Consider the following 115,343-nt stretch of genomic DNA (forward strand, 5'->3'; position numbering starts at 1 on the left):
ACGCCCATGCGTTCGGCGATCTGCTTGTAGCTCAGCCCGTCGCGGTATTGCATCACCAGCACCGCACGGGTGCGCGCGGGCAGGTCGGCGAGCAGGGCCTGCAACTGCTGCTGGCGCTGCCGGCGGTGTGCGCTGTCTTCCACGTCGTCTCCCGCCGCCAGCAATTGCGAGAACTGTTCCATCTCGTCGATGCGCAGCGGCGCCTGGCGGCGACGCGCGGCCTGTTCGCGCGCCAGGTTCTGCGCGACCGTGTACAGATAGGCTTCGGGATTGGCGATGGCCTCGCCCTGTTGCCGATGCGCGCGCAGCAACCGCAGATAGGTCTCCTGCACCATGTCCTCGGCGTCCTCGCGTGCGCCGCGGCGCACGAAGAAGCCGCGCAGCACCGGGCCGTGTTCGGCGAACATGCGCGCCCATGTGCGTTTGGGGTGAGCCGCCACCGCGCCTGCCTTGTCCCTGGGGTGCCGGGCAGGCTAGAAGCTGCAGATGACGGTTCGGTGACGTGGGGGGCGATGTGCGGGGAACAGGCGGTGTTCGCCCTTCCTGTGGGAGTCGCCTGTCATGCAGTGGCGACGCGCGAAGCGGTGCGCTTTCTGGTGGCGCAATGCGTCGGGACTGAAGTCCCTCCCACAGTGCACACGGCGGGCTTGCTGTAGGAGCGGCTTCAGCCGCGATGGGCTCTACCGTTAGCGCCTGTCGCGGCTGAAGCCGCTCCTACGAAAGCATGGTGGATGCATCTGGCAGCGACCCACTAATGCGAATCGCGCGCCACCGCGTCGCCGCTGCTGCCGACCAGGAAGTCCAGGTCGGCGCCCAGGTGCGCCTGCTGCACGTGCTCCACGTAGAGCTTGCTCCAGCCGCGCGTCGGTGCCGGCGGCGCGGTCCATTCGCTGCGTCGGCGCAGCAGTTCCTCGTCGCTGACTTCCAGGTGCAGTGCGCGGCCGGGGACGTCGAGTTCGATGATGTCGCCGTCGCGCACCAGCGCCAGGGTGCCGCCGGCGGCGGCCTCGGGCGAGGCGTGCAGCACCACGGTGCCGTAGGCGGTGCCGCTCATGCGCGCGTCGGAGATGCGCACCATGTCGGTGACGCCGGCGCGCAGGAGCTTCGGCGGCAGGGGCATGTTGCCGACCTCGGCCATGCCCGGGTAGCCGCGCGGGCCGCAATGCTTGAGCACCATGATGCAGTCGGCGTCGATGTCCAGCGCCTCGTCGTCGATACGCGCCTTGAAGTCCTCGATGCTCTCGAACACCACCGCGCGCCCGCGGTGCCGCAGCAGGTGCGGCGAGGCGGCCGACGGCTTGATCACCGCGCCGTCCGGCGCCAGGTTGCCGCGCAGCACGGCGATGCCGGCCTCCGCGCGCACCGGCGCGTCCAGCGGGTGGATCACCTCGCGGTTCCAGCACGGCGCCTGCGCCACGTTCTCGCCCAGGGTGCGGCCGTTGACGGTGCGCGCGTCCAGCGCCAGTTCGCCGCCGAGTTCGCGCATCACCGCCGGCAGCCCGCCGGCATAGTAGAAGTCTTCCATCAGGTACTGGCCGGACGGTTTGAGGTTGACCAGGCACGGCAGCCGCGAGCCGAGCCGGTCCCAATCATCCAACTGCAGCGGCACGCCCACGCGGCCGGCCAGGGCGAGCAGGTGCAGCACCGCGTTGGTGGAGCCGCCGATCGCCGCATTGACCTTGATCGCATTGGCGAAGGCGTCGGCGGTGAGGATCTGCGACATGCGCAGATCCTCTTCCACCATCTGCACGATGCGCCGCCCGCTGAGCCGCGCCAGCCGCGCGCGGCGCGCGTCCACCGCCGGGATCGCCGCGTTCTCCGGCAGCGACATGCCCAGCGCCTCGACCATGCTGGCCATGGTCGAGGCGGTGCCCATGGTCATGCAGCTGCCCTTGGAGCGCTGCATGCAGGCCTCGGCCTCGACGAAGTCGTCCTGACTCAGGGTGCCGGCGCGGACCATCTCCGACATTTCGATCACGCCGGTGCCCGAGCCCAGCGGTTGCCCGCGCCAGTTGCCCGACAGCGACGGCCCGCCGGACACGCCGATGGTCGGCAGGTCCACGCTGGCCGCGCCCATCAGCAAGGACGGGGTGGTCTTGTCGCAGCCCATCAGCAGCACCACGCCATCCAGCGGATTGGCGCGGATCGATTCCTCCACGTCCATGCTGGCCAGGTTGCGGAACAGCATCGCGGTGGGGCGCATCTGCGTCTCGCCCAGCGACATCACCGGAAACTCCAGCGGAAACCCGCCGGCCTCGTACACGCCGCGTTTGACGTGTTCGGCCAGTTCGCGCAGGTGGCCGTTGCACGGGGTCAGTTCCGACCAGGTATTGCAGATGCCGATCACCGGGCGGCCATCGAACACGTCGTGCGGATGGCCGGCGCTCTTGAGCCAGCTGCGGTAGTAGAAGCCCTGCTTGCCTTCGCGCCCGAACCACGCCTGGCTGCGGCGCGGCGGTTTGCTGGGTGAGCCCATGTCGGCGGATTCCTCGAGTCCAGGACGCCGGGATCCGCCTTGTGCGCAAGCCGCCCCCGGATGCTTTACGCCGGGGATGCTAGCGGGCATATTGATACGTGAAAAATAGCAAATATCTCCGAATGGATATTTGTTTTCATATATCGAAATCCTATCCACCTAGAGCGAAACGGCATGGACAACTCGGCAAGCGCAGCGCCTTCCTCCCTCGGCAACGCAACCTACGGCAGCCTGCACGGGCGCCGCGTCTTCATCACCGGCGGCGGCTCCGGCATCGGCGCCGCGCTGGTGGAGGCCTTCGCCGCGCAGGGCGCGCAGGTGGCCTTCGTCGACGTCGCGGCCGAGGCCAGCGCCGCGCTGGCCGAGCGGCTGGCCGCGTCCGGCCTGACCGCGCCGTGGTGGCGTCGCTGCGACGTCACCGACGTGGCCGCGCTGCAGGCGGCGATCGGCGACGCGGCGGCCGAGCTGGGCGACTTCCACGTGCTGCTCAACAACGTCGGCAGCGACGACCGCCACGCGCTCGACGCGGTGACCCCGGAGTACTGGGAGCGCTGCGTGTCGATCAACCAGCGTGCCGCGTTCTTCGCCATCCAGGCGGTGGTGCCGGGCATGCAGCGGCTGGGCGGCGGTTCCATCGTCAACCTCGGCTCCACCGGCTGGCAGAGCAAGACCGGCGGCTACCCGGTGTACGCCACCGCCAAGTCCTCGGTGAACGGCCTCACCCGCGGCCTGGCGCGCGACCTGGGCGCGTCGCGGATCCGCATCAACGTGCTGACCCCGGGCTGGGTGATGACCGAACGCCAGGTCACCCTGTGGCTGGACGAGGCCGGCGAGCGCGAACTGGCGCGCAACCAGTGCCTGCCGGACAAGGTGATGCCGGAGGACATCGCGCGCATGGCGCTGTTCCTGGCCTCGGACGAGGCGCGCGCGATCACCGCCCAGGAGTTCGTGGTGGACGGCGGCTGGACCTGAGTGGTTGGGGATTCGGGCTTCGCGCGTCGCGGCTGAAGCCGCTCCTACAAAAGCAGTGCGCATGTGGTGCTATGCGTTGTGGGAGGGACTTCAGTCCCGACGCGATCGGCTGCCCCTGGCAGTGGCAGGTGCGTCACGCATTGCGCGTCGCGGCTGACGCCGCTCCTATGGCAGACGCAATCAGTCGTCCGTCGACAGCGACGGTGCGGCGACGCCGTAGACCGTGGTCGCCGCCTCCTGCAGCGCCTGCAGCACGATCCGCGCGCCCGGCGACAGCAGCCAGTCGCGGCGGGTGATCAGGCCGAAGGCGTCCATGCGGCAGGACAGCGCCACCGGCACGATCGCCACGCTGCCGTGGTCTGCGAAATGCCGGGCCACGTCCTCCGGGACCACCGCCAGCGCGTCGCCATGCCGCAGCAACTGCGGCAGCACTACCAGCGCCGAGGTCTCGATCACCCGCTTGGGCGCCTCCAGCCCGGCGTTCTGGAACATCAGTTCGAATCGATGGCGCAGCACGCTGCCGTCCGGCGGCACGATCCACGGCGTCTCGGCCAGCACCGCCAGCGTCGGCACCGGCCCCGCCAGCAGCGGATGGCCGGGGCGGGCGATGGCGCAGACCTTTTCCTCGGCCAGCGCCTGGTAGTGCAGATGGCGCTTGTCGTGCCGCGCGAACAGCCGCGCCACCACGATGTCCAGCTTGTTCTGCGCCAGTTGCTCCAGCAGCACGTCGCTGCCGTCCACGCGCAGGCTCACCCGCAGCAGCGGATGCTGCGCGCCGACCTGGGCCAGCGCCGACGGCAGCAAGCTCATCGCCGGGCCGGCGATCGCGCCGACGCCGACGCTGCCGGCATAGCCGGCCTTCAGCGCCTCGATCTCCGCGCCGGCCTCGCCGAGGCTGGCCAGGGCGATGCGCGCGTGGCGGATCATCGCCTCGCCGTACCAGGTGGCGCGCATGCCGCGCGGCAGGCGCTCGAACAGCGGCACCGCCAGCATGTCCTCCAGGTCCTTGAGCAGCTTGGAGGCGGCCGGCTGCGACATGTTCAAGGTCTCGGCGGCGCGGTGGATGTTGCCTTCCTCCTCGATCGCCAGCAGCAGCATCAATTGCCGGGTCTTCAGGCGGGCGCGGACGAACCAGGGCGGGGCAGCGGGCATGGCGCTCAGAGCGATATGAATGTTCGTATACGTTAAGCCAAAACCGATATTTGTTGCATATATGTCGTCCCGCCAGAATAGGTCGGGCGCATCGCGCCGCGCGTGTCCCGCGTCGCCCGCTGCGCGTCCGCATTCCGACAGGCGACCGATTCATGCGATTGATCCAGTTGCTCGATGACGCCGGCACCCCCGGCGTCGGCGTGGTGGAAGACGATGGCCGCCAGGTGCGGCTGTTGCGCGAGGTGGCGTCCACCTACGCGCTGGCCAACGCCGCGCTGGCCGCGGGCAACAGCCTGGAGGCGCAGGCGCAGCACCTGCGCGGCGAGCGCGTACTCGATTACGCCGCGCTGCTGGCCGCCGGCCGGGTGCTGCCGCCGCTGACCCATCCGGACCCGGCGCATTGCCGCGTCACCGGCACCGGCCTGACCCACCTGGGCAGCGCCGCCACCCGCGACGCCATGCACCAGAACCTGCAGCAGCAGGCGGCGCAGGGCACGCTCACCGATTCGATGAAGATCTTCCAGCTCGGCGTGGACGGCGGCATCCCGCGCGACGGTCAGCCCGGCGCGCAGCCGGAATGGTTCTACAAGGGCGACGGCAGCAGCCTGGTCGCGCCGGGCGCGCCGCTGCCGTCGCCGGACTTCGCCCTGGATGGCGGCGAGGAGCCGGAACTGGTCGGGCTGTACGTGATCGGCGCCGACGGCGTGCCGTACCGGCTCGGCTTCGCGCTGGGCAACGAGTTCTCCGACCACATCACCGAGCGCCAGAACTACCTGTACCTGGCCCATTCCAAGCTGCGTGCCTGCGCGGTCGGCCCGGAACTGCGCTGCGGCGCGTTGCCGCGCGACCTGCGCGGGCACAGCCGCATCCGCCGCGGCGACGCGGTGATCTGGGAGAAGCCCTTCGTCACCGGCGAGGCCAACATGTGCCATTCGCTGGCCAATCTCGAATACCACCATTTCAAGTACGCCGCGCACCGCGTGCCCGGCGACGTGCACCTGCATTTCTTCGGCACCGCCACGCTGAGCTTTGCCGACGGCGTGCAGGCGCAGCCCGGCGACCGCTTCGAGATCGAACTGGCCGAGTTCGGTGCGGCGCTGGTCAATCCCTTGCAGCGCGTCGACAGCGGATTCGCCCTGGGCGGCGTGCGCGCGCTGTAGAACCGCACGGAGGTAGGCATGACCCGACGTTTCCAGAGCTACATCGACGGCCGCTGGGTGGCCGGCGACGAGCTCGCCCCCGACGAGAATCCGTCCGACCTGTCGGCACCGGTCGGCGAAGCCGGCAGCCTCGACGCGGCCACGGTGCGCGAGGCGATCGCCGCGGCCAACGCGGCGCAGTCGGCGTGGGCCGCGAGCACCCCGCAGCAGCGCGCCGACGCGCTGGACGCGGTCGGCAGCGAGATCCTGGCGCGCAAGCAGGAACTGGGCGCGCTGCTGGCATCGGAAGAGGGCAAGACCTTGCCGGAGAGCATCGGCGAGGCGGCGCGCGCCGGGCAGATCTTCAAGTTCTTCGCCGGCGAGGCCCTGCGCATTCCCGGCGAGACGCTGGCCTCCACCCGGCCCGGGGTCAACGTCGAGATCACCCGCGAGCCGGTCGGCACGGTCGGCATCATCGCGCCGTGGAATTTCCCGCTGGCGATCCCGGCGTGGAAGATCGCGCCGGCGCTGGCCTACGGCAACACCGTGGTGTTCAAGCCGGCGGAGATCGTGCCCGGCTGCGCCTGGGCGCTGGCCGAGATCCTCAGCCGCGCCGGCCTGCCCGACGGCGCGTTCAACCTGGTGCTCGGCAGCGGCAGCACGGTCGGCCAGGCGCTGGTCGGCGAGCGCGGCATCGATGCGCTGAGCTTCACCGGCTCGGTGCCCACCGGCAACCGTTTGCTCAAGCAGGCCGCCGAGCGCGGGCTGAAGATCCAGTTGGAGATGGGCGGCAAGAACCCGCTGGCGGTGCTGGCCGATGCCGACCTGGACCTGGCGGTGGAGATCGCGGTCAACGGCGCCTACTTCTCCACTGGCCAGCGCTGCACCGCGTCGAGTCGGCTGATCGTCGAACGCGCGGTGCACGACGACTTCGTCGCGCGCGTGCGCACGCGCCTGGCTGCGCTGAAGATCGGCCATGCGCTGGAGCCGGGCGTGGACATCGGCCCGGTCGCCAGCGCCAGCCAGTTCGAACAGGACCGCGACTACCTGCGCATCGCCCGTGAGGAAGGCGCCGAACTGCTCTACGGCGGCGAGGCGCTGGAGTGCGCGCACCGCGGCTACTACCTGCGCCCGGCGCTGGTCGCGGCGCAGCCGCAGCATCGCATCGCCCGCGAGGAAGTGTTCGGCCCGGTCGCGGCGGTGCTGGTGGCCGACGACTACGAGCACGCACTGGCCTTGGCCAACGACACCGAGTTCGGCCTGTGCGCCGGCATCGCCACCCGCTCGCTGAAGCACGCAACGCATTTCAAGCGGCACGCGCAGGCGGGCATGGTGATGGTCAACCTGCCCACCGCAGGCGTCGACCCGCATGTCCCGTTCGGTGGACGCAAGGCGTCCAGCTACGGCCCGCGCGAGCAGGGCCGGTATGCGGTGGAGTTCTACACCACGGTCAAGACGGCTTACACATCCGCACCATGAACTGATCGAATCAGCGCACGCCGGCCTGGGAGGGTGGGCGGCGAGGCGCGGCCTCCGGGCCCGTCCGCCGCCAGCGTGCCATCAACGAGGAGGGGCTATGCAGAAGCACACGTCGGGAATGCGGGCGCTGGGAATCGCGGCACTGCTGGGGATGGCGCTGGCCGCGTGTTCCGGCGGCGGCAAGGATGCCGGCAAGGCGCACGGGCAACTCACCGTCGGTTTCAGCCAGGTCGGCGCCGAGAGCGAATGGCGCACCGCCAATACCGCGTCGATCAAGCAGGCCGTGGCCGATGCCGGCATGACGCTGAAGTTCTCCGACGCGCAGCAGAAGCAGGAGAACCAGATCAAGGCGCTGCGCTCGTTCATCGCCCAGCGCGTGGACGTGATCGCGTTTTCGCCGGTGGTGGAGTCGGGCTGGGAGACGGTGCTGCGCGAGGCCAAGGCCGCGAAGATCCCCGTGGTGCTGACCGACCGCGCGGTGAAGGTGTCCGACGACAGCCTGTACGTGACCCTGATCGGCTCGGATTTCGTCGAGGAAGGGCGCAAGGCGGCGCGCTGGCTGGTCGAGCGCTCGCCGCTGAAGGACGGCGACAAGCCGGTGCGCATCGTCGAACTGCAGGGCACGGTCGGCTCGGCGCCGGCGATCGATCGCATGAAGGGCTTCAAGGAGATCCTGGCGGCGCATCCGCGCTTCCAGATCGTGCGCTCGCAGAGCGGCGACTTCACCCGCGCCAAGGGCAAGGAAGTGATGGAGGCGTTCTTGAAGTCGGAGGGGCGCAACATCGACGTGCTCTACGCGCACAACGACGACATGGCGATCGGGGCGATCCAGGCGATCGAGGAAGCCGGCCTGAAGCCGGGCAAGGACATCCTGGTGATCTCGGTGGACGGGGTGAAGGGCGCATTCGAGGCGATGCAGGCCGGCAAGCTCAACGTCACCGTCGAATGCAATCCGCTGCTGGGCCAGCAGCTGGTGCAGGCCATCCGCGACCTCAAGGCGGGCAAGCCGCTACCCAAGCGCATCGTGGTGGAGGAGTCGGTGTACACCCAGGACCAGGCCGCGGCCGAACTGCCCAAGCGCAAGTACTGAGGCCGCGCGCATGCATCCGCTGGTGCTGGAGGCGCAGGGACTGAGCAAGGCCTATGCCGGCGTGGCCGCGCTGGAGGACGTGGCGCTGCGCCTGCGCGGCGGCGAGATCCACGCGTTGATGGGCCAGAACGGCGCCGGCAAGTCGACGCTGATCAAGCTGCTCACCGGCGTGACCGCCGCCGACGCCGGGCGCATCGCGCTGGACGGTGTGGCGGTCGCGCCGGCGTCGCCGCAGCAGGCGCAACGGCTGGGCATCAGCACCGTGTACCAGGAAGTGAATCTGTGCCCGAACCTGTCGGTGGCCGAGAACCTGTTCGCCGGCCGCTACCCGCTGCGCGGCTGGCTGCGGCGCATCGACTGGCGCCGGGTCGAGCGCGAGGCCGAAGCCGGCCTGCAGCGTTTGGGCATCGCCATCGACGTGCGGCGCGCGCTGGGCAGCTATCCGGTGGCGGTGCAGCAGATGGTGGCGATCGCGCGCGCGGTCGGCGTGTCGGCGCGGGTGCTGATCCTCGACGAACCCACTTCCAGCCTCGACGAAGGCGAGGTGGCCGAACTGTTCCGGGTGATGCGCGCGCTGCGCGATGGCGGCATGGCGATCCTGTTCGTCACCCATTTCCTGGACCAGGTCTACGCGGTGGCCGACCGCATCAGCGTGCTGCGCAACGGCCGCCTGGTCGGCGAATACACGCCGGCGGCATTGCCGGCGCCGCAACTGGTCGCGGCGATGGTCGGGCGCGCGCTCGACCCAGCCAGCGCCGCGGCCGCCGCGGTGCGCGCGGCCGCGTCCGAGGACGCGGCGCCGCTGCTGCAGGCGCAGGGCCTGGGCCGGCGCGGCCAGTTGCAGCCGGTCGACCTGCACCTGCGCCAAGGCCAGGTGCTGGGCCTGGCCGGCCTGCTCGGCGCCGGCCGCACCGAACTGGCGCGGTTGCTGTTCGGGCTGGATCGTGCCGATCGCGGCCGCGTGGCGATCGACGGCCGCGAGGTGGCGCTGCGCGGCCCGCCCGACGCGATCGCCCACGGCCTGGGGCTGTGCCCGGAAGAACGCAAGACCGAGGGCATCGTCGCCGAACTGTCGGTGCGCGAGAACATCGTGCTGGCCTTGCAGGCGCGCATGGGCCTGCGCCGGTTCCTGGCGCCGGCCGAGCAACTGCGCATCGCGCAGGGCTACGTGGACGTGCTGGGCATCAAGACCGCCAGCCTGGAGACGCCGGTGGGGCTGCTGTCCGGCGGCAATCAGCAGAAGGTGGTGCTTGCGCGCTGGCTGGCGACGCGGCCGCGGCTGCTGATCCTGGACGAACCCACCCGCGGCATCGACATCGCCGCCAAGCAGGAGATCATGACCCGGATCCTGGCCCTGGCCCGCGAGGGCATGGCGGTGCTGTTCATCTCCGCCGAGGTCGCCGAACTCGCGCGCATCGCCGACCGCATCGCGGTGTTGCGCGAACGCCGCCTGGTCGGCGAATTGCCGGGCGGCTGCGGCGAGCGCGCGATCTTCGAGCTGATCGCCGGGAGCGCGGCATGAGCGCCGCCGCCGCTCCCGAGACCACCGTGGCGCGCTGGCCGGCACGGGTGCGCACGCACCCGCTGTTCTGGCCGCTGGCGACGCTGGCCGTGTTGCTGCTCGGCAACGGCCTGTTCGATCCGGGCTTCCTGAGCCTGCAATGGCGCGACGGCCACCTGTACGGCAACCTGGTCGACATCGGCAACCGCGCCGCGCCGCTGGCGCTGGTGGCGATGGGCATGACCCTGGTGATCGCGGTACGCGGCCTGGACATCTCGGTCGGCGCGGTGGTGGCGATCGCCGCGACGGTGGCGGCATGGATGATCGGCGGCGGCGAACACAGCCGCTTCCCGCTGTGGGCGGTGCTGCTGGCACCGCTGCTGGTGGCGGCGCTGTGCGGGCTGTGGAACGGGCTGCTGGTGGTCAAGGTCGGCATGCAGCCGATCATCGCCACGCTGATCCTGATGGTGGCCGGGCGCGGCATCGCGCAGCTGATCGGCGACGGGCAGATCCTGACCATCTACTACCCGCCGTATTTCTATCTGGGCAACGGCTTCCTGCTCGGTCTGCCGTTCGCGCTGTTCGTGGTCGCGGCGGTGTTCGCGGCCTTGCAACTGCTGCTGGGGCGCACCGCGCTGGGGCTGTTCGTGCGCGCGATCGGCCACAACCCGCGCGCGGCGCGGGTGGCGGGCGTGCGCGCGCGGCTGATCGCGGTGCTGCTATACGTGTTCTGCGCGTTCAGCGCCGGCCTGGCCGGGTTGCTGATCAGTTCCAACGTCAAGAGCGCCGACGCCAACAACGCCGGGCAACTGATGGAGCTGGACGCGATCCTCGCGGTCACCCTCGGCGGCACGCTGCTCGATGGCGGCCGCTTCAGCCTGGCCGGCAGCGTGATCGGCGCGCTGATCATCCAGACCCTGACCGCGACCATCTACGCCTTCGGCGTGCCGGCGCAGGTGACCATGCTGATCAAGGCGTTGCTGGTGTTCGCGGTGATGCTGCTGCAATCGCCGCGCTTCCGCGCCAACCTGCGCGGCTGGATCCGGCGGCCGCCGCCGCAGGTGCGGCCATGAGCGCGGCGGCTCCACGCCTGGTTGGGTCCGGCCTGCGCAAGGCGGCGGGCATGCTGCAGGGCGCGCGCCTGCCGCTGGCGATCACGGTGGCGCTGTTTGTGGCCATGCTCGCGGCCGGCGGGGTGCTCTACGACGGCTTCCTGGCGCCGCAGGTGCTGGCCAATCTGCTGATCGACAATGCCTTCCTGTGCATCGCCGCGGTGGGCATGAGCCTGGTGATCCTCAGCGGCGGCATCGACCTGTCGGTAGGCGCGGTGCTGGCGTTCACCACCGTGCTGTCGGCATCGCTGGTCGAGCGCCACGGCTGGTCGCCGCTGGCGGCGATCCCGCTGGTGCTGCTGCTCGGCAGCGTCTTCGGTGCGTTCATGGGCCTGCTGATCCAGCGCTACCGCCTGCAGCCGTTCGTGGTGACCCTGGCCGGCATGTTCCTGGCGCGCGGCGCCAGTTACCTGATCAGCGTCGATTCGATCCCGATCACCGACCCGCTGTACACCGCGATCGCGCAGGCGCGGCTGCCGCTGGGCGGCGACGCGTCGCTGTCGGTCGGTGCGTTGATCGCGCTGGCGATGGTGGCGCTGGGCATGTGGCTGACCCAGTGCACCCGCTTCGGCCGCTGCGTGTACGCGCTCGGCGGCAGCGAGGCATCGGCGAGGCTGATGGGCCTGCCGGTGGAGGCGACCCAGGTCCGCGTCTACGCCTTCAGCGGCTTCTGCTCGGCGCTGGCCGGGGTGGTGTGCACGTTCTACATGCTGTCCGGCTACAGCCTGCATGCGCAGGGTCTGGAGCTGGACGCCATCGCCGCGGTGGTGATCGGCGGCACCCTGCTCGCCGGCGGCAGCGGCTACGTGATCGGCACGCTGTTCGGCGTGCTGATCCTGGGCGCGATCCAGACCCTGATCGTGTTCGACGGCACCCTCAGTTCGTGGTGGACACGCATCGTGATCGGCGGCCTGTTGCTGCTGTTCTGCCTGCTGCAGCGGTTGCTGACCCGGCGCCTGCCGGCGGCGGATGCGGTTGCCTGACCCAGGTCGCCGCGTGGCGCCAGCGCGCCCGCGCGTGCGCGCCTGGGTTGCCGGCGTCGGCACCCGCTAGCGGGGCGCCAACGCCGCGGTGTCGTCCTGCAGCGGGGTGACCGCGATCCAGTCGATGTCCGGTGCGTACCGCGAGCGCAGCAGGATGTCGGGCGCGCGCTGCGAGATGTAGTGGATGCCGTCGGCGTCCGGCACCTCTTCGCCGGAGATCTGGATGCGATTGCGCCCGACGTGCAGTTCGATCGGCACGCTCAGTTCCCACCAGTTGTTGCGGTGGAAGCTGTGCGGGAAGCTCGCCAGTATCGGCGCCGACCCGTTGACGCGGATGCGCCCGATGCGCGCCAGCGGATCGGGGTTGTAATGGCTCGCCTTCGACTGCTCGTCGTTGGCGTAGCGCAGGGTGAGCATGTACGAACCGGTGCGCGCGACCGCGACCGAGTCGAAGGTGAGCGTATTGCCGTTGCCGGGCTCCCCGCCGATGCCGGTGACCGCCTCGCCGCCGCTGGCGAGCGTGGCCTTGGTGCGCTGCGTGCTGCCGGCGAGCGTCGCCTGTTCGGCTTCGTAGCGCGGGCCGAGCACGGCGCCGGGCCCTACACGCAGGCGATCCAGCAGCGGGCGCTCGGCGCTGCCGCCGACCACGATCTTGTTGATCCCGCCCATCAGGAACACGCGCTGCGCAGGCGCCTGCAGCGGGTGGCCGTTGACGGCGAGCGACAGCGCGCCGGGCGTGGCCAGATCCAGCGACAGCGGCGTCAATCCTGCCTGCGGCGCATACACCCAGAAGGTGGCGGTGGCGCCGGCCGGCAGCGCCACCGCGCCGGCGCCGGAGACGTCGTCGCGGTCGTAGCGCGCCTGCGCGCCGCCCTCCAGTCTGGCGAGTTCGGCTTCGTAGACCTGCGTGTCGCTGGCGGGGTCGGGCAAGGACAGGCCGATGCGATCGATCAGCGCATTGCCGTGCGTATGCCGGCGCCCGTCCGCGCTCGCGCTGGCGATGCCGAGCACATGGCGGCCCGCGCGCAGTGCGATGCGCAGGTCGGCGTGGTCCCACACCACCGGCTTGTAGCCGAGCGGCAGCATCACCTCGCGTTCGCTGGCCGCGTCCCCGTCGATGCGCACGAAGACGTTGGTCGGCCCGAGTGCGGCGACCAGCGGATCCTGATTGAAACTGTTGGCGAGGATGCGCAGATCGTACACGCCGTCCTGCGGCACCTCGATGGGGAAGTCCAGGCGCACGTCGCGCGCGCTGGCGAATCCGCCGACGGCGTAGCGGCCGGAGGTGAAGAAGCGATCGAGCGCCTGCGGCGAGCCTTCCGGGCCATGCCGTTCATAGCCGCTGCCGTGGTGCGCGGCGTCCTCGGCTTCGTACTGCCGCTGCCAGCGCAGTGGCGGCGTGCCCGCGGGGCCGCCGTGCGTGCCGGGCATGACCACCAGGCTGTAGGCCGATTCGGCCGCCAGCGCCGGCAACGCGCCCTGGCCGAACTGCAGATCGATGCCGTCCGCGACGACCGGCACCTGCACGTCCGCGAGCAGGCGCGGCGCAGCGGCGTCGCCGAGCTGTCCGGTCCAGGGGATTTCGTGCACCACCACGCGGGCCTGCGCGCCGAAGCTGGCATGGGGAACGTGGGTCAAGGACAGCGTGGCGGGCCCACTGCCGCCGCCGAACAGGACCCGTGCCTGCGTCTGCTGCTGGTCGAACGCGGCCACCGCTTGCAGGCTGTCGTCCTGCCCAGGATGCGGTGGCGTGACCGCCACGGTGCGCATGCCGCGCATCGCGGCATAGGCGTTCAGCAGCCACCACTGGCCGTTGCCGCGATTGGCCTGGACGGCCGAGTCGCTCAGGTTGCCGTCGATGTTCCAGTACGCCAGATCGGCATCGACCTTCGCCGCTTCGATCGCCGCCGCCCACTGCACGATCTGCCCCGGCACCGAAGTGTGGTAGTTGAACGCGTATTCGTCGATGTTGATCGGCAGGTGCCGGCCGGCCAGCGCGGTGCCGGCGAACAGTTCCTGCTCCCAGCCGCGGAAGCGGGCCACGCTGCGCGTCAGCGACGCGGGATTGGTCAGCTCGTGCCAGGTGACCACGTCCGGCAGGGTGCCCGCGCGCAGCGCATGGAGCAGGAAACCCTTGTCCTGGTCGTACAGGATGCTGGTGTTGGGGCCGGCGATGCGCGCGTCCGGCAGGATGGCGCGGATGCGTCGCCATGCACGGTCCCACGCGTCGAAATAGGCGCTCGGGTCGCTGCGCCAATCCACGCCGTTGCAACTGTCCGGACCCGCCTGTCCGGGTGCGGCGGCCTTGGCGAACATGTTGCCTTCGGGTTCGTTGAACGGCACGAACACCACGTGTCGGCGGTACTGCGCGGGCAGCGCCTTGACCTGTTCGACCTGGCGCGCGATCTCGTCCAGGTAGTGCGCCACCGACTGCGCGCAGTCGCCCTGCGTCCAGCGGTAGGGGAAACCGCGGTGGATATCGGTCATGTAGATGTAGGTATCGCCACCGGAGCCGCTAGCGATGGAACGGATCACCTCCAGCGCATCGGCGCCGGGATGCTGCAGCCCGTCCTGCGCCTTGGTCGCCACGCTACGCAGGCCGATGCCCTCGACCAGGTTCGGGGACGGCAGGCGCGCGTCGTAGAGGCCGTAGAGACTGCCGGACGCGCCGCCGTGGAACGGGCCGGTGTCCTGCCCCAGGTCGACGGTGAGGCGATCGGCGGCGATCGCGGTGCCGGCGCAGGTGGCCAGGCAGCAGGCCAGCAGCCGCGAGGCGGGAGAACGGTCGAATGCGCGCATGGGCGGGAGGTCGGTAGGGAGCGATACGTCCGGCAGGGCACAGCAACACCGGCTGCCAGGCCTTGGCGGCAGGATAGGGCAGCCGTCCAGCGCCGACCAATCACGTAAATCGGCCACGCGATACGCAAACTGGAATGGTGCGCTGCGCACGCCGCCGACCGCGATGGCGTAGCGGCGCATGCCGCGTCGGGCGCTGGCGCAGCGTGCGGGCGTAGAATTCGGCAACCGCAAGCGGAGTGCCGACATGCTGACCATCTGGGGCCGCCACAACTCGAGCAACGTCCGCAAGGTGCTGTGGTGCGCCGAGGAGATCGGCCTGGCCTACACCTCCATCGAGGTCGGCGGCGCGTTCGGCGGCAACGACGCACCGGCCTATCGCGCGCTCAATCCCAACGGCCTGGTGCCGGCGATCGAGGACGATGGCCTGGCGCTGTGGGAATCCAACGCCATCGTGCGCTACCTGGCCGCGCGCTACGCGCCTGGCACGCTGTACCCGCAGGATCCGGTGCTGCGCGCGCACGGCGACAAATGGATGGACTGGACCACCTCGCGCTTCGCCGGTGCCTTCCGCGACCTGTTCTGGGGCGTGCTGCGCACCGCGCCCGAACAGCGCGATGCGGGCAGGATCGCCGCCGCGCTGGAACAATCTGCCGAATTGTTGCGTACCGCCGATGCCGCGCTGGCGCAGCAGCCATGGCTGTCGGGCGAGCACTTCGCGATGGGCGACATTCCGCTGGGCAGCTTCGCCTATGCCTGGTTCGAGATGCCGATCGAACGCCCGGCGCTGCCGCACCTGCATGCCTGGTACCAGCGCCTGCAGCAGCGCCCGGCCTACCGCAAGGGCGTGATGACGGCGCTGACCTGAGTGCGGCGCGCACGGCCGGCGCGTCGTCGGCGGCCATGCGCGTGCGCTGTTCTTGCGTGTGCGATTCCACTGACGGCAAGGAGCCGCCTCCCTTGATCGAGCCTCCCAAGATCGTGCTGTGCATTCCCGGCCCATGGCTGGATCGGTCCGAGCTGCTCGCGCGCATCGTCCAGGACAGCGGTGGCTACCTGTTCGCCGGGCAGGTGCTGATGCACATGGACAGCGGCCAGGCGTGCGAACTGCAATACGAACCGCACGACGCACGCATGATGGACGCGTTCGCCGCCGCCGGACCACACTGGCGCGGCTCCGCGGACATGGCGCGCATCGGGACGCACGCATCGGTCGTCTACCTGATCGGTGCCGGCGGCTCGCGGGTGCGCGCGGAGGCGATGATGCGCGCGGCCGCGGCAGTGCTGGATGCCGGCGGCCTGGGAGTGAAGGTCGAAAGCAGCGGCGTCGCCCACAGCCCGGCCGCTTGGCGGCAGCTGTGCATGACTCTGTCGCAAGGTAGTGCCCATCGCGCCTATGTACTGAACATCACCGGCGAGCAGGTGCATTCCTGCGGCATGCACCAGTTCGGCATGAAGGACGCGATCGTCGCGGCGCAGGCGGCGCCCGACCCGGTCGGCCTGCTGCACACCTTCACCTGCTACCTGTTCAACGAAGCGCCCGACGTGCGCGTCGGCCATACCTTCTCGGTCGCGGCGGACGCGCCGCGCTACCGGCTCCAGGCCGAGCCGAGCAGCCAGTTCCAGCCCGGCGACCTGTTCGCCAATCCCTATGGACTGTGGCGGCTGACGCCGCTGTGACCGCGGGTTTCTGCCCGCATCCGTGTGCGGGGATCGGCGCTGCCGTCTTCGAACGCCTGCGTGGTGTCAGGGGCGTCCGCCCGCCACTGCCGGCAGTGCATCGCCGCCCGCGCGGCGCATCACCCAGTTGAACAGCGGCGTGGCCATCAGCGTGGAGGTGATGGCCATCAGCACCAGGATCGAGAACAGGCCCTGCTCGATCACCCCGGCCTGCAGGCCGATGTTGATGATGATCAGCTCCATCAGCCCGCGCGCGTTCATCAGCGCGCCGATCGCCATCGCATTGCGGTTGTTCTCGCCGCTGATCCGCGCCGCGGCCCAGCAGGCGATGCCCTTGCCCAGGAACGAGGCCAGCAGGACCGCGCCGGCGGCCAGCAGGATCTGCGGGTCCAGCAGCACGCTCAGCTCGGTCTTGAGCCCGGAGAAGGTGAAGAACATCGGCAGCAGGAACACCACCACGAACGGTTGCAACTGCTCGCGCAGCTTCTCGGTCAGCGCGCCCTTGGGCAGGCAGGCGCCGAGCAGGAAGCCGCCGAACACCGCGTGGATGCCGATCGCGTCCATCGCCCAGGCGCTGAGGCAGAACAGCATCAGCACCACCGCCAGCACGCCGGCGCTCAGCGGCTGGTCGGAGCGCACGTGGTCGGCCAGGCGGCGCAGCCAGTGGCGGCCGACCAGCAGCATGAATAGCGCGTAGCCCACGCCGCCGCCGATCGCCAGATAGGCGCTGCCCCAACTGCCGCCGAAGCTGGCCAGCACCACCGCCAGGATGCACCAGGCCGCGGCGTCGTCGACCGCACCGGCGGTCAGCGCCAGGGTGCCCAGCGGACTGTTGGTGAGACCGCGCTCGTGGATGATCCGCGCCAGCATCGGGAATGCGGTGATGGCGATGGCCGCGCCCAGGAACAGCGACGCCTCCAGCAGCTTGGCCTTGGCCGAGAACAGCCCCGGCACGTGCAGCAGCCACGGCGCCAGCACGAACGCCAGCACGAACGGCACGGCGATGCCGGCCAGCGACACGCCCATCGCGCTGCGGTAGCGCGTGCGGAAGTGGTCGCCACGGAAATCGGTGCCGACCAGGAACATGTACAGGCCCACGCCGAACTGCGCGGCCACGTACAGCATGTCCAGGGTCGGCTTGGGAAACAGTGCCTGCTGCAGGTCCGGCAGCAGCGCACCGAACAGCGATGGGCCCAGCGCGACGCCGGCGATCATCTCGCCGACCACCTGCGGCTGGCCCAGGCGCCTGGCCAGCAGGCCGACCAGGCGGCACACCAGCAGGATCACCGCCGCCTGCAGGAAGAAGTACACCGACATCTGCGGGGTGGTCATGGGCGGCCGTCCTGGAAGTGTCGGCGGATGATAGGAGGCCGGCGCCGCGAAATCCATGCGCGCGCCGCGTCACGTGGTGGGGCGGGGCGCGTTTGCGGTATGGTGCCTCGCGCGCCGCGTGCCTGGTACGCGCGCAGGCCGACACCGCAGGACGCACCGGAGGACGAAGCGATGAGCACGGGATGGACGCGGCGCCATTGCCTGGGCGCGGTTGCCGCAGGCGCAGTAGCCGGTTTGATGCCTGGGGCCGCCATCGCAGGCGCTGCCAGTGCGAGCGATGCCGATGCGCTGTATCGGCGTGCGCTGGTGCTCGACGCCAACGCGCTGGCCTCGATCGGGCAGGTGTTCGATGGCCCGGATGTGCCGCAACTGCTGCAGCAGTTGCACGACTCCGGCGTGTCGGCGCTCAAGACCACGCTGGGCGGTGCGGCCGGCGACTTCGAGACCGCCGTGCAGGACATCGCCGCCGCGCAGGCGCTGGTCGACCGCTATCCGCAGCACTTCCTGAAAGTGCTGCAGCCGGCCGACCTGCGCCGCGCCAAGCGCGACGGCCGTGTGGCGTTGATTTTTTCCTTCGAGTCGGCGGCGATGCTGGGGGACAAGCCCGCGCGTATCGAACTGTTCCGCCAGCTCGGGGTGCGGGTCATGCAACTGACCTACAACCGCACCACGCCCTTCGGCGTGGGCTGCCTGGATGGCGACACCGGCGGCGTCACCGCGCTCGGCCGCGACGCCATCGCACGCATGAACCGGCTCGGGGTGGCGCTGGATCTCAGCCATTCCAACCTGCAGACCACCCGCGACGGCATCGCCTTGTCGCAGCGCCCGCCGGTCGTCACCCATGCCGGTTGCGCCGCGGTGTTCGCGCATCCGCGCAACAAGCGCGACGCCGAACTGCGCGCACTCGCCGACAAGGGTGGGGTGATGGGCGTGTACATGCTGCCGTTCCTGACCGACGAGGGCCGTCAGCCGCAACTGGCCGACTACCTGCGCCACCTGCTGCACGCGCTGGACGTGTGCGGCGAGGACCATGTCGGCATCGGTACCGATTCGCTGTTCTTCCCTGCCACGGAGCAGGACCGGCGCGCGTTCGCCGCGGACCTGGTCCAGCGGCGCCGCGACGGCATCGGCGCGCCAGGGGAGAACCGGCTGCCGTACCTGCCCGACGCCAACACCCCCCGCAAGCTCGAACGCGTTGCCGACGCGCTGCTGCGCCAGGGCTACGGTGCCCGGGTCGCCGAAAAGGTGCTGGGAGCGAATTTCGAACGGGTGTTCGGCGAGATCTGGGTCGCCTGACACTACGGAATGACGCATTGGCGCGCTTGCGCTTGTCTCGCGTGACGCCATGCCGTCGTTCCACGCAGCGTTCCCGACCGTTCCAGCAGCGCTGCAGCGCGCGCATTGACCGCGATCTCGCGCAGGTTCAGACTTGTCGCTCCCATTCGCACCCGAACGTCCTGCCGCCATGGCCCACGCACCGCTGCTGATATTGCCCAACGCCCTGCGCGTCAGCGCAGGCCGGGTGCGCCTGCCTGAAGGAGTGGTCGACGCCGTGCGCTAACGCCGGCCATCGCCGATCCGCCGCAGACAAGCACCCGATGGGTGCTTTTTTATTGCCTGTTTTTCGCTGTTCCACCGTTCCGACACGCCAAGGAGAACGTGCCATGCACTACGCCGCCGAACCCGAAACCTAGCCGCATGCCCGCCTCGCCAACGGGGCATGCGGCGCCCCCCGTGTTGGCAATGCGGAACCTATCTCATGAACACGCACACCCTTTCCCGCTGGCGCAATCTCGGCATCATCGCCCACATCGACGCCGGCAAGACCACCCTCACCGAACGCCTGCTGTGGGCCACCGGCGCGATCCATCGCATCGGCGAAGTCCACGATGGCGCCGCCACCACCGATTTCTCCGACATCGAGCGCGCCCGCGGCATCACCATCGGCGCGGCTGCGGTGCAGGCGCAGTGGGCGCCAGCCGGGCAGCCGGCGCATCGCCTGACCCTGATCGACACCCCCGGGCACATCGATTTCGCGATCGAGGTGGAACGTTCGCTGCGCGTGCTCGACGGCGCGGTCGCGGTGTTTTCCGCGGTCGACGGCGTGCAGCCGCAGTCGGAGACCGTGTGGCGGCAGGCGCGTCGCCACGCCGTGCCGATGCTCGCCTTCGTCAACAAGATGGACCGCGCCGGCGCCTCGTTCGACGGCGTGCTGGCGCAGTTGCGCAGCAAGCTCGACGCGACGGTGTGGCCGGTCGGCGTGCCGTTGCCCGGCGACTCAGGTTTCGCCGGCTGGAGCGATCTGGTCGGCGGCCGCCTGCTGACCTGGGACGACGCGGGGCAACTGCACACGCGCGCCTGGAACACCGAGGAGGACGCCACGTTCGCGAATGCACGCGAGCAGTTGATCGCCGCGGTGGCCGAGCACGACGAGGCGCTGGCGCAGGCCTATCTCGAGGAACGCGCGATCGACGCCGGATTGCTGCGCGCTGCCTTGCGCCGGGCCACCCTGGCCGGCGCCGGCGTGCCGGTGCTGGCCGGCTCGGCGTTCAAGCGCAAGGGCATCGAACCGTTGCTGGACGCGATCGTCGACTGGTTGCCGTCGCCGCTGGACCGCCCGCCGGTCGTCGCCCGCGCGGATGCGGACACCGATGCCGGTGCCGAAGACGGGCACGAGACCTTGCTGGCGCCGGATCCGTCCGGTCCGCTGGCGGCGCTGGTGTTCAAGTTCGCGCATACCGCGCAGGGGCCGCTGGCGTTCGTGCGCGTGTATTCGGGCACCTTGCGCGTCGGCGACACGGTGTGGACCTCGCATGCGCGACGGCCGCGCCGGGTCGGCCGGCTGGCGGTGGTGCAGGCGCAGCGCACCCACGACGTGGAGCAGGCCCAGGCCGGCGAGATCGTCGCCGTGCTCGGCTGGAAGGATGCGGTCAGCGGCGAGACGCTCAGCGGCGTGCAGGCGCGGTGGGTACTGGAACGCATTCGCACGCAGCCGCCGGTGCTGGCGTGGCGGCTCGGCGCGGCCAGCGCGACCGAACTGGTGCGGCTGGGCCAGGGCCTGGCGCGGTTGGCGCAAGAGGATCCGTCCTTCCTCGTCGACAGCGATCCGGAGACCGGTGAAGCGGTGATCTGGGGCATGGGCGAACTGCACCTGGAGGTGATGGTCGAGCGATTGCGCAGCGAGTGGCACGTGGACGTGCGCACCGGCGCGCCGCGCGTGGCCTACCAGGAAACGCCGCGCGCGGCTGCGCTGGGCGTGGCGGCGCGGCTGTCCAAGCAGAACGGCGGCCAGGGCCAGTTCGCGCAGGTGGTGCTGGATGTGCTGCCGCGCGCGGACGGTGCAGTCACCTTCGTCGACCGCAGCCGCGGTGGCGTGGTGCCGAAGGCGTTCGTTGCCGCCACCGAGAAGGGTGCGCGTGCGGCGCTGGCGCAAGGCCCGCTCGGCCACCCGGTGGTCGGCGTGGAGGTGGTGCTGGTCGATGGCCAGGCGCATGCGGTGGATTCGTCGGACCTGGCGTTCCAGCGCGCGGCGTCCGACGCGGTGAAGGCGGCGCTGGCGCAGGTCGGCACGCAACTGCTGGAGCCGGTGATGGCGGTGGCGATCGATACGCCGGCCAACAGCGTCGGCGATGTGCTCGGCGATCTGCAGCGGCGCGAGGGACGCGTCGTGGCGATCGAAGAGCGCGGCTTCCGTGCCGAGGTGGTCGCGCAGGCGCCGCTGGCGCAGCTGCAGGCCTATACCACCGCATTGCGTTCGCTGACCCAGGGACGCGCATCGGCGAGCATGACCTTCGATGGCTATGCGCCGGTCAAGGCTGCGTGAGCCGGATCGCCTGCTGGCGATGCGGCAGGAGGACGAGGAGCCGGTTCGCCGGCTCCTCTTTTTTTGTCCGCGCTTGCGTTGGCGCCGCGATCCGGGCTTCATAGCCGGCCCCGATCGCCGGAGCCACCCATGCATCGCCGTCTTGCCCTCCTGACCCTGCTTGCCCTGTCGCCGGCGCTCGCCGCGGCGCAGCCGCCGGCATGCGCGACGCCGCTGCAGATGGCCGAGCGCCTGTACAAGGCGCGCGATTTCTACTGGCAGCCGCAGAACCTGGACGGCTTGCTGACGCCATCCTTTGCGCATGCCCTGCAGGCCGACCAGCGCTGCGCGGCGCGCGAGGGCGTGTGCCGGCTGGACTTCGATCCGTGGACCAGCGCGCAGGACGGCGACATTCAGGGCGCGCCGACCTTCACTCTGGTCTCGGGCGGTTCGCAGGCCACCGTGGTGGAGGTGCGCATGGACTACCGCTTGGCGTTCGGCGGTCGTGCCGCGCGGGCGCAGTCGGTCAAGATCGAGCTGCAGCGCCGCGGCAACGGTTGCTGGGCGGTCAGCGACCTGATCGCGCCGGACGGGCAATCGCTGTTCGCGCTGCTGACCGATCCGGAGGACTAGGCGCGCGGAGTGTCACGCCGCCCGGGAATCCAAATTCCTCTGGTAGGAGACACTGGGGCGCCGTGTGGATGGCTGCATGCGCCCCTCACTGTGCGGGAGGTGAGGGAAGCGGTGGCGGGAAGGTCTCCCTAGCGCGCTGGCGAGCGGCGGCATGAAGTTGGGGGAGGAGTGGATGTCCCGCGCGCACCTACCCTCACCCCAACCCCTCTCCCGGAGGGAGAGGGGCTAGGAGCGCGACAGCGGCCTGGGGCTACTTCAGCTTCAGCATCACGATGGCCTTGGCCGGCAGCGCCACCTGCAGCGTGTTGCCTTGCAGGCGGGCACCTGCGAACGCGGCCGGGCGCACCGCCTGCGGCTGGGCGAAGGTGTTGAGTGCATCGATGGTCGGGGCGGTCAGGATCTGCCCGTCGACGCTGCGTGCCTGCACGCCGTCGACCTGCACCGCGATGTCGGCGCTGCGGTTGGGGTCCAGATTGGTCAGCGCCACGTACACGTGCCCGTCCTTGGCCCGCACCGCCGAGCCGTGCACCGCCGGCACCGTGTAGCCGGCATGCCGGTAATCCGGCGTCGTGATCTGCAGCGGCAGCGCGGTCGCGTCCTGGTAGGGCTTGTACAGCATGAACACGTGGTAGGTCGGCGTGAGCAGCATCCTGTTGCCGTCGGTGAGGATCATCGCCTGCAGCACGTTGACCATCTGCGCGATGTTGGCCATGCGCACGCGGTCGGCATGCTGGACGAAGATGTCCAGGTTGAGCGAGGCCACCAGTGCGTCGCGCAAGGTGTTCTGCTGGCGCAGGAAACCCGGGTTCACGTCGGGCAGGCCCTTGTACCAGGTGCCCCATTCGTCGACCACCAGCGCGACCTTCTTGTCCGGGTCGTACTTGTCCATGATCGCGCTGTGCTTGGCGATCAGCTCGTCCATCAGGAGTGTGCGCGACAGCGTCTCGATCCAGGCCGCCTCGTCGAAGCTGGTGGAGGAGGCGCGCGGCGGCCAGCCGCCAGGGATGGTGTAGTAGTGCAGGCTGAGGCCATCCATGAACTTGGTGGCCTCGCGCATCATCACCTCGGTCCAGTGATAGTCGGCATCGCTGGGGCCGGGTGCGATCTTCATGATCGTCTGGTCGGCCGGCGCCTTGACGAAGGTCTGGTAGCGGCGGAACACGTCGGCGGCGTATTCGGCGCGCATGTTGCCGCCGCAGCCCCACAGCTCGTTGCCCACGCCGAAGAACGGCACCTTCCACGGCGCCTGGCGGCCGTTGCGGCGGCGCTGCTCGGCCAGGGTCGAGCGCGTGGGCGCGGTCATGTACTCCACCCACTGCGCCATCTCGTCCGGCGCCGCGTCGCCGACGTTGCCGGCCACGTAGGCCTGCGTGCCGAGCAGTTCGGTGAAATCCATGAACTCGTGGGTGCCGAAGCTGTTGGGTTCCTCCACGCCGCCCCAGTGGGTGTTGACGCTGGTCGGGCGCTGGTTGCGCGGACCGATGCCGTCGCGCCAGTGGTATTCGTCGGCGAAGCAGCCGCCGGGCCAGCGGATGTCGGGGACATCCAGCGCCTTCAGCGCGGCGACCACGTCGTTGCGGTAGCCGCGGGTGTTGGGGATCTTCGAGTCCGGGCCGACCCAGACGCCGCCGTAGATGCCGGTGCCCAGGTGCTCGGCGAACTGCCCAAACAGGTGGCGCGACACCGCGGCGCCGGGGCGGTCGGCATGCAGGGTGCCGCGCACCTCGACGTCGGCGGCCTGCGCCAGCGTGGCGGCCAGCACCAGGCCGAGCGTCGCGGCGATCAGCGGCAGCCGCCGCCACTGCACCGCACGCTGCTTCAGGAAACGGGGCGAACGCATCGGGAACTCCTTGTCGGGTAGGGCGGCGCTGTCGCCAGCGTCGCGTGGAAGCGACGGCCGGCAGGCGGCCACGACGTGGCGCCAAACCGATGCCGCATTCGGGTGGCGCAACCCCGGCACGCATCGCTCCGCGCCTGTCCCCGGTTGCCCCTGTCCCGAGCATAAGAGAGACGCGCAGAGCGGACCAATGTCCGAATCCGCTGCCGCCATATCCGAATTGCAATACGCGGCACCGCCCCGCGCCCAGCCCGGTCCGCGAGTGTGCGCGCGATCGCACAGCGCAAAGCCGCTGCTCGCGCAGCGATGGCCGCGCCGCGTCCTCGCTGGTTATGCTGCGGACCCCGCGCATGCGCATCACCGAACAGGCTCCTGCATGTCCTCGCTCTTCGGTCATCTTCCCGACGGTACCGCCATCCAGTGCGTGGTCCTGGACAGCGGCGACGGCCTGCGTGCCGAACTGCTGACCTACGGCGGCCTGTTGCGCAGCCTGCGCCTGCACGGCGCGCATGGCGAGACCGACCTGGTGCTGGGGCTGCCGACGCTGCAGGACTACCTGCACGACCCGGCCTACCTGGGCGTGCTGGTCGGCCGCTTCGGCAACCGCATCGCCGGCTCGGCCTTCACCGTCGATGGCCGTCGTTACGCGGTCACCGCCAACGAGGGCGCCAACCACCTGCACGGCGGCGCCTTGGGCTTCGGTCGGCGGGTGTGGACGGTGCTGGCGCAGACCGAACGCACGTTGCAGTTGCGCTACGACTCGCCGGCGGGCGAGGAAGGCTACCCGGGGAACGTCGCGGTGGAGGCGACCTACCGCGTCGATGGCCGCTGCCTGAGCGTCGAGTTCGTCGCGCAGACCGATGCGCCGACCCCGCTCAATCTCACCCACCATCCCTATTTCAACCTGGCCGGCGATGCCGCGGTGCCCGCCGCGGCGCAGTGGCTGCGGGTGCCGGCCGACCGTTACCTGCCGGTGGGCGATGCCGCGCTGCTGCCGCGCGGCGAGGTCGCCACGGTGGCCGGCACGCCGTTCGATTTCCGCCACGCGCGGGCCATCGCCGACAAGGACATCGCCGCCGATCCGCAACTGACGCTCAGTACCGGCTATGACCACTGCCTGGTGCTGGCCGAGGGCCGCGATTGCACCGCGCTGCTGTATTCGCCGCACAGCGGCGTGGCCATGCGCATCGCCAGCCCGATGCCGGCCGTGCAGCTGTACGAAGGCCAGGGCCTGGACCGGCAGCATCCGGCGCTGGGCCGCGGCATCTGCCTGGAGCCGCAGGGCTACCCGGACGCGCCGAACCAGCCGGGCTTTCCCGATTGCATCCTGCGCCCGGGCCAGGTCTATCGGCACCGCATCGTGTATCAGTTCGCCGACGTTGGCCGCGACGCGGAGTGGGCGGCGGTGGAGGCGGCGCTGGCGGAGCAGGGCGGCCGTTGATGCGTGGGACGTCGTAGGAGCGGCTTCAGCCGCGACCGGGCCGTTCCCGGCATCACCCGTCGCGGCGGAAGCCGCTTCTACGGGAAGACGGGGCCGCTACTGCGCGTGCCCCAGCACCAGCTCGATCACGAACTTGCTGCCGAAGAACGACAGCAGCAGGAGCACCATTGCCGCCAGGGTCCAGTGCACCGCCTTGACCCCGCGCCAGCCGTAGCGCCAGCGGCCGAACAGCAGCGCGCCGAACACGATCCACGACAGCACGCTGAGCACGGTCTTTTGCACCAGCCGCTGCGCCAGGAAATCCTGCACGAACAGCACGCCGGTCAGCAGGGTCAGGGTCAGCAGGATGAAGCCGACCACGATGGTGCGGAACAGCAGCGTCTCCAGCGCGGTCAGCGGCGGCAGCGCGCGCAGCCAGGGATGGAAGTCGCGGCGTCGCAGCGCGCGTTCCTGCAGCCACAGCATCACCGCCAGCAGAGCGGCGATGCCCAGGGTGGCGTAGGCCAGCAGCGCCAGCCAGGCGTGCAACTGCAGCCGCCAGTCCAGTACCGGCGCCGGCTCGTGGCCATAGCCGTGGTAGGCCAGCAGCAGCGCGGCCGACAGCGGGAACACCACCACGCCCAGCGCGGCCATGCGCCCGCTGGCGCCGACCAGGGCGGTCATCAGCGCCATGCCCAGGCTGACCAGCGACAGCGCGGCGAAGAAGTGCATGTCCGGGCCGCCGGCGGTGTGCAGGGCGACCTGCACGTGATAGCCCGCATGCAGCGCCACCGCCGGCAGCGCCGGCAGCAGCCAGGCCCGGCTGCGGTCCACCCGGTCGCGCACCACCGCGGCGATCAGCAGGCCGGTCGCGGTCAGGTACAGCAGGGCGGCAAGGACGGTGATGAGCATCGCGCCAGTTTCGCATATCGGGCAGGCCGCCGTGACGGCGGCGCCGGGGATCGCCGACGCGCCCGGCTATAATCGACGGCCGTTTCCCGTCCGCGACCAGCCCGCATGTTCGAATCCCTCACCCAACGCCTCTCCGGCACCATGCAGCGCCTGCGCGGCCGCGGTCGCCTGACCGAGGAGAACATCCGCGAAGCCACCCGCGAAGTGCGCATCGCGCTGCTCGAGGCCGACGTCGCCCTGCCGGTGGTGCAGGCGCTGATCGAGCGCATCAAGGTGCGCGCGGTCGGCCAGGAAGTGCTCAAGAGCCTGACCCCGGGCCAGGCGCTGATCAAGGTCGTGCGCGACGAGCTGACCGCGGTGATGGGCTCGGCCGCCAGCGACCTGAACCTCAACGTGCCGGCGCCGGCGATCGTGCTGATGGCCGGCCTGCAGGGCGCGGGCAAGACCACCACGGTCGGCAAGCTGGCCAAGCACCTGAAGGAAAAGCGCAAGAAGAAGGTGATGGTGGTGTCGGCCGACGTGTACCGCCCGGCCGCGATCGAGCAGCTCAAGACCCTGGCCGAGCAGGTCGGGGTGCTGTTCTTCCCGTCCGAGGCCTCGCAGAAGCCGGTGGACATCGTCCGCGCTGCCATCGCCGACGCGCGCAAGTCCTTCGTCGACGTGCTGCTGGTGGATACCGCCGGCCGCCTGGCCATCGACGCGGCGATGATGGAGGAGATCAAGGCGCTGCACGCGGCGATCGCCCCGGTCGAGACCCTGTTCGTGGTCGACGCGATGACCGGCCAGGACGCGGCCAACACCGCCAAGGCGTTCAGCGAGGCGCTGCCGCTGACCGGCGTGGTGCTGACCAAGACCGACGGCGACGCCCGCGGCGGCGCGGCGCTGAGCGTGCGCTACATCACCGGCAAGCCGATCAAGTTCATCGGCGTCGGCGAGAAGCCCGACGGCCTGGACGTGTTCCATCCCGACCGCCTGGCCAGCCGCATCCTCGACATGGGCGACGTGCTGTCGCTGGTCGAGCAGGTCGAGCACCAGGTCGACAAGGACAAGGCGCAGAAGCTGGCCGAGAAGGTCGCCAAGGGCAAGAAGTTCGACCTCAACGACATGCGCGACCAGCTCGAGCAGATGCAGAACATGGGCGGCCTGTCCGGGCTGATGGACAAGCTGCCGGGCATGGGCCAGATCCCCGAGCACCTCAAGCAGCAGGTCGCCGGCAACAAGGACGTGCCGCGGATGATCGCCATCATCGGCTCGATGACCAAGAAGGAGCGGCGCAACCCGGGCCTGCTCAACGGCTCGCGCCGCGCGCGCATCGCCCGCGGCTCCGGCACCCAGCCGGCCGACGTCAACAAGCTGATGAAGCAGTATCAGCAGATGGAAAAGATGATGAGCAAGATGGCCGGCGGCGGCATGAAGGGCCTGATGCGCGGCATGAAGGGCATGCTCGGCGGCATGGGCGGCCGCGGTGGATTGCCGTTCCGCTGAGCACGTCCGTCGGTGAGCCGCGCGAGGCGGCAACGGGATGGCGGCGCCGCCGTCGTCCCATCTGGAATTTTTTGAAAGGGACGTCACTCCGATGAGCGAACATTCGATGTATTTCACCGGCGACGAAGACGCGGCGATGCAGGCCGCCTACATCGCCGCGCGCGGCACGTTCAAGTTTTTCTGGCGCGAACTGTCCTGGGAGTACCGGCGCATCGTGCCGGGGTTGGAAATGGCCGCGGTGAAGTTCGCATTCGCCACCGATGCCACCGACCCCGAGGCGCCGCCGGTCGAACACATGTGGGTCGGCGACGTGCAGTTCGACGGCGAGACAGTCTCCGGCACGCTGCTCAACGATCCGGACGACATCGCGTCGTTGCAGGCCGGTGCCGAGGTCGCATTGCCGTTCGCCGAGCTGGAGGACTGGATGTACGTCATCGGCGGCAAGGTCTATGGCGGCTACACCATCGACGCGCAGCGGCGCGAGATGGAAGCCGACGAACGCGCAGAACACGATGCGGCCTGGGGGCTGGAATTCGGTCCGCCCGGACAGGTGCGGCTGGTGCCGTCGCCGACGCAGGCGCCGGACGGCGGCGCCGACAACGCCGCTGCCGAACTGCGCGAGCACCCGATGAGCGAGAACATCGCGCCGCGCATCGACGAGGATCTGCGCGGCCACCCCGAGGCGGTGCATGCGCGCGACGGGCAGGGCTGGACCCTGTTGCAGCGCGATGCGCTGGCCGGCAACTACCAGCCGGTGGCGTTGTTGCTGCAGCATGGCGCCGACCCGTCGCTGCGCACGCCGCAAGGACGGACGGCGCTGGAGCTGGCGCAGCATATGGGGTGGCCGCGGATCGTGCAGTTGTTGCAACAGGCCGCCTGAGATGGCGCTTTCGCCTCGCCCGGCATCCGCGGCGCAGGCGCGCGTCGCGCAGTTCTGCGAACGCTTCGGCCTGCGCCTGCCGATCCTGCTCAGCCCGATGGCCGGCGCCTGCCCGGTGCCGCTGTCGGCCGCGGTCACCGCGGCCGGCGGCATGGGCGCGATGGGCGCAGTGCTGTCCGCGCCGCAGGACATCGTGACGTGGATGGACGCGCTGCGCGCCGCCGGCGGCGGGCCGGCGCAGGTCAACCTGTGGGTGCCGGATCCGCCGCCCGTGCGCGATGCCGCCGCCGAGGCCGAGGTGCGTGCCTTTCTCGCTGCCTGGGGCCCGCCGGTCGAGGCCACGGCGGGCGAAGCCGGACCTGCCGACTTCGACGCCCAGTTCGAGGCCCTGCTGGCGGCGCGGCCGGCGGTGGCCTCCTCGATCATGGGCCTGTTCCGCCCTGATCAGGTGCAGCGGCTGCGGCAGGCGGGGATCGCCTGGTTCGCCTGCGTCACTACCCTGGACGAGGCGCTGGCTGCGCAGGCCGCCGGCGCCGATGCGGTGGTCGCGCAGGGGGGCGAGGCCGGTGGCCACCGCGGCGCCTTCGAGCCCGCCAGCGCCGAGCGGCAACTGACCGGGCTGTTCGCGCTGCTGCCGCGGCTGGCCGACCATCTGCGGATCCCGGTGATCGCCGCCGGCGGCATCGGCGACGGCCGCGGCATCGCCGCCGCGCTGACCCTGGGCGCGAGCGCGGTGCAGATCGGCACCGCCCTGCTGCGCAGCCCGGAGGCGGCGCTGGCACCGGCCTGGGCCAATGCGCTGGCCAGGGCCGAACCCGAGCAGACCACGCTGACCCGCGCCTTTTCCGGCCGTCTGGGCCGGGTGCTGGTCACCGACTACGTGCGTGCTGCCGCCGCGCCGGACGCGCCGCCGCCTCGGCCGTATCCGGTGCAGCGCGGGCTGACTGCACCGATGCGCCAGGCCGCGCAGCGAGCCGACCGCCTGGCGGCGATGCAGGCCTGGGCCGGGCAGTCGGCATGGATGGCACCGGCCGAGCCCGCCGCGACGTTGGTTGAACGCTGGTGGGCGCAGGCGCAGGCCCTGCTGTGACATCGCAGGTCCTCCACCACGGGCAGCCTGCCAGCGCCGAGCTGCTGGCCGCGGCCGCGCTGGTGAATTACGGGCATTTCAGCACCATGCAGGTCCGCGACGGTGCCGTGCGCGGGTTCGACCTGCATCTGCAGCGCTTGCAGCAGGCCAACGCGGCGCTGTTCGGGAGTGTCTTGCCGCATGAGCGCGTGCGCGCCGAGCTACGCGCGGCGCTGGCCGCCTTCGGCAGGGGCGACGCCTCGCTGCGCGTCACCGTGTTCTCGCCCGCATTCACGCTGCGCCGTGCCGGTGCCGACTGCGCCGTGGAACTGCTGGTGTCGCTGGCGCCACCGGCACAGGCCGAGGCGGCGCCGCTGCGGTTGCGCAGTGGCGTATTTGCCCGGGAGACGCCCCACCTCAAGCACGTCGGCACCTTCAGTGCTTTTTACCAACGCCGCTTGGCGCAGCAGGCCGGCAGCGACGACGCGCTGTTCGTCGACGCGCAGGGGCAGGTGGCCGAAGGCCCGACCTGGAACCTGGGGCTGTGGGACGGGGTCTGCCTGCACTGGCCGCAGGCGCCGGCGCTGCAGGGCACCCAGCAGCGGCTGCTGCAGGCGGGCCTGGCGAAATTGGGTGTGGCGCAAGAAGTGCGGCCACTGCCGCTCCAGGCGTTCGGGCCCGACGTGGCCGCCTTCACCTGCAACGCCCGCGGCCAGCAGGCGGTGGCGGCGGTGGACGGGCGCGCGCTGCGCCCGGCCGCGGATCTATTGGCCATGCTGGAGGCCGCGTTGCACACCCAGCCCTGGCAGGCGATCGGAGCACCCAGAGAGGTGTCGCCGCCATTGGCGCGCTTCTGACGAATCCCCAATCCCAAAATCCCCAATCCCCTTGTCGCGTCAGCGGCAACGACTTGGCAGAGCCGGGGCCGGCCGCTATAATCGCCGGCTCACCGCGCCATCCTGGCGACTGGGCAACACCGGAAACTCACCATGGTCAAGATCCGCCTCACCCGTGGCGGCGCCAAGAAGCGCCCCTTCTACCACATCATCGTCACCGACGTGCGCAGCGCGCGCGACGGCCGCAACATCGAACGCGTCGGTTACTACAACCCGGTCGCCCAGGGCGCCGAGCCGCGCGTGGTGCTGGACCTGGCCCGCGTCGATCATTGGGTGTCCAATGGCGCTCAGCTGACCGACAAGGTGCGCAACCTGTACAAGGAAGCCACCAAGAACCAGGCCGCCGCGGCCTGATTCCGCGGGCCGCGCCCAGCGCGCGGCCCTTGCGTTTGCGCCAATGAAAGACAGCCAGCGCCGCATCCTGCTCGGTCGGGTCCTCGGCGCGTTCGGCATCCGTGGCGAGGCCAAGCTCGAGTCCTGGACCGAGCCGCGCCTCGCCATGTTTCGTTATCAGCCCTGGATCGTGCGCAAGCCCGACGGCAGCGAGAGCAGCCTCACCGGCGTGCGCGGCCGCGAGTCCGGCAAGTACCTGATCGCCACGCTGCCCGAGGTCACCGACCGCGACGCCGTGGAAGCCCTGCGCGGCACCGAGATCTACGTGGCGCGCAGCAGCCTGCCGCCGCCGCGCCCGGACGAGTACTACTGGGTGGACCTGGAAGGCCTGGACGTGCGCACCGTCGACGGCGTGGCGCTGGGGCAGGTATCGCACCTGTTCTCCACCGGCGCGAACGACGTGCTGGTGGTGCGCGGCGACCGCGAGCGGCTGGTGCCGTTCGTGCAGCCGGACTACATCAAGTCGGTGGATTTCGAGGCCAACCTGGTCGTGGTCGACTGGGACCCCGAGTTCTGAGCGAAGCCGGTGCGCGCCGGCCCCGCTGTTGCGTTTGCGAATCCCCAATCCCGACTCCCCAATCCCTGCCCATGCGCATCGACGTCATCAGCCTGTTCCCCGAGTTCGTCGCCCAGTGCGCCGGGTTCGGCGTGGTCGGGCGTGCGCAGGAGCGGGCGCTGCTGGACCTGCACGGCTGGAACCCGCGCGACTACGCCAGCGGCGGCTACCGCAAGGTCGACGACCGCCCGTTCGGCGGCGGGCCGGGCATGGTGATGATGATCGAGCCGCTGCAGGCCTGCCTGCAGGCGGTGCGCGACGCCGATCCGCAGCCGGCGCCGCTGATCTACCTGAGCCCGCAGGGGCGGCCGCTGACCCAGGCCAAGGCTCGCGAACTGGCCGCGTTGCCGCGGCTGCTGCTGCTGTGCGGGCGCTACGAGGGCGTGGACGAGCGCTTCGTCGCCGCCGCGGTGGACGAGGAAATCTCGATCGGCGACTACGTGCTGTCCGGCGGCGAACTGGCCGCGGCGGTGCTGGTGGATGCGGTGACCCGGCTGCAGGAGGGCGCGCTGAACGACGCCGAATCCGCCGCCCAGGACAGTTTCGAGGGTCCGGACGGCCTGCTCGACTGCCCGCACTACACCCACCCGCGCGAACACGCGCTGGGCGAGGTGCCGGCGGTGCTGCGTTCCGGCAACCACGCTGCGATCGCCCGCTGGCGGCGCATGCAGGCGCTGGGGCGGACCTGGCTGCGGCGCCCGGAACTGCTGGACGAGGCGGCGCTGAGCGCGGCCGACCGGCGTCTGCTGCAGGAATTCCGCCAGGAGCGGGAGGCGGCGCAGGCCGCCGAACAGGAAAATCCATCCAGGCCCTAGCCATTGCCGCCGGGCTGGGTTAAAATGCCCGGCTTTCCGGCCAGTGCGTTCCGTGCTTGGCCCATCCGATATCGCGCAATCGCCGTGCGGCGACTGCCGGACCACCTCACCAGACACAAGCGGTGCCCACCATGAGCAAGCTCAACAAGACCATCCTGGCCGACTTCGAAGCCGCCCAGATCCAGCGCAAGCTGCCGGAGTTCAACCAGGGCGACACCGTCGTCGTCAACGTCAAGGTGAAGGAAGGCAACCGCGAGCGCGTGCAGGCCTACGAAGGCGTGGTGATCGGCACCAAGAACGCCGGCCTGAACTCCTCGTTCACCGTGCGCAAGATCTCGCACGGTTACGGCGTCGAGCGCGTGTTCCAGACCCACAGCGCCACCATCGACTCGGTCGAAGTGAAGCGCCGCGGCAAGGTCCGCGCCGGCAAGCTGTACTACCTGCGTGGCCTGGAAGGCAAGGCTGCCCGCATCAAGGAAGATCTGGCCGCCGCTGCGCAGGCCAAGGTCGCGCGTCAGGCCGCAGCTGCTGCCGCCAAGGCCGAGTAATCTTCCAGCGACCTTTGGTCGCTGCCGCAACGGCCGCCTTCGGGCGGCCGTTTGCGTTCGTGGCGTCGGCCATTGTGCCGGCTCGGTATGTCAGCCAAGGCTGCGCGCGCGGTGCTCTGTAGTAGCGGCTTCAGCCGCGACAAGCTCGACCGGATCAAGGCCGATCCAGGCGCGTAGCGGCAATGGCTTTGCGGGGAATGCCGTCGCGGCTGAAGCCGCTCCTACGCGAGGATGGTGCGATACGCGGACGGTCGCTCAGCGCGCCGGATCCTGCGCCACCGCCACGTCGGCGACCGGCGCCGGCGGCTGCACCGGCACTTCCGCCGGATGCGCCACCGTCTCCGGCGGCGCAGGCGCCAGCATCCGCGCGGTGCGCCAGTTGCCCCAGCGGTAGTACGCCAGCGACACCAGCATAGCGCAGGTGGCGCTGGTCGGGAAGCTCCACCACACCGCATCGGCGCCCAGCTGCGGCTGCAGCAACTGTGCGAACGGCACACGGATGCCCCACAGCGACAGCGCCAGGATCAGCAGCGGCGGGATCACTGCACCGGTCGCGCGGACCACGCCGGAGATCACGAAGGTGACCCCGAAGAACAGGAACGACCACACCGCGATGTGGTTGAGATGGCGCGCGATCTCCAGCGCCGTGCTGTGCGGCGGCAGGAACAGCGCCAGGGTCCAGCGGTCGAACAGGATCAGCGGCGCGATCAGTGCGCCGGTCAGCAAAAAGTTGAACAGCACGCCCTTGCGCGCAGTCGCCGCGACGCGGTCCCAGCGCTGCGCACCGACGTTCTGCGCGGCCATCGACGAGCAGGCCGCACCGATCGCCATCGCCGGCATCTGCAGATAGGCCCACAGTTGCAGCGCTGCGCCGTAGGCCGCGGACGTGTCGGTGCCGTAGCCGTTGACCAGGGCGATCATCACGATCATCGCCAGCGAGATCAGCACCATCTGCAGGCCCATCGGCACGCCCTTGACGATCAGCGCGCGCAGGATCGGCAGGTCGAGCCGGAACAGCCGCGCATCGCGGCGGCCCAGCCACAGCACGTGGCGCTTGTGGCGCAGGTACAGCAGCAACCCGGTCAGCGACACCGCCTGCGCGATCAGCGTTGCCCAGGCCGCACCGGCGATGCCCAGCTTGGGGAACGGTCCCAGCCCGAACAGCAGCAGCGGATTGAAGCCGATGTCCAACGCCACCGACAGCAGCAGGAAGCGGAACGGCGTGCGCGAATCGCCGGTGCCGCGCAGCGCCGCCGACAGGAACGCGAAGGTGTAGAGCAGCGGCATCGCCAGGAAGATCACCCGCAGGTAGGCTTCGGCCAGCGGCAGCGACGCCGCCGGCGTGCCCATCGCCGCCAGCAGGTGCCGCGCCAGCCACCAGCCGCCGGCGGCGATCAACACCGAGATGCCGATGAAGAAGGTGGCGCTGGTGCCCATCACCCGTCGCGCCTGGGCCACGTCGCCGCGGCCCATCGCCTGGCCGATCAGGATGGTGGCGGCCATGCCGATGCCGAACACCGAACCAATCAGGAAGAACATGATGCTGTTGGCGTTGGCCGCGGCAGTGAGCGCCGCTTCACCGAGATAGCGGCCGATCCACACGGCATTGACCGACCCGTTGAGCGACTGCGCGATGTTGCCGGCCAGGATCGGCAACGAGAACAGCAGCAACTGGCGGCCGATCGGGCCTTCGGTGAGCGCGGCAGGCTTGGTCATCGCGGTCGGGATCGAGCGTGAGCCGGCCACACTAGCACCGACGGATGTCGCTGGGGCGTTGGCGGGCCGGGATCTGCAGCGTTCGCGCAGCAGGCGTGCATGGGGCCCGCCTACGCCGCCCTGCGGCGTGTGGCCTGCGCCGTCACGCGTGGCGTGGTCCTGCCCAAGTCGCGCGGTCGTGCAGTTGCGGCGAGGATAGGTGCACGTTCGGCATGGATCGCGTCATGCGCCTGGTGTGGGTGTGGATCAAAGCCAGCGCCAGCCTGGGACAGTAAACCTGGGTGAGCCACACCCACGGTCCGCCTGCCGCGAGTTCGCTCGCTACCTGCCAACGCATTCATCCTGAAGGGGCGTGTCCCTGCGGACGCGGTGCTTGTATTGGCGCGATCGCATCGCCATCTCCGCGGAAAGACCTGCGCGCCGCCCATGCACTCTGCCTGCCCGATCCGGCGTCGTCCTTTGGCTGCCTGCAACCCCTAACGTGAGTGGATGTCGAGCAACGTAATGAACGAACCTGTCGTGCAAGCCGCCTCGGTGCGCCTGGATGTCTGGCTATGGGCCGCGCGCTTCTTCAAGACCCGCAGCCTGGCCAAGCAGGCCGTGGAAACCGGCAAGGTGGACGTGGCCGGGCAGCGGCCCAAGTCCTCGCGCGCGGTGCGCGTGGGCGAGCAGGTGCGGGTGCAGCGTGGCGATGAGGTGTTCGAGATCCAGGTGCTGGGGCTGAGCGATACGCGCGGTCCTGCCAGCGTGGCGCAGGCGCTGTACCAGGAAAGCGAGGCGTCACGCGAGCGCCGCACGCAGTTGCGCGCGCAGCGCAGCGCCGAGCGCAGCGGCTACCAGGCACCGGAGGGCAAGCCGGACAAGCGTGCGCGGCGGCTGATCCGCGCGCTTGGGGATCTGGACGCGCTGTAGCCGAACGCCCTGCGTCGCCGTGCGAATGGCCGGGCGGCGTTGCGCCGATCTTGGTCAGAAGGTGGGCTGTGGCCTGTATGCCGCTCGCGTCGATGGCAGTGGCGACGCGTCCGGTGTGCCGCAGTCGCAGCCGAAGCGGATCCTACGAGGAGGCTTTCGCTGCCGCCAATGCCCGGTACTCCCGATCCAGTCGCTCCACCGACGCCTGCAAGTCCGCTGCGGCGCCGTCGTTGACCACCACGTCGTCGGCAATGGCCAGGCGTGCGGCGCGGGTGGCCTGCGCCGCCAGCATGCGCTGCGCCAGGTCGGCGGTGATGCCGTCGCGCTGCATCAGGCGGGCGTGCTGCACTGCCTCGGGGGCGTCGATCACCAGGATCCGGTCGAGCCAGGGATAGGCGGCGCGTGCGCCAACCTCGGTGAGCAGCGGAATCGCCGCGATCGCGTACGGCCCTGCAGCCTCGCGGCACTGTTCCTGCAGCAACAGGCGGATGGCGGGGTGGGTGATCGCTTCCAGGTCGCGGCGCGCGGTCGCGTCCTCGAAGATGCGCTGGCGCAAGGCGGCGCGGTCCAGGTTGCCATCGTCCTGCAGGATCTGCGGCCCGAACCGCGCCACGATCTGCGCCAGCGCCGGATGGCCGGGCGCGACCACCGCACGTGCGGCGAGGTCGGCATCGGCGACGACGATGCCCCTGGCCTCGAAGCGGCGACTCAGTTCGCTCTTGCCGGAGGCCACGCCTCCGGTCAGGCCGACGACGAAATCAGTCAAGCCGCGGGCTCCGTCAGCGCAGCCCCGACCAGCGCATGTAGGTCTCGACGATCTCCGTGCCCCAGAAGAAGGTAATCCAGCCGGCAATCGCCAAATAGGGGCCGAACGGGATCGGCGTGGCGCGGTCGCGGCCCTTGGCCGCCAGCCACAACGAACCCAGTATCGCGCCGACCAGCGAGGAGATCAGAATGGTCGGCAGGATGCCCTTCAGGCCGCACCAGGCGCCGATCGCGGCGAGCAGCTTGAAGTCGCCATGGCCCATGCCCTCCTTGCCGGTGATCTGCTTGAACAGCCACCACACCGACCACAGCGAGAAATAGCCGACCGCCGCGCCGAGCAGGGCCGGTTTGGCCGGCATGTACAGGTTGTCCATGCTGCCGATCAAGCCCAGCCACATCAGTGGCAGGGTCAACTGGTCCGGCAGCAGGCGGGTACGCAGGTCGATGCCGGACAGCGCCACCAGGAAGCAACTGAACACGATCGCGCCGAAGCCCTGCCAGCCGAAGCCGAAGCGCCACACGCTCGCGACCACCAGCAAGCTGGTGAGCAGTTCCACCAGCGGGTACTGCGGCGAGATCGGCGCATGGCAATAACGGCACTTGCCGCGCAGCGCCAGCCAACTGAACAGCGGAATGTTCTCGAACCAAGCCAGCTTGTGCTTGCAGTGCGGGCAGTGCGACGGCTCCACCACGATGCCGGGCGGCGGCGGATCGTAGAGGTCCGGCAGCTCCAGGATCTCGCGCGCGTCGCGCTTCCACTGCCATTCCATGCGCTTGGGCATGCGCAGGATCACCACATTGAGGAAGCTGCCCACCAGCAAGCCAAGCCCGGCCGCGGCCGGAAAGCCGAGGCCGGGATGTTGATCGAGAAATGCCATTAATGCTTATCCAACGACGGAGGCCAGCTTGAAGATCGGCAGGTACATGCCGATGACCATGCCGCCAACGATGGTGCCGATGAACACCATGATCAACGGCTCGATCAGGCTGCTCAAGGCATCGACCGCATTGTTCACTTCCTGCTCGAAATACTCGGCCACCTTGAACAGCATGGCATCCAGCGCGCCGGCCTCTTCGCCGATCGCGGTCATCTGGATGACCATGTGCGGGAAAATTTGCGTCTGCTTCATCGCCATGTTGACCGGGTAGCCGACGGCCACGTCGTCGCGCATGCGCAACACGGCCTTTTCGTAGACGCTGTTGCCTGTTGCGCCGGCGACAATGTCTAGCGCTTCCACCAATGGCACGCCAGCGCGGAAGGTTACGGCCAGGGTGCGCGAGAAGCGGGCCACCGAACTGTTGTGCATGATCTGGCCGATGATCGGCACTTTCAGGATCAACCGGTCCATGCCGTGCTGCATCGAAGGCGAGCGCTTGTAGGCAAAGAAAAATCCGCCAATGCTGACTGCCAGGACGATAAGCAGCAGCAACCAATAAGAGACCATGAAGCGTGAGGCCGCTACGATCATCTGGGTGAAGGCGGGCAGTTCTGCGCCGAACCCCTTGAATACGTCTTCGAACTGGGGCACAACCCAGACAAGAAGGATGGAACTGACAATCAGAGCAACCGCCATGACCATGGCCGGATAGAACAAGGCCTTCTTGATCTTGCCCTTCAGGGCTTCGATATTTTCCTTGTAGGTCGCCACCGTCTCCAGCACCGTCTCAAGCACGCCGGCGCCTTCGCCTGCCTTGACCAGGTTGCGATAGAGCTCGTCGAACTGCACCGGATGCTTGCTGATCGCTTCATAGAGCGACGAACCGCCCTCGATGTCGGTGCGGATCTGGTCCACCATCTTCTTCATCCGCGGGTTCTTGTGCCCGCTGGCGATGATTTCCAGAGAACCCACGATGGGGACGCCTGATTTCATCATCGTCGCCATCTGGCGACTGAAGAAGGCGATGTCCTTGGGGGTGATCTTGCTGCCAGTCGACCCCAGCAGCGGCTTGGGTTTGGGCTTGACCACGGAGGGCGTGATGCCCTGGCGGCGCAACTCGGCCCGCAACAGGTTGGCGTTCTTGGCGGTCTGCTCGCCCTTCATCTTTACGCCGCGCTTATCGGTACCCTCCCAGACGAAGGGCACCTGCTGGCTGGTATTGCGCGCGACCGGCTCTTTCTTGACTGCGCTGCGAGTTGCGGACATACAGGTCGTCTCCCCGTCCGGCCATCCCCGGGCGGACATGCCAAGCATGGTATCGGTTTCCAACGCGTCTGACACCCGCAGTTGTCATCGGGGGGAGGGTCGAGACTTGTGGCGTGTGACGCACTGCGTCACTTTCTGCCCTGCATGGGCAGACGGTCCATCCTGTCGCAAATTCCTGATTTGCCTGCACTTGAGTCTTGGTGCTCAGGCATCATGGACATCGGGGGAAGCGTTCGGACACGTGTGAGAAGTTGGCACGCTGTCTGCTTGAGTCACCCGCACGTGGCATTTCGCCGCGGCGCTCGGGGAGTAGGATCCGCGGGCGAATGCCTACCACACCTTTCACACTACATCTCTAGGGGTTCACCATGAAGAAGCAGCAGGGCTTTACCCTGATCGAATTGATGATCGTGATCGCGATCATTGCCATCCTGGCCGCCATTGCGCTGCCCGCCTATCAGAACTACGTCGCAAAGTCCCAGGTCACCGCGGCACTTGCTGAGTTGACCCCTGCGAAGACCCAGTTCGAGGTGATGGTGAACGACGGCACGGCGGTGGCTAACTACACCAGTGCCAATCTCGGCCTGCCCACGGCCCCGACGCCGCGCTGCACCTCGTGGACCATCGTCGCTGGTGCGACTGGCTCGATCCAGTGCACCAACCTGATCGGAAGCCCGAAGATCGCTGGCGCGAATGTGACCTGGACCCGCGATACCAACGGCACCTGGACCTGCAGCACCAGCGTGACGGACAAGCCGAAGTGGGCGCCTTCCACTTGCCAGAACTAATCGGCTGAGCAACGTCAGATTGACGAAAGAGCCCCGCATTAGCGGGGCTTTTTTGATACGGCAGATCGCGTGCGAAAGGGGGGAGCATGCGCGAAAAGGGTTTTAGCCTGATTGAGCTGATGACTGCGCTGGCAGTCATTGCGGTGCTGGCAGCAATTTCGCTTCCGATCTACAAGAATTTCGTGGCCAAAGCGCAATTGACGGCCGCCCTTGCGGAAATTGAGCCCGGCCGTTCGATGATTGAATCTGTCTTTGCGGATGCCGTCGATCCTTCGCTCGTCGATGTCAGCTATATTGGATTGCCCGCATCCACCGAGCGTTGTTCGCGCATCAATGTCTCGCTCGCTCTCGATGGTCGCGCCACGCTCAGTTGTGTAGTGGTTGGTGGTAGCTTGGTGGACGGTAGGACACTTTCGCTACAGCGATCAGTTGCCGGTAGCTGGCGATGTGATGCCTCTGCCTTTGACGCTAGGTACAAGCCGAGCGAGTGCGATTGAACGCGCAATGGCTCGTAGCATTGGATGGTGGTGAGATGAATACAGCGGTTTCGGCAAATTTGGTCGGCATCACCGGGATCGCCCGCCGCCTCGTGCAAGATGGGGCGCTGGACGAAGCCGCGGCGCGGACCGCCATGGCCCAGGCGGGAGAGGCCAAGGTGCCGCTGCCGCAGTGGTTCTCCGAGAAGAAGCTGGTCACTGCCGCGCAGCTGGCCGCCGCGAACGCGGTCGAGTTCGGCATGCCGTTGATGGACGTCTCGGTTTTCGACGCCAGCCAGAACGCGATGAAGCTGGTCAGCGAGGAGCTGCTGCAGAAGTATCAGGTGCTGCCCTTGTTCAAGCGCGGCACCCGCCTGTTCGTCGGCATCAGCAACCCGACCCAGACCCGGGCGCTGGACGACATCAAGTTCCACACCAATCTGACGGTGGAGCCGATCCTGGTCGACGAGGACCAGATCCGCCGGACCCTGGAGCAGTGGCAGGCCAGCAACGATTCCCTCGGCAGCGCGCTGGGCGACGACGAGGGCATGGACAACCTCGATGTCGGCGGCGGCGACGAGGACATGGGCGGCGGTGGCGATACCGGCATCGATGCCAAGGGCGAGGATACCCCGGTCGTCAAGTTCGTGAACAAGGTGCTGGTCGATGCGATCCGCCGCGGCGCCTCCGACATCCACTTCGAGCCCTATGAGGACGACTACCGGGTGCGCCTGCGCATCGACGGCCTGCTCAAGAGCGTGGCCAAGGCGCCGGTCAAGCTGAACCAGCGCATCGCCGCGCGCCTGAAGGTGATGGCGCAGCTGGACATCGCCGAGAAGCGGGTCCCGCAGGACGGGCGCATCAAGCTCAACCTGTCCAAGAACAAGCAGATCGACTTCCGCGTCAGCACCTTGCCGACGCTGTTCGGCGAGAAGATCGTGCTGCGTATCCTCGACGGCAGCGCGGCCAAGCTGGGCATCGACAAGCTCGGCTACGAGCCGGAGCAGCAGAAGCTGTTCCTGGATGCGATCCACAAGCCGTACGGCATGGTCCTGGTCACCGGCCCCACCGGCTCCGGCAAGACGGTGTCGCTGTACACCGCGCTGGGCATCCTCAACGACGACACCCGCAATATCTCCACCGCCGAGGATCCGGTCGAAATCCGCCTGCCCGGGGTCAACCAGGTGCAGCAGAACAACAAGCGCGGCATGACCTTCGCCGCGGCGCTGCGCTCGTTCCTGCGCCAGGATCCGGACATCATCATGGTCGGCGAAATCCGCGACCTGGAGACCGCCGAGATCGCGATCAAGGCCGCGCAGACCGGCCACATGGTGCTGTCCACCCTGCACACCAACGACGCGCCGCAGACCATCGCGCGCCTGATGAACATGGGCATCGCGCCCTACAACATCACCAGTTCGGTGACCCTGGTCATCGCCCAGCGCCTGGCGCGGCGCCTGTGCAACAACTGCAAGCGTCCGGTCCAGCTGCCGGAGAAGGCCTTGCTGGCCGAAGGCTTCACCGAGGCGGAGATCGCCGCCGGCGTCCAGCTGTACGAGGCGGTGGGCTGCGACGAGTGCACCGAGGGCTACAAGGGCCGCACCGGCATCTACCAGGTGATGCCGATGAACGACGAGATCGCGGCGATCGTGCTGCAGGGCGGCAACGCCATGGACATCGCCAGCGCCGCGCAGAAGATCGGGGTCAAGGACCTGCGCCAGTCGGCCCTGCTGAAGGCCCGCAACGGCATCACCAGTCTGGCTGAGATCAATCGGGTGACGAAGGATTGATGGGGCGGGGATTGGGGAGTCGGGATTGGGGATTGGCAACAGCGGCGCATCGGCTTGCGTCACCGTGCGCTGCCTAGCTGCCTCACCTGCTTGAGATCCGACGGCTCGGAAGCCGCTCTTCGCTCTTGCGAATCCCCAATCCCGACTCCCTAATCCCGGCCCTCCTACTCCATCCCCAACTTCTTCAGCTTGTAGCGCAACGCCCGGAAGGTGATGCCCAGTTGCGCGGCGGTGCGGGTCTTGTTCCAGCGGTTCTCTTCCAGCGCCTTCTGGATCGCGGCGCGTTCGAGTTGTTCGATGTAGGACGGCAGGGCGGAGGAGCTGGGGTCGATGTCGACCACGCCGCGCGGCAGCGCCGGGGCGGCCTCGGCGGCGCTGCGGGCGTGGTTGCCGGGTTGCGGCAGGCGCAGGTCGGTGGCGCTGATCTGGTCGTCCTCGGCCATCGCCAGGGCGCGTTCGAGGATGTTTTCCAGTTCGCGCACGTTGCCGGGGAAGGCGTAGCTGCTCAGCGCGTCCAGCGCCGAGGGCGACAGCAGCGGGGTGGGGCGGCCGTGGCTCTTGGCCAGCCGCGCCAGGATCGCCGCGGCCAGTTGCGGCAGGTCGCCGCCGCGCTCGCGCAGCGGCGGCACGCGCAATTCGATCACGTTGATGCGGTAGTACAGGTCGTGGCGGAAGCGGCCCTCGGCGACCAGGTCGGCCAGGTCCTTGTGCGTGGCCGAGAGGATCCGCACGTCCACCGGCACTTCGCTGGCGGCGCCGACCGGCCGCACCGATTTTTCCTGAATCGCGCGCAGCAGCTTGACCTGCATCGGCAGCGGCAGTTCGGCGACCTCGTCGAGGAACAGGGTGCCGCCGTGCGCGGCCTGGAACAGGCCGGCCTGGTCGGCATGGGCGCCGGTGAAGCTGCCCTTCTTGTGGCCGAAGAACTCGCTTTCCATCAGTTCGGCGGGGATCGCGCCGCAGTTCACCGGCACGAACGGGCCGGCCGCGCGGGCGCCCTGCTCGTGGATGGTGCGCGCGACCAGTTCCTTACCCACGCCGGATTCGCCGAGGATGTAGACCGGCGCCTGGTTGCGCGCGACCTTGGCGATGGTGCTGCGCAGCGCGTCCATCGCCGCCGAGGCGCCCAGCAGGCGGCTGGCCTGTTCCGGGGCCGGCGGCGGCGGTGCGGCGCGGCTCTCGTTGTTGAGTTCCAGCGCATGCTTGACCAGGCCGCGCAGCACCTGGATGTCCACCGGCTTGCTGACGAAGTCGAAGGCGCCGGCCTTCAGCGCCTCCACTGCCAGGTCCATGCTGCCGAAGGCGGTGATCATCGCCACCGGCGTGCGCGGGTAGTGCTTGGCGATCTCGCTGACCAGTTCGATGCCGTTGCCGTCGGGCAGGCGCATGTCGGTGATGCACAGATCGTAGGGATTGCTCGCCAGCAGTTCGCGCGCTTCGGCGAGGTTGGCGGCGGTGCTGATGCGCAGCCCCATCCGGCCCAGGGTCAGGACCAGCAACTCGCGGATGTCGCGCTCGTCGTCGACGACCAGGGCGCTTCGGGTTTCGTTCATGTGCAGGGAAGATAGCGTAGGAACCGGGGCATGCGCCAATTTACCGGCGCCGGCCGCGCGCTGGCGGAGCGATTCTCACCTGTCAGCCGCTCAGCATCGCGTGTGGGCCGGGCAGGGCGACGCGGAAACAGGCGCCGCCAGCCGGCACCGGCACGTATTCCAGACGCGCCTGATTCGCCCGGCACAGTTCGCGGGCGATGTACAGGCCCAGTCCGGTGCCATGCTCGGAGGTGGTGAAGAACGGCCGGAACAGCTGAGCCGCCACCGCCTCGGGGATGCCGGGGCCGCGGTCCATGACGTCGACGATGGCGTTGCGTTCCTGCAGCGCCACGCGCAGGCGCACCCGCGCCGGCTCCTCCATCACCCGCCCGTACTTGAGCGCGTTGTGCACCAGGGCGCTGAGGATCTGGTGCAGGTGCTTGGGATCGACCAGCGCGTGCACCGGCTGCGGGGCGAGGATCGCTTCGAGGCTGTCGGTCTCGATCGACAGGGTCTGCCGGTACTCCAGGACGAAGCGGCGCACGAACGCGCCCAGGTCCAGGTTTTCCGGATTGGAGCGTTCGCGCCGGGCCAGGCCGAGCACGCTCTCGACGATGCCGTTGGTGCGCTGGCACTGCTGGTGGATGATCTGCAGCAGGCGGCGGTCGGCATCGCCGATTGCCGGCGATTCCTCCAGCAACTGCGAGGCGTAGTTGATCGCGGCCAGCGGGTTGCGGATCTCGTGGGCCAGGCTGGCCGAGAAGCGGCCCAGCGCCGACAGCGTCAGCGACTCGGCGCGCCGCGACACCACCGTGGCGTCGTCCAGGAACACCAGGGTCAGGTCGCCCTCGGCCAGCAGTCGGGCGAAGCGCGGCTGCACCTCCGGCTGGTCCGGCGACAGCTGCAGCGGGCTTTCGTCCTGGTTCCAGCCGTTGCGCCAGCGCTGCAGGCGCCGGGCCAGTTCCGGTGCGGCGCTGAGCAGGTCGAGCCGGCCGCTTTCGCTGTTGCCGTCGGTGTCGCCGAGCAGGGCCGATGCGGCCTCGTTGGCCAGCGTCACCCGGTTCTGCGCGTCCACCACCAGCACCCCGGTGCGCATGCGGCGGATGATCAGTTCGTTGATTTCGTAGAGATTGGCCACCTCGGCGCCGCGGCGTTCGGCCAGGCTTTGGCTGGCGCGCGCACGCTGGCCGAGGCGGTTGCAGATGTAGGCCACCGCCAGATAGCTGGTGGCGAACATCGCCAGTTCGGCCAGGCTGCGGGTGTTGTCGGCGCCGTCCAGGACGCTCCAGATGTATTCGGCCAGCGTCGCCGCCGAGGCGGTCAGGGCGACGGCGAGGCCGCCGCGCAGGCGCAGCAGCATCGCCGCGGCGGCGACGTTGAACAGCAGCATCATCGCGATGCCGGCGCTGGCCGCGGGCAGGGCGTGCGCGGCCAGGGTCGCGGCGACGATGTCGGCGATGGCGCTGAAGCCGACGATCGGCGCCAGGTGCGCCTCGTTGCGGCCCCACACCAGCAGCGCCAGCGCCACCGCCAGGTAGGCGGTGGACAGGGTGGTGGCCAGTTGCGGGTAGCGCGGCTCGCCGACCAGCACGCCGAGCGGGCTGAACACCAGGGCGGCGATCAGCCCGGCCACCAGCACACGGTACAGCGCGAAGAAGTACAGCTCGCGGCGTGGGATGGACTCGATGCGATCGATGAGCGAGGCGCTGGTGGGCAAGCCGGACTCCGGGCGGGCAGCGGACGGCGCGAGTATAGGGGTGGTGCCGTCTGCGCGGATGGCGGCCGGGACGGCGGCGGCCTGGTCGGGCCGTCGCCGCCGGGGGCGGTGCCCGGTCGGGGCAAGAGAAGGACGGGCGAGTGCGGTAGAGCGGGTATGGCCCGGTGCCTGCTCCAGCCGATGATCCCGCCGCGGCCCTTCCCGGCGTCCTCGGCCGGGTCGGAGCGCCGCCGCTTTTGCGCCGCCGCCCTGGGTCGGCGACAATAGGCGTCCCGTCCGTACCGCTCCCGGCCGCCACTCAGGGCCCGGATCGCTGCGGGACGGCCGTTCCTTTTCCCACGGTGACGCATGAATTTCCACGAATATCAGGCAAAACAACTGCTTGCCGAGTACGGCATCCCGGTCCCGGCCGGCAAGGTCGCGGCGACTCCGGAAGAAGCGGTTGAAGCCGCCAAGTCGCTGGGCGCTGGCCCCTGGATGGTCAAGGCGCAGATCCACGCAGGTGGCCGCGGCAAGGCCGGCGGCGTCAAGTTCTGCAAGACCACCGACGACGTGAAGGCCGTTGCCGAGAAGCTGCTCGGCACCAAGATGGCCACCTATCAGACCGCCGGCGTCGAGCTGCCGATCAACCTGGTGCTGGTGACCACCGCCGGCGAGATCGTCAAGGAGCTGTACCTGTCGGTGCTGGTCGACCGCGGCACCCGCACCATCAGCTACATCGCCTCCTCCGAGGGCGGCATGGAGATCGAACAGGTCGCCGCCGAGACCCCGGACAAGATCCACACGCTCAACGTCGACTTCGTCGAGGGCGTGCAGGGTTACCACGGCCGCGACATCGGCTTCAAGATGGGCCTGACCGCCAAGCAGGCCGGCCAGTTCGCCAGCATCATGGTCAACCTGTACCGCATCTTCAACGAGAAGGACCTGGCCCTGGTGGAGATCAATCCGCTGGCCATCCTGGACGACGGCAACCTCTACGCGCTGGACGGCAAGTTCAACAGCGACGACAACGCCAACTTCCGCCACAAGGAACTGGTCGCCATGCGCGACAAGTCCCAGGAAGACGAGACCGAAGTGACCGCTTCGGAGCTGGACATCAACTACGTCACCATGGACGGCAACATCGGCTGCATGGTCAACGGCGCCGGTCTGGCCATGGCCACGATGGACGTGATCAAGCTCAACGGCGGCGAGCCGGCGAACTTCCTCGACGTGGGCGGTGGTGCCAACAAGCAGCGCGTGATCGAGGCGTTCAAGCTGATCCTGTCCTCGGACAAGGTCGAAGGTATCTTCGTCAACATCTTCGGCGGCATCGTCCGCTGCGACATGATCGCCGAGGGCATCATCGCGGCGGTCAAGGAAGTGGGCGTCAAGGTGCCGGTCGTGGTGCGCCTGGAAGGCACCAACGTGGAAGAGGGCAAGCAGCTGCTGCGTGACAGCGGCATGGCCATCATCCCGGCCGACAACATCAACGACGGCGCCAAGAAGGTCGTTGAAGCTGTCAAGAACGCCGCCTGATCCACGACACCAAGGAACTCCAATGTCTGTTTTGATCAACAAGAACACCAAGGTGATCGTGCAGGGCTTCACCGGCCAGCAGGGCACCTTCCACGCCACCCAGATGATCGAGTACGGCACCCAGGTCGTCGGCGGTGTCACGCCGGGCAAGGGCGGCACCACCCACATCGACCTGCCGGTGTTCAACACCGTGGCCGATGCCGTGCAGAGCACGGGCGCCGATGCTTCGGTGATCTACGTGCCGCCGCCGTTCGCGGCCGACGCGATCCTGGAAGCGGCCGCGGCCGGCATCAAGGTCATCGTCTGCATCACCGAAGGCATCCCGGTGCTGGACATGCTGCGCGTCAAGAACGTGCTGACCCGCTCGCATCCGGACACCGTGCTGATCGGGCCGAACTGCCCCGGCGTGATCACCCCGGGCGAGTGCAAGATCGGCATCATGCCGGGCCACATCCACAAGCCGGGCAAGATCGGCATCGTCTCGCGTTCGGGCACGCTGACCTATGAAGCGGTCAAGCAGACCACCGAAGTCGGCCTGGGCCAGTCCACCTGCATCGGCATCGGCGGCGACCCGATCAACGGCCTGAACTTCGTCGACTGCCTCAAGCTGTTCAACGAGGATCCGCAGACCGAAGGCATCATCATGGTCGGCGAAATCGGCGGCGACGCCGAGGAAGCCGGTGCCGAGTACATCGCCAAGCACGTCAAGAAGCCGGTGGTCGGCTTCATCGCCGGTGCCTCGGCCCCGGCCGGCAAGCGCATGGGCCACGCCGGTGCGATCGCCTCGGGCGGCAAGGGCACGGCCGAAGGCAAGTTCGCGGCGATGGAAGCCGCTGGCGTCAAGACCGTCCGCTCGCCGGGCGACCTGGGTGCGGCGATCGCCTCGCTGGTGAAGTAAGGCGTCAGCGCCGCGGCAGCGACCCGCCTTCGGGTCGTCGCTGTCGCCGCTGCTGTCCGGAAAGGCCTCGCGCAAGCGGGGCCTTTTTCGTTTTGGTTGGCTGGTGTACGGCATCGTTGCGGCGTGCCTGGTGTGACGGGCCGGGTGCGGGCGGCCACGCGCTGCAGCCGATCAGCCCCTGCGCAATCAAGCGTTTGCGCCATCCCTGCGGTCACCATTCGTCCCTGTCGACCCGCCATTGGTCCCCAGGCCTGGGGTTGCCGTCCCTGCTGCGCTGACAGGGCTCGGCACGACTCCGACACTGGCGCCACTTTCTTCGGCAGCGACAGGAGCGGATGCGTGATCAGGCGATGGCGGGCAGCGGTATGCGGGGCGGGCATGGCGATGGGTATCGGTGGCGTCTGCGCGGCGGCGCCAGGCGACTGGGCCAGTTATGCCGGCGCGCCCGGCGGCGGGCAGTATTCGCCGCTGACCCAGATCACCCCGGACAACATCGGCCGGCTGCGCATCGCCTGGGCGTTCCGCACCGGCGAACTCGGCGCGGGCCTGCCCGATCCGGAACGGCGCCGCTTCGAGGCCAACCCGCTGGTGCTGGGTGGGCGCATGTACCTCACCACCGGGACCGGCATCGCCTTCGCGCTGGATGCGACCAGCGGCCGCGAAGTGTGGTCGTTCGATGCCAAGGTCGCGCGCAACAAGCACTACAGCGACCCGGCCTCGCGCGGGGTGAGTTTCTGGCGCGACACCCAGGCGACGGCGGGCGCGTGCCGCGAGCGCATCGTGTACGGCACCCTGGATGCGCGGCTGATCGCGTTGGACGCCGCCGACGGCAAGCCCTGCGCCGGGTTCGGCAAGGACGGCACGATCGACCTGCATGCCGGCATCGACGTGCATGACAACGCCAGCGATGCCTGGTCCAACTATGCGGTGACCTCGCCGCCGGTGGTGGCCGGCGACGTGCTGGTGGTCGGCAGCTCGATCGGCGACAACCGCGGGCATGCGCTGGAGCAGGGCGTGGTGCGTGGCTACGACGCGCGCAGCGGCCGCGAGCTGTGGCGCTGGGATCCGGTGCCGCGCGATCCGGCCAAGGCGGCTGCGGCCGGGTGGCAGCCGGCGCAGGCGGCCACGGTCGGCGGCGGCAATGCCTGGGCGCCGCTGTCGGTGGATCCGGCGCTGGGTCTGGTCTATGTACCGACTGGCTCGGCCAGCCCCGACTACTACGGCGGCGAGCGCCTGGGCGACAACCGCGACGCCGATTCGCTGGTGGCGCTGGACCTGCACAGCGGCCGCCGGGTGTGGGCGCAGCAACTGGTGCACCACGACCTGTGGGACTACGACCTGGCATCGCAGCCGGTGCTGACCACGGCGCAGACCGCGCAGGGGCCGCGCGCGGCCGTGTTGCAGGCGACCAAGACCGGCTTCTTGTTCGCCTTCGATCGCCGCGACGGCACGCCGCTGTTCCCGATCAGCGAGGTGCCGGTGCCGGCCTCCGACGTGCCGGGCGAGCGCGCCTCGCCGACCCAGCCGATGCCCGAGCCGGCGCTGCGCCTGGCGCGGCATACGCCGCTGACCGCCGCCGATGCCTGGGGGGCGACGCCGGGCGCGCGCCGCGAATGCGCCGCGCTGATCGCCGGGCTGCGCTCGGAAGGCCTGTTCACCCCGCCCAGCGTGCGCGGCACGATCGCGCTGCCGGGCTGGGCTGGTGGCGTGAACTGGGGCGGCATCGCGGTGGATCCGCAGCGGCAACTGGCGATCCTGCCGGTGTCGGACCTGCCGATGCAGGTGACGCTGATCCCGCGCGAGCAGTTCAGCAAGGCCGAGCGTGCGCGCCATCCGGATCAGCAATTCAACGACATGGAAGGCACGCCGTACTACATGCGCCGCGGCATGCTGAGCTCCTCCGGCGGCATTCCCTGCGTCAAGCCGCCGTGGGGGCGCCTGGTGGCGGTGGATCTGCGCACGCGCAAGATCGCCTGGGAACGCCCGCTCGGCACCCTGGAAGAGAAGCTGCCGTGGCTGCCGCTGGAGGTGGGGACGCCGCTGCTCGGCGGCGCGGTGACCACGGCCAGCGGCCTGACCTTCATCGCCGCGGCGGCCGACGCACGCCTGCGCGCGCTCGACAGCACCACGGGCAAGACCCTGTGGGAGGCCAAGCTGCCGGCCGGCGGCCAGGCCACGCCCTCGGTCTATGCGGTGGGCGGCAAGCAGTACGTGGTGATCGCGGCCGGCGGGCGCGAGGGCATGGGTACGATGGGCGACTACGTGGTCGCCTATACGCTCGACGGCACGGGCAAGGACGTCGTGTTCCAGCATGGCGTCGGCGTGCGCATGGCGGTGCTGGGCGCTGCTGCGTTCGGGCTATGCGCGGGAGTGGTGGCGTTGCTGCGGCGTTGGCGCCGGCGGCGGCGCGCACGAGCTGGCGCTGGCGCGCGCTGAAGTAAATGGTGGGGCTGGCCGGCGCTTCTGGATTGCTGCAGTCGGGACTGAAGTCCCTCTCACAGTGGCTGCTGGCATGCCGTTATCCGTTGCTGTGCCGTGTTCCTGTAGGAGCGGCTTCAGCCGCGGCGGGCATTCTTGGTAACGCCCATCGCGGCTGAAGCCGCTCCTACGAGGGGCACGACATGTCGCGCTGAGCCGCGGCAAAAGCACGTTGTTAGAGCTGCCCTGAAGTTCTTCGACAGTGCATCAGCCAGCGCTCGGCATGCCGCCCCTTGTGGGAGCGACTTCAGTCGCGACGCGGGGTGCCTGGCCAAGCGGCTTTCTCGGGCGCGCGCAGCAGAGAGAGCGTCCTGCGGCATCGCTGCGGCTGCCGCCATGTGCGCATCCAAGATGCGGCTTGCCCGGGCTGCACGCCGCATTCCAACGTGGCGGCATGCGCATCATCGGCCGCAACCCGGCACAGCGCTACACTGCGCATGGTGCCGCGCGATGCAGCGGCGCCGCGGCAGGTGCGATGCGCTCGCGTGGTGCCTGACGGTCTTCCATCCGTTCCTGCAAGGTTGCCTATGTCCGCCTCCCTCCGCCTCGCCATGGCCCAATTCGATTTCCCGGTCGGCGCCGTGGCTCAGAACACCGACCGCATCATCGCCTTGATCGAGGAGGCGCGCGACGAGTACGGCGCCGAGGTGGTGCTGTTCCCGGAGCTGGCGGTCAGCGGTTATCCGCCGGAGGACCTGCTGCTGCGGCCGGGCTTCCTGGCCGACTGCGAGCGCGCGGTGCAGCGCATCGCCGCGCAGGTGCGCGGCATCGTCGCGGTGGTCGGCTGGCCGCAGAGCGCCGGCAGCGTGGTCTACAACGCCGCCAGCGTGCTGCGCGGCGGCCGCATCGAACGCACCTACCGCAAGCGCGAACTGCCCAACTACGCGGTGTTCGACGAGCGCCGCTATTTCGACGTGGACCCGGACGGCGAGAACTGCGTGTTCGAGGTCAAGGGCACGCCGGTCGGCCTGGTGATCTGCGAGGACCTGTGGTTCCCGGAGCCGCTGGCGGCCACCGTGCGGGCGGGTGCGGAACTGGTGCTGGTGCCCAATGCCTCCCCCTACGAACGCGGCAAGCATGCGCAGCGCGACGCGCTGCTGGCCGAGCGCAGCCGCGAGAGTGGCGCAGCGCTGGCCTATCTCAACGTGGTCGGCGGCCAGGACGCGCTGGTGTTCGACGGCGCCTCGGTGGTGGCCGACGGCGACGGCACCGTGCATCCGGCGGCGGCTGCCTTCACCGACCAATGGCTGGTGGTGGACTACGACACCGCCGCGCGCCGCTTCGCGCCGCTGCGCTGGACCGACGACGGCGACGAGAGCATGGATGCGCTGGCCTGGCGCGCGGTGGTGCGCGGGCTGCAGGACTACTGCGCCAAGAACCGCTTTTCCAAGGTGTGGCTGGGCCTGTCCGGCGGCATCGATTCGGCGCTGGTGCTGGCGATGGCGGTGGATGCGCTGGGCGCGGACAACGTCACCGCGGTGCGCCTGCCGTCGCGCTATACCGCCGACCTGTCCAACGATCTTGCCGCCGACCAGTGCCGCGTCCTCGGCGTGAAGCTGGAGACGGTGGCGATCGAGCCGGCGTTCGAGGGCCTGCTGAGCGCACTCGGTCCGCTGTTCGCTGGCACCGAGCCCGACGTCACCGAAGAAAACCTGCAGTCGCGCAGCCGCGGCGTGATCCTGATGGCGCTGGCCAACAAGTTCGGCGGCCTGCTGCTGACCACCGGCAACAAGAGCGAATACGCGGTGGGCTACGCCACCATCTACGGCGACATGTGCGGCGGCTATGCGCCGCTGAAGGACCTGTACAAGACCGAGGTGTTCGGCCTGGCGAAGTGGCGCAACACGGTCGGCGGCACACCGGTGATCCCGCCGGCGGTGATCGCGCGGCCGCCCTCGGCGGAGCTGCGCGCCAACCAGACCGACCAGGATTCGCTGCCGCCCTATGACGTGCTCGACGGCATCCTGTACCGCTATGTCGACCAGGAGGAATCGCGCGACGAAATCGTCGCCGCCGGTTATGCCGCTGAGGTAGTCGATCGCGTGGTGCGGCTGGTGCGCATCAGCGAATGGAAGCGCCACCAGGCCGCGCCGGGGCCGAAGGTGTCGCGCCGCGCCTTCGGACGCGAGCGGCGCTATCCGATCAGTAACGGGTATCAGGCCTGACGCGGTCGTCGACCTGGCATCTGTCTCATCTGTAGGAGCGGCTTCCGCCGCGACGGGCCTTGCTGGTAAAGCGCGTCGCGGCTGAAGCCGCTCCTACGCGAGATGCTACGCGGGTGTCGTTGACAGGAAGCTACGGCATCGCGCCGTATTCGCTTTTGCGAATCCCCAATCCCGAATCCCCAATCCCGGCCTTCAAACCACCTGCAACAACCGCAGCCCGAACGCATCGTCCTGCGCATTCCAGCCATGGCTGACGCGCAGGCCGGCTTCGGCGGCCATCGCCGCGAAGCTCTGGTCGGTGTATTTGTGGCTGTACTCGACCTGCATCGCTTCGCCTTCGGCGAAATCGAAGCGGCGCCCGGCCACGGTCACCTGCTGCGCGCACTGGCTGACCAGGAAGGTCTCGATCCGCTCGCGCGCTTCCGAGTACACCGCATGATGGCGAAACTGCGCCAGGTCGAAATCGCTGCCGATCTCGCGGTTGAGCCGGCGCAGCAGGTTCAGCGTGAATGCGGCGGTCACCCCGGCGGCGTCGTTGTAGGCGACCTCCAGCAGCGCCGTGTCCTTGACCAGATCGATGCCGATCAGCGCGCAGCCGTCCGCGCCCATGGTCTGGCGCATCGAGCGCAGCAGGGCGATGCCGTCCTCGCGGGTGAAGTTGCCCAGGGTCGAGCCGGGGAAGAACACCAGGGTGCGGCGCGCACCGCGCTGCGGCGCCGGCAGCGCCACCGGCGCGGTGAAGTCGGCGCACACCGGCAGCATCTGGATGTGCGGGAAGCGCTCGGCCAGCCGCGCGGTGCTGGACATCAGCATGTCGCGGGAGATTTCGATGGGCGTGTAGGCCACCGGCATGCGCAGGCCGTCCAGCAGCAGCTGGGTCTTGCGGCCGCTGCCGCTGCCCAGTTCCACCACGTGCGCGCCCGTGCCCACCGCCTGCGCGATCGACGGCATCCGCGCTTCCAGCAGGTCCAGCTCGGTGCGGGTCAGGTAGTACTCGGGCTGACGCGTGATCGCCTCGAACAGGCGCGAGCCCTCGGCGTCGTAGAAGTACTTGGACGGCAGCTGCTTGGGGCTGCACGACAAGCCAGCGATCGCATCGGCGGTGATGTCGTCCGGCTGCGGATGCAGGTCGGTCAGGGCGGCTTCGGTGAGGGCACGGGCGGTTGCGGCATTCATGCGGGATCCTTGGCCAGGCGCACGCCGGCGAACTGCCACCGCGCATCGGAGGGGAAGAAATTGCGATAGCTGGCGCGGATGTGATCGTGCGGCGTGGCGCAACTGCCGCCGCGCAACACCCACTGCGCGTTCATGAACTTGCCGTTGTATTCGCCCAGCGTGCCCGACCACGGGCGGAAGCCGGGGTAGGGCAGGTAGGCACTGCCGGTCCATTCCCAGACATCGCCGAACAACTGCTGCAGGCCAGTATTGGCCGGCGCGGTCGACTGCGGATGCAGCGCATCGGTCTCCACGAAGTTGCCAGCGATGGCGACGCCGGCGGCCGCCTGTTCCCACTCCGCTTCGGTCGGCAGGCGTGCGCCGGCCCAGCGCGCGAACGCATCGGCCTCGAACAGGCTGAGATGGCACACCGGTGCATGCGGATCGCGTTCGCGCCAGCCGCCGAGGGTGAATTCCCGCGCGCCGTCGGCATGCCAGTACAGCGGGCGCTGCCAGTCCTCGGCGCAACGCTTGGCCCAGCCGTCGCTGAGCCACAGCCCGACCGTGCGATAGCCGCCGTCGGCGATGAACTCGGCGTATTCGGCGTTGCTCACCGGGCGGCTGGCCAGCGCATGTGCCGGCACCAGCACGCGATGCCGCGGCGATTCGTTGTCGTAGGCGAAGTCGGCATGCGCCGGCCACGGCGCGGCACCGATCTCGCTGATCTGCTCATCGCGCTGCAGCCAGCGCAGCGGGGACGCCGGCGCGTGCTGCGTCGCCAGGTCGGCGCGATAGGCCGGGCCCAGTGGATTGCGCCAGAACGCGTGCTTGATGTCGGTGAGCAGCAACTCCTGGTGTTGCTGCTCGTGCTGCAGGCCCAGTTCCAGGATCTGCAGCGTCTGCGGCGCCAGCGTGCCGGCCTGCAGCTGCGCCAGCACGCGGCTTTCGATCTCCGCGCGGTAGTCCAGAACCTGCGCCAGCGATGGCCGCGACAGCAGGCCGCGATGCGGCCGCGCATGCGCCGGACCGATGCTCTGGTAGTAGCTGTTGAACAGGTAGTCCCACTGCGGATCGCGGGCACGGTACGCCGGATCGGCGCCGAGCACGAAACGCTCGAAGAACCAGGTGGTGTGCGCCAGATGCCATTTGGCCGGGCTGGCATCGTCCATGCTCTGCACCATCGCGTCTTCTTCGCTCAATGGCGCGGCGAGATGACGGCTGCGGGCGCGCACGCGGCGCAGGCGGTCCGCCAGCGTCGAAACGGACGCGATGGGCGAGGGCGGTGACGCCGGAGAGATCGCTTGCATCGATGCAGTCTTAGCGCTGGGGCGTGAACGGACCGTCACGCGTCGCGGACCGTGGCGTTACCCTAGGCACATGTCTACGATCGCCTCGCGCCACGCAGCCGGTCTGGCGTCCACCGGACAATTGGTCGACCTCGATGCCGCGGCGGAGGCGTTCGCCCTGCCGGCCGGGGGGCGCTACCTGGACACCGCCAGCAAGGGGCCGCGCCTGCACCGTGCGCTGGCCGCGGGGCAGGCGGCGTTGGCCGATTCGGTCGCGCCGTGGACGCTGTCTTTCGATGCGTGGCGCAGGCAGATCGAAGACCTGCGCGCGCTGGCTGCGGCCACGCTGTTCGCGGGCGACAGCGAGGGCGTGGCGATGGTGCCCTCGGCTGCCTACGGCCTGGCCATCGCGGCGCGGCAGGTGCCGCTGGCGCCCGGCGATGCGGTGCTGCTGCTCGATGGCCAGTTCCCGTCCAATCTGCTGGCATGGCAGCAACGCTGCGCCGAGAGCGGCGCGCACCTCGCGGTGGTGCGGCCTGCGCCGGGCCAGGGCTGGACCGACGCGGTGCTGGCCACGCTCGACGCGCAGCCGCGCGTGCGCGTGGCGACGTTGCCGAATGCGTATTGGCGCGACGGCGGTCTGCTGGATCTGGATCGGATCGCGCCGCGCGTGCATGCAGCCGGCGCGATGCTGGTGCTGGACCTGAGCCAGAGCCTGGGCGTGCTGCCGGTACGGCTGGATGCCTGGCGGCCGGATTTCGTGGTCTCGGTCGGACACAAGTGGCTGCTCGGACCGATGGGGCTGGCATGGCTGTGGGCCTCGCCGCACTGGCGCGCGCACGGCGTCCCGTTCGAGCAGCACTGGCAGGCGCGCGATCCGGGCGGCGACTGGCAATTCCCGGCCGAGGCGCCGCCGCCGTACCGTAGCGGCGCACGTCGCTTCGACGCCGGTGGCGTGGCCGATCCGCTGCGGCTGGCGATGGCCAGCGCGGCGCTGCAGCAGGTGCAGCAGTGGCAGCCGGCACGCATCGCGCAGCGCCTCGGTGAACTTGGCGCGGCGTTCGATGCGGAACTCCGGGCGCTGGGCGCGCACGGCTGGATCGCGTCCGGGCATGCGCCGCATCTGTACGCGCTGCGTCCGCCGGCGTCGACGATGCCGGTGTTGCTGCCATGGCTGCAGCACGCGCAGGTCATCTGCACCCATCGGCATGGCGCGCTGCGCATCGCGCCGTACCTGCAACTGACGCCCGAGGCGATGCGCGGGCTGGTGCGCGAGATGGTGGCGGTGGTGCGCGGCTGAAGGCACGCGTGTGCGAGCGTCGTCTGTCCGCGGCCGACGACCGATCCGGATCGTCGATCGTGTTGAGATGCATGCCTTCGTTCGTCGCGGCTGAAGCCGCTCCTACGAGAGACGCGGCACGCATGCCGTAGGAGCGGCTTCAGCCGCGACCTCCATGTCGGTGTAATGCGTGTTGTGCTGCCGACGGGCCGGCATACACTCAACTCTCAGGCGCGGCGCCCGCTTCACCGCCGCGCCGCCAGGCGCAAGCCGCGCGGCGTCAGCACCCGCTCCAGCAGTTCGAACAGGCCCTGGACCAGCAACGCCAGCAGCGCGGCCGGCACCGCGCCTTCCAGGATCAGGCCGAGGTCGTCAAGGCGGATGCCGGTCAGGATCGGCTGGCCGTAGCCGCCAGCGCCGATCAGCGCGCCCAGGGTGGCGGTGCCGACATTGATCACCGCGGCGGTCTTGATGCCGGCGAGGATGGTGCGCAGCGCCAGCGGCAGTTCGATCCGCCACAGCCGGGTGCCCGGCGGCAGGCCCAGCGCGGCGGCGGTCTCGCGCAGCTCGCGCGCAATGCCGGTGATGCCGGCGTGCGTGTTGCGCACGATCGGCAGCAGGCTGTACAGGAACAGCGCGGCGATCGCCGGTTTGGCGCCGATGCCGAACAGCGGGATCATGAACACGAACACTGCCAGCGACGGCAGCGTCTGCAGCACGCCGGTCAGGGCCAGCACCGCCTGGCCGAGCCGTGGCCGATGCGCGGCCAGGATGCCCAGCGGCAGCGCCACCAGCAGGGCCAGGCCCAGCGACAGCCCGACCAGCGCCAGGTGCTCGCGGGTGCGTTGCAGCAGCCTTGGCAGGCGGCCGTCTTCGGCCGGCGCGGCGATGCCCAGCCAATGCGCGGCGATGGCGCTCTCGGCGCGCTTGTCGAGCTTGGCTTCGGCGTTGAGCCGCTGCATGGTCGCCGCGTCGATGCGGCCGCCCAGTCCCTGCAGCGCCTGCACGAAGCGCGGCGCGCGCTGCGCCAGGTCGGCGCGGTACAGGAACACCGCGGCGTAGCGCGGGAAGTAATGCCTGTCGTCCTGCAGCACCAGCAGGTCGTGCGCGGGGATCTCGGCGTCGGTGCTGTACAGGTCGGTGAGGTCGATCGCGCCGCTGTCCAGCGCGCGGTAGGCGAGGTCGTGGTCCAGGCCGGTGGGCACCTGCGGCAGGCCGTAGGCGTCGCGCACGCCGGGCCAGCCGTCGGCACGCGAGACGAATTCGTTGCTCAGCCCGAACTTCAGCGCCGGATGTGCGGCCAGGTCGGACAGGCGCACGATGCCCAGCGCCTGCGCGCGTTGCCGGCGCATGCCGAACGCATAGGTGTTGTCGAAGCCCAGCGGCGCGCTCATCGCCAGCCCGCGTTGCGCCAGCGCCTGTCGCAGCGCGGCGTCGTCGGCGCCGGGCATGTGCAGCAGTTCAGCGGCCAGGGTGCCGGTGTACTCGGCGTAGGCGTCGATCGAACCCTGCTCCAGCGCGCGCCACAGGATGCGGGTACCGCCGAGCTGGCGCCGGTGCTCGACCTCGACGCCGGCCTGGCGCCCGGCGCCGGCGGCGATCTCGCCCAGCACCACCGCTTCGGTGAAGTTCTTGGAGCCGACCACGACCTTGGTGTCGGCGGCGGCCGCCGGCAGGCTCAGCAGACTGGCTGCTGCACCGAAGGCGAGCAGCGCGACCGCGCGCAAGTGCGCGCCCAGCGACGTCATCGCGCATCCTCCAGCGTGCGCTGCGCCTGCAGGAACTGGCCGACGAACGGATCGGCCGGCGCCTCCAGCAACTGGCGCGCGCTGCCTTCCTGCAGCACGCGGCCGCCGCGCATCAGTACCAGTGCGTCGCCCAGGTAGGCGGCTTCGGCGACGTCGTGGGTCACCAGCACCACGGTCTTTCCGAGCAGCGCGAACAGCTCGCGCATCTGCGTCTGCAGTTCGTGGCGCACGATCGGGTCGAGCGCGCCAAGCGGCTCGTCCAGCAGCAGGACCGGCGGATCCAGCAACAGCGCACGGATCAGCCCCACGCGCTGGCGCTGGCCGCCGGACAGCTCGGCCGGGTAGCGCGCCAGCAGCGCTTCCGGCAGCCGGCACAACTCGGCCAGCTCGTGCAGGCGCGCGGCGATGCGCGGTCGCGTCCAGCCCAGGGTGCGCGCCAGCAAGGCAGCATTATCGCGCGCGGTCAGGTGCGGGAAAAGCCCGCCTTCCTGGATCACGTAACCGATGCGCCGGCGCTGCGCCAGCAGGGTGGCGCGGCGCAGCGGTTCGCCCTGGAAGCGCACCTCGCCGCCATCCGGCCATTCCAGCCCCAGCAGCAGGCGCAGCACGCTGGACTTGCCGGCGCCGCTGGGGCCGATCAGCGCGGTGGTGCGGCCGGGGGCGATGCGGAGATCGACCCGGTCCAGCGCCAGCATGTCGCCGTAGCGGCGGGTGACCCGATGCAGTTCGAACATCGCCGCAGCATAGCCGCAGGCGGCGACCACGCCGCGCGAAGACGCGGCGCGCTCAGCGGGCGGCGTCGGTCAGCAGGTCCAGCGTCGGCTTGGGCCGGCTCAGGTCGTACATCAGGCCGAAATGCGCTTCCGCGCCCTGCTGGTCAGGCTGGTCGAGCAGTTCGTAGAGATTGATCTCGGCGACCACGTCGGCATAGTCGCTGTGCAATGTCTGCAGCAACTCCGCCACGCTGTCGTAGCAGGCGCCGTCGCCGGGGTAGCCGCCATCGGTGTTGCCGGTGTAGATCTCGGCGCAGTTGAGCTCGTTGACGTAGACCTTGGTGCCGTATTTCTGCGCAGCGGCGCGCACTTGTCCGAGATACAGGTCCATCCAATAGCCGCGCTCGCCGTGGAAGGCGTAGTAGTGGAAGCTGATGCGGTCGAAGTCGAAGCCGGCGGCCTTGGCTTGGTCGAGGAACCACAGCGAGCCGTTGCGGTCGCCCGGGCAGCGCGCGTTGGCCGAATGATCGTCGCTGTTGCAGGCGGTGATGTTGATGGTGAACTGCAGGCCGGCGCCCAGTTCGTCGGAGGCCTGCTTCATGCCGCGGTACATCGTGGTCATCGCCGCGATCCGCGCCGGCGCGGCGGCACGGTCCAGGTCCTGCTCGTTGCCGATTTCCCACACCTTGATGTCGTTGGCATAGCGGCGCGCCAGCGCGTAGCCGATCTCGCGCGACATCGGATACACCATCGGCCGCAGCGCGATGTTGTACTGGCGCGAGAGCTGCACCAACCGGTCGAGCACGGTGAAGTTGCGCGGGTCCACGTCGAACCGGTAGCTGCGCAGGTTGCGCTGGTCGAGCAGGCGGAACACCGCCTCGCTCTGGCTGAGCGGGTAGGCCTGGCGGCCGTCGTGGCCATTGACTCCGTACACGATGGCCGGTGCCGCGGCGACCGGGGGGGCGGCGGTGGCGAGGACGGCGGCGAACAACCACAGCAGCGGGCGCAGGATGGGCATGGGCAGGGTCCCAGCGGATCGGCACGGAGGAGGTGTGCGGGCAGCCTAGCAAGCCTGCGCAGCGGTCTGGCCGACAATCGTCCGGATTGGGGCGCGCGTCGCAGTCCGCAGCGCCGGGCTGGCCCGGCGTCGTTGCGCTGCTGCGCGGCGTTCCCGGCGTGTGCCGGTTCGGATCGGCTCGCCTTGCAGGGAGGCCGCGGTGATCGCCCTTCAGAACGCGACAGGGGCCTTGCGGCCCCTGTCGGTGTGCATCGTGTCGGCGCGGTGGATCAGCGCTGCATCTGCGAATTCGATTGTCCGGTGGCGGCGGACTTCTCGCCGGCGAACGGGTTGAGCTTGCGGATCATCCACGGGTACTTCGGCCAGTTGCCGGTCAGCCACGGATGCTGCGGATCGTTGAGTTCGAGCACGCGGCGCGCGTCGGCGGCCAGGGTCTTGTTGCCCAGGTGGGTGTAGGCATCGGCCAGCACCGCCACCGCGTCGTTCTGGTACGCGCTCTGTGGGTAGGTCTCGAGCAGGTAGGTGGCGCGCGAGGCGGCCGACACCCAGGCGTCGCGGCGCAGGTAGTACAGCGCGTTGTCCAACTCGTGCTGTGCGAACACGTTGCGCAGGGCGATCATGCGCGCACGCGCGTCGGCGGCGTAGCGGCTGTTCGGGTAGCGCTCGGCGACGGTGTTGAAGTCGGCGTAGGCCTGCTGCGGGGTGGACAGGTCGCGGCGGCTGGGATCCAGCGACCACACCCGGCGCAGGAACACCGTGTCGCGGTTGGAGTTGGACAGCCCGCGCAGGTAATACATGTAGGCGATGTTGCGCTGGGTCGGGTAGGTGCGGATGAAGCGGTCGATGGTCGACACCGCGTCGTCGTGCTTGCCGGCCTTGTACTGGGCGTAGGCGCTCTCGATCATCGCCTGCTCGGTGTAGTTGCCGTACGGGTACTGCGCGATCAGCCGCTTGAAGCTGCTCTCGGCGCCGGCCCAGTTGCCGGTCTCCATCTGCCCGTGCGCCTTCTGGTAGAGCTGCTCCACCGGCATGCCTTCTTCGGGGTTCTTCTTCTGACGGTGGCAACCCGTCGCCACGACCAGCGTGACCAGCAGCAGGGCGATGAAACGGACGTGCGCGGACAGCGGGACGGAGCGTCGGATCATGGGTTCGGGCGCGGCAGGGCAGGAATACGAAGGGGCGATGATAGCCTAGTGGCCTGTCCTGCGACTGACTACGGCCGCCGCGACCCTCCTTTTCCGACCCAAGCCGTGCCCCTGCCATGCCCCATACCCCCCCGGATCTGCCCGAGGACGCCGTCAGCGACGGCCCGCGCCAGGCGCGCGTCCCCGATCACGCCGCCGGCCGCCGCTTCGATGCGGTGCTGGCCGAACTGTTCCCCGAATACTCGCGCTCGCGCCTGGCCGAATGGATCAAATCCGGCGACGCCCTGCTCGACGGCGCCCCGGCACGGCCGCGCGATGCGCTGCGCGGCGGCGAGATCGCCAGCCTGCACGCGGTGCTGGACACCCAGACCCACGCCCTGCCCGAGGACATCCCGCTGGAGGTGCTGTACGAGGACGACCAGGTCATCGTGCTGAACAAGCCGGCCGGGCTGGTGGTGCACCCGGGCGCCGGCAACCCCAGCGGCACCCTGGTCAACGCCTTGCTGTACCGCGACCCGGGGCTGTCGGCGCTGCCGCGCGCCGGCATCGTGCACCGCCTGGACAAGGACACCAGCGGCGCCATGGTGGTGGCGCGGACCCTGCAGGCGCATACCTCGCTGGTGGCGCAGCTGTCCGCGCGCGACGTGCACCGGCAGTACCTGGCGGTGGTGGTCGGTGCCCTGGTCTCCGGCGGCACCGCCAACGCGCCGATCGACCGCCATCCGCGCGACCGCCTGCGCATGGCGGTGCGCGAGGACGGCCGCGACGCGGTCACCCACTACCGGCTGCGCGAACGCTTCCGCGCCCACACGGCCCTGGAATGCCGCCTGGAGACCGGCCGCACCCACCAGATCCGCGTGCACATGGCGCACCTCAAGCACCCGATCGTCGGCGACCCGCTGTACGGCGGCCCGCTGAAGCTGCCCAAAGGTGCCAGCGAGGAACTGATCGCCGAACTACGCGGCTTCAAGCGCCAGGCGCTGCATGCCGAGACCCTGGAGTTCAAACACCCGCTGAGCGGCGAGCCGGTCCGCGCCATCGCGGCGGTGCCCGCCGATCTGCAGCAACTGATGGCCGCCCTGCGCGTGGATGCGCAGGCGGCCGCCGAGCGGGCGCGGCGCTGAGCATGGCCAGGTTGCCGGTCTCCCGCGCCGTAGCGCGTGGCTCCGTCTCGTGCTGCGGCCTGGGACGCCAGACTGCCGGCATGGCGCCCGGTGTCGGCCGAGGGCGTTGCCGATGAGCGACGTCGCCTTGCAGGCCGACTGGCCGGCCCCGCCGCGCGTCCATGCCCTGACCACGCTGCGCCATGGCGCCGGCGCCTCGCTGCCGCCGTTCGACCGCTTCAACCTGGGCAACCGCAGCGCCGCCGACGGCGACGACCCGGCCACGGTGCAGCGCAACCGCGACGAACTGGCCGCGCGGCTGGCGTTGCCGACGCCGCCGCATTGGCTGCGGCAGGTGCACGGCGTGCAGGTGCTGCGCTTCGACGCGCCGCCCCGCGGGACCGGCATCGACGCCGAGCCGACCGCCGATGCCGCGGTCACCGCCGAACCGGGGGTGGTGCTGGCGATCCTGACCGCCGACTGCCTGCCGGTGGTGTTCGCCGCCCGCGACGGCAGCGAGGTCGGCGCCGCGCATGCCGGCTGGCAGGGGCTGGCCGGCGGCGTGCTCGAGGCCACCATCGCCGCGCTGCGCACGGCGCCAGCGCAATTGCAGGCCTGGCTGGGGCCGGCGGCCGGACCGCAGCACTACGAAATCGGCGTCGAGGTGCGCGAGGCGTTCCTGCGCCACGATCCGGCCGCCGCGGCCGCGTTCGTCGCCACCCGACCCGGTCATTGGCTGGTGGATCTGTACGCGCTGGCGCGGCAGCGCCTGGTCGCGGCCGGCATGGTGCCGGAGCAGATCCACGGCGGCGGGCTGTGCACCATCGCCGATGCGCAGCGCTTCTACTCCTATCGGCGCGACCGTCGCAGCGGACGCATGGCCACCCTGGCGTGGATCGCGCCCTGACACCGCCGCTGTTCGCGCAGGTGCTGGGACCGGCGTTCGCGCAATTGCCGCCGGTGCTGCGCGAACTGCACACGCCCTCGTCGCAGTCGCGCTATGTCGGCCAGGCGATGGTGCAGCGCGGTCGCCATCCGCTGTTGCCGCTGTGCGCGTGGCTGGTGCGGCTGCCGCGCACCGGGCCGGCGACGCCGGTGGAGGTGGTGTTCCGCGCCGATGCCCGCGGCGAGCGCTGGGAGCGCCGGTTCGGCACGCATGCCATGCCGTCCCGGCTATGGCTGCACCGCGGCCGGCTGCGCGAGCGCCTGGGCGCGGTGGTCTTCGAATTCGCCTTGCGGGTCGACGGTGCCGGCATCGAATGGCGCGCGGCGCGCGCCTGGGCCTTCGGCGTGCTGCCGCTGCCGCGACGCTGGCTGGCCGGCGTGCACTGCCGCGAAGACCAGCGCGACGGCCGCTACGCGTTCGTGATTGCGGTGACGCTGCCGTGGATCGGCCCGTTCATCCGCTACGAGGGCTGGCTTGCGCCGGCCTGAGCCGCCACCGGGTGCGGCGCCTGAGGCGTCGGAAGACACGGCCATCGTCGTGTTCGATGGGGTATGCGCGCTGTGCAGCCATTGGGTGCGGTTCCTGCTGCGCTTCGATCGCCGCGGCCGCTACCGCTTCGCGGCGATGCAGTCGCCGCGCGGCAGCGCGCTGTTGCGCGAGCATGGCCTGGATCCGGCCGATCCGCTGTCGTTCCTGCTGCTGACACGGCACGGTGCCTTGACCGATTCGGACGCGGCGATCGCGGTGATCGCCGGGCTTGGCGGCGTGTGGCGCAGCGTCGCGTTGCTGCGCCTGCTGCCGCGTCGCTGGCGCGATGCCGGCTACCGCGTGCTGGCGCGCAACCGCCATCGCTGGTTCGGCACGACTGCACAGTGTTTCCTGCCGGAACCGCAACAGCGCGCGCGCTTCCTGGACTGAGCCTCGCGCGGACCGGCTCAGCCGGCGCCGCGCGCGAACGGCACCACCTTGCCGTCGCTGCCGCCGGCGCGGCCGCTGTCGATCCGGAACACCGCAACCGCTGCAGCCAGCCCGCCAGCCTGTTCCTCCATGCTGCGCGCGGCGGCGGTGGCTTCCTCGACCAGGGCGGCGTTGCGCTGGGTCACCTCGTCCAGTTGCGCCACGGTGCGGTTGACCTGTTCGATGCCGCTGGACTGCTCGCCGCTGGCGGCGCTGATTTCGCCGATCAGGCCGGTGACACGCTGCACAGAACCGACGATCTCGTGCATGGTGGCACCGGCGCGGTTGACCAGTTCGGCGCCTTCGCCGACGGTGCGTGTGGAGGCCTCGATCAGCTCCTTGATCTCCTTGGCCGCATCGGCCGAGCGCTGCGCCAGCGAGCGCACTTCCGAGGCGACCACGGCGAACCCGCGGCCCTGTTCGCCGGCGCGCGCGGCTTCGACCGCCGCGTTGAGCGCCAGGATGTTGGTCTGGAAAGCGATGCCGTCGATCACCCCGATGATCTCGCCGATGCGCTGCGAAGACGTGCTGATCGCGCGCATCGTCGCCACCACGTCGTCCATCACCTTGCCGCCGGAACGGGCGACCTCGCCGGTGTTCTGCACCAGGCCATTGGCCTGCTGGGCGTTGTCGGCGTTCTGCTTCACCGCCGAGGTCAACTCTTCCATCGAGCTGGCGGTCTCCTCCAGGCTCGCCGCCTGCTGCTCGGTGCGGTCGGACAGGTCGGTGTTGCCCGCGGCGATCTCCGAGGCGGCGCGGCGGATCGTTTCGGCCGAGTCCTGGATGCCGACGATGATCTCGGTGAGCTTGGCGACGGTGCGATTGGTGTCCTCGCGCAACCGCGCGAACACGCCCTGCGCCTGGCCATCGACGCGGTGGGTGAGGTCGCCTTCGGCCAGTGCCGCCAGCGCCCCGGCCAGTTGCGCCAGGTTGCTCTCCACTCCATCGGCGATGCGGTTGACGCCCTCGGCCAGCGACTTGAGGACGCCGTCCATCGCCGCGGTCTCGATGCGCTGGCTGAAATCGCCGTGCGCGGCGGCTTCGATCACCGTGGCCAGCGCTTGTTCTGCGTTGACCTGCGCGGTCACTTCCTCCCATTGCGCGATGGTGCCCAGGCGGCGGCCGTCGGCGCCGTCGATCGGGCTGTACACGAAATCGATCTGGCGGCCGAAGAACGGCGCGCGCACGCGCTTGGAGCCGGTCAGTGCGCGCATGCGGTCGATCGCCGCCTGGCTGTCCGGATAGATATCGCCGATGCTGCCGCCGACGAACTGTTCGGCGCGGAATTCCGGGCGGAAGCGCTGCACGTCCGATTCGATGGTCTTCAACATCTGCAGCAGCTTGCGGTTGGCGAAATGCACGCGGCCATCGTCGTCGGCGATGCGCACCATGGTGTCCAGGTCGTCCAGCGCCTGGATCACGAAGCGGCCATGCTGCAGCTCTGCTTCGGTCTGCGCCTGGCGCGCGGCCAGCGCCTGTTGTGCGTGCTGCAGCGCGCGCAGCAGGGCGACTTCGTCCGCGTCGCCGGCCAGTTCCACCCGTTGCGCGAAGCGGCCTTCGCCCAGCGCCTGCAGCGCCTGCGTGGCCTGCTCCAGGGCGCGCGGTGCGCTGCGCCTGCCGAGCCAGGCCAGCGCCGCGGCCACCGCCACGGCGATCAGCAGGGCCGGCAGCAAACGCGGTAGCGCCGATCCGGTTGCACCGACCGTGCGGCCGACGTGCAGCGCATAGCCGGCCAGCGCCAGCAGGAGCAGCGCATGGAAAAGGGCCAGCAGCGTCGAACGGGAGCGCAGCCACGAGGCTGTGGTGGAGCGGGGAACGGCGGATGGCGAGGGCATGGTCTGCACCGGCTGGGAAACAACGGGCATCGCCGCGAGGGCGAGGCGGTCGCGCGGGGGCTTATCCAGTATCGGCGCATCACCACGCTGGCTTGATCGCCTGCACCTGCCGTTCGTCGGAAACTTTACATGGCCTGAACGCCCATGGAGGTCTGCACGGGGAGTTCTGACGTGCTGCATCGCAGCAGGGCAAGCGGCGGAGGCCCCTGTGGTGGGCGCTGGGGCGCTCCGCGGTCTTCCTGGCTGGCGCCCATCGCCGCCGCCGGCCACCCGCCATGGCCGCAGGCGGCCGGTGGCGGGTGGTGCGCGGTGGCGGTTACTTCGCCGGCGCCGCCGCGTCCGGCAAGGTCCAGGCGATCACGCTGTCGCCGGTCTTGGTGTCCATGCGGTCGTGGCCGCCGATCGCAGCGACGATGTACTGCTTGCCGCCGACGGTGTAGCTCAGCGGCGCGGCCTGCGGGCCGGCCGGCACGCGCACTTCCCACAGCAGCTTGCCGGTCTGGGTGTCGTAGCCGCGCAGGAAGTTGTCCAGCGCCGCACCGATGAAGGTTACGCCGCCGGCGGTGGCCAGCGAGCCGCTGTTGTTGGGCGTGCCCAGTTCGAACTTCATCTTCGACGGGATGCCCATCGGGCCCTGGTCGTAGCCGGTGCCCAGCGGACGCCGCCAGATCACCTGCTGGGTGCGCAGGTCCACGCCGGAGATGTAGCCCCACGGCGGCGCCACGCACGGCGTGTTGAGCGGCGACATCCACGGTTCCTTGCGCGCGCCGTAGGGCAGGCCTTCCTGGGCCATGTAACCGGGCGTCCTGCTCTTGCCGTTGAACACCGACACCACGCCCAGCGACTGCATTTCCTGCCGCGGGTACACGTGTTCGGTGTAGGGCAGGCGATTGCTGTTCATCACCATGATGCCGCGCTGCAGGTCCACCGACACGCCGCCCCAGTTGATGCCGCCGTGGTTGCCGGTGAAGGCCAGCGAGCCGCCCAGGCTGGGCGGGGTGAACATGCCTTCGTAGCGCAGCCGCTTGAACTGGATGCGGCAAACCAGTTGGTCGAACGGGGTGATGCCCCAGGCGTCGGATTCGACCAGGGTCTCGTACTCGTGGCTGGGCGCGCCGACGGTGTTGGGCATGCCCGGGGACACCGGTTGGGTCCTGGCGGTCCAGTCGCCGTGGTCGGTGCCCTGCGGCACCGGCTTCTGCTCCACCGGCATGATCGGTGCGCCGGTTTCGCGGTCGAGCACGAACACCTGGCCGGACTTGGTGGCCTGGATCACCGCCGGGCGGGTGCCGCCGCCGGGCACCGGGAAATCCACCAGGTTCGGCTGCGGGCCGATGTCGTAATCCCACAGATCGTGATTGACCGTGCGGAAATGCCAGCGTTCCTTGCCGGTGGCCGCATCCAGCGCGACCAGCGAGGCGGTGTACTCCTCTTCCTGCGGCGTACGTTGCTTGCCGAAGAAGTCGCCGGAGGCGTTGCCGGTGGGCAGGTAGACCAGGCCCAACTGGTCGTCGGCGGCCATCAGCGACCACACGTTCGGGGTGGAGCGGGTGTAGGTCTGGCCGGCCGGCGGGGCCGCAGCGATCGCCGGGTTGCCCAGGTCCCAGGCCCAGCGCAGTTGCCCGCTGACCGCGTCGAAGGCGCGCACCACGCCGGACGGCGCATCGCGCTCCTGGCCGTCGCGGACCTGGCCGGTGGGCTGGATCACCACGCCGCGCATCACCACCGGCGGCGAGGTCGGGCCGACGTAGCCGGGCTTGGTGTTGCCGGTGTCCTTGTTCAGATCAACATAGCCATGCGTGCCGAAGCTCTCGCACAGTTTGCCGGTCAGGGCGTCGAGCGCGCCCAGGCGGCCGTCGACCATCGGCCAGAAGATGCGCTTGGCGCATTCGGCGACCGGCGTGGTGGCCTCGAAGTACGACACACCGCGGCAGGTGGTGGCGGCGACGCCGGCCATGGCCTTGGGATCGGTGTGCGGATCGAAGCGCCAGCGCTCCTTGCCGGTGGTGGCCTCCACGGCGATCACCTTCTGCGTGGGCGTGCAGATGTAGACCAGGTCGCCGACCTTCAGCGGGGTGTTCTGGAACGCGTAGCCGAGCTTGGAGCCGGCCGGCTTGAGGTCGCCGGTGTGGAATTCCCAGGCGATCTTCAGATCCTTGACGTTGTCCGGGGTGATCTGCGCACCCGGGCTGTAGTGGTTGGACAGGTTGGAGCCGGCGTAGGCGGTCCAGTTGCCGGCGTCGTGGTTGCCGGCGACGTTGCCGTCGGGGCTGTCCACCGTGGCGCGGCTGAAGGCGGTCTGCGGGCGCTGCGCGGCCAGGCTGGGGTCGGCCAGTTCCACCGTGCGCGGGAACAGCAGTGGCACGAACACCAGCGCCGCGCCGAGCACCGGCAGCACGCCGGCGACCAGCAGGTAGCCGATGCCGGAGACGGGCGCCAAACGCCAACGTGCGACCTTCCAGAACGGCAACAGCAAAAGGCCGAGCACCGAGATCATCGCCAGGCGCGGGATCAGTGCCCAGCCGTCGAGGCCGACCTCGGCCAGGGCCCAGGCGATGGTCGCGGCGAGGGTGACGCCGAACAGCCACAGGCCGACGCTGCGGCCCAGTGCGAGCAGCAGGCCGGATACAGCCAGCGCCACGCCGGCGAGCAGGTAGTACCAGGAACCGCCGACGGCAACGAGTTGCCCGCCCATGACGGCGAGCGCGACGCCGATCGCGGCGATGAGGACGGCATAGCCGGCGAACAGCCAGCGGCCGGCATTCGGTGGGGAAGAAACGGTCATGAGCGGAACATCCGACGAGGATCCCTGCGCGTGGCGCGAACGGCGGCGGTGCAGGCGATCGTGGGGGGAGAGGCGGGAGCGGGGCCGCAAGCGCGGCGTGCATCGCGAAGCAGCGGCCGCGCTGCGGTGGTCTGGCAAGCAGAGAAACCGGCGCGGCGCGTGATGGCTATTTTAGGCGACGCAGGTGGTCGGGCCGTGACGGAACACGGAACACTGCGTCATGCCGTGCCATGGCGGGCGCCGCATGGCGTGCAAGGTCGGATCGCGCGGCGCGCAGGCGATGCGCGCCGCGTCACGTCGCGCGACGCGCGCGCTGCCGCTAGCGCACGCTCTCCAGCGCCTGCAGATAGCGCTGGCGCCACGCATTGATGTCGTGCTTGCGCAGGTGATCCATCATCGCCTGCCAGCGTTCGATGCGCTTGGGCTTGGGCAGCGATGCGCCGGTGGCGATGGCATCGGCCACGCCGTCCAGGTCGTGCGGATTGACCAGCAGCGCTTCCTTCAGTTCGTCGGCGGCGCCGGCCAGCAGCGACAGCACCAGCACGCCGGGATTCTCCGGGTCCTGCGCGGCCACGTATTCCTTGGCCACCAGGTTCATGCCGTCGCGCAGCGGCGTCACCAGGCCGACCTGCGCGGCGCGGTAGAAACCGGTGAGCGTGGCGTGGGTGAAGTTGCGGTTGACGTAGCGCAGCGGGGTCCAGTCCGGCTCGGCATGGCCGCCGTTGATGTGCCCGGCGATCTGCTCGAGCTGGTTGCGCAGCTGCTTGTACTCGGTGACGTCGCCGCGCGAGACCGGCGCGATCTGCAGATAGGTGAGGCTGCCGCGCTGGTCCGCATGCCGCTCCAGGTAGCGCTCGAAGCCGAGGAAGCGTTCCGGCAGGCCCTTGGAGTAGTCCAGGCGGTCCACGCCGATCGCCAGTTGGCGATCGCGCAGGCTGCTGCGCAGATCGCGCACCGCCGGCTTGGACATCGCCGCGCGCGCCTGCTGCGCGATCAATTCGGTGTCGATGCCGATCGGGAACATGGCCGCGCGGAACCGGCGCCCGCCCGGCGCTTCCAGCACGCCGTCCTTGATCACCTTGCCGCCGCCGAACAGGCGCACGTAGGCCTGGAAGCGGTCGACGTCGCGGCGGGTCTGGAAGCCGATCAGGTCGTAGGCATAGAAGCCGGAGAACAGCCGCGCGTGGTCCGGCAGCGCCTGGATCAGGTCGGCCGAGGGGAACGGCACGTGCAGGAAGAAGCCGATACGGCAGCCGATGCCGCGCTCGCGCAGCAGCGAGGCCAGCGGAATCAGGTGGTAGTCGTGGATCCACACCGTGTCGTCCTCGCGCAGCATCGGCGCGAGCTTGTCGGCGAACATGGCGTTGACCCGGCGATAGCCCTCGCGCGTGGCGCGGTCGTAGTCGACCAGGTCCAGGCGGAAGTGCAGCAGCGGCCACAGCGTGCGATTGGCGAAGCCGTTGTAGTACGCGTCCAGGTCGGCGCGATTCAGATCCATGGTGACGAAGCGGATATCGCCCTGGGTCTGTTCGTGCATCGCGCCGCTGTCGCCGCGCACGGTCTTGCCGCTCCAGCCGAACCAGACGCCGCCGCGCTCCTTCAGCGCCGCCAGCAAGCCCACCGCCAGGCCGCCGGCGCGGTTCTCGCCGGGCAAGGCCACACGGTTGGATACCACCACCAATCTGCTCATGATGCCTCCTGCCAACTGCGCGACAAGCGCATGGCGGCGATGATCAGGCCGACATGCGAATAGGTCTGCGGGAAATTGCCCCAGGCTTCGCCGTTGTCGAAGGCCAGATCCTCCGACAGCAGGCCCAGGTGATTGCGCCGGGCGAGGATGCGCTCGAACAGCTCGCGCGCCTCCTCCTTGCGGCCGATCGCGGCCAGGGCGTCGATGTACCAGAACGTGCAGATGGTGAAGCTGGTCTCCGGTTCGCCGAAATCGTCCGGCGCCACGTAGCGGTACAGCGCATCGCCATGCTTGAGATCGCGGCCGATCGCCTCGACGGTGGCGATGAAACGCGGATCGTCCGGGGCGATGAACCCGATGTCGGCCAGCAACAGCAACGAGGCGTCCAGCCGGTGGCCATTGAAGGTGTCGGTGAAGTGCCCCAGCTCCGTGCTCCAGGCCTCGGCGAGCACGCGCGCGTGGATGCGGTCGGCGCGCTCGCGCCAGTACAGCACGCGGTCTTCCAGGCCCAGCCGCGCGGCGATCTTGGCCAGCCGGTCGCAGGCGGCCCAGCACATCGCGCTGGTGTAGGTATGCACCTCGGCGCGGCCGCGGAATTCCCACAGGCCGGCGTCGGGCACGTCATGCAGTTCGAACGCGCGCTCGCCCAGCGGTTCCAGGCGCAGGAACGTGTGCGTGTCGCCGGGATCCTTCAGGCGCAGATCGAAGAACAACTGCGTGGAGGCGAGCACCACGCTGCCGTACACGTCGTGCTGCTTCTGGATCCAGGCCAGGTTGCCGCGCCGCACCGGGCCCATGCCGCGGTAGCCGGCCAGCGATTCGACCTCGTGTTCCTCCAGCGCCGCCTCGAAGCCGATGCCGTACAGCGGCTGCAGGCTGCCGTCGGTGGTGGCGATGTTGAAGATGTAGCCGAGGAACTGCTCCATGGTGCGGGTGGCGCCGAGCCGGTTCAGCGCGCGCACCACGAAGGCGGCATCGCGCAGCCAGCAGTAGCGGTAGTCCCAGTTGCGCGGGGTGTCCGGCGCTTCCGGAATGGAGGTGGTCATCGCCGCGATGATCGCGCCGCTGTCTTCGTACTGGCACAGCTTCAGGGTGATCGCGCTGCGGATCACCGCGTCCTGCCAGTCCAGCGGCACCGACAGGTAGCGCACCCACTCGCGCCAGTATTCCTCGGTGCGTTCCTGCGCTTCCTGGATGTAGCCGGTCAGCGAGCGGGTCAGCGACTCGTCCACGCCCAGCATCAGGTTGACCGGATGGTTGAGCACGAACGGCAGTTCTTCGCGGATGAAGCGCACCGGCACGTCGGTGGTCAGGCGCAGGGTGAAATCCGGCAGCAGCCAGCGCACGTGGTTGCTGCCCCAGGTGCTCTCCGGCTGTCGCGCGCCCCAGTCGGCCAGCGGCCGCGCACGCACGCGGATGCGCGGGTTGCCGGCCAGCGGCCGTACCTGGCGGATGATGCTCACCGGCCGGTAGAAGCGGCCGTGGTTGCGCCAGCGCGGCGCGAAGTCGATCACCTCCACCGCGCCGCCGTGGGCGTCGCGCAACACCGTGCGCAGGATCGCGGTGTTGGCCAGGTAGTGCTGGTCGCTGTCGACGAAGTCTTCCAGCTCGATGCTGAAATCGCCGCCGGGATGCGCGCGCGGGGACAGCAGCGCGCAGAACGCCGGGTCGCCGTCGAAGGCCGGCAGGCAGCTCCACACCACGCTGGCCCGTTTGTCGATCAGGGCGCCGAAGCTGCCGTTGCCGATGACGCCGAGGTCGAGATTGGGGGAACTCATGGAGCGGACGGGTCCTTGTGCGGAAACAGTGGGGGAAAGGGCCACGGGGCGCGGACGGACGGGCGTTGCGGCGGCCTCATCCGGCGTTATCGCGCAGCCAGGCGTGTACGCCGCGTGGATCGGGCAGCGCATAGGTGGCGACGCTGTCGGCGCGGCTGCCGACCAGCACGCTCCAGCCACCGGCCTGGTTGGCCGCGGCGAAGCCGAATTCGTCGGTGAGATCGTCGCCGACGAACACCGGGCGGCGCCCGCGGAACGGCGGCTGCTGCAGCAGCGTGGTCAGCGCCACGCCCTTGTCGCTTCCTTCGGGCACGAACTCGACCACGTGGTCGCCGGGCTGCAGGCGGTAGCCGGGCAGGTCGCCGAGCTGTTCGCTGGCGAACGCCAGGACCGCCTCCGCGGCGCTCGGCGCGGCCCGCCAATGCAGGGCCATGCTGGCGCCCTTGTCTTCGACCAGCACGCCCGGATGCGCCTGGCGCAAATGTGCGGCGCGCGCATGCAGCGCATGGAGAAAGTCGGAGGTATCGGCGGGCATCGCCGCCTGCGCGTCGGCGTCGCTGCGCAGCTCGTGGCCGTGCAGCCCGGCGGCGGGCAGTCGCAGCGGCGCGAACAAGGCGTCCAGCTGCGTCAGCGGACGTCCGCTGACCAGCGCCACCGCGCCACTGAGGCGCTGGTGCAGGCGGTCGATCGCCTCACGCACCTCGGGCAGCAACTGCACCTGGTCGGGGCGTTCGGCAAAGGCGATGAGGGTGCCGTCCACGTCCAGGAACAATGCGCAGGCATCGTCCAGACGCGGCGGCGGCGGTCGGAGGGGGAGCGCGTCTGCCATTCCGCCATGATGAACGGGGTGGCGTTAGCGTCAGGTGGATTGGGGCGGGAATTCGGGAGTGGGGATTGGGGATTCGTAAAAGCGGGCGTCCAGCGGCTGCGGCTGTCTGCAGATGACGGGATTGGAGATTCGGGATTCGGGATCGGGTGGCGCTTCACGAGTGCCGACGCACCGCTTTTGCGAATCCCCAATCCCCACTCCCGAATCCCCGCCCTCTGCAGATGCCGGGATTGGGGAATGGAGATTCGGGATTGGGTAGCGCTCCACGAGTGCCGACGCACCGCTTCTACGAATCCCCAATCCCGACTCCCGAATCCCGGCCCTCTGCAGATGCCGGGATTGGGGAATGGAGATTCGGGATTGGGTAGCGCTCCACGAGTGCCGACGCACCGCTTCTACGAATCCCGAATCCCGGCTCCCCAATCCCGGCTGTTTTTGCGAATCCCCAATCCCGAATCCCCAATCCCGGCCCCTCCGTCAGAAGGTGTACCGCACCCGCCCATAGTAGTAAGCGCCATTGCTGCCGATCGGCGAGAGCACGTCGTAGGGCAGGTTGCCGAAGTAGGCGATGTCCGGCTTGGAGCGGTCGGCGTAGGCGTCGGTGAGGTTCTGTCCGCCCACCGCCACGCTCCACTGCGGGGTGAGGTGGTATTCGACCTCGGCGTCGAGTTGCCACTTGGCGCTGTAGGTCTGCTCCGGGGCGAAGCCGCCGCCGAAGTCGAACACGCGGGTGGCGCTGCCGTAGCGGGTGACGCGGGTCTGCAGCGACCAACGTGCGTCGCTCCAGTTTGCCGCTAGTTGCGCGCGGGTGCGCGGCGTCGCCTCGGTCAGGGTGTTGCGCTCTTCCACGCCGAACAGCACGTAGTCCGGATTCAGCGCCAGCAACTGCGCCGGCGTGGCCACCACGTTCTCCAGCTCGGTCTTGGCGTAGCTCCAGGTGCCGGTCAGCTGCAGTTGGCCCTGGCCCAGCGCCTGCCGCCAGTTGCTGACCAGTTCGGCGCCGCGGGTGCGGGTGTCGGCGGCGTTGACGAAGAAGCTGGCGCTCTGCAGGCCGGTGATGCCGAAGCGCTGCGCGACGAAGTCGGTCAGGGCGTCGCCGTCGATGCTTTCCGACAGCGCGATGCGCTTGTCGATGTCGATCTGGAACAGGTCCAGCGACAGGTCGAAGTGGCTGCCGACGCGGCTGGTGAAGCCCAGGCTGTAGTTGCGCGACTTCTCCGGCTGCAGCGTGCGCGCGCCCAGCGCCTGCGCGATCGGGTTGTCGACCGAGAGCAGGCGGCCCTGCAGCAGCTGGCCGTTGGCGTTGTAGCCGGTGGAGCTGGCTTCGTAGCCGATCTGGCTCAGCGACGGCGCGCGGAAGTTGTTGGAGATCGCGCCGCGCAGGGCGAACGCCGGGACGAACTCGTAGCGCGCGGCCAGCTTGCCGGTCAGTTCGCCGCCGAAGTCCTGGTAGTGCTCGTAGCGCGCGGCCAGGTCGGTGGAGAGCTTGTCGCCGAACTGGCTGGACACGCTGGCGTAGAGGCTGGCGACGTTGCGCGACAGGTCGGCCGCGTCCTGCGGGGTCAGGCCGCCGCCGGCCTGGGCGCCGGTGGGCCGATCGGTGTAGGGGCCGGCGGCGTAGCTGGCCGGGTCGCCCGGACGGGTGCGGTAGTGCTCGCGGCGCAGTTCCACGCCGGTGCCCACGGTGTGGGTGGCGCCGGCGGCGTCGAAGCTGCGGCTCAGGTCGAGGTTGGCCACGCCTTGCTCGAACGCGTAGTCGCCGGTCTTGAAGCGGGTCGGGCTGCCCGGGCCCAGCGAGGCGTTGAGCGAGTGCTTGAGTCGGTAGGTGAAGTCGTTGCGGCCGTAGTCGAGGCTGGCGTCGTAGGCCCATTCGCCCCACTGACCGCGCGCGCCGAGCACCGCCTGCAGATCGCGGTTCTCGCCCAGCGACACCGGGCGGTAGCCCTGCGGATACACCTGGGTCCAGTTGGCGGCGCCGTCGGGGTAGCGGAAGTAGTTGTCGCCCTGGGTGTCGCGCTGGTTGTAGGTGCCGAAGGCGTAGACCTCACTGCTCTGGCCGAACGGCAGCTTGCCGTTGAGCCAGGCGTTGAGGTCCTTGCTGGCGCCGTCGCCGAGCGCGTAGTTGCGCTTGCCGGCCAGGGCCAGGTTGGCCGGGGTCTGTTCCTCGAACGAGGGGATCTGGTCGAAGCCGGCGCGGTTGGTGGCTTCGTGGTTCTTCAGTTCCAGGCCGACCTTGAAGAAGCCGCCGTCCTCGCCAAGGCGAGTGCCGACCTTGCCGCTGGCATAGCCGGTCTGGCCGTCGGTGAGGGTGCGGTGGATCGGCTTGACGTCGGTGTGGTTGGCGCCGTAGCTGGCCTCCAGCGCACCGCTGTCCGGGTCGTCGTCGAGGATCACGTTGATCACCCCGGCCACCGCGTCGGAGCCGTACTGCGCACCGGCGCCGTCGCGCAGCACCTCGATGCGCTTGATCGCGCTGATCGGGATGGCGTTGAAGTCCACCGGCGTGGTGCCTTTGCCGATCTTGCTGTCGGTGTTGACCAGCGCCGAGGTGTGGCGGCGCTTGCCGTTGACCAGCACCAGCACCTGGTCGGGCGAGAGCCCGCGCAGCTGCGCGGCGCGCACGTGGTCGGCGCCGCCGGAGTTGGACTGGCGCGGGAAATTGAAGGAGGGCAGCAGCGCCTGCAGCGCGCTGCCGAGTTCGCCGTTGACCACGCCGGCCTTGCGGATGTCCTCGGCGCTGAGCACGTCCACCGGGGCGGTGGATTCGAGCACGGTACGGCCGCTGGCGCGGGTGCCTGTGACGATCACCGTGTCCAGATTGGTCGTGGTGGCCGGGGCGGCGTCCTGGGCGAAGGCGGGGGCCGCCAGGGCCAGGGCGATGGCAAGGCTCAACGGCCTGACGAACGGGGACGACATGGGGGCTCTCTCCTGAAACGATGACCATCAAGACCGGCCGCGCCGGCCATGGCGGCGACTGGGGTCGGTAAAGGTTGCTGCATCCATCCGGATGAAGCGATATATTAGCTCGACGTTAAGGCGATGTGCGAGCCGCGTGTTCGGTGCGCTCGGGCATGAGCTCATGCCCGGCGGTTATCCGGCCCGGTCCGCACCTGGCCTACGATCGTGTGTTGCCTGCCCCTTCCGACCGAGACCTTGCCGATGCTGCTGCGTGCCCCGTTGATCGCCGTTCTCCTGGCCCTGAGCGCTTGCGCCAGCGTCGCCCCGTCTGCGCCCACCGCGCCGAGCAAGGTCAGCGCGACCATGCAGGGCGATGCGGCGCGGCCGGCGCAGGCCAGCGGCTGGGTGCGCAGCGAGCTGTATTTCGGCGTGGGCGAGGAGAGCGGCCCGGCCGACCGCCCGCAGGCCGAGCCGATCAGCGAGGCGCGCTGGCGCGCGTTCCTGGACAAGGAAGTGACGCCGCGCTTTCCCGATGGCCTGACCGTGTTCGATGCCTACGGCCAGTGGCTGTTCCGCGGCGCCAAGGAGCCGAACCGACTCAACACCAAGGTGCTGGTGATCCTGCACGAGGACACCCCGCAGCGCCGCGCCGACATCGAGGCCATCCGGCTGGCGTGGAAGCAGGCCACCGGGCACCAGTCGGTGCTGTGGGCGCGGCAGGCGGTGGAGGTGTCGTTTTGACGGCGGGGATTGGGGAGTGGGGATGACCAGCCGTTCGGCTGTGGAAAGCCGGGATTCGCAAAGGCGGGGTGCTGCGGTGACGGTGGGGGCGTTTGTGATCCGGCCGGGGGAGTTGGACGATCCGGCCGTGCGCGCGCTGCTGGAGTACCACCTGCAGCAGATGCACGCGCAATCGCCCCCGGGCAGTGTGTATGCGCTGGATCTGTCCGGTCTGCGGCGCGCCGACGTGCGCCTGTGGAGCGTGTGGCGCGACGACGCGCTGGCCGCGGTCGGTGCGCTGCGCGTGCTGGACGATGGCGGTGGCGAGCTGAAGTCGATGCGCACGCATCCGGCGTTCCTGCGCCAGGGCGCGGCCGCGGCGCTGCTCGACCACCTGATCGCGCTCGCCCGCGCCGAAGGCCTGCAACGGCTGAGCCTGGAGACCGGCAGCGGCGCGGCGTTCGCGCCGGCGCTGGCCCTGTATCGCCGGCGCGGCTTCCGCGACGGGCCGGCGTTCGGCGATTACGTGCCCAGCGCGTTCAACCAGTTCCTGCATCTGCCGCTGTCGCCCTAGCGGCGCGCCGCCGCCGGAAAACGGCATCCTGCGCGTGCACCGATCCGTCGGTGCCGCTTGCCCTTACCATCCCTCGACTCCCCACGCCGCCACTGCCCGCATGTCCAGTCCCGCTCCCGTTTCGCCGCGTCCGCGCTGGTTCGTCGCCGGCGACCTCAACGGCTTCTTCGGCCTGGTGGTCGACAACCTGTCGATCCTCGGCTTCATCACCCTGGCCCTGGTCGGTCTGTTCCAGTTCCCCGCCGAAGTCATCTACACCCGGATGATTCCCGGCACCGCCTTTGGCGTGCTGGTCGGCAACCTGCTCTACACCTGGATGGCGCGGCGGCTGGCCGCGCGCAGCGGGCGCAGCGACGTCACCGCGATGCCGCTGGGCCTGGATGCGCCGACCAGCATCGGCATGGCCCTGCTGGTGCTCGGCCCGGCGTTCGTGCGCTACAAGCAGCAGGGCCTGGATCCGCAGGCCGCGGCGCTGGCCACCTGGCACCTGGGCATGGCGTCGCTGGTGGTGATGGGCGCGCTGAAGACCGTGCTGTCGTTCTTCGGCGATGCGGTCACCCGCGCCTTGCCGCGCGCCGCGCTGCTCGGCTCCATCGCCGGCATCGCCATCGTGCTGATGGGCTTCCTGCCGCTGCTGGAGACGCTGCGCACGCCGCTGGTCGGGTTGGTGGTGCTGGGCCTGCTGCTGTACGTGCTGATCGCCAAGGGGCGGCTGCCGTGGCGCCTGCCCGGGGTACCCGTGGCGCTGGCATTGGGTACCGGCCTGTACTACTGGGCCAATGCGGCGGGAATCGGCATTCCCGGTCACCAGGCGCCGCAGTGGATCGCGCCCCAGCTGGTGCTGCCGTGGCCGAGCCTGGGCTTCGTCGCCGGCCTGGCCGACACGGTGCCGCTGCTGCCGCTGCTGCTGCCGTTCGGCCTGCTGATGGTGGTGGGCGGCATCAACGTCAGCGAGAGCGCGCGTGCCGCCGGCGACGACTACCGCACCCGCGACATCCTGCTGGTCGAGGCCGGCGCGACCCTGATCGCCGGCGTCTGCGGCGGCGTCGCCCAGACCACGCCGTACATCGGCCAGCCGGCCTACAAGCACATGGGCGCGCGCAGCGGCTACACCCTGCTCACCGGCCTGTTCATCGGCCTGGGCGGCATGCTCGGGCTGGTCGCCGGCCTGGTGCAGTGGCTGCCGATGGCGGTGCTGGCGCCGATCATCGTCTACGTCGCCATCGACATCACCACCCAGGCCTTCCAGGCCACGCCCAAGCGCCACGCCGGGGCCATGGTGCTGGGGTTCCTGCCGTCGGTGGCGTACCTGCTGGCGATCAAGGCGCCGGGCTGGATCGCCCCGGAGCAACTGGCCAAACTCACCACCACCCTCGACGGCCACGGCCTGCCGGAGCTGGCGGTGATCCTGACCCTGGGCAACGGCTTCATCATCACCGCGATGCTGTGGATCGCCGCGGTGGCGGCGATGGTCGACGGCCGCCTGCGTCGCGCCGCGGCGTTCCTGCTGGTGGCGGCCGGGCTGACCCTGTTCGGGCTGATCCATTCGGTGGATCCGCGCGGCGGCCTGTACTTGCCGTGGACGCTGAGCGGCGTGCCCAAGCTGATCGCCTGGCAGTTCGTCGGCGGCTACCTGGTGCTGGCCGCCTTGCTCGGCCTGCTGTCGTTGCAGAAACCGCGGGCGGTGCTGGTGGAGTGAGCGGCGCGATGGTGCGCCGACCATGGCGACATGGCATGGGGACGATGCGTCGAGGCTGAACGCCAGCCGTCGCACGCTGGAACCGGCGCGCATCGCGGCGGTCACACCTCCATTGTCCGATGGAGATGTGCATCCCATGCAGTCGCGTCCTTCGTTCTGGCCGTGGATCCTGGTCGCCGTGCTGGTGGCCGCTGCTGCGGCATGGTTGTTCCGCGACAACATCGCCACATTGTGGCCGGCCGCCGCGCCGGCACCTGCCGCAGTCGCGCCAGCGCCCGCCGCGGCTCCGCCTGTCGCGCCGACCGCGCCGGCGCCGGCGGCAACACCTCCGCCGATCCAGCACCCGATCGATGCCGCGGCCGCGGCCGATGCGGCGATTCCGGCGCTGGCCGCCAGCGACGATGCGGCTTGGTCGGCACTGAGCGCGCTGGCCGGCGGCGACGCACCGCTGGCGCTGCTGGTGCGCGACCACCTGATCCAGCGCCTGGTGACCATGGTCGACAACCTGACCCAGCGCCGCGTCACTGCCCGCTCCCTGGCGCTCAAGCAGGTGCCGGGTGACCTGCAGGTGAGCACCGATGCCAGCGGCGCCAGCGTCATCGCCGACACCAATGCCCAGCGTTATGTGCCCTACGTGGAGGCATTCACCCGCGCCGATCCGGGCACGGCGGTGGCGGCCTATCGGCGCTTCTATCCGTTGTTCCAGCAGGCCTACGTGGAACTGGGCTATCCGCAGGGCTACTTCAACGATCGGCTGGTGCAGGTGATCGACCACCTGCTGCAGACCCCGACGCCGACCGCGCCGCTCGCGGTGGAGATGGATCCGGTGCGCGGCAAGTACCGCTTCGTGGATCCGGCGCTGGAGTCGCTGTCGATCGGCCAGAAGGCGCTGCTGCGCATGGGCCCGACCCAGGCCGCCGCGGTGAAGGCGCAATTGCGTGCGGTGCGCGTGGAATTGACGCGGACCTGAGCCGCACGCGAGGCGCGTGCCGCGTCACGCGGGCACGGGCTTTGGGTTCTCGTAGGAGCGGCTTCAGCCGCGACGGGCGTTACCGGGAAATGCCCATCGCGGCTGAAGCCGCTCCTACAACCGCGATGCCGTCATCTGCCAGCCCGCCGGGTGACAGCGGTCTTGCGGTAAATGAAGGCCGTCGGCCCACTCAGCCATCCAGCTCCGGGTAATGCCGGAAGATGCCGTTCTCGTTGAACGGCAGGCGCCGCGGCGAGGCCAGGTAGGCGGCGATGGCCGGGCGCTCGCACACGCGCTGCTGCAGCGCGCGCAGCCGCGGCAGCTTCGGCGACAGTTTCTTCATTGCCTGCGGAAACGCGTAGTCCAGTCCGCTCATCAACTGGAACAGCGACAGATCCACATAGGAATGCTCGCGCAGGACGTGGCGACCGCCGCCCTGGTCCAGCACCTGTTCGAAATAGCCCAGGAACTTCGGCAACCGCTGCTTGCGCAGGTCTTCGGCGCGCCGCCGCGCTTCGGCCTGCTGGTCTTCGTAGTACAGCCCGCTGGCGATGGGGTGGTGGCTGTCGTGGACCTCGGCGACCAGGTCGGCGATGGTCAACTGCAATTGCAGCGCCTGCAGCCGCCGCGATTCGCTGTCCGGCACCAGGCCCAGCGGCGGGCCGAGGTAGTGCAGGATGTTGGCGACCTGGGCGATCACCAAGCGGCCGGCCTTGAGGAACGGCGGCGCGAACGGGCGCGCGCCGGCATGGGCGCCATCGAGGAAGGGCTGCATCGCTGCGTCGCCTTGCTCGCGCGCCACGTCGCGGTAGCCGGCACCGGCATCCTCCAGCGCCAGCCGCACGAACTCGCCGCGGCCCTGGATTCCGGTCCAGTAGTAGAGCTCGTAGTGCATGGCGTGCCTTTGCGTGGGAACGATAGCGCCGAGGGTAGCGCCCTTGCGGGGAGCGGCGTGTGACTGGCCGGTGCCAAAGTGCGGCCAACGGCACACCGGGTCGCGTTGCTCCTGCGTAGCGTATACAGACGCCGCCGGCGGTCTTGAAACAGGGGCGGACAGCCGCATTTTGCTGGCATGCCGGCGTGGCCGGCCCTTTCATTCAGAGGACTTCCCGATGCGGATGGACAAGCTCACCTCGCGCTTCCAGCAGGCCCTGGCCGACGCGCAGTCGCTGGCCGTGGGCCGCGACCACACCATCATCGAGCCGGTGCACGTGTTCGTCGCGCTGCTCGACCAGGCCGGCGGCAGCACCCGGCCGTTGCTGGCGCAGGCCGGCGTCAACGTGCCGGTGCTGCGCGAACGCCTGGGCGAGGCGCTGGACAAGCTGCCCAAGGTCAGCGGCCAGCCCGGTAACCTGTCGATGGGCAACGACCTCAGCCGCCTGCTAAACCAGACCGACAAGCTGGCGCAGCAGCACAACGACCAGTTCATCGCCAGCGAGTGGTTCGTGCTGGCCGCCGCAGACGATGCGGGTGCGCTGGGCCTGGCGCTGCGCGCGGCCGGTGCCGACAAGAAGAAGCTCGAGGCCGCCATCGACAAGCTGCGCGGCGGCGAGACCGTGCAGTCGGAGAACGCCGAGGAACAGCGCCAGGCGCTGGAGAAGTACACCATCGACCTCACCGCGCGCGCCGAGAGCGGCAAGCTGGACCCGGTGATCGGCCGCGACGAGGAGATCCGCCGCACCGTGCAGGTGCTGCAGCGGCGCACCAAGAACAACCCGGTGCTGATCGGCGAGCCCGGCGTCGGCAAGACCGCGATCGTCGAGGGCCTGGCCCAACGCATCGTCAATGGCGAAGTGCCGGAAGGCCTGCGTGGCAAGCGCGTGCTGTCGCTGGACATGGGCGCGCTGATCGCCGGTGCCAAGTTCCGCGGCGAGTTCGAGGAGCGGCTCAAGGGCGTGCTCAACGACCTGGCCAAGAACGAAGGCCAGATCATCCTGTTCATCGACGAACTGCACACCATGGTCGGCGCCGGCAAGGCCGATGGCGCCATGGACGCGGGCAACATGCTCAAGCCGGCGCTGGCGCGTGGCGAACTGCACTGCATCGGCGCCACCACCCTGGACGAGTACCGCAAGTACATCGAGAAGGATGCGGCGCTGGAGCGGCGCTTCCAGAAGGTGTTCGTCGGCGAGCCGACGGTGGAGGACACCATCGCCATCCTGCGCGGGCTCAAGGAGCGCTACGCGGTGCACCACGGCGTGGAGATCACCGACCCGGCGATCGTCGCCGCGGCCACGCTGTCCAACCGCTACATCACCGATCGCCAGTTGCCGGACAAGGCCATCGACCTGATGGACGAGGCGGCCAGCCGCATCCGCATGGAGATCGACTCCAAGCCGGAGGAACTGGATCGCCTGGAGCGGCGGCTGATCCAACTCAAGATCCAGCGCGAGATGCTGAAGAAGGAGAAGGACGAGGCCTCGCGGCAGCGCCTGGCCGATTTGGAAAGCGACATCGACAAGCTCGAGCGCGAGTTCTCCGACCTGGACGAAGTGTGGAAGTCGGAGAAGGCGGCGCTGCAGGGCGCGACCAAGATCAAGGAACAGATCGAGCAGGCCCGCGTGGAACTGGAGGCCGCGCAGCGGCGCCAGGACTACGCCAAGATGAGCGAGATCCAGTACGGCTTGCTGCCGAACCTGGAGAAGCAGCTGGCCGCGGCCAACGAAGCCGAACAGCACGACTTCAAGCTGGTGCAGGACCGCGTCACCGCCGAGGAAATCGCCGAGGTGGTGTCGCGCTGGACCGGTATCCCGGTCAACAAGATGCTCGAGGGCGAGCGCGACAAGCTGCTGCGCATGGAGGACGAACTGCACCAGCGGGTGGTCGGTCAGGAAGAAGCGATCAAGGTGGTGTCCGATGCGGTGCGCCGCTCGCGCGCCGGCCTGTCCGATCCGAACCGGCCCAGCGGCTCGTTCCTGTTCCTGGGCCCCACCGGCGTCGGCAAGACCGAGCTGTGCAAGGCGCTGGCCGAGTTCCTGTTCGACAGCAGCGACGCGATGATCCGCATCGACATGAGCGAGTTCATGGAGAAGCACTCGGTAGCGCGGCTGATCGGCGCGCCTCCGGGTTACGTGGGTTATGAAGAAGGCGGCTACCTCACCGAGGCGGTGCGGCGCCGGCCGTATTCGCTGATCCTGCTCGACGAGGTCGAGAAGGCGCACAGCGACGTGTTCAACATCCTGCTGCAGGTGCTCGACGACGGCCGCCTCACCGATGGCCAGGGACGCACCGTGGACTTCCGCAACACCGTCATCGTGATGACCTCCAACCTGGGCTCGCACCAGATCCAGGAACTGAGCGGCGACGGCAGCGCCGAGGCCTACACGCAGATGAAGGCGGCGGTGATGGGCGTGGTGCAGGCGCACTTCCGCCCGGAGTTCATCAACCGCCTGGACGACATCGTGGTGTTCCACCCGCTGGACAAGGCGCAGATCAAGTCGATCGCGCGCATCCAGCTGCACGGCCTGGAGAAGCGCCTGGCCGAGCGCGGGCTGAAGATCGAACTGGGCGACCGCGCGCTGGAGCTGCTCGGCAACGTCGGCTTCGACCCGGTGTACGGTGCGCGGCCGCTCAAGCGCGCGATCCAGGCGCAACTGGAGAACCCGCTGGCGCAGCAGATCCTGTCCGGGCAGTTCGTCAGCGGCGACACCATCAAGGTCGAGGCCGAGGGCGGCAAGCTGGTGTTCGAGAAGGCGTGATGGATTCCGTCGCGCAGGCGCGCACCGCCGCGTCTGCGGCGCGCGCGCTGTTGATCGACATGGACGGCGTGCTGCGGCTGTGGCCCGCCGACGACGCCGAACTCGAGCGCGCGCACGGCGTGTCGCCGGGTAGCCTGCGCGCGGTGGCGTTCGCGCCGGCGCTGCTGGAGCCGGCGATCCGCGGCGCGACGCGCGATGCGCAATGGCGGGCAGAGGTGACTGCGCGCCTCGCCGCGCTCGCACCCGAGGCCGACGTCGCGGCGCTGGTCGCTGCCTGGTCCGCGCCGACGGCGGCCCGCCTCAACGCGTCGGTATTGGCGCTCCTGCACGAGGTGCGCCAGCGCATCCCCGTGGTGTTGCTGAGCAACGCCACCTCGCGCCTGTCGCACGATCTGCAGGCGCTCGGCATCGCCGACGCGTTCGATGCGGTGGTGAATTCGAGCGAAGTCGGTGCGATCAAACCCGAGCCGGCGATCTTCCTGCATGCGCTGGCGCAATTGGGGATGGCCGCGGACGAGGTGTTGTTTGTCGACGACACCGCGGTCCATGTCGAGGCCGCGCGTGCCCTGGGCCTGCGCGCCGAGCGCTATCTGGACGCAGAAACCTTGCGTGCCTGGCTGCTCGCACAGGGCGCGCTCGGCGACGACTGAGTCCGGCAGGCCCCCACGCTGCCGGCCATAGCGCTGACAACTCAACGGCATGGCCTCATAACCGCAGGTTTGCATCTGCGGTTGCGCGCGGCGCTATCGTCTGCGCTCCCTCGTTGCCGAGACGCGCGCCATGTCCGACCCGAACTGGAAGCTGGAAACCATCGCCGTGCACGGCGGCTACCGTCCCGATCCGACCACCCGCGCGGTGGCCGTGCCGATCTACCAGACCGTGGCCTACGCCTTCGACGACACCCAGCACGGCGCCGACCTGTTCGACCTGAAGGTGCAGGGCAACATCTACAGCCGCATCATGAACCCCACCACCGACGTGCTGGAGCAGCGCATCGCCGCGCTGGAAGGCGGCATCGGCGCGCTGGCGGTGGCCTCCGGGCAGGCGGCGGTGACCTATGCCATCCAGACCATCGCCGAGGCCGGCGACAACATCGTCTCCTCCAGCGCACTGTACGGCGGCACCTACAACCTGTTCGCGCATACGCTGCCGCTGTCCGGCATCCAGACCCGCTTCGCCGACTACCGCGATCCGGGCGCCTTCGCCGGGCTGATCGACGAGCGCACCAAGGCCATCTTCGTCGAGTCGATCGGCAATCCGCGCGGCAACGTCACCGATCTGGAAGCGGTGGCCGCCATCGCCCACGCCCACGGCGTGCCGCTGATCGTCGACAACACCGTGCCCACGCCGTACCTGCTGCGGCCGTTCGAGTACGGCGCCGACATCGTGGTGCATTCGCTGACCAAGTACCTGGGCGGCCACGGCACCAGCCTGGGCGGGGCGATCGTCGATTCCGGGCGCTTCCCGTGGGCGGCGCACGCGCAGCGCTTCCGCCGCCTCAACGAGCCGGACGTGAGCTACCACGGCGTGGTCTACACCGAGGCGCTGGGCGAGGCCGCCTACATCGGCCGCGCGCGGGTGGTGCCGCTGCGCAACACCGGTGCGGCGCTGTCGCCGTTCAATGCCTTCCAGATTTTGCAGGGCATCGAGACGCTGCCGCTGCGCATGGACCGGATCAACCAGAACGCGCTGGCGCTGGCGCAGCACCTGCAGGGCGAAGCCAAGGTGGAATGGGTGAACTATGCCGGCCTGCTGGACCATCCCGAACACGCCCTGGCGCAGAAGTACCTGCGCGGGCACGGCTCCGGCGTGCTGACCTTCGGCCTGCGCGGCGGCCGCGCCGCCGGCGCGCGCTTCCTCGACGCGCTGCAGTTGTTCACCCGCCTGGTCAACATTGGCGATGCCAAGTCGCTGGCCACGCATCCGGCGTCCACCACGCATCGCCAGCTCTCGCCCGAGGAATTGCAGCGCAGCGGGGTCAGCGAGGACACGGTGCGGCTGTCGGTGGGCATCGAACACATCGACGACCTGCTCGCCGATCTGCAGCAGGCGCTGGCGAAAGCCTGAGCGCGCGGCAGCATCGCCGCGATGGAGGCTTCTGCGACCCTGCTTGTGGGGCTGAAGTGCCCTGTAGGAGCGGCTTCAGCCGCGGCGGGGCGTTCCCGGCAGCCCATCGCGGCTGAAGCCGCTCCTACCGGGCAACTAGACTCCGGCTCGCTGGGCCGGAGGCAGCTGACGAGAGGCGCCTTTCAGTCGGACACGCGCCAATCGGCGAAGATCTCCAGCAGGAAGTCGACGAACGCGCGCACCTTGCGTTCCTGGGTGGCGCGACGCGGATAGAGCGCGGTGATCTCCAGATCCGGCCAGCGTTGCCAGTCTGGCAGCAGGCGCGCCAGTTGGCCCTGGTCGAGCTGCGACTGCACCAGCGGCTGGGAAAGCAGGGCGATGCCGGCCCCTTGCGTGACCTGGCGGATCACCGTGGTCGATTCGTTCGAAATCAGCAGCGGCCGCAGGGTCAGCTCGATCGATTCGCCGGTGCCGTGCCGCAACGCCCAGACCACGAGCGGGGCATCCGCGCCGACCGCGAGCACCGCGTGGCCGAGCAGGTCCTTGGGATGTGCAGGCGTACCGGCACGGGCCAGATAATCGGGACTGCTCACCAGGATGGCGCGCGAGGCGCCCAACGGCCTCGCAACGTAGCTGGAGTGGGGCGGTGGCCCGACGTGGACGGCAACGTCCAGGCCATGGCTGAGCAGGTCCAGCGGCTGATCGTCGTAGGTCAGCGCCAGTTGCACGCCTGGGTGGCGCTGGCGGAATCGCGCCAGCTGCGGTTCCAGCACCAGCAGGCCCAGCGCATAGGGAGCCAGCACACGCAGGGTGCCGCGCGCCTGCGCGCGCAGGTCGCGCGCGTCCTGCACGGCATCCTGCAGGGTCTGTTCGGCCTCCACGCAACGGGCATAGAAGGCGCGCCCGGCCTCGGACACCGCCAGCCGACGGGTGCTGCGATGGAGCAGTTGCACGCCCAATGCCTGTTCCAGTGCCTTGATGCGACGGCTGACGCTGGTCAGCGGCACGCGCGCCTGGCGCGCGGCGGCGGTGAGGCTGCCCTGTTCGACCACGCGCAGGAACAGCCGCACGTTGTCGAAGTCCACGCGGCCGGCGCGCGCGTTTTCTTCCGTTTCTGGCAAGAGTCTATCCATCTCTGTTCGCATTATGCTGAAAACCGTCTAGCCCTACGATGAGGACCATGCGCCTGCCCAGCTTCGACGCGGTGTCGATGGTCCGTCTCCGTCCTTCTCCCGAGGTGTGGTTTGCGCTGCGGACCACGGCCGCCGCGCTGCTGGCGCTGGCCATCGCGCTGCTCTGTTCGATGGAAGACCCCAAGTGGGCGGCGATGACGGTCTTCATCGTGGCCCAGGCCGACCGCGGCATGAGCGTGGTCAAGGCGCGCAACCGCATCGTGGGGACATTGGTGGGGGCGAGCATGGCCGTGGTGCTGATGGGCCTGTTCGGCCAGGCGCCGCCGTTGTTCATGATCGCGCTGGCGCTGTGGCTGGGCGCGTGCACTGGCATGGCCAGCGTGGTCTCTGCCTTCCGCAGCTATGGCGTGGTGCTGGCCGGCTACACGGCGGTGATCGTGGGCATGTCTTCCACCGCCAATCCGCAGCAGGTGTTCGACATCGCTGTGGCGCGCGCGACCGAGATCCTGCTCGGCATTGCGGTCGAAGGCGTGATGGCGTCGATCTTCTCGCCGGCGTCGCCGCGCCCGGCACTGGAGCGACGGCTGGAGACGTATCTGCGCCAGGGCAGTGCGCTGGCCGCACGGCTGCTGCGCGGCGAGGCGACGGGCACGCAGATCCACGGCTTCTTCGCCAGCGCCTTGGCGCTCAACGACGCAGTCGACTATGCCGCCGCGGGTTCGCGCGAGATCGCGCGGCTGGGCGGCCGCCTGCGTCACATCAGTTACCTTATGCTGGCGCAACTGTTGGCGGCGCAATCGTGCCGGGTCGGCCTGGAGGGACGCGCGCCGTCGCGTGCGCTGCGCGGCGTGCACGACCTGTTGGTCCAGCGCGCCGAGGGCCGCTCGCCCGGCGAGGACGCATTGGCCGCCACGCTGGGGCGGCTCGATCGGCGCCATCGCCGCCTGCGCCGGCTGTGCATGCAGCGGCGCGATGCCTTCGACCGCGTCTTCGCGCTGGAACATGCGCGCACCATCGTGCGCGACATGCAGGCCAGCCAGCACGAACAGGCGGCGTTCGAACAGAGCCAGCCGTCGCGCCGTCGCTTCGCCACGCGCCGCCATCGGGACCTGTACGAAGCGGCGTACAACGGAGTGCGTGCCTTCCTGGCGATGGGGGCGGCGTCGCTGTTCTGGGTCTACAGCGGCTGGAGCGCCGGTGCGGGCATGGTGACCATCGTCGGCGTGGTGTGCGCGCTGTATGCGACCCGGCCCGATCCGGTGTCCGGGAGCATCGGCTTCCTCAAGGGCGCCGGGTTGGCGGCGCTGGCCGCCTTCGTGTGCATCGTCTGGCTGCTGCCGTGGGTGGAGGATTTCGCCGGGCTGGCGGCGGTGCTGGCGCCGTTCCTGATCCTGGCGGGGCTGGCGATGCGACGGCCGTCGACGGCCGCGCTGGGCGCCAGTGGCTCGATCTTCTTCATCGATCTGGTGGGGCCGCTCAACGGCACCACGACCGGCGTGGTGCAACTGTTCAATGGCGCGCTGACGCTGTTGCTGGGCATCGGCATCGGCGCGCTGATGTTCACCGTGCTGCTGCCCAGTGGGGCCGAGCGCTACCTGCGCCGGCTGCGGCGTTCGGTCGATGCCGATCTCGCGGCGATCGCGCGGCATCCGCGGCGCATGAAACGACGCGCATGGTTCGGCCTGATGGCCGATCGCATGCGCGCGCGCCTGGGCCTGGCCGCCGCGCTGCCGGAGGCGACGCTGCAGCGCGATCTGGCCGCCTTGCTCGGCGCGCTGGGCATGGGCAGCGACGCGCTCGATCTGGCGCGGACCGATGACGCGCCGGGGCCGCGGGTGCGTGCGGTGCTGCGCCGGCTCGCGCGCGGCGACCTGCCGGGTGTGGCCCACCAGGCTATGCGCGTGGCGCGCCACCATGCGGTTCTGGCGGGCGACCGTCTCGACGCGCAGGCCGAGGCGCACTGGCGCACGGCGATGGTGCTGTGGGACATGGCGCTTTGCGCGCGCGAGTACCTCCAGGCCGGCTCTGAGGACAGCGTGCAAGCGCAGGTGCCGCTGACGCCGTCGGTGACGCTGCAGTCCTGAGATAGTGCACGATGCGACAGACCTGCCGGGCTGCGCCGAGCAGTCGGCTGCCGCGGCCGCGTGGGTGGTCAGACCTGCGCAAACCCGCCGTCCACGAACACCTCGCTGCCGGTCATGAAGCTGCTCTCGTCCGAGGCCAGGAACAGCGCCGTCGCCGCGACTTCGTCGGCGTGCCCGATGCGGCCCAGCGGCACCTGCGCGGTCATGCCCGCCACGATCGCCTCCTGCTGGCCGGTGCCGGACAGCACCGAGTCCAGCCCGGGCGTTGCGATCGGCCCGGGCGAGAGCACGTTGACGCGGATGCCGGTGTCTTTCAGATCCAGCGCCCAACTGCGCGCGAAGTTGCGCAGCGCGGCCTTGGTGGCGCTGTACACGCTGAATGCCGCCGTGCCCATGCTGCCGGTGGTGGAGCCGGTGAGGATCACCGAAGCGCCGGCGCGCATCAGCGGCAAGGCCTTTTGCACGGTGAACAGCGTGCCTTTGACGTTGACGCCGAAGGTGCGATCGAAGGACTCCTCGGTGATCGAGCCCAGCGGCTGGAAGTCGCCCAGCCCGGCATTGGCGAACAGCACATCGATGCGGCCCTTTTCGGCCTGGACCTGGGCGAAGACGCGGTCCAGATCGTCCAGCCTGGAAATGTCGCCCTGAATGGCGATGGCGTCGGCGCCGATCAGGCGCAGCGCCTTGTCCAGTTCCTCCTGCCGACGCCCGACGATGACGACCTGCGCGCCTTCGGCCGCGAAGCGAATCGCGCTCGCCAGACCGATGCCGCTGTTGCCGCCGGTCACCACTGCAATCTTGCCGTTGAGCCTGCTCATGATGCGCTCCAGAGAATTGGGGAGGCGTCACTGTAGAATCGAGCTATTATTTTGAATAGTATGCACCATTTGGTAAGTGCATTCGGAGCGTCCGGATCATGGCGAACACCACCTTCAATTGCGGTCTCGAGGCCGCGCTGTCCGTGCTCGGCGGCAAGTGGAAGCCGCTGATCCTCTACAACCTGGCGATGAACGTGCATCGCTACAGTGCGCTGCGGCGCGCGATCGGCGGGGTGACCGACAAGGTGCTGATCCAGCAGCTCAAGGAGCTGGAACGCGACCTGATCGTTGCGCGCATCGACTTCCAGGAGATCCCGCCCAGGGTCGAGTACGCGCTGACGCCGTTCGGGCAGTCCCTGGCGGCGGCGCTGGCAGGGCTGTGCGAGTGGGGCACGCAGCACATGCAGGAGATCGAGCGCATCAGTGTGCGCCGCGCGGCGTCCGTCGCCGACGCCGCGCGGCGTGCCGCCGAGGTCGACCACGGCTAGCGGTCGCCCGTCGCACATGCAAGCTGGCCCGGCCCTGCCATGCCGCACGCACGTCGTTGCGCAGCGCTGCGGGACCGGTGCGCTGGGCCTGTCGCCCCGGTGCCGACGTCGTTCCCCACGCAACGCGGCGCGTGTCCCGATTCCCGCGCCGGCGGGTCCGACGCGCGCCGCGGTGCCGCGGGCGGCGGCGTCGGCCAGCCACACATGCAGCGCTTGCGTGCAGCGCCGCCGCGATGCGGTGTTGACTGCCGTGGCCACGGCAGCGTGTGGACGGCCGCGGCGGCTAACGGAAGAACTGGCTCGGCGGCTGCCCGAACTGGCGCTTGAACATGGCAGTGAACGCGCTGGGGCTGTCGTAGCCCAATTCCACGGCCACGTCGATGATGCGGTCGCCGGCGGCCAGCCGCTCCAGCCCGCGCAGCAGGCGCAGTTGCTGGCGCCACTGGCCGAAGCGCATCCGCAGCTCACGCTGGCACAGGCGCTGGATGGTCTTGACGTCCACGCCCAGCGTCGCGGCCCAGGCGTGCAGGGTGGTGGGGTCGGCCGGGTCGGCATCGAGCGCGGCGCCGATGCGCAGCAGGCGCGGATCGCGCGGCTGCGGCAGGTACAGCGGCAGCGCCGGCAGCGCGTGCAGTTCGTCCAGGATCAGCCGCATCAGCCGCCCGTCGCGCGAGTCGGCGGCGTGGTCCCAGGGGATCTCCGCGGCGCTGCGGATCAGCGCTTCCAGCAGCGGCTCCACCGCCATCACCGCCGGTGTGTCGGGCATGCCGGCGATCGCGGCGGGGCGGATGTACAGGCTGCGCATGTGCAAGCTGCCGATCCAGCGCACGCTGTGCTCGGTGCCGGCGGGGATCCACAGCGCGCGCGTGCTCGGCACTACCCAGTGGCCCTGGCCCGAACGCACCACCATCAGTCCGGACACTGCGTAGATCAACTGGTGACGCGCATGGCGGTGCGGGGCGATGGCGCTGTCGGGTGCGTAGTCGACGGCCTTGCACACCACGTCGGCGGGCGCGTCGTCCGCGTTGCGCGTGGAGCGCGGCACCAATGCGCCCTTTTTGCGATGGTTGCTGGGCATGTCGCGCAAGAAGGTCGAGACAGGGAAGCCTACCATGCACGCACTCCCGGCAATGCCCGTCCCGCCATGTCCACTTTGCGTCCTGCCGCGCCCGTCGTTTCCTCCCCCGCCGCTCCCGCCGCCCCCCGCAAGGTCGCGTCCGGCGTCCTGGCCGCGATCACCTCCTCGCACCTGATCAACGACATGATGCAGTCGCTGATCCTGGCGCTGTACCCGGTGCTCAAGGGCCAGTTCCAACTCAGCTTCGCCCAGGTCGGCCTGATCACCCTCACGTACCAGATCACCGCCTCGCTGTTCCAGCCGCTGATCGGGCTGCGCACCGATCGCCGGCCGGCGCCGTACTCGCTGCCGCTGGGCATGAGTTCCACGTTGTGCGGGCTGTTGTTGCTGGCCTATGCGCCCAGCTTCGCCATGGTGCTGCTGGCCGCGGCGCTGGTCGGGATCGGCTCGGCGATCTTCCATCCCGAATCCTCGCGCATCGCACGGCTGGCCTCGGGCGGCCGCCACGGCCTGGCCCAGTCGGTGTTCCAGGTCGGCGGCAATACCGGCACCGCGCTGGGGCCGCTGATCGCCGCGGCGGTGATCGTGCCCAACGGCCGCCACAGCGTGGCCTGGTTCGGCGGCGCGGCGTTGCTCGGCATCGCCCTGCTGTCCTACGTCGGCCGCTGGTACGCGCTGCACCTGCAGGCCGCGCGCGCGGCGCCGCGGCCGGTCGCCGCGGTGCCGGCACTGCCGCGGGCCATGGTGGTGCGCATCGTCGGCATCCTGCTGCTGCTGATCTTCTCCAAATATTTCTACATCGCCGGGCTCAGCAGCTACTACACGTTCTACCTGATCCAGCGCTTCGGCGTCTCGGTGCAGAGCGCGCAGTTGCACCTGTTCGCGTTCCTGCTGGCCTCGGCGCTGGGCACGCTGATCGGCGGCCCGGTCGGCGACCGCATCGGCCGCAAGCCGGTGATCTGGGTGTCGATCCTGGGCGTGGCGCCGTTCGCGCTGGCGCTGCCGCACGTGGGGCTGCATGCGGCCACCGCGTTGACCGTGCTGATCGGCTTCGTGCTGTCCTCGGCGTTCTCGGCGATCCTGGTGTACGCGCAGGAGATGATGCCCGGGCGCATCGGCACCATCTCCGGGCTGTTCTTCGGTTTCGCCTTCGGCATGGGCGGGCTGGGCGCGGCGGTGCTGGGCCTGCTCGCCGACCACCGCGGCATCGTCTTCGTGTACCAGGTGATGTCGTTCCTGCCGCTGCTGGGCATCGTCGCGGCGTTGCTGCCGAGCCGGCGGGCCGACGCCGTCGCGGCGCACTAGCGCCACCGCGCGCGGCCGGCATCGGCCGGCGCGGACAGCTTGGCGAAAGCCAGCGGCCGCATGCTGTCGCGCCGGCCGTCGCGCCCCCATCGCCGTCTTCGCATGCCTGTCATCGCCCTGGTCTCGTCCGTTGCCCACGCCTGGTCCACGCTGGTCGACCTGGTCGCCAGCCACGCGGTGGCGCCGCTGCTGGCGGCGCTGCACCTGACCGGGCTCAGCGACGATCCGCACGACATCGCCGCCTCGCTGCTGGTGGCCGCGCTGCAACTGTCCATCATTGGCGTGCTGTTCCGGCCGCTGGAGAGCCTGTGGCCGGCCGAGCGCTGGGAACATCGGCGACTGGCGCGGATCGACTTCCACTACACCTGGTTGATGCTGATCGGGGTGTTCCCGCTGTTCTCGTTCCTGATCCTCACTCCGGTGGTGAACGCACTGGGCGGCGCCGACCCCAACGCCGCGGCGGCGCCGGAGACCGGCCTGCGCCATTTGTGGCCGTGGCTGGACCAGCATCCGCTGGTGCTGTTCGCGCTGTACTACCTGGCCTACGACTTCACCTACTACTGGATGCACCGGGTGCAGCACTGGATGCCGTGGTGGTGGGCGATGCACAGCATGCACCACAGCCAGCGCCAGCTCAGCTGCTGGGCCAACGACCGCAGCAACTACCTGGACGGCATGCTGCAGTCGTTCGTGCTGGCGGCGGTGGGCATCGCCTTCGGCATCGAGGCCGACGAGTTCGCCTGGCTGATGCTGCTCGGCGAGCTGGTGCAGAACCTGTCGCACGCCAACACCCGTTTCGGCTTCGGTCCGGTGCTCAACAAGATCCTGGTCGATCCGCCGTTCCATCGCCTGCACCACATGCGCGTGGACCCGGAGCGGCCGGGCCTGCACAACTGCAACTTCGGCCAGGTGTTCGCCTTCTGGGACGTGCTGTTCGGCACCGCGCTGTACGGCGAGCCGGTGCGGCCGACCGGCGTGGGCGACCCGATGGTGGACCGCGACAACGAGCTGGGCCTGGTCGCGCTGCAGGTGGAAGGGCTCAAGCGCTTCTGGGGCGCGGTGCGGCGCCGCTCAGGATGGACGCCGGGCGAGGTGGCGTTCGGCGAGGACTATGCGCCGATCCCGGTGGATCATGCTGGTTTGCCACTGCATGTCGAGCCGCCTGCGGCTGCGGCTTCTACGCCGGCGTCGAATGGTTGAAGGGCCGGGATTGGGGAGTCGGGATTGGGGATTCGTAAGAGCGGTGGCGGTTGGCAATGCCGGTCCTTGCTGGCTTCGCTGGCTGTCGCACCCTCACCCCAGCCCCTCTCCCGAGGGGAGAGGGGCTTAGCTTTTCCTTCTCCCCTCGGGAGAAGGTGCCCCGAAGGGGCGGATGAGGGTACGGGCGCAGCCTCGTGCACCCAAACATCGCGAGACGCTTCGCGCCGGACCCTCACCCCAACCCCTCTCCCGGGGGGAGAGGGGCTTACTGGGCTCACTGCTTTTTGAGACAACCGCTCATGAAGGTCTTGCGGGCGTCGCCCTGCAGCTTCTGCGTCGCGGCTTGCGCGTTGCAGTCCTTCATCCGTTGCTGCGAGGCGTTGCCGGCCGCAGGCGCGGCGCTGCCGCTGAGGCAGGCCTTCTGCGCGCTCTTGTACTCGTCGCCTTTCTTGCCCTTGTTCTGGGCCGAACACTTGGCCATCAAGGTCTGTTGTGCGGTCTGTGGCTTGGTCGCGGCGGTGGCCAGCAGCGGGGCGGCAGTAAAGCTCAGCAGCAAACAGATGGCGGCGAAGCGAGCAGAACGGGTCATGGCGGCAGCTCCGGAGGGTGTGCCGGCAGGGTGCGCCGGCACGGGCGAGCGGATCATGACGCGGCGGTGGCCGGGTCGGCAATGCGGCGCTGCGGCATGGCATTGGTGGCCTGCGCCGGGCCTTCAAGGAACAGCATCTGCGGCGGCGGATGCATCAGGAACTGCTGGTGCGAGATGTTCCAGGCGTAGGCGCCGGCCAGCGGGAACGCCAGGCAGTCGCCCGGCGCCAGGGCGGCGACCGGCTGGTCGCGGGCCAGCACGTCCTTGGGCGTGCACAGCTGCCCGACCAGGGTCACCCGCGCATCGCGCAGCACCGGCGGCTGGGTGCCGCGCAGCACCAGGAACGGATGGTCGTGGCCTTGCGCGGCAGGCGTGCGGAAATGATGGGTGCCGCCGCGGCCGATGGCGAACTGCGCGCCATGGCTGCGCTTGATGTCCAGCACCTCCATCAGGTACCAGCCGCAGGCGGCGCTGACGTAGCGGCCCGGTTCCAGGCGCAGGCGCAGGCCCTCGCCATGCGTGTGCAGCAGCGTCGGCAATCCCGCGCAGAACGCCGCCCAATCGAACGAGGCTGCCGGATCGGCATAGTCCACGCCGAAGCCGCCGCCGGCGTTCAGCGTCAGCGGCCCCAGCGCGTAGGCCTGGCGCCAGCCCTGCACGGTCTGCAGGTAGTGCGCGATCAGGCGCAACTGCAACTGCGCATCGCGCTGGTGCGACAGCAGGTGGAAGTGGAAGCCGTCCAGGCGAAGTCCGCGCGCGCCCCGCAGCACCTGCATGGCCGCGTCCAGGTCGTCCACGTCCAGGCCGAACGGCGAGGGCCGCCCGCCCATCACCAGGCGCGTGTCCTGCATGCCCGGCACCACGATGTTCAGGCGCAGGAACACCGACAGCGGCCGCTCCCTCGATGCGGCGATGCGCGCCAGCCGCTGCAGCTCGCCCAGGCTTTCCACGTGCATGCTGCAGTCGGGCAGGCTGGCGGCCAACTGCAGTTCGCTGTCGAGCTTGCCAGGGCCGCCGAACAGCAGCCGGCGGCCCGGCTGATGCGCGTGCAGCCACTGCAGTTCGCCGCCGGAGGCCGCTTCGAAACCGTCCACCCACGGCGCCAGCGTGCGCAGCACCGGCGGTTCGGCATTGGCCTTGGCCGCATAGAACAGCTCGCACTCGGTAGGCAGGTGTGCGCGCAGCATCGCCGCATGCGCCTGCAGCGCCGCCAGGTCGTAGACGTAGGCGCAGACCGGGCCGTCGGCCTGCGCGCGCAGCTGCGCCAGCGCCGCGTGCAGGGGGGCGGGATCGATGCGCAGGCTCATGCGGCCGCCTGCCGCAGCGCGGCGCTGCCGATCGGGTTGGGCAGGAAGCTGTAGTCGGCATGGCGGTCGGCACGCTGCAGCAGGCGCAGGCGCAGGTTGTTCTTGGCCGGCAGCGGCGCCCCGTCGAGCAGGGCCTGCAGTGCCGGTTGCGTGCCGTGGCGTTGCTGCCAGCTGCGCGCGATGTCGCCGACGATCTGCCACAGCTGGCGTTCGCGGCGGTCGTGGCCGTCGGCGAGGTGGAAGATCGCTTCGGCCAGGTTGTTGACCAGTGCGCAGTAGGCGATGCGGTTCCAGCCGCGTTCGGCGCTGTAGTACAGCGACTGCCGCGCGGTTTCGGACATGCCGGGCAGGCGCGCGGCCGGCCAGCGCGACGGCAGCAGCTTGGTGCCTTCCAGGTCGCGGATCCACACCTGTGTCGGCAGGCCGTCTTCGCTGCCGATCACGGTGTTCTGCAGGTGCGGCTCCAGCACGATGCCGTAGCCGAACCAGGCGCTCCACACGCCGTCCAGCAGCAACTGTGCGTAAGCGCGGAACCAGGCCGCGGTGGCCGCCTCCATGCTGCTGCCGCTGCGTTGCGCCAGCGCCTGCAGCGCGGCGGTGCAGGCCGGCTGGCCGCGCGCGTCGTTGGTGAACAGCGCACCGGCCACCTGCGGGCGATAGCGCGCCCGCTGCGCCGCGGGGATCGCCTGCCGGTACAGCACGCCGAAGCTCTCGCCGAGTTCGCGGCAGGCCTGCGCATCGGCCTCCAGCGCGGAGAAGTCCAGGTCGGTGGCGGCCGGCTCCAGCAGCACGTGGAAGCCGGGCACGCGCTGCGCCAGCGCCTGCCAGTCCGGGGCCAGCAGGCGGGTCAGCGCCACTGCGCTTTCCAGTTCGTACCAGGCGTTCTTGCGCACGCAGTTGGTCAGGCGCACGTGCACCGACAGCTTGAGGAAATGATCGAGGTCGGCGTGATACAGCGTGCGCACCGACGAGGTCGGGCGCAGCGCCAGGCCGCGTTCGCCCAGCGGTTCGATCCAGCCGCGCGCCTGCGCCTGGCGCAGCAACGGATGCGCCAGCACGCGTTCGGCCTCCCATGGATGGCAGGGATACAGGTCGGCGCCACCGCCGGCCTGCGCCAGGGTGGCGCGCACGTCATGGCCTTGCGCGCGGTACAGGCGCGGGTCGATGCGGAACCAGAACAGCGGAAAGGCGCTGCGCGCTTCCGGTGCGCAGGCCAGCACCTGGGCCAGCGGCACGCCCTCGCGGCTCTTGGGCGTGGGATGGAAGGCGTGGCCCCACAGCATCGATTGCTCGGCATCGATCAGCGCCTCGCCGGTGGGCTGCGCGGCGTCGGCCTGGCGCAGCAACTGCGCGGTGATGGCGACGCTGTTGGCGCTCTGCGCCAGCAGTTCCAGGTTGGGCGCGTGCTCGCCTTCGCTGAGTTCCTGCAGCAGCAGCCGCACCAGCGCCTCAGCGTCCAGGCAGTGCCACGGACGGCCATCGGCCTTCAGGTAGGGCGCCGAGGCGAAGCGGCAGCGGCCCAGGCCGTCGGCATGCGCCAGGCGCACGCACAGCGTGGCGCCGGAGGGCAGTTGCAGGCGTAGCCAGCGTTCGCCGGCGGCGGCCACGCCGGGGCGGTCCAGGCCACGGTAGTCGAAGTCGGCCAGGTCGCGGGCGAGTGCGACTTCGCGCAGGTAGCAGTTGAGCCAGCAGGTGATCGCCTGCGCTTGCGCCAGGCTGTCGTACCACGGGTCATGCATCGGCAACGGGGACATGGACGGTTCTCCGAACGGACGTGAGCATCAGGGCCGGCAGCAGCGCCAGCAGGGCGGCCGCGGCGGCGGCGAGAAACGGAACGGCAAGGCCATGGCCTTGCACCAGGGCGCCGGCGAGGGCGCCGCCGGCGACGCCGGCGTATTTGCCGGCCGCATCGAAACGGCCGAACAACTGGCCGGCGCCGCGCCCGCCGGCGATCTCGGCCAGGCTGCGGTTGAGGCCGCGCAGGGCCATCCACATGCCCAGGCCGAACAGCAGCCGCGCGGCGATCAGCCAGCCCGGCGCCGGTGGCGCCATCTGCAGCAGGCAGGCCAGGGCGAACAGCGCCAGCCCCGGCGGCAGCGGCGACACGCGGTGGTCGCGGCCGCGCCAGCACGGCATCAGCACCAGGTAGACCAGGTGCGGCAGGCTGTACAGCAGGCCGGCGACCGCGCTGCTGCCGATGCCGTGCGCCTGCGCGTATGGCAGGAAGTAGGGAAAGGTCACCACCATCGCGAAACAGAACAGGAACTGCGTGGCCCACAGCGCCCAGCGCTGGCGGCGCTGCGTGGCATCGGTGTGCGGCAGGGAGGGCGTGGACGTGGCGGTCGCCGGCGCGCGCGGCGGATCGGCCGGCAAGCGCCAACTCAGTGCGAAGGCGAGCAGCGGCAGCAGCGCCAGGTAGCGGTACAGCGACTGCGCCGGCCCCAGCGCGATGGCCAAGCCGAGCAGCGCCGGCGCGGTGACCATCGCCAGCCGTGCCGAGAACTGGGTCCAGTCCAGCGCCCGCGCCAGCGAGCCACTCTGCGCCTGGCTGCTGAGATAGGCGTTGGTCGCGGCCAGCGAGCCGCCGCAGGCGCCCTGCACAACCAGGCCGGCGACCAGCCAGCCCAGGTTCGGCGCGAAGCCGGCCATGAGGAACCCAAGCGCCAGGCCGAGTTGCGCGCGCAGCAGCGAGCGCTTGCGCCCGTAGCGGTCGGCCAGCCGGCCCCAGGCGCTGGCGGTGAGCGCGGTGCACAGCGTCGGCAGCACGTACAGCACGCCGCTCCAGCCGATCGCCGCGCCCGGCGCCAGCTGCTGCAGCACCTGCGGCAGAAACAGCGGCATGCCCAGCGCAGTGAAGGCGGCCAGGTAGTGCGCGGCCAGCACCGGGCCGAGGATGCGCTTCATCGTGCCGTCCCGGCTGCAGCCGCCCGCGCCGCCCGCGTATCTTCGCGCAGCAGGTTGGGCGCGCTGTCGCCGTAGAACTTGTTGATGTCCGCCGCGCCGGTGACCTGCTTGCCGAGCAGGCTGCCGGCGCTGAGCAGGTACTTCACCGGCAGCTTCGGTGCATCCAGCAGCGCCTGCGCCGGCGCGGTATCGATGCCCTCTTCGCGCAAGGTGCGCAGGGTGCCGTGCAGGCGCGCGCGCAGCAGCGCGTACAGGGCCGTGCGCAGCCCTGGCTGCCATTCCGCCAGCCCTTCGAGCACCGCCTGCAGGTCCAGCTGCAGGATGATGGTGCAGAACATGCGCGCCAGCGCGGCGTCGTCCTGCACCGCGATGCGCGCATCGCGCGGGGCGCCCAGCGCGGCCAGCGCCGGCCGTTGCGCGTGCAGCCGCGACAGCAGTACCCGCGCCGCATCGTTGTCCTTCATCAGCAGTCGCGGCGCACGGCCGGCGGCATAGATCAGCACGCTGTTCTGCTGGTTCGCCTCCAGGGCGATGCCGTAGCGCAGCCACAGCCGCAGGTGCACCCCGCACATCAGCGCCAGGTAGCTGTCCCACCAGGCGGTGAGGTCGCCGCCATGGAAGCGCTCGGCCAAGTGCATAGCCAATGGGCGGCCATCGGGCAGCAGCGCGCACAGGCCGGCCACGGGGACCAGGGTCGCTTCCGGCAGCGCCGGATAGCGGCGCAGCAGATAGGACAGGTGTCGTGTCTCGCCGACGTGGCCGGCATGCGCCTCGTCCACGTGCAGGTAGCGCGCGCCCAGCGCCGGATCGTGCGCGGCGAGGTCGCGCAGCACGCGCTCGAACCAGTGCCCGTCGTACAGCGTGGACGGCTTGATCAGGCGCAGGTTGAGTGCGCCGAGCGTGCGCATCGGCACCGGCAGCTTCAGATGATGATCGGGAAACGCCAGCGGAATCACCGTGCGCAGCGACAGCGAGGGCCGCACCTGCAGCCACGGCTGCGGCGCGGCGATCGCGCCGTCCGGCAGGGCGAAGCCGTCCTCGCCCAGGCGTTCGAAGATCAGCGGATGCAGCGGCCAGGCGACATGGTCGGCGTCCAGTGCCGGATCCAGGCCGAGCATGCTCGGGCGCGGCCAGAACGCCGGCGGCGGGGTGGTCTGGGTGACCTGCGCGGCCGGCAGCGCCAGCCAGCGCAGCGCGAAGCTGGGGCCGAATTCCGGTGCGTAGCGCGGCAGGTCGGCGTCGTCCAGGCCGAGTTTGGCGCGTGCGCTGGGATAGAACGGATGGTCGCGGTGGCTGGCCAGTTGTTCGCAGCGGTAGGCGCGTTCGTGCGCGTCGGCCGCGTCCAGCGCGGTGGCCAGCAGCGGCCGTTGCTGCGCATAGGCCTGCCGCGCCAGCGCACGCTGGCGCACCGCGCACTCGGCTTCTTCGACATAGGCGCGATGCAACGCCTGCGTTTCAGCGTCGAGCCCGGCGCCCAGTCGTGCCAGCCACTGCGCGGCGCCTGATTCGTAGGCAGTTTGCGGCCCGGTGTGCACGACCCAGCCGTCGCTGCAGGCGCTCACGGTCTGCAGGTAACCGGCGCGGCGCAGCGGCAGCCACAGTTCGCCGTCGGGCAGGTGCGCGATGCGCCACCAGGTCGCGTCCGCGGGCAGCGGCGCCTGCGCCCATGCGGCGAGCACCGCCGGCGGCGGCGTGGCGGCGGCGCCGCGGCTGACGATGCCGCGCAGGTCTTCTCGCAGGCAGGCGTCGATGACGCGCAGGTCGATGTAGCGGCGGTCGGCGTCCTGGCTCATGCGGCCGCTCCGATGCTGCTGTCGATGCGCCAGTGCAGCGACGCCTCGGTGCTGTCCAGCGCCTGCTGCAGGTCCGCCTCGGTGTCGGCGAGCACGTCCAGCACGCCCAGGTAATCCTTGTTGGAATGGCTCAGGCGGATCGCGTCGCCGGGTTGCCGCAGGCGCCGGTAGCGCGCGTCCCAGTGCGCGTCGCTGCTGGCGTGGTCGGCACTGGCCACCGCCAGCGTGCCGTCGTGCTCGGCCACGTAGTAGCGCACCAGGGCGTGCGCGCGGCGCGCCTGCAGCGTGGGCAGTGGCCGACCCAGGTGCAGGCCGAGGACGCTGTCGAACCAGTGCCCGCCGAACAGGCGGTCGAGCAGGAATTCGCGGCCGTCGCCGATGCTGCGGTAGTTGATCTCCACCAGCACCGGGCCGTCGGCGGTGAGGATGAACTCGCTGTGGCACACGCCGAAGCCGATGCCGAACGCCTGCAGTTGCGCCAGCGCCTGCTGCACGACCGCGGTGTCGGTGGTGCCGCGCCAGCGCGCCTCGCATTCGACGAAATGCGGCGGCGCCGAGAGCTGCACGTCGAAGCCGCCGATCGGTTGCAGGTGGTGCCCGTCGCCGAGCGTTTCCAGGGTGAACAGCGGACCCTCAAGCACGCTTTCCAGCAGCACGCTGCGCTGCGGGTGGCGCTGCCAGAAATCATCGAGGTAGGTCTGTAGCGCCGTGGCATCGGCGCAGTGGCGCACGTCCATGCTCGCCACGCCTTCGCGCGGCTTGGCGATCAGCGGCCATGGCGCCTGCGCCGGCGGTTGCGCGCCCGGCGCCAGGCTGCAGAACCACGGCGCCGGCAGGCCGAGCGCGCGCAGCCGTTGGCGCATCGCCGCCTTGTTCTTGGCCGCGTAGCAGACCTGCCAGTCCTTGCCGGGCACGCCGAGCGCGGCGGCGACCACGGCGGCGCTGGTCTGCAGGTGGTCGCTGTTGCTGAACACCGCGCGCGGCGGCTGCGGCAGGCTGCCGAGCAGGTCGAGCACGCCCAGCGGATTGAACACGTCGCACTCCAGCACCTGCACCGGTGCGGCCGGCGGATGGCGGCGGAAGTGCTCGAGGTGGGCGTGGCGGTGGTCGGTCAGCAGCAGCACCGGCACGCCCAGGCGCTGCGCGGCGGGGAGGAAGCCATCGGTCACCGCCGGGTGGCAGACGTGGCTGAGGATCAGCAGGGGAGCGTCGTGCGAGGTCATGTGCGGGTCTCGTCGGGCGCAGGCGCACGCACGCCGCCGGCGCGGCCGCATGGAGGCGGACACGGGAGGCATGCGCCGCGGCTGCGGCAGGGTCGCGTGGTTGCCTGGCGCATCGCATCGGGCGTGCGCTGGGTACGGGAAGGACGCGGCTGCGTCCGTTGCACTGGCCCGCGTCTCCCGCGGGCGGCGGCGCGCCGTGGTGGCGCGCGGTGGTGCGGCGTCCGGCGGCGTCGTCCGCCGCCGGGATGGATCAGAACGTGTACTCGAGGCCGACGGTGACGCTGCGGCCCGGCGCCGGCTGCCGGCCCCAGGGGCTGGTGTCGATGCCGCGGTACCAGTACTTGCGATCGAACAGGTTGTTGACCGCCAGCGACGCGCTGAGCTTGCCGCTGGCGCCTTCGCTGAGCACCTGGCTCAGCTGCGCGTTCCACACCCAATAGGAGGGCAGTTCACCGACCGAGGCGATCGCGTTCTCCTGCGCGGTGTTGGCCGCATCGCTGAAGGCACGGCTGAAGTAATAGCTGGAAACGGCGACGGTGGTATGACCGGATTCGGGCCGGTACGACGCGCCGAGGGTGAGTTGGTTGCGCGAGGTGTAGGGCACGCGATTGCCGTCGTACACGCCCGATTCCTGCCGTGCGTCCAGGTAGGCATAGCCGGCGTTGAGGGTCAGCGCGCGCAGTTGCGCCGGGCTCCACTGCACTTCCACTTCGCCGCCCTGGTGGCGGGTCTTGCCGAGATTGCGGTAGGTGCGCGTGGTGTTGTCGAGCTGGATCTGCTGGTCGAAGTCGATCAGGTAGCCGCCGAACTGCACGCGGGTGCGTTCGTTGGGCTGGTAGCGCGCGCCGGCCTCGTAGTTCCAGGCCAGTTCGGCGTCGAGGTTGTCGCCGAAGATGATCTGGGTGACCTGCGGCGCGCGCAGCGAGCGCTGTCCGTCGGCGTACAGGTACCACTGCGGAGTGGCCTGGAAGCCCAGGGTCAGGCCGGGCAGCACGTCGTCGGTCTTGTTGCGCGTGCGCACGCCGCTGGCCAGGTTGTAGTAGCGCGAATCGACCTGTTCGTAGCGCAGGCCGGGGGTGACGGTGACGCGGCCGTCGGCGAAGGCGATCGCGTCGCTGACGTAAGCGGCGGCGCCGCGGTCCTTGAAGCGCCAGTCGCGCACCAGGGTGTACAGCCCATCGCTGAGGCGGGTGTTGCCGACCAGGAAGTCGATGTCCTCGTTGATCGCACGGGCACCCAACGTCCACTGCTGTCGCACCGCGCCGTCGCCCATCGTCCAGCTCAGCCGCGGCTCGCTGCCATAGACCCGGAAATCGCGTGGCGCGCTCTGCCGCAGTTGCGGCGGCAGGTCCGGGCGCCAGGTCTCGCTGGCCGCCGAGCGCATGCCGACGATGAAGTTGCGGCTGCTGCGCGCGCTGAAATTGCTCCAGTCCAGGCGCAGGTCCTGGAACGGCCCCACGTCGCCGAAGTCCTGCTGATAGACCAGCGAGGCGCGGGTGGTGCGGCCGGTGAATTCGTCCAGCGGCCGCGTCGACTGGCGCGGATCGCGCAGATAGTCGGCCACGGACAAGGCGCCGGCCATGTCCATGTCGGCGACGTAGCGCTGCACGCTGGCCTTGAGCAGCTTGTCCGGCGCCAGCCACCATTCCGCGCGCAGACGCAGGTTCTTGATGTCGGTGGCGCTGTGCTCGCGCCAATAGTCGCCCTTGGTCCAGTTCGCATCCAGTTGCAGGCCGAACGTGTCGCTGGCGTAGCCGCCGGTGCTGATCGCGGTGTCGCCCAGGTAATGCCCGGCGCCGCCGGCGGTGACCTTCTGCCCCAGCGTGGTGGTCCAGGTGGTGGGGATGTCCGGGCTGATCAGGTTGATCACGCCGCCGACGTTGTTGGGGCCGTACTGCACCGCCGCGCCGCCGCGCACGATGTCGATGCGGTCGACCTGGTTGAGGCCGACCGGGAACAGCGACAGGCTGGTCTGCCCGTACGGCGCCAGCGCCAGCGGAATGCCGTCCTCCAGCACCTGCACGCGGCCGCTGCGGCTCTCGTACAGGCCGCGCAGCATGATCTGCGGCAGCGCACCGGTGCCGGTCTCGTCGAACACCTTGATGCCAGGCACCTTCTGCAGCGCGTCGTCCAGCGAGCGGTTGGCGCCGGTGCGCAGCTGCGTGCTGTCGATCACCTGGCGGCTGCCGGCGTAGTGCTGCACGTCCTCGACGGTGGAGCGACCGAGCAGGCTGCCCTGCACCTGCACCGCGTCGAGCTGGCGGATCCGCGCCTGCGCGTCGGCGTCGGGCGGGACGTCCTCGGCGCGCACGCTGGTGGGAGCGAGCATGGCGGCGGCGAGGGCGACGGCCAGCAGCGAAGGGGAAAGCGAAGCGATCAAGACGACGACTCCAACAGGAACGAAACGGTCAGGGGCTGCGCAGGTCGGCCGCGCGCTGGCGCAACGCGGCCTGCAGCAGCGCGCGGTCCTCGCCGGCGAACAGCCACTGCAGATCCGGCTGTGCCAGCCAGTGCGCGCGCTGCGCGGCGTCGCGCGGATTGGGGCAGAACGGAATGCCGGCGGCGCGGCAAGCCGCGTCGATCGCCAGCAACTGCTCCCAGACCTGCGGGTGGGTGGGCTGCGGGCCGAGGCCCAGGTCCAGCGCCAGGTCCAACGCGCCTTCCATCACCAGCGACACGCCGGGCACCTGCAGGATCTGCGGCAGCGCGCGCACGCCGGCGGCGCTTTCGATCATCGGGATCACGCGCAGGCGCTCACGGCTGCGGGCGATGTAGTCGGCCAGGGCCACGCTGCCGAAGCCGGTGACGCGGCCACCGGTGATGCCGCGGCGACCGTGCGGCGGGAAGTGCGCGGCGGCAACCGCGCGTTCGGCCTGCTCGGCGCTGTCCAGCCCGGCCAGCACCACGCCGCGGGCACCGGCGTCGAGCACCCGGCCGATCAGCTTGGTATCGACCTCGGGCACCCGCACCCAGGCTTCGCAGCCGCCCAGCTCGCAGGCGCGGATGGCATGCTCCAGCTCGGCCGGCGAGCGCAGCACGTGTTCCAGGTCCAGCACCGCGAAGTCGTAGCCGACATGCCCGAACATCTCGCACAGCAGGGCACTGGGCACGGAGTTGAGCAACCCGATCTTGCAGGCCATGGGGGAGGGCGAGCGGAACTGGGGAAGGGAGCGCAATCCTGCCGCAAACGAGAATGCTTATCAAGAAGATTCGCTGCGGGCGCTCCCGGCCGCCGTAGACGCTTTCTGTGCGCTACCGCGCTTTTCGCTGCGACTGACTCTCCGAAGAGGAGCCGCTTTTGCGAATCCCCAATCCCAAATCCCCAATCCCTGCTGTCAGGGCCTCAGCGCGCGACGGCACGCATCCCCCGGTACGGCGGCGTCGCCATCACCATTTCCGCCAGCGAATAGGCCAGCTCGCGCTCGGCCATCACCGTGCCGTCGGCACCGTGGTCGAGCAGGTGCTTGACCTCGGCATCGCTGTGCGCGCGTGCCAGCAGGGTCAGTGCCGGGTTCAACGCGCGCAGCTTGGCCAGGGCCTCGCCGGCTTCCAGTGGCTGCGGGATCGCCAGGATCGCGATCTTGGCCTTCTCCGGATGCGCCTCGGCCAGCACGCGGTCGGCGGCGGCACTGCCGCGGATGCCGGGGATGCCGTCGGCGTGGGCGCGTTCGACATGGTCGCGGTTGTCGTCGATCACCAGCACCGGCACGCCGCGCTCGCGCAGCACCGCCGCCAGCGCGCTGCCGACCCGGCCGTAGCCGATCACGATGGCGTGGTCGATCAGATCCAGCGACGGACCCGGCGGCAGCTCCGGTTCCACCGTCACCGGCGCCTCCACCGCCTGACGCGCCTGCCAGCGGTCCAGCCAGCTGAACAGCAACGGGTTGGCGATGATCGACAGCAGCGCGCCGGCCAGGATCAGGTCGCGGCCGGTCTCGGGCAGGATCGCCAGGCTCACGCCGAGGCCGGCGAGGATGAAGGAGAACTCGCCGATCTGCGCCAGGCTGGTGGAGATCGTCAGGGCGATGCCGGTGGGGTGGCCGAACGCCCGCACGATCACGAACGCGGCCAGCGACTTGCCGACGGTGATGGTCAGGAAGGTGGCCAGCACCTGCCACGGATGCTCGACCAGGATGTGCGGGTCGAACAGCATGCCCACCGAGACGAAGAACAGCACCGCGAAGGCATCGCGCAGCGGCAGCGAGTCGTTGGCGGCCTTGTGGCTGAGCTCCGATTCCTTCAGCAGCATGCCGGCGAAGAACGCGCCCAGCGCGAACGACACGCCGAACAGAGTGGCCGAGCCGAACGCCACGCCCAGCGCGATCGCCAGCACCGACAGGGTGAACAGTTCGCGCGAGCCGGTCGCGGCGACCTTCTCCAGCGCCCAGGGGATGGCGCGGCGGCCGACCACCAGCATCACCGCCACGAACGCGGCCATCTTCAGCAGGGTGACGCCGAGCGCGCCGAGGATCGCCCCGGTGTCGGCGCCCTTGCCGCCGAGCGCGTCGGCCAGCGCCGGCAGCAGCACCAGCGCCAGCACCATCACCAGGTCCTCCACGATCAGCCAGCCGACCGCGATGCGCCCGCGCTGGGTTTCCAGCAGGCGCCGTTCCTCCATCGCCCGCAGCAGCACCACGGTGCTGGCCACCGACAGCGCAAGGCCGAACACCAGGCCGTGCAGGGTCGGCCAGCCCATGCTCCAGGCCAGCCCCCAGCCGAGCAGGGTGGCGACCGCGATCTGCGCCAGCGCGCCGGGGATCGCGATCCACTTCACTTCCATCAGGTCTTCGAGCGAGAAGTGCAGCCCCACCCCGAACATCAGCAGCATCACCCCCAGTTCCGACAACTGGGTGGCCAGGGCCTGGTCGGCGACGAAGCCCGGCGTGAACGGCCCCACGCAGATGCCCGCCACCAGGTAACCGACCAGCGGCGAGAGCTTGAGGCGGTGGGCGAGCGTGCCGAGGACGAAGGCGAGCGCGAGCCCGACCGCGATGATGTCGATGAGACTGGTGTCGTGATGCATTCAGGATCGCAGAACAAGGAAGCCTGGAGTGTCGCCGATCGGGGCTTTTGTCGGCAAATCGGTGTGGCGGGGCCGGGCGGCGACGCGGCGGTCGGCAGGCGCTCGGTGTGGCGCTGCCCGGATCCACTCAGCCGCATCTGGCGGAAGTGGCGGAACCCGGTCGCTCCGGTCGCGCCTGCCGGGGAGCGACATGGCGGGCGGGCGACGATCATCGCGCAATCGGCTGCCTCGGCGGTGCCGCAACACGGTTCGGAATGTCGCTCCCCGACAGCACGACTGGGATGGAGGTCGCAGCGAACCGTGCCCGCACGCAACTCCCTGTCAGGAAAGACATTACAGCGCATGGTGGACGTTATCTGTCTACTGTTTCGGCCCATTCCGTGGTGTATGTTTGCCCCCATTGGTGTCCTGCCGGGACAGGGGCATGGCTAGACTGAAGACTTTCGCTAGAGGAATCCTCCTGAGCGCCTTGTACTGCGCGGCTTATCTGGCCGTGTGGCACTGCTCTCTGGATCAGTGGTTCCTGCCGATCGGACTGCGCACGGCGGCACTGCTGTTTCTCCCGTATCGGCTCTGGCCCTACGTGTTCCTGGGAGATGCAGCGGCGCTGTTGAGCATGCGCGTGCCGATGATCGATGCCGACGGCGCAAATCCGGTGTGGGTGTACGGCAGTTCGTTCCTGCTGATGCCCGCGTTCGCGCTGCTGCCCTGGATGGTCCGGCGCAATCTTCCCGATTTCCGGGTCGAGCAGAGCTGGCTGCCGCTGATCTGCCTGTGCGCGGCGTTGTGGGCGGTGCTCGTCAACAAGGGCGTCAATTGGCTGCTGGGTGGGCCCGCGGCCTACATCAATCTGGAAAACACGCTGAAGTTCTGGATCGGTTTCTATCTGGGTATCGTCATGTTCGTCTTCCCCGCGCTGCTGTGGGTCAGGCGAGCAGAGGGCGATGCGGCTGCGCGAAGGACGGTTCTTCACAGCGCAGGCGTCGCCGCGCTGCTGATGGGCGTCCTGTTCGGCGTCGCGATGCAGGTGGAGGGCGTCCTGCGCCAGTTCCTCCTGGTTCTCATGATTGCGCCGGCCGTCTGGCTGACCTTCAAGCATGCCTGGCGAGGCGCCGCGATCGGCGTGGTGATGGCCAACTTCGCGGTGGCCATGTCCATGCCGAAGACCAATTATGCCGGTGCCTACGACGCGGACTCATTGCAGGTGCAATTGTTGGTCGCCTTTGCGGTGACCGCACTCGCTTCCCTCGGCGCCAAGTTGTCCGTTGCCTTCGATCAAGTGCAACGCTTCGGCTTTGCCGAAAGGGAGGCGCTGCAGGTCGCCCAAGCCAGCTACATGTCGGCCGAACGCACCCTGCGCAACCGGGTGATCGAGTACACCGACATCCACGTGCATATCAACAAGCTGCGCCGCGATATCGCCACCACGCTGAAGGAGCACGGCCACTACGCCGCGGCGATGGAAATGAACCGCACCGGGGTGATCCAGGCGCAATTGCTGGACGATTACGTCGCCGCACTGTATCCGCTGGATATCGAAACCCACGGCCTGTACGGCGCGCTGAATTCCATCGCCTTCGCCAATGCCTGCGAGACCGAGGTCGAGGCGCGCCTGCACGGCGATACGCGGCGGCTGTCGATGGGGCTGCAACTGGCGGCGTACCGATGCGTGCTCAATGCCATGGAAATCCTGCCCAACGCGGGCCGGCACACGATCACGGCGCGGGTCTGGTCGGCGCGCGGCAAGCGCGGCGTGGTGGTGACGCTGGAAGCCGATACGACCATGCCGGGCAGCGGCCGCAAGCAGCACAGCGCCGACGAGATGGACTGGGAGCTGGCGAGCCGGTTGAAGGCTCATGACGGCACCTGCCGGCGCCGTCATGAGCGAAAGATCAGTTTCCTGATCTCAGAGCCCCTGCAAAAGCCGGTTACTTCTTGATGGTCACGGTCCAGACGTCGCCGTTGGCGCTGCTGGCCAGCTGCACGGTGAAGTAGCGCGCATCGTAGACCACGGTGCCGCGGCTGCTGTCGAAGGTGTCGACGGTGCTTACCCGATCCACGTCCTGACCCATCGGCGTCACCCAGGCGGTGTCGCCGACACGGCCGATCGCGCCGCGCACCTGGCCGGTGGCGTCGTTGATCTGCAGGTAGGTCACGCCATTACGCTCGAACTGGTAGATGCGTGCCGACGCGTTGGTGGACAGATTGGTCGCCGCCGGGGCACTTTCGCCCAGGCCGCGGATGGCGATCGGCGTGCCGACACCGCCGCCCGGGCAGCAACTCTGCGCCGAGGCATTGAACGCCAGCGCAGAGCAAAGCGCGATGCCCGAAAGCGTCGCGAATTTGGAAGTTTTCCACATAATCAGATCCTTCCCCATAAGGGATTTTTTGCCTGCCGTTCAGGCGATTCCACATTACGCGAATCGCAACAGGCCACTGTTGACAAATAATCAATCGATTCATACTTGTGATGCGTCTCACGTTTATCTATGCGGAATGATTTCCGCAAAATGCGCCGCATCGGTTTTCTCAGGCATGGCCCCAAGGTCACGCAACATCGCGTCGACCCTCCGGCAGTGCCGGGATGTCGGGCGTGGACTGCATTGCAGTTTCCATGCCATTTATTGCAGGCACAGCGTCGCGACACAGCGGCAGCGTATTTCGCTGCCCGCCGTTTGCGCCGATGGGCGACGACGTGGGTGTCGAATGTCTCTGTCTATCGGGCGCGAGTTGCGGCGCGAGTAAATCTATTGCGCTAATGCGGCAGCCCAACGCGCTTGGATTGTGCGACGAGTGCTTGACGCGTCTGCGTCGCTGCCGATGGCGCTGGGATGGCGCCTCGCGGCGGCCATGTGCGTAGAGCGGGTGAATGCCGCAGTGCGCTGCGGTGCCCTGCGACATCGACAAGGCCGGCACGCGCAGGCTTTGTCGACACCCCGTCGCTGCTGCGCGGGCACGCATCCGATTCCTGCAGCGTCGTGATGCTGCGCGTCATCGATACGGACGGCGGCGAGGTGCGGTATCGAGACTGCCGGTAGAGAATGCGGCGGCGGTGCCAGTGACACCGCCACCGCACACGCATCACCAGCTGTAGTTGACGTTGGCGTAGGCAAACGCGCCATTGAAGCCGAACGGCGAGGACGTGCTGTACGGCAGGTAGGTGCGGGTGCCGGCACCGGCGCGCGAACGGTCGGGGTACTCGTTGAGCACGTTGTCGCCGCCGACGGTGACGCGCCAGCGGCCCAGCGTGTAGGCCGCCGACAGGTCCAGGGTCCACTTGGCCGCATAGGTCTGATCGGCGGCGGGCGTGGTGCCGAAATCGGTGAATTCGCCCCAGCGCGTGGCGGTGGCGGTGAAGGCCCAGGCGCCGGGCGACCACACGCTGCTCAGGAAGAACTTGTCGCGCGGCGAACCGCGGGTGATGCGGCCGATCTCGGCACGGCCGATACGCACCGCGGTCGGGTCGATCGCTTCCAGGACCGCCGGGTTGCCGGCGATCTTCTCGATGTCGGTCTTGTTGTAGTTGTAGCCGGCGGTGAGATCGAGGCTGCTGGCGGGCAGGGCGATCTTGTAGGTGCCGATCGCGTCCACGCCCTGGGTCTTGGTGTCGATGGCGTTGGTGAAGTAGCGGCCGCCGCCGATGCCGGCGTAGCCATTGCCCTGCAGGTAGTTGCGTACCGCCGTGGAGGTGAGATTCTCCGAGAGCACGATGCGGTCGTCGATGTCGATGCGGTAGGCGTCGAGGGTGATGTACAGCGCGTCCACCGGCTGCAGCACCAGGCCCAGGCCGTAGTTCTTGGATTTTTCGGCCTTCAGCGGTTCGGCGCCGAGCGCGATCGCCGCCGGGTTGTCGGTGCGGAAGGTGCCGATCTCGAACGGCGTGGCGGCGATGCTGCCGTCGGACTGGGCGACGTTGATGAAGTTGGTGGCGACCGACTGGAAATACTGCTGCTGCAGCGAGGGCGCACGGAAGCCGGTGGAGACGGTGGCGCGCAGCGCGACCTTCGGGCTGAAGGCGTAGCGCAGCGACAGCTTGCCGGTGGCGGTGTCGCCGAAGTCGCTGTAGTTCTCGTAGCGCCCGGCCAGGCCGGCGGAGAACTTGTCGGTGATGTCGCCTTCCAGGTCCAGATAGGCCGAGTAGCTGTTGCGGTCGTAGTGGCCGGAGTCGCTGGGTTTGAAGCCGGCGAACACCTGCGCGCCCGGCAGCAGGGTGCCGTTGGCCGAGGGAATGCCGCCGTTGACGTAGGACGCCGGCTCGCCCGGCGATTCGTTGAACTTCTCGCCGCGCCACTCGGCGCCGAAGGCCAGGGTGAGCGGGTAGGCCAGGCCGACCTCCAGCGATTTGCTGAAGTCGGCGTTGAGCACGTTCTGGGTGACCTGCAGCGCGCCGGCGTAGAACTCGGTGGGGCTGGCTAGGCCCAGGCTGTTGTTGAGGCTGTGGCGCACGTCGAAGCTCAGGTCGTTGCGGCCGTAGTTGTAGCTGAGGTCGATGGCCAGGCCGCCGGCGGTGCTGGACTTGACCCCGCCGACCCAGGACACGTCCTTGCTGACGTTGTAGATCTGCGGCAGGAAGCCGTTGGGGTAGATCTCCGGGCGGTTGCGGTTGTCGCCGGACCAGCGGAAGTAGCCGTTGGACAGCACTTCGCGGCGGCTGAGCATCGCGTAGGAATAGAAGGTGATGTAGTCGGCCGGGCTGTACTGGCCGTTGTAGGAGAACGCGCCCTGGTCCACGTCCGGGTCGCCGTAGCGCTGCTGCACCTGCCCCTGGTAGGGCGTGGCGCGGTCGGTCTGGTCCTGGTGTCCGGCCTGCGCGGCGAAGTGCACGCTGCCGGTCTCGGCGAAGGTGAGGCCGGCGTCGCCGGAGAGCTGGTACTGCTCGCCGTCGCCGGCGCTGTACTTGCCGTAGCGCCCGGCCAGGCTGCCGCCCGTGCCGCTGCCCTTGAGCACGATGTTGATGACGCCGGCGATGGCATCGGAGCCGTATTGCGCGGACGCGCCGTCGCGCAGCACTTCGATGCGTTCGACCGCCGCGATGGGAATGGTGTTGAGATCGGCCGGCGAGGAGCCGCGGCCCTGCGCACCGTTGAGGTTGACCAGGGCGGTGGTGTGGTAGCGCTTGCCGTTGACCAGCACCAGCACCTGGTCCGGCGAAAGCCCGCGCAGTTGCGCTGGGCGCACCGCATCGGAACCGTCGGTGATCGCCGGGCGTGGGAAGTTCAGCGACGGCACGGCGCGCGACAGCGCGGTGGCCAGTTCGGTGGTGCCGGTGGACTGCAAGGTTTCCGGCGAGATGATGTCGATCGGCGACGCCGATTCGGCCACGGTGCGGTCGGCCACGCGCGTGCCGGTGACGATGACGGTGTCCAGCGTTTGCGCGTTGCCGGCGTTCTGCGCATGGACGGAAACGGCGGACGTCGCCAGGCACAGGGCGACGGCGTGGGCGAGCGGAGTGAGCGTGCGCGTCATGAGGGAGGCGGCTCCAGTAGTGGGGGGAAGGCGTCGCTGCATGCGCGCTCCCCTGTCCCCTGGCGGATGCGGCGACGCTCCCTAGGGATTACCGGCGGATGTCAGGAGTGTCAATGTTCCGTTAAGTGCGATGCGGAGGTTGCAGTTGCAACCACCGCTGCAGGCATTGCGGCAGCGCGCATCCGCGGATTTTCTGGGGTTGTAGACAAAATGCGGGTCGCGCGCGACGGCGCGGTGCATGCGCTGTGCCTGCGCGGGATGGGGTGCGTGTCTTGCTTGACGCTGCGTGCTGCGTGCTGCGTGCTGCGTGCTGCGGGCGTCTTCGTGTGGATTGGCCGGCGGTGCTGCTGTCGGTGGTGGCCATCGCGTGGTTGGTCGTTTCAGCCATGCCGTCAGTTGCGGCGCTTCATTGATGAGGCGTCGCGGCTGAAGCCGCTCCTACGCGTGCCACGGCGTACGCTGCGGAGGCCAAGCAAGCGCGTGCGAGGCGTTCGTCTTGTTCGTTGAGGCGGGTATGGCAACTCGCTGGGTTCAACCAGAGGAGACGCCGTTCGGCAACGTCGTGCGCGTTTCTTGCGTTGCGTTTCGTAGATACCGTCTTACCCCCTAGCAGGCAAGGCCCCTTTTCGGATCGAACGCGGTGCCCGATTTGAGAACCCCGTAGGCCAGATGCAGGAGCTTGCGCATGGCGGCGCACACGATCTGCTTGCCGGCTTTGCCGCGTTCGCTCAGCCGCTGTTTCAGCGTGCGGATGATCGGGTTGTGGGTCATGGCCACCAGGGCCGGCATGAACAGGCCCGCGCGCAGGCGGGGCGAGCCGGTGCGCGAGATGCAGACGTGGCCTTTGCGGTCGCCCGACTGCTGCAGGCACGGATTCAGGCCCGCGAAGGCGGTCACCGCCGCGGCATCGGCGAAGCGCCTCACATCGCCAAGCTCGGCCAGCATCAAGGCCGCGCTGGTGTCGGCAATCCCCTGGATGCTCACCAGCAGCTCGCGCTGCCCACGCAAGGTCGGATCCTGGTCGATGTGGTCATCGATGGCCTGCTCGATCTGGGCGATGTGGTGTTGCAGATCGGCCAGATGGACCTGGATCGAGTCCTTCACCTGAGCCGGAGCGACGTCCAGCCGGTTGCGCTCCATCTGCAGCATCTGTTGCAGATCCTGGCGCCGGCGCACCAGCGCTTTGAGCTGCTTGAGCGCCGGCGGATCAGGGGACCAACGGCGTAACTGCTCGCGGTGACGCAAGGCATAACTGGCGATCAGCTTGGCATCGCTGCGATCGGTCTTGACCCGGCTGAGCTGGCTGCGTGCGTACGCGGCCGTCTGCGCCGGGTTGAGCACGCACACCCGATAGCCGCGTGCGTGGAGGAACTCGGCCAGCGCCTGGTGGTAGGTGCCGGTGGCCTCCATGGCGATCCAGCTATCGGGCTGCGCATGCGTCTGCAGCCATGCCTGCAGGGCCTGGAAACCCTTGGCATCGTTGGACAACTTGGCCTTGGTACGGTGCTTGCCATTGGTCAGATCGATGGCCACATCGAAACTGCGTTTAGCGACGTCGATGCCGATGACGGGAGACATACGCGATTCCTCCATCGTGTCAGGGTCATGATCGGCGCTGAGCCCGGTCCTGCCTTGTCGATGCGAGTTCACGCCCGGGGGCGGACTCTGGATACCGTTCGGACACACAAGGGCCAGCATGTGGAGGGCGGAGCCGATCTACGATGCAAGCTCGAAGCTTTAGGAGCGACTGGACCTCCCACACCTCCTCCGATGATCAGTCGGAAGACATGACGCCTGTCTAGGGGCGACATGTCCAGATACAAGGAGCGGCTTCAGCCGCGACCCATGCGCGATCGCGTCGCGGCTGAAGCCGCTCCCACAAAAAAACCAGGCAGGCGAGCACATCGCACACCGATAAATTGCCAATCCCGAATCCCGAATCCCGAATCCCCGCCCCAAAAAACAACGGCCCGGGAAACCCGGGCCGTCGTCGTGCTCGGCGCAGGCGCAATCAGCGCGCCTGGTCTCGCGATCACCAGCGGTAATTGATCCGCCCGTACACGTAGGCGCCGTTGAAACCGTACGGCGAGTAGTTGCTGTACGGCAGCATGCCGTAGGTGGAGTTGATCAGGTTGGCGGTCTTGTCCGGGTACTGATCGAACACATTGTCCGCGCCCAGCGTCAGCGTCCAGTTGGTGCTCGGCTTGAAGCTGGCCGAGGCGTCCACCACCCAGTCCGCGCCGTAGGTCTGGTCGCGGGCGGCGGTGGCCGAATTGCGCACGGTGAACTCGCCGTAGCGGGTCGCGGCCAGGCTCAGGTCCCACTTCGGCAGCTTCCAGGTGCCGCTGAGGATCAGCTTGTCCTTCGGATAGCTGTCTTCCAGACGGCCGATCTCGTCGCGGCCCAGGGTGGTCTGGGTCGAGCCGATGGCGGCCAGCGCCTGCGGCTGGGTGACGGCATGGGTGATGTCGGTCTTGCTGTAGCCGTAGCTGGCGGTGAGGTCCAGCGTGCTGGCCGCGAACGGGATGCTGTAGGTGCCGACCACGTCGACGCCGCGGGTGCGGGTGTCGGCGGCGTTGCTGAAGTAGCGTACGCTGGTGACGTTGCTGTAGCCGAGCTGGCGCAGCTTGGCCAGCACCGCCGCATCGTTGAGATTGGACGAGAGCAGGATGCGATCGTCGATCTCGATCTGGTACGCGTCCACGGTCAGGTACAGGCGCTCGACCGGTTGCAGCACCAGGCCCAGGCTGTAGGACAGCGAGGTCTCGGCCTTCAGCGGTGCGGCGCCCAGCGCCTGGGCCACGGCGCTGTTCACCGGGAAGGTGCCGGATTCGAAGAAGCTGCCGTTGATGTAGCTGCTGGTCACCGCCTGGTACTGCTGCTGCGCCAGCGACGGCGCACGGAAGCCGCTGGCGACGGTGCCGCGCAGCGCGACCTTGTCGGTGAACGCGTAGCGCGCCGACAGCTTGCCGGAGGTCTTGCTGCCGAAATCCGAGTAGTCCTCGTAGCGGCCGGTGAGGCCGGCGGAGAACTTGTCGGTGAGGTCGGCTTCCAGGCCCGCGTACACAGCGTAGTTGTGGCGGTCCGAATGCACCGCGTTGAGCGGCGCGAAACCGGCGAAACCCTGCGCGCCGCCGGTGGTGCCGGTGTACGAGGCCAGCTCGCCCGGCGACTGGTTCCACTTCTCCTGGCGGTACTCGGCACCGAAGGACAGCGTCACCGGATAGGCCAGGCCCCACTCCAGCGGCTGGGTGAAGTCGGCGTTGACTGCGTTCTGGGTGTACTCCAGCGCGCCGTCGTAGAAGCGACGCGGGCTGTCGACGCCGAGGCTGTAGTTGATGCTGTTGGCGGTGTGGAAGTCGACCTTGTTGTAGCCGTAGTTGTAGCTGATGTCCCAGGCGAAGCCGCCGGCGGTGCTGCCCTTCAGGCCGGCGACCAGCGAGCGGTCCTTGGAGTACTGCTCGATCTGCGGCACGTAGCCGTCCGGGTAGACCTGCGCCAGCAGCGCGGTCTGGCCGTTGTGGTTGCGCGAGCGGTAGAACGCGAACGAGGTGATGTCGCGGTTGCTGGCGATCGCGGTGGCGTAGCCGGTCAGGTGGTCGCTGAAGCGGAACTCGCCGTTGGCCGAGACCGCGGTGGCGTCGACCTTGGGATCGCCGTAGACAAAGGTGGTCTGGCCGATGCCGGGATAGTTGCCGGTGTTCGGTGCGGTGCCCTGGTAGGGGCCGGCGCGGTTGGTGGCGTCCTGCTGGCTGATCTGCCCGGCCACGTGCAGGCTGCCGCGGCCGTCGCCGAAGCCGACCCCGGTGTCGCCGGACAACTGCGACTTGGCGCCGTCGCCGGCCGAGTACTGGCCGTGCTCCACCGCCAGGCTGCCGCCTTCGCTGGCGCCCTTGAGCACGATGTTGACCACGCCGGCGATGGCGTCGGAGCCGTATTGCGCCGAGGCGCCGTCGCGCAGCACTTCCACCCGCTCGATCGCGGCGATCGGGATCGCGTTGAGATCCACCGCCGAGGAACCGCGGCCGATGGTGCCGTTGACGTTGATCATCGCCGAGGTGTGGCGGCGCTTGCCGTTGACCAGCACCAGCACCTGGTCGGGCGAGAGCCCGCGCAACTGCGCCGGACGGATGCCGCTGGTACCGTCGGTCAGCGCCGGGCGCGGGAAGTTCAGCGAGGGCA

88 protein-coding genes (2 of these 88 cut by a window edge) are annotated in these 115,343 nt (G+C 69.5%); 46 read left to right on the forward strand and 42 right to left on the reverse strand.

From position 1 onward, the window contains the following. On the reverse strand, positions 1-440 hold the 5' portion of the coding sequence (locus AC1PK7_RS05605) for an RNA polymerase sigma factor (protein WP_209029497.1). The gene continues 85 nt to the left of window position 1, outside the view; 440 of the gene's 525 nt are visible here — the first part of the coding sequence; its start codon is at positions 438-440; its stop codon lies off the left edge, out of view. A gap of 311 nt (positions 441-751) precedes the next feature. Beyond that, on the reverse strand, positions 752-2,476 hold the full coding sequence (locus AC1PK7_RS05610) for an IlvD/Edd family dehydratase (protein WP_481100124.1): 1,725 nt from the start codon (positions 2,474-2,476) through the stop codon (positions 752-754). Between the two features lie 174 nt (positions 2,477-2,650). Here AC1PK7_RS05610 and AC1PK7_RS05615 point away from each other — a divergent pair, with 174 nt between their 5' ends. Next, positions 2,651-3,448, forward strand: a complete 798-nt coding sequence (locus AC1PK7_RS05615; protein ID WP_481100125.1) for an SDR family NAD(P)-dependent oxidoreductase — start codon at positions 2,651-2,653, stop codon at positions 3,446-3,448. Between the two features lie 180 nt (positions 3,449-3,628). On the opposite strand, the gene AC1PK7_RS05620 is transcribed toward AC1PK7_RS05615, so the two are convergent. After that, entirely contained in the window at positions 3,629-4,600 is a 972-nt protein-coding gene (locus AC1PK7_RS05620; RefSeq protein WP_481100126.1) for a LysR family transcriptional regulator, read from the reverse strand. 152 nt (positions 4,601-4,752) lie between these two features. Here AC1PK7_RS05620 and araD1 point away from each other — a divergent pair, with 152 nt between their 5' ends. The 6 genes from araD1 to yjfF all read left to right on the forward strand — a co-directional run bounded on the left by araD1 (position 4,753) and on the right by yjfF (position 11,904). Continuing rightward, positions 4,753-5,760, forward strand: a complete 1,008-nt coding sequence (gene araD1 / locus AC1PK7_RS05625; protein WP_481100127.1) for an AraD1 family protein — start codon at positions 4,753-4,755, stop codon at positions 5,758-5,760. Between the two features lie 18 nt (positions 5,761-5,778). Continuing rightward, positions 5,779-7,218 carry an aldehyde dehydrogenase family protein gene (locus tag AC1PK7_RS05630; RefSeq protein WP_481100128.1) on the forward strand — a complete coding sequence of 480 codons (1,440 nt, stop codon included), beginning with the start codon at positions 5,779-5,781 and terminating at the stop codon, positions 7,216-7,218. A gap of 97 nt (positions 7,219-7,315) precedes the next feature. Then, complete coding sequence (locus AC1PK7_RS05635; protein ID WP_481100129.1) at positions 7,316-8,308, forward strand: ABC transporter substrate-binding protein; 993 nt, start codon at positions 7,316-7,318, stop codon at positions 8,306-8,308. Between the two features lie 10 nt (positions 8,309-8,318). After that, on the forward strand, positions 8,319-9,830 hold the full coding sequence (locus AC1PK7_RS05640) for a sugar ABC transporter ATP-binding protein (RefSeq protein ID WP_420009180.1): 1,512 nt from the start codon (positions 8,319-8,321) through the stop codon (positions 9,828-9,830). After that, complete coding sequence (locus AC1PK7_RS05645) at positions 9,827-10,882, forward strand: ABC transporter permease (protein ID WP_481100130.1); 1,056 nt, start codon at positions 9,827-9,829, stop codon at positions 10,880-10,882. The genes AC1PK7_RS05640 and AC1PK7_RS05645 overlap by 4 nt, the downstream gene beginning before the upstream one ends. Next, positions 10,879-11,904, forward strand: a complete 1,026-nt coding sequence (gene yjfF / locus AC1PK7_RS05650) for a galactofuranose ABC transporter, permease protein YjfF (protein WP_481100131.1) — start codon at positions 10,879-10,881, stop codon at positions 11,902-11,904. Before AC1PK7_RS05645 ends, yjfF begins: the two co-directional genes overlap by 4 nt. Positions 11,905-11,970: 66 nt before the next feature. Here yjfF and AC1PK7_RS05655 read toward each other — a convergent pair whose 3' ends face one another. Then, complete coding sequence (locus AC1PK7_RS05655; RefSeq protein ID WP_481100132.1) at positions 11,971-14,703, reverse strand: cellulosome protein; 2,733 nt, start codon at positions 14,701-14,703, stop codon at positions 11,971-11,973. A 244-nt stretch (positions 14,704-14,947) separates the two neighbouring features. On the opposite strand from AC1PK7_RS05655, the gene AC1PK7_RS05660 reads away from it, so the two are divergent. Next, complete coding sequence (locus tag AC1PK7_RS05660; RefSeq protein WP_481100133.1) at positions 14,948-15,568, forward strand: glutathione S-transferase family protein; 621 nt, start codon at positions 14,948-14,950, stop codon at positions 15,566-15,568. 92 nt (positions 15,569-15,660) lie between these two features. After that, positions 15,661-16,380, forward strand: a complete 720-nt coding sequence (locus AC1PK7_RS05665; protein WP_481100134.1) for a hypothetical protein — start codon at positions 15,661-15,663, stop codon at positions 16,378-16,380. Positions 16,381-16,446: 66 nt separating this feature from the next. Here AC1PK7_RS05665 and AC1PK7_RS05670 read toward each other — a convergent pair whose 3' ends face one another. After that, on the reverse strand, positions 16,447-17,712 hold the full coding sequence (locus tag AC1PK7_RS05670; protein ID WP_481100135.1) for a cation:proton antiporter: 1,266 nt from the start codon (positions 17,710-17,712) through the stop codon (positions 16,447-16,449). Positions 17,713-17,949: 237 nt separating this feature from the next. Between AC1PK7_RS05670 and AC1PK7_RS05675 the strand changes: the two genes are divergently transcribed. The 3 genes from AC1PK7_RS05675 (at position 17,950) to AC1PK7_RS05685 (ending at position 22,147) form a co-directional block, all read left to right on the forward strand. Next, entirely contained in the window at positions 17,950-19,008 is a 1,059-nt protein-coding gene (locus AC1PK7_RS05675) for a dipeptidase (protein ID WP_481100136.1), read from the forward strand. A 463-nt stretch (positions 19,009-19,471) separates the two neighbouring features. After that, positions 19,472-21,535, forward strand: a complete 2,064-nt coding sequence (gene fusA, locus AC1PK7_RS05680; protein ID WP_481100137.1) for an elongation factor G — start codon at positions 19,472-19,474, stop codon at positions 21,533-21,535. Between the two features lie 129 nt (positions 21,536-21,664). After that, positions 21,665-22,147 (forward strand): hypothetical protein, encoded by a 483-nt coding sequence (locus tag AC1PK7_RS05685; RefSeq protein WP_481100138.1) that lies wholly within the window; start codon positions 21,665-21,667, stop codon positions 22,145-22,147. 250 nt (positions 22,148-22,397) lie between these two features. On the opposite strand, the gene AC1PK7_RS05690 is transcribed toward AC1PK7_RS05685, so the two are convergent. Next, a complete protein-coding gene (locus tag AC1PK7_RS05690) occupies positions 22,398-23,954 on the reverse strand; it encodes an alpha-N-arabinofuranosidase (RefSeq protein ID WP_481100843.1) in 1,557 nt (518 codons plus the stop codon). A gap of 406 nt (positions 23,955-24,360) precedes the next feature. Here AC1PK7_RS05690 and AC1PK7_RS05695 point away from each other — a divergent pair, with 406 nt between their 5' ends. After that, positions 24,361-25,425: an aldose epimerase family protein gene (locus AC1PK7_RS05695; RefSeq protein WP_481100139.1), complete on the forward strand. Its 1,065-nt coding sequence runs from the start codon at positions 24,361-24,363 to the stop codon at positions 25,423-25,425. A gap of 96 nt (positions 25,426-25,521) precedes the next feature. Here the strand turns inward: AC1PK7_RS05695 and AC1PK7_RS05700 are convergent, their stop codons facing one another. Next, positions 25,522-26,316 (reverse strand): cytochrome C assembly family protein, encoded by a 795-nt coding sequence (locus tag AC1PK7_RS05700; protein ID WP_481100140.1) that lies wholly within the window; start codon positions 26,314-26,316, stop codon positions 25,522-25,524. 105 nt (positions 26,317-26,421) lie between these two features. Here AC1PK7_RS05700 and ffh point away from each other — a divergent pair, with 105 nt between their 5' ends. The 8 genes from ffh (at position 26,422) to rplS (ending at position 32,958) form a co-directional block, all read left to right on the forward strand. Continuing rightward, positions 26,422-27,801, forward strand: coding sequence for a signal recognition particle protein (ffh, locus tag AC1PK7_RS05705; RefSeq protein WP_010342245.1), 1,380 nt, complete (start codon positions 26,422-26,424; stop codon positions 27,799-27,801). A 91-nt stretch (positions 27,802-27,892) separates the two neighbouring features. Next, positions 27,893-28,681, forward strand: coding sequence for a DUF2314 domain-containing protein (locus tag AC1PK7_RS05710; RefSeq protein ID WP_481100141.1), 789 nt, complete (start codon positions 27,893-27,895; stop codon positions 28,679-28,681). A gap of 1 nt (position 28,682) precedes the next feature. Beyond that, entirely contained in the window at positions 28,683-29,771 is a 1,089-nt protein-coding gene (locus AC1PK7_RS05715) for an NAD(P)H-dependent flavin oxidoreductase (protein WP_481100142.1), read from the forward strand. Continuing rightward, positions 29,768-30,607: an aminotransferase class IV gene (locus AC1PK7_RS05720; RefSeq protein WP_481100143.1), complete on the forward strand. Its 840-nt coding sequence runs from the start codon at positions 29,768-29,770 to the stop codon at positions 30,605-30,607. The genes AC1PK7_RS05715 and AC1PK7_RS05720 overlap by 4 nt, the downstream gene beginning before the upstream one ends. Positions 30,608-30,739: 132 nt before the next feature. Further along, positions 30,740-31,000, forward strand: a complete 261-nt coding sequence (gene rpsP / locus AC1PK7_RS05725) for a 30S ribosomal protein S16 (protein WP_010342240.1) — start codon at positions 30,740-30,742, stop codon at positions 30,998-31,000. 43 nt (positions 31,001-31,043) lie between these two features. After that, on the forward strand, positions 31,044-31,556 hold the full coding sequence (rimM, locus tag AC1PK7_RS05730) for a ribosome maturation factor RimM (RefSeq protein ID WP_010342239.1): 513 nt from the start codon (positions 31,044-31,046) through the stop codon (positions 31,554-31,556). A gap of 71 nt (positions 31,557-31,627) precedes the next feature. Further along, entirely contained in the window at positions 31,628-32,410 is a 783-nt protein-coding gene (trmD, locus tag AC1PK7_RS05735; protein ID WP_420009192.1) for a tRNA (guanosine(37)-N1)-methyltransferase TrmD, read from the forward strand. A gap of 131 nt (positions 32,411-32,541) precedes the next feature. Next, positions 32,542-32,958: a 50S ribosomal protein L19 gene (gene rplS, locus AC1PK7_RS05740; protein ID WP_010342237.1), complete on the forward strand. Its 417-nt coding sequence runs from the start codon at positions 32,542-32,544 to the stop codon at positions 32,956-32,958. Positions 32,959-33,213: 255 nt separating this feature from the next. On the opposite strand, the gene AC1PK7_RS05745 is transcribed toward rplS, so the two are convergent. Then, positions 33,214-34,674: an MATE family efflux transporter gene (locus AC1PK7_RS05745; protein WP_481100144.1), complete on the reverse strand. Its 1,461-nt coding sequence runs from the start codon at positions 34,672-34,674 to the stop codon at positions 33,214-33,216. 504 nt (positions 34,675-35,178) lie between these two features. Between AC1PK7_RS05745 and AC1PK7_RS05750 the strand changes: the two genes are divergently transcribed. Then, positions 35,179-35,586 (forward strand): RNA-binding S4 domain-containing protein, encoded by a 408-nt coding sequence (locus tag AC1PK7_RS05750; protein WP_481100145.1) that lies wholly within the window; start codon positions 35,179-35,181, stop codon positions 35,584-35,586. Between the two features lie 142 nt (positions 35,587-35,728). On the opposite strand, the gene coaE is transcribed toward AC1PK7_RS05750, so the two are convergent. The 3 genes from coaE to AC1PK7_RS05765 are packed head-to-tail and all read right to left on the reverse strand — an operon-like array spanning position 35,729 to position 38,495. After that, positions 35,729-36,352 (reverse strand): dephospho-CoA kinase, encoded by a 624-nt coding sequence (coaE, locus tag AC1PK7_RS05755; RefSeq protein WP_420009195.1) that lies wholly within the window; start codon positions 36,350-36,352, stop codon positions 35,729-35,731. Between the two features lie 13 nt (positions 36,353-36,365). Then, positions 36,366-37,229, reverse strand: a complete 864-nt coding sequence (locus AC1PK7_RS05760) for a prepilin peptidase (protein ID WP_209029524.1) — start codon at positions 37,227-37,229, stop codon at positions 36,366-36,368. Between the two features lie 6 nt (positions 37,230-37,235). Next, positions 37,236-38,495: a type II secretion system F family protein gene (locus AC1PK7_RS05765; protein ID WP_420010175.1), complete on the reverse strand. Its 1,260-nt coding sequence runs from the start codon at positions 38,493-38,495 to the stop codon at positions 37,236-37,238. Between the two features lie 368 nt (positions 38,496-38,863). On the opposite strand from AC1PK7_RS05765, the gene AC1PK7_RS05770 reads away from it, so the two are divergent. The 3 genes from AC1PK7_RS05770 to pilB all read left to right on the forward strand — a co-directional run bounded on the left by AC1PK7_RS05770 (position 38,864) and on the right by pilB (position 41,549). Next, positions 38,864-39,283 (forward strand): pilin, encoded by a 420-nt coding sequence (locus AC1PK7_RS05770; protein WP_420009196.1) that lies wholly within the window; start codon positions 38,864-38,866, stop codon positions 39,281-39,283. Positions 39,284-39,369: 86 nt separating this feature from the next. Beyond that, positions 39,370-39,780: a pilin gene (locus AC1PK7_RS05775; protein ID WP_481100146.1), complete on the forward strand. Its 411-nt coding sequence runs from the start codon at positions 39,370-39,372 to the stop codon at positions 39,778-39,780. Between the two features lie 35 nt (positions 39,781-39,815). Next, complete coding sequence (gene pilB / locus AC1PK7_RS05780) at positions 39,816-41,549, forward strand: type IV-A pilus assembly ATPase PilB (protein WP_420009198.1); 1,734 nt, start codon at positions 39,816-39,818, stop codon at positions 41,547-41,549. A gap of 164 nt (positions 41,550-41,713) precedes the next feature. Here pilB and AC1PK7_RS05785 read toward each other — a convergent pair whose 3' ends face one another. Both AC1PK7_RS05785 and AC1PK7_RS05790 read right to left on the reverse strand, forming a co-directional pair. Next, on the reverse strand, positions 41,714-43,102 hold the full coding sequence (locus AC1PK7_RS05785) for a sigma-54-dependent transcriptional regulator (RefSeq protein WP_209245885.1): 1,389 nt from the start codon (positions 43,100-43,102) through the stop codon (positions 41,714-41,716). 82 nt (positions 43,103-43,184) lie between these two features. Next, a complete protein-coding gene (locus AC1PK7_RS05790) occupies positions 43,185-44,798 on the reverse strand; it encodes a sensor histidine kinase (protein WP_371181325.1) in 1,614 nt (537 codons plus the stop codon). A gap of 348 nt (positions 44,799-45,146) precedes the next feature. On the opposite strand from AC1PK7_RS05790, the gene sucC reads away from it, so the two are divergent. The 4 genes from sucC to AC1PK7_RS05810 all read left to right on the forward strand — a co-directional run bounded on the left by sucC (position 45,147) and on the right by AC1PK7_RS05810 (position 51,857). Then, positions 45,147-46,316: an ADP-forming succinate--CoA ligase subunit beta gene (gene sucC, locus AC1PK7_RS05795; RefSeq protein ID WP_010342227.1), complete on the forward strand. Its 1,170-nt coding sequence runs from the start codon at positions 45,147-45,149 to the stop codon at positions 46,314-46,316. A 22-nt stretch (positions 46,317-46,338) separates the two neighbouring features. Beyond that, positions 46,339-47,214: a succinate--CoA ligase subunit alpha gene (gene sucD, locus AC1PK7_RS05800; protein WP_010342226.1), complete on the forward strand. Its 876-nt coding sequence runs from the start codon at positions 46,339-46,341 to the stop codon at positions 47,212-47,214. A 378-nt stretch (positions 47,215-47,592) separates the two neighbouring features. Continuing rightward, on the forward strand, positions 47,593-49,650 hold the full coding sequence (locus tag AC1PK7_RS05805) for a pyrroloquinoline quinone-dependent dehydrogenase (RefSeq protein WP_481100147.1): 2,058 nt from the start codon (positions 47,593-47,595) through the stop codon (positions 49,648-49,650). A gap of 569 nt (positions 49,651-50,219) precedes the next feature. After that, a complete protein-coding gene (locus AC1PK7_RS05810) occupies positions 50,220-51,857 on the forward strand; it encodes an NAD+ synthase (protein ID WP_481100148.1) in 1,638 nt (545 codons plus the stop codon). Between the two features lie 192 nt (positions 51,858-52,049). On the opposite strand, the gene egtD is transcribed toward AC1PK7_RS05810, so the two are convergent. Further along, positions 52,050-53,033, reverse strand: coding sequence for an L-histidine N(alpha)-methyltransferase (gene egtD, locus AC1PK7_RS05815; RefSeq protein WP_481100149.1), 984 nt, complete (start codon positions 53,031-53,033; stop codon positions 52,050-52,052). Then, entirely contained in the window at positions 53,030-54,319 is a 1,290-nt protein-coding gene (gene egtB, locus AC1PK7_RS05820; protein WP_481100150.1) for an ergothioneine biosynthesis protein EgtB, read from the reverse strand. The genes egtD and egtB overlap by 4 nt, the downstream gene beginning before the upstream one ends. 70 nt (positions 54,320-54,389) lie before the next feature. Here egtB and AC1PK7_RS05825 point away from each other — a divergent pair, with 70 nt between their 5' ends. Next, positions 54,390-55,598, forward strand: coding sequence for an aminotransferase class V-fold PLP-dependent enzyme (locus tag AC1PK7_RS05825; RefSeq protein ID WP_481100151.1), 1,209 nt, complete (start codon positions 54,390-54,392; stop codon positions 55,596-55,598). A 224-nt stretch (positions 55,599-55,822) separates the two neighbouring features. Here AC1PK7_RS05825 and AC1PK7_RS05830 read toward each other — a convergent pair whose 3' ends face one another. From AC1PK7_RS05830 to AC1PK7_RS05845, 4 genes are all read right to left on the reverse strand, one after another. After that, entirely contained in the window at positions 55,823-57,325 is a 1,503-nt protein-coding gene (locus tag AC1PK7_RS05830) for an ABC transporter permease/substrate-binding protein (RefSeq protein ID WP_481100152.1), read from the reverse strand. Next, on the reverse strand, positions 57,322-58,059 hold the full coding sequence (locus AC1PK7_RS05835) for an ATP-binding cassette domain-containing protein (RefSeq protein ID WP_481100153.1): 738 nt from the start codon (positions 58,057-58,059) through the stop codon (positions 57,322-57,324). The genes AC1PK7_RS05830 and AC1PK7_RS05835 overlap by 4 nt, the downstream gene beginning before the upstream one ends. 52 nt (positions 58,060-58,111) lie before the next feature. Continuing rightward, positions 58,112-59,056 (reverse strand): hypothetical protein, encoded by a 945-nt coding sequence (locus AC1PK7_RS05840; protein WP_481100154.1) that lies wholly within the window; start codon positions 59,054-59,056, stop codon positions 58,112-58,114. A gap of 269 nt (positions 59,057-59,325) precedes the next feature. Continuing rightward, positions 59,326-60,201: an outer membrane protein assembly factor BamD gene (locus tag AC1PK7_RS05845; RefSeq protein ID WP_010344377.1), complete on the reverse strand. Its 876-nt coding sequence runs from the start codon at positions 60,199-60,201 to the stop codon at positions 59,326-59,328. A gap of 116 nt (positions 60,202-60,317) precedes the next feature. Between AC1PK7_RS05845 and rluD the strand changes: the two genes are divergently transcribed. The 4 genes from rluD to AC1PK7_RS05865 all read left to right on the forward strand — a co-directional run bounded on the left by rluD (position 60,318) and on the right by AC1PK7_RS05865 (position 63,168). Next, entirely contained in the window at positions 60,318-61,325 is a 1,008-nt protein-coding gene (rluD, locus tag AC1PK7_RS05850) for a 23S rRNA pseudouridine(1911/1915/1917) synthase RluD (RefSeq protein ID WP_481100155.1), read from the forward strand. Positions 61,326-61,437: 112 nt separating this feature from the next. Continuing rightward, positions 61,438-62,211, forward strand: a complete 774-nt coding sequence (gene pgeF / locus AC1PK7_RS05855; protein WP_481100156.1) for a peptidoglycan editing factor PgeF — start codon at positions 61,438-61,440, stop codon at positions 62,209-62,211. Then, the gene (locus AC1PK7_RS05860; protein ID WP_481100157.1) at positions 62,196-62,738 is read left to right on the forward strand and encodes a DUF4166 domain-containing protein; all 543 of its coding nucleotides are present in this window, start codon (positions 62,196-62,198) and stop codon (positions 62,736-62,738) included. The genes pgeF and AC1PK7_RS05860 overlap by 16 nt, the downstream gene beginning before the upstream one ends. Further along, positions 62,725-63,168, forward strand: a complete 444-nt coding sequence (locus tag AC1PK7_RS05865; protein ID WP_371181336.1) for a thiol-disulfide oxidoreductase DCC family protein — start codon at positions 62,725-62,727, stop codon at positions 63,166-63,168. Before AC1PK7_RS05860 ends, AC1PK7_RS05865 begins: the two co-directional genes overlap by 14 nt. A gap of 17 nt (positions 63,169-63,185) precedes the next feature. On the opposite strand, the gene AC1PK7_RS05870 is transcribed toward AC1PK7_RS05865, so the two are convergent. The 6 genes from AC1PK7_RS05870 to AC1PK7_RS05895 form a co-directional block, all read right to left on the reverse strand. Further along, on the reverse strand, positions 63,186-65,072 hold the full coding sequence (locus AC1PK7_RS05870) for a methyl-accepting chemotaxis protein (RefSeq protein ID WP_481100158.1): 1,887 nt from the start codon (positions 65,070-65,072) through the stop codon (positions 63,186-63,188). 286 nt (positions 65,073-65,358) lie between these two features. Beyond that, on the reverse strand, positions 65,359-67,791 hold the full coding sequence (locus AC1PK7_RS05875) for a membrane-bound PQQ-dependent dehydrogenase, glucose/quinate/shikimate family (RefSeq protein WP_481100844.1): 2,433 nt from the start codon (positions 67,789-67,791) through the stop codon (positions 65,359-65,361). A 355-nt stretch (positions 67,792-68,146) separates the two neighbouring features. Then, complete coding sequence (otsA, locus tag AC1PK7_RS05880; RefSeq protein ID WP_019802024.1) at positions 68,147-69,517, reverse strand: alpha,alpha-trehalose-phosphate synthase (UDP-forming); 1,371 nt, start codon at positions 69,515-69,517, stop codon at positions 68,147-68,149. Further along, positions 69,514-71,295 (reverse strand): glycoside hydrolase family 15 protein, encoded by a 1,782-nt coding sequence (locus AC1PK7_RS05885; protein ID WP_481100159.1) that lies wholly within the window; start codon positions 71,293-71,295, stop codon positions 69,514-69,516. The genes otsA and AC1PK7_RS05885 overlap by 4 nt, the downstream gene beginning before the upstream one ends. Positions 71,296-71,371: 76 nt before the next feature. Beyond that, positions 71,372-72,124: a trehalose-phosphatase gene (gene otsB, locus AC1PK7_RS05890; protein ID WP_481100160.1), complete on the reverse strand. Its 753-nt coding sequence runs from the start codon at positions 72,122-72,124 to the stop codon at positions 71,372-71,374. A 477-nt stretch (positions 72,125-72,601) separates the two neighbouring features. Further along, positions 72,602-75,040: a TonB-dependent receptor plug domain-containing protein gene (locus AC1PK7_RS05895; RefSeq protein WP_010344367.1), complete on the reverse strand. Its 2,439-nt coding sequence runs from the start codon at positions 75,038-75,040 to the stop codon at positions 72,602-72,604. 243 nt (positions 75,041-75,283) lie between these two features. On the opposite strand from AC1PK7_RS05895, the gene AC1PK7_RS05900 reads away from it, so the two are divergent. The 4 genes from AC1PK7_RS05900 to AC1PK7_RS05915 all read left to right on the forward strand — a co-directional run bounded on the left by AC1PK7_RS05900 (position 75,284) and on the right by AC1PK7_RS05915 (position 78,985). Beyond that, on the forward strand, positions 75,284-75,763 hold the full coding sequence (locus AC1PK7_RS05900) for a DUF3574 domain-containing protein (protein WP_481100161.1): 480 nt from the start codon (positions 75,284-75,286) through the stop codon (positions 75,761-75,763). A 127-nt stretch (positions 75,764-75,890) separates the two neighbouring features. Next, positions 75,891-76,316, forward strand: coding sequence for a GNAT family N-acetyltransferase (locus AC1PK7_RS05905; RefSeq protein WP_481100162.1), 426 nt, complete (start codon positions 75,891-75,893; stop codon positions 76,314-76,316). A 100-nt stretch (positions 76,317-76,416) separates the two neighbouring features. Further along, positions 76,417-78,015: a hypothetical protein gene (locus AC1PK7_RS05910; protein WP_481100163.1), complete on the forward strand. Its 1,599-nt coding sequence runs from the start codon at positions 76,417-76,419 to the stop codon at positions 78,013-78,015. Positions 78,016-78,151: 136 nt separating this feature from the next. Beyond that, a complete protein-coding gene (locus AC1PK7_RS05915; protein WP_481100164.1) occupies positions 78,152-78,985 on the forward strand; it encodes a DUF3014 domain-containing protein in 834 nt (277 codons plus the stop codon). Between the two features lie 190 nt (positions 78,986-79,175). Here the strand turns inward: AC1PK7_RS05915 and AC1PK7_RS05920 are convergent, their stop codons facing one another. After that, the gene (locus AC1PK7_RS05920; RefSeq protein WP_481100165.1) at positions 79,176-79,880 is read right to left on the reverse strand and encodes a glutathione S-transferase; all 705 of its coding nucleotides are present in this window, start codon (positions 79,878-79,880) and stop codon (positions 79,176-79,178) included. A gap of 217 nt (positions 79,881-80,097) precedes the next feature. Between AC1PK7_RS05920 and clpB the strand changes: the two genes are divergently transcribed. The 3 genes from clpB (at position 80,098) to AC1PK7_RS05935 (ending at position 84,750) form a co-directional block, all read left to right on the forward strand. Then, positions 80,098-82,683, forward strand: coding sequence for an ATP-dependent chaperone ClpB (gene clpB / locus AC1PK7_RS05925; protein WP_481100166.1), 2,586 nt, complete (start codon positions 80,098-80,100; stop codon positions 82,681-82,683). Between the two features lie 59 nt (positions 82,684-82,742). Continuing rightward, entirely contained in the window at positions 82,743-83,333 is a 591-nt protein-coding gene (locus AC1PK7_RS05930; RefSeq protein ID WP_481100167.1) for an HAD-IA family hydrolase, read from the forward strand. 130 nt (positions 83,334-83,463) lie between these two features. Continuing rightward, positions 83,464-84,750 (forward strand): O-acetylhomoserine aminocarboxypropyltransferase/cysteine synthase family protein, encoded by a 1,287-nt coding sequence (locus AC1PK7_RS05935; RefSeq protein WP_481100168.1) that lies wholly within the window; start codon positions 83,464-83,466, stop codon positions 84,748-84,750. A gap of 182 nt (positions 84,751-84,932) precedes the next feature. Here AC1PK7_RS05935 and AC1PK7_RS05940 read toward each other — a convergent pair whose 3' ends face one another. Next, positions 84,933-85,871 carry a LysR family transcriptional regulator gene (locus tag AC1PK7_RS05940; protein ID WP_481100169.1) on the reverse strand — a complete coding sequence of 313 codons (939 nt, stop codon included), beginning with the start codon at positions 85,869-85,871 and terminating at the stop codon, positions 84,933-84,935. A gap of 59 nt (positions 85,872-85,930) precedes the next feature. Here AC1PK7_RS05940 and AC1PK7_RS05945 point away from each other — a divergent pair, with 59 nt between their 5' ends. Beyond that, on the forward strand, positions 85,931-87,967 hold the full coding sequence (locus AC1PK7_RS05945) for an FUSC family protein (protein ID WP_481100170.1): 2,037 nt from the start codon (positions 85,931-85,933) through the stop codon (positions 87,965-87,967). A gap of 68 nt (positions 87,968-88,035) precedes the next feature. On the opposite strand, the gene AC1PK7_RS05950 is transcribed toward AC1PK7_RS05945, so the two are convergent. Next, positions 88,036-88,785: an SDR family NAD(P)-dependent oxidoreductase gene (locus AC1PK7_RS05950; protein WP_420009223.1), complete on the reverse strand. Its 750-nt coding sequence runs from the start codon at positions 88,783-88,785 to the stop codon at positions 88,036-88,038. A 98-nt stretch (positions 88,786-88,883) separates the two neighbouring features. On the opposite strand from AC1PK7_RS05950, the gene AC1PK7_RS05955 reads away from it, so the two are divergent. Then, positions 88,884-89,273 carry a winged helix-turn-helix transcriptional regulator gene (locus tag AC1PK7_RS05955; RefSeq protein ID WP_420009224.1) on the forward strand — a complete coding sequence of 130 codons (390 nt, stop codon included), beginning with the start codon at positions 88,884-88,886 and terminating at the stop codon, positions 89,271-89,273. Between the two features lie 283 nt (positions 89,274-89,556). Here AC1PK7_RS05955 and AC1PK7_RS05960 read toward each other — a convergent pair whose 3' ends face one another. Next, a complete protein-coding gene (locus AC1PK7_RS05960) occupies positions 89,557-90,387 on the reverse strand; it encodes an AraC family transcriptional regulator (protein ID WP_371181352.1) in 831 nt (276 codons plus the stop codon). A 30-nt stretch (positions 90,388-90,417) separates the two neighbouring features. Here AC1PK7_RS05960 and AC1PK7_RS05965 point away from each other — a divergent pair, with 30 nt between their 5' ends. Then, on the forward strand, positions 90,418-91,656 hold the full coding sequence (locus tag AC1PK7_RS05965) for an MFS transporter (protein ID WP_481100171.1): 1,239 nt from the start codon (positions 90,418-90,420) through the stop codon (positions 91,654-91,656). Between the two features lie 102 nt (positions 91,657-91,758). Beyond that, positions 91,759-92,856, forward strand: a complete 1,098-nt coding sequence (locus AC1PK7_RS05970) for a sterol desaturase family protein (RefSeq protein WP_481100172.1) — start codon at positions 91,759-91,761, stop codon at positions 92,854-92,856. Positions 92,857-93,130: 274 nt separating this feature from the next. Here the strand turns inward: AC1PK7_RS05970 and AC1PK7_RS05975 are convergent, their stop codons facing one another. From AC1PK7_RS05975 to ybaL, 9 genes are all read right to left on the reverse strand, one after another. Further along, complete coding sequence (locus tag AC1PK7_RS05975; protein WP_481100173.1) at positions 93,131-93,445, reverse strand: PsiF family protein; 315 nt, start codon at positions 93,443-93,445, stop codon at positions 93,131-93,133. Between the two features lie 53 nt (positions 93,446-93,498). Further along, entirely contained in the window at positions 93,499-94,752 is a 1,254-nt protein-coding gene (locus tag AC1PK7_RS05980; RefSeq protein ID WP_481100174.1) for a type III PLP-dependent enzyme, read from the reverse strand. Next, positions 94,749-96,506 carry an IucA/IucC family protein gene (locus AC1PK7_RS05985; protein WP_481100175.1) on the reverse strand — a complete coding sequence of 586 codons (1,758 nt, stop codon included), beginning with the start codon at positions 96,504-96,506 and terminating at the stop codon, positions 94,749-94,751. Before AC1PK7_RS05985 ends, AC1PK7_RS05980 begins: the two co-directional genes overlap by 4 nt. Continuing rightward, positions 96,484-97,656 (reverse strand): MFS transporter, encoded by a 1,173-nt coding sequence (locus tag AC1PK7_RS05990; protein ID WP_420009230.1) that lies wholly within the window; start codon positions 97,654-97,656, stop codon positions 96,484-96,486. Before AC1PK7_RS05990 ends, AC1PK7_RS05985 begins: the two co-directional genes overlap by 23 nt. Further along, entirely contained in the window at positions 97,653-99,449 is a 1,797-nt protein-coding gene (locus AC1PK7_RS05995; protein ID WP_481100176.1) for an IucA/IucC family protein, read from the reverse strand. The genes AC1PK7_RS05990 and AC1PK7_RS05995 overlap by 4 nt, the downstream gene beginning before the upstream one ends. Beyond that, a complete protein-coding gene (locus tag AC1PK7_RS06000) occupies positions 99,446-100,672 on the reverse strand; it encodes a siderophore biosynthesis protein PvsA (RefSeq protein WP_481100177.1) in 1,227 nt (408 codons plus the stop codon). Before AC1PK7_RS06000 ends, AC1PK7_RS05995 begins: the two co-directional genes overlap by 4 nt. 250 nt (positions 100,673-100,922) lie before the next feature. Continuing rightward, positions 100,923-103,001, reverse strand: coding sequence for a TonB-dependent receptor family protein (locus AC1PK7_RS06005; protein WP_481100845.1), 2,079 nt, complete (start codon positions 102,999-103,001; stop codon positions 100,923-100,925). Between the two features lie 79 nt (positions 103,002-103,080). Then, entirely contained in the window at positions 103,081-103,812 is a 732-nt protein-coding gene (locus AC1PK7_RS06010; protein ID WP_481100178.1) for an HpcH/HpaI aldolase family protein, read from the reverse strand. A gap of 203 nt (positions 103,813-104,015) precedes the next feature. Further along, the gene (gene ybaL / locus AC1PK7_RS06015; RefSeq protein ID WP_481100179.1) at positions 104,016-105,695 is read right to left on the reverse strand and encodes a YbaL family putative K(+) efflux transporter; all 1,680 of its coding nucleotides are present in this window, start codon (positions 105,693-105,695) and stop codon (positions 104,016-104,018) included. A 424-nt stretch (positions 105,696-106,119) separates the two neighbouring features. On the opposite strand from ybaL, the gene AC1PK7_RS06020 reads away from it, so the two are divergent. Beyond that, positions 106,120-107,634 (forward strand): MASE1 domain-containing protein, encoded by a 1,515-nt coding sequence (locus AC1PK7_RS06020; protein WP_481100180.1) that lies wholly within the window; start codon positions 106,120-106,122, stop codon positions 107,632-107,634. On the opposite strand, the gene AC1PK7_RS06025 is transcribed toward AC1PK7_RS06020, so the two are convergent. From AC1PK7_RS06025 to AC1PK7_RS06040, 4 genes are all read right to left on the reverse strand, one after another. Next, positions 107,624-108,055 carry a hypothetical protein gene (locus AC1PK7_RS06025; RefSeq protein WP_010344340.1) on the reverse strand — a complete coding sequence of 144 codons (432 nt, stop codon included), beginning with the start codon at positions 108,053-108,055 and terminating at the stop codon, positions 107,624-107,626. The genes AC1PK7_RS06020 and AC1PK7_RS06025 overlap by 11 nt on opposite strands. A 721-nt stretch (positions 108,056-108,776) precedes the next feature. Then, complete coding sequence (locus AC1PK7_RS06030; protein WP_481100181.1) at positions 108,777-111,161, reverse strand: TonB-dependent receptor plug domain-containing protein; 2,385 nt, start codon at positions 111,159-111,161, stop codon at positions 108,777-108,779. A gap of 606 nt (positions 111,162-111,767) precedes the next feature. Beyond that, positions 111,768-112,739 (reverse strand): IS110 family RNA-guided transposase, encoded by a 972-nt coding sequence (locus tag AC1PK7_RS06035; protein ID WP_481099249.1) that lies wholly within the window; start codon positions 112,737-112,739, stop codon positions 111,768-111,770. Between the two features lie 454 nt (positions 112,740-113,193). Beyond that, positions 113,194-115,343, reverse strand: partial view of a TonB-dependent receptor plug domain-containing protein gene (locus tag AC1PK7_RS06040; protein ID WP_481100182.1) — the 3' portion only. 244 nt of this gene lie beyond the right edge of the window; the window shows 2,150 of its 2,394 coding nt (coding positions 245-2,394); its start codon lies beyond the right edge, outside the window; it ends in the stop codon at positions 113,194-113,196.

This window comes from Xanthomonas sp. NCPPB 3174 (assembly GCF_056725205.1).

Coding starts and splice junctions, on each gene's coding strand:
- AC1PK7_RS05610 (WP_481100124.1), bottom strand. CDS start 2,476: ATGGGCTCACCCAGCAAACCGCCGCGCCGCAGCCAGGCGTGGTTCGGG.
- AC1PK7_RS05615 (WP_481100125.1), top strand. CDS start 2,651: ATGGACAACTCGGCAAGCGCAGCGCCTTCCTCCCTCGGCAACGCAACC.
- AC1PK7_RS05620 (WP_481100126.1), bottom strand. CDS start 4,600: ATGCCCGCTGCCCCGCCCTGGTTCGTCCGCGCCCGCCTGAAGACCCGG.
- araD1 (WP_481100127.1), top strand. CDS start 4,753: ATGCGATTGATCCAGTTGCTCGATGACGCCGGCACCCCCGGCGTCGGC.
- AC1PK7_RS05630 (WP_481100128.1), top strand. CDS start 5,779: ATGACCCGACGTTTCCAGAGCTACATCGACGGCCGCTGGGTGGCCGGC.
- AC1PK7_RS05635 (WP_481100129.1), top strand. CDS start 7,316: ATGCAGAAGCACACGTCGGGAATGCGGGCGCTGGGAATCGCGGCACTG.
- AC1PK7_RS05640 (WP_420009180.1), top strand. CDS start 8,319: ATGCATCCGCTGGTGCTGGAGGCGCAGGGACTGAGCAAGGCCTATGCC.
- AC1PK7_RS05645 (WP_481100130.1), top strand. CDS start 9,827: ATGAGCGCCGCCGCCGCTCCCGAGACCACCGTGGCGCGCTGGCCGGCA.
- yjfF (WP_481100131.1), top strand. CDS start 10,879: ATGAGCGCGGCGGCTCCACGCCTGGTTGGGTCCGGCCTGCGCAAGGCG.
- AC1PK7_RS05655 (WP_481100132.1), bottom strand. CDS start 14,703: ATGCGCGCATTCGACCGTTCTCCCGCCTCGCGGCTGCTGGCCTGCTGC.
- AC1PK7_RS05660 (WP_481100133.1), top strand. CDS start 14,948: ATGCTGACCATCTGGGGCCGCCACAACTCGAGCAACGTCCGCAAGGTG.
- AC1PK7_RS05670 (WP_481100135.1), bottom strand. CDS start 17,712: ATGACCACCCCGCAGATGTCGGTGTACTTCTTCCTGCAGGCGGCGGTG.
- AC1PK7_RS05675 (WP_481100136.1), top strand. CDS start 17,950: ATGCCTGGGGCCGCCATCGCAGGCGCTGCCAGTGCGAGCGATGCCGAT.
- fusA (WP_481100137.1), top strand. CDS start 19,472: ATGAACACGCACACCCTTTCCCGCTGGCGCAATCTCGGCATCATCGCC.
- AC1PK7_RS05685 (WP_481100138.1), top strand. CDS start 21,665: ATGCATCGCCGTCTTGCCCTCCTGACCCTGCTTGCCCTGTCGCCGGCG.
- AC1PK7_RS05695 (WP_481100139.1), top strand. CDS start 24,361: ATGTCCTCGCTCTTCGGTCATCTTCCCGACGGTACCGCCATCCAGTGC.
- AC1PK7_RS05700 (WP_481100140.1), bottom strand. CDS start 26,316: ATGCTCATCACCGTCCTTGCCGCCCTGCTGTACCTGACCGCGACCGGC.
- ffh (WP_010342245.1), top strand. CDS start 26,422: ATGTTCGAATCCCTCACCCAACGCCTCTCCGGCACCATGCAGCGCCTG.
- AC1PK7_RS05710 (WP_481100141.1), top strand. CDS start 27,893: ATGAGCGAACATTCGATGTATTTCACCGGCGACGAAGACGCGGCGATG.
- AC1PK7_RS05715 (WP_481100142.1), top strand. CDS start 28,683: ATGGCGCTTTCGCCTCGCCCGGCATCCGCGGCGCAGGCGCGCGTCGCG.
- rpsP (WP_010342240.1), top strand. CDS start 30,740: ATGGTCAAGATCCGCCTCACCCGTGGCGGCGCCAAGAAGCGCCCCTTC.
- rimM (WP_010342239.1), top strand. CDS start 31,044: ATGAAAGACAGCCAGCGCCGCATCCTGCTCGGTCGGGTCCTCGGCGCG.
- trmD (WP_420009192.1), top strand. CDS start 31,628: ATGCGCATCGACGTCATCAGCCTGTTCCCCGAGTTCGTCGCCCAGTGC.
- rplS (WP_010342237.1), top strand. CDS start 32,542: ATGAGCAAGCTCAACAAGACCATCCTGGCCGACTTCGAAGCCGCCCAG.
- AC1PK7_RS05745 (WP_481100144.1), bottom strand. CDS start 34,674: ATGACCAAGCCTGCCGCGCTCACCGAAGGCCCGATCGGCCGCCAGTTG.
- AC1PK7_RS05750 (WP_481100145.1), top strand. CDS start 35,179: ATGAACGAACCTGTCGTGCAAGCCGCCTCGGTGCGCCTGGATGTCTGG.
- AC1PK7_RS05760 (WP_209029524.1), bottom strand. CDS start 37,229: ATGGCATTTCTCGATCAACATCCCGGCCTCGGCTTTCCGGCCGCGGCC.
- AC1PK7_RS05765 (WP_420010175.1), bottom strand. CDS start 38,495: ATGTCCGCAACTCGCAGCGCAGTCAAGAAAGAGCCGGTCGCGCGCAAT.
- AC1PK7_RS05770 (WP_420009196.1), top strand. CDS start 38,864: ATGAAGAAGCAGCAGGGCTTTACCCTGATCGAATTGATGATCGTGATC.
- AC1PK7_RS05775 (WP_481100146.1), top strand. CDS start 39,370: ATGCGCGAAAAGGGTTTTAGCCTGATTGAGCTGATGACTGCGCTGGCA.
- pilB (WP_420009198.1), top strand. CDS start 39,816: ATGAATACAGCGGTTTCGGCAAATTTGGTCGGCATCACCGGGATCGCC.
- AC1PK7_RS05785 (WP_209245885.1), bottom strand. CDS start 43,102: ATGAACGAAACCCGAAGCGCCCTGGTCGTCGACGACGAGCGCGACATC.
- sucC (WP_010342227.1), top strand. CDS start 45,147: ATGAATTTCCACGAATATCAGGCAAAACAACTGCTTGCCGAGTACGGC.
- sucD (WP_010342226.1), top strand. CDS start 46,339: ATGTCTGTTTTGATCAACAAGAACACCAAGGTGATCGTGCAGGGCTTC.
- AC1PK7_RS05805 (WP_481100147.1), top strand. CDS start 47,593: ATGGCGATGGGTATCGGTGGCGTCTGCGCGGCGGCGCCAGGCGACTGG.
- AC1PK7_RS05810 (WP_481100148.1), top strand. CDS start 50,220: ATGTCCGCCTCCCTCCGCCTCGCCATGGCCCAATTCGATTTCCCGGTC.
- egtD (WP_481100149.1), bottom strand. CDS start 53,033: ATGAATGCCGCAACCGCCCGTGCCCTCACCGAAGCCGCCCTGACCGAC.
- egtB (WP_481100150.1), bottom strand. CDS start 54,319: ATGCAAGCGATCTCTCCGGCGTCACCGCCCTCGCCCATCGCGTCCGTT.
- AC1PK7_RS05825 (WP_481100151.1), top strand. CDS start 54,390: ATGTCTACGATCGCCTCGCGCCACGCAGCCGGTCTGGCGTCCACCGGA.
- AC1PK7_RS05830 (WP_481100152.1), bottom strand. CDS start 57,325: ATGACGTCGCTGGGCGCGCACTTGCGCGCGGTCGCGCTGCTCGCCTTC.
- AC1PK7_RS05835 (WP_481100153.1), bottom strand. CDS start 58,059: ATGTTCGAACTGCATCGGGTCACCCGCCGCTACGGCGACATGCTGGCG.
- AC1PK7_RS05840 (WP_481100154.1), bottom strand. CDS start 59,056: ATGCCCATCCTGCGCCCGCTGCTGTGGTTGTTCGCCGCCGTCCTCGCC.
- AC1PK7_RS05845 (WP_010344377.1), bottom strand. CDS start 60,201: ATGATCCGACGCTCCGTCCCGCTGTCCGCGCACGTCCGTTTCATCGCC.
- rluD (WP_481100155.1), top strand. CDS start 60,318: ATGCCCCATACCCCCCCGGATCTGCCCGAGGACGCCGTCAGCGACGGC.
- pgeF (WP_481100156.1), top strand. CDS start 61,438: ATGAGCGACGTCGCCTTGCAGGCCGACTGGCCGGCCCCGCCGCGCGTC.
- AC1PK7_RS05870 (WP_481100158.1), bottom strand. CDS start 65,072: ATGCCCGTTGTTTCCCAGCCGGTGCAGACCATGCCCTCGCCATCCGCC.
- otsA (WP_019802024.1), bottom strand. CDS start 69,517: ATGAGCAGATTGGTGGTGGTATCCAACCGTGTGGCCTTGCCCGGCGAG.
- AC1PK7_RS05885 (WP_481100159.1), bottom strand. CDS start 71,295: ATGAGTTCCCCCAATCTCGACCTCGGCGTCATCGGCAACGGCAGCTTC.
- otsB (WP_481100160.1), bottom strand. CDS start 72,124: ATGGCAGACGCGCTCCCCCTCCGACCGCCGCCGCCGCGTCTGGACGAT.
- AC1PK7_RS05895 (WP_010344367.1), bottom strand. CDS start 75,040: ATGTCGTCCCCGTTCGTCAGGCCGTTGAGCCTTGCCATCGCCCTGGCC.
- AC1PK7_RS05900 (WP_481100161.1), top strand. CDS start 75,284: ATGCTGCTGCGTGCCCCGTTGATCGCCGTTCTCCTGGCCCTGAGCGCT.
- AC1PK7_RS05910 (WP_481100163.1), top strand. CDS start 76,417: ATGTCCAGTCCCGCTCCCGTTTCGCCGCGTCCGCGCTGGTTCGTCGCC.
- AC1PK7_RS05915 (WP_481100164.1), top strand. CDS start 78,152: ATGCAGTCGCGTCCTTCGTTCTGGCCGTGGATCCTGGTCGCCGTGCTG.
- AC1PK7_RS05920 (WP_481100165.1), bottom strand. CDS start 79,880: ATGCACTACGAGCTCTACTACTGGACCGGAATCCAGGGCCGCGGCGAG.
- clpB (WP_481100166.1), top strand. CDS start 80,098: ATGCGGATGGACAAGCTCACCTCGCGCTTCCAGCAGGCCCTGGCCGAC.
- AC1PK7_RS05930 (WP_481100167.1), top strand. CDS start 82,743: ATGGACGGCGTGCTGCGGCTGTGGCCCGCCGACGACGCCGAACTCGAG.
- AC1PK7_RS05935 (WP_481100168.1), top strand. CDS start 83,464: ATGTCCGACCCGAACTGGAAGCTGGAAACCATCGCCGTGCACGGCGGC.
- AC1PK7_RS05945 (WP_481100170.1), top strand. CDS start 85,931: ATGCGCCTGCCCAGCTTCGACGCGGTGTCGATGGTCCGTCTCCGTCCT.
- AC1PK7_RS05950 (WP_420009223.1), bottom strand. CDS start 88,785: ATGAGCAGGCTCAACGGCAAGATTGCAGTGGTGACCGGCGGCAACAGC.
- AC1PK7_RS05955 (WP_420009224.1), top strand. CDS start 88,884: ATGGCGAACACCACCTTCAATTGCGGTCTCGAGGCCGCGCTGTCCGTG.
- AC1PK7_RS05960 (WP_371181352.1), bottom strand. CDS start 90,387: ATGGTAGGCTTCCCTGTCTCGACCTTCTTGCGCGACATGCCCAGCAAC.
- AC1PK7_RS05965 (WP_481100171.1), top strand. CDS start 90,418: ATGTCCACTTTGCGTCCTGCCGCGCCCGTCGTTTCCTCCCCCGCCGCT.
- AC1PK7_RS05970 (WP_481100172.1), top strand. CDS start 91,759: ATGCCTGTCATCGCCCTGGTCTCGTCCGTTGCCCACGCCTGGTCCACG.
- AC1PK7_RS05975 (WP_481100173.1), bottom strand. CDS start 93,445: ATGACCCGTTCTGCTCGCTTCGCCGCCATCTGTTTGCTGCTGAGCTTT.
- AC1PK7_RS05980 (WP_481100174.1), bottom strand. CDS start 94,752: ATGAGCCTGCGCATCGATCCCGCCCCCCTGCACGCGGCGCTGGCGCAG.
- AC1PK7_RS05985 (WP_481100175.1), bottom strand. CDS start 96,506: ATGTCCCCGTTGCCGATGCATGACCCGTGGTACGACAGCCTGGCGCAA.
- AC1PK7_RS05990 (WP_420009230.1), bottom strand. CDS start 97,656: ATGAAGCGCATCCTCGGCCCGGTGCTGGCCGCGCACTACCTGGCCGCC.
- AC1PK7_RS05995 (WP_481100176.1), bottom strand. CDS start 99,449: ATGAGCCAGGACGCCGACCGCCGCTACATCGACCTGCGCGTCATCGAC.
- AC1PK7_RS06000 (WP_481100177.1), bottom strand. CDS start 100,672: ATGACCTCGCACGACGCTCCCCTGCTGATCCTCAGCCACGTCTGCCAC.
- AC1PK7_RS06005 (WP_481100845.1), bottom strand. CDS start 103,001: ATGCTCGCTCCCACCAGCGTGCGCGCCGAGGACGTCCCGCCCGACGCC.
- AC1PK7_RS06010 (WP_481100178.1), bottom strand. CDS start 103,812: ATGGCCTGCAAGATCGGGTTGCTCAACTCCGTGCCCAGTGCCCTGCTG.
- ybaL (WP_481100179.1), bottom strand. CDS start 105,695: ATGCATCACGACACCAGTCTCATCGACATCATCGCGGTCGGGCTCGCG.
- AC1PK7_RS06020 (WP_481100180.1), top strand. CDS start 106,120: ATGGCTAGACTGAAGACTTTCGCTAGAGGAATCCTCCTGAGCGCCTTG.
- AC1PK7_RS06025 (WP_010344340.1), bottom strand. CDS start 108,055: ATGTGGAAAACTTCCAAATTCGCGACGCTTTCGGGCATCGCGCTTTGC.
- AC1PK7_RS06030 (WP_481100181.1), bottom strand. CDS start 111,161: ATGACGCGCACGCTCACTCCGCTCGCCCACGCCGTCGCCCTGTGCCTG.
- AC1PK7_RS06035 (WP_481099249.1), bottom strand. CDS start 112,739: ATGTCTCCCGTCATCGGCATCGACGTCGCTAAACGCAGTTTCGATGTG.